Origin of the sequence: Veillonella parvula (assembly GCF_048309325.1) — a bacterium.
Taxonomy (GTDB): Bacteria; Bacillota; Negativicutes; order Veillonellales; family Veillonellaceae; genus Veillonella; species Veillonella parvula_T.
In genome coordinates this window covers 1-115,343 of the sequence record NZ_DBFBTX010000002.1, presented here as the reverse complement: position 1 = coordinate 115,343, position 115,343 = coordinate 1, and the positions used below count along the sequence as shown (strand labels likewise).

General features: G+C 38.9%; 65 protein-coding genes and 1 rRNA gene (1 of these 66 running past the window's edge). 43 read left to right on the top strand and 23 right to left on the bottom strand.

The features are described from left to right. The 10 genes from ACMKPP_RS00945 to ACMKPP_RS00900 form a co-directional block, all read right to left on the bottom strand. Nucleotides 1-98: the start of a nitroreductase family protein gene (locus ACMKPP_RS00945; protein WP_418369161.1), read on the bottom strand. Its footprint begins 424 nt before the window's first position; the window shows 98 of its 522 coding nt (coding positions 1-98); it begins with the start codon at nt 96-98; its stop codon lies off the left edge, out of view. Between the two features lie 284 nt (nt 99-382). Next, nucleotides 383-841 carry an OmpH family outer membrane protein gene (locus ACMKPP_RS00940; protein WP_004698051.1) on the bottom strand — a complete coding sequence of 153 codons (459 nt, stop codon included), beginning with the start codon at nt 839-841 and terminating at the stop codon, nt 383-385. Nucleotides 842-1,121: 280 nt separating this feature from the next. Further along, nucleotides 1,122-1,499, bottom strand: a complete 378-nt coding sequence (locus ACMKPP_RS00935) for a GerW family sporulation protein (RefSeq protein WP_418369160.1) — start codon at nt 1,497-1,499, stop codon at nt 1,122-1,124. A gap of 77 nt (nt 1,500-1,576) precedes the next feature. Then, the gene (locus ACMKPP_RS00930) at nt 1,577-2,716 is read right to left on the bottom strand and encodes a hypothetical protein (protein WP_077708642.1); all 1,140 of its coding nucleotides are present in this window, start codon (nt 2,714-2,716) and stop codon (nt 1,577-1,579) included. Between the two features lie 29 nt (nt 2,717-2,745). After that, on the bottom strand, nt 2,746-3,324 hold the full coding sequence (locus tag ACMKPP_RS00925; RefSeq protein WP_004694402.1) for a cob(I)yrinic acid a,c-diamide adenosyltransferase: 579 nt from the start codon (nt 3,322-3,324) through the stop codon (nt 2,746-2,748). A gap of 129 nt (nt 3,325-3,453) precedes the next feature. Next, nucleotides 3,454-4,410: a M23 family metallopeptidase gene (locus ACMKPP_RS00920; protein ID WP_008601903.1), complete on the bottom strand. Its 957-nt coding sequence runs from the start codon at nt 4,408-4,410 to the stop codon at nt 3,454-3,456. Nucleotides 4,411-4,419: 9 nt separating this feature from the next. Then, the gene (locus tag ACMKPP_RS00915; RefSeq protein ID WP_004694397.1) at nt 4,420-4,941 is read right to left on the bottom strand and encodes a DUF4446 family protein; all 522 of its coding nucleotides are present in this window, start codon (nt 4,939-4,941) and stop codon (nt 4,420-4,422) included. A gap of 207 nt (nt 4,942-5,148) precedes the next feature. Continuing rightward, nucleotides 5,149-6,414 carry a [FeFe] hydrogenase H-cluster maturation GTPase HydF gene (hydF, locus tag ACMKPP_RS00910; RefSeq protein WP_008601902.1) on the bottom strand — a complete coding sequence of 422 codons (1,266 nt, stop codon included), beginning with the start codon at nt 6,412-6,414 and terminating at the stop codon, nt 5,149-5,151. 287 nt (nt 6,415-6,701) lie between these two features. Next, nucleotides 6,702-7,631, bottom strand: a complete 930-nt coding sequence (locus tag ACMKPP_RS00905; protein ID WP_008601901.1) for a ParB/RepB/Spo0J family partition protein — start codon at nt 7,629-7,631, stop codon at nt 6,702-6,704. A gap of 179 nt (nt 7,632-7,810) precedes the next feature. Continuing rightward, the gene (locus ACMKPP_RS00900; RefSeq protein WP_004698040.1) at nt 7,811-8,581 is read right to left on the bottom strand and encodes a ParA family protein; all 771 of its coding nucleotides are present in this window, start codon (nt 8,579-8,581) and stop codon (nt 7,811-7,813) included. Nucleotides 8,582-9,502: 921 nt separating this feature from the next. Here ACMKPP_RS00900 and ACMKPP_RS00895 point away from each other — a divergent pair. The 3 genes from ACMKPP_RS00895 to ACMKPP_RS00885 are packed head-to-tail and all read left to right on the top strand — an operon-like array spanning nt 9,503 to nt 13,632. Continuing rightward, entirely contained in the window at nt 9,503-10,270 is a 768-nt protein-coding gene (locus tag ACMKPP_RS00895; RefSeq protein ID WP_039965172.1) for a methionine synthase, read from the top strand. A gap of 47 nt (nt 10,271-10,317) precedes the next feature. Beyond that, nucleotides 10,318-12,753 carry a homocysteine S-methyltransferase family protein gene (locus tag ACMKPP_RS00890; RefSeq protein WP_008601894.1) on the top strand — a complete coding sequence of 812 codons (2,436 nt, stop codon included), beginning with the start codon at nt 10,318-10,320 and terminating at the stop codon, nt 12,751-12,753. A gap of 21 nt (nt 12,754-12,774) precedes the next feature. Further along, nucleotides 12,775-13,632: a methylenetetrahydrofolate reductase gene (locus tag ACMKPP_RS00885; protein ID WP_128114424.1), complete on the top strand. Its 858-nt coding sequence runs from the start codon at nt 12,775-12,777 to the stop codon at nt 13,630-13,632. Between the two features lie 417 nt (nt 13,633-14,049). Here ACMKPP_RS00885 and rsmG read toward each other — a convergent pair whose 3' ends face one another. The 8 genes from rsmG to rpmH all read right to left on the bottom strand — a co-directional run bounded on the left by rsmG (nt 14,050) and on the right by rpmH (nt 20,899). After that, nucleotides 14,050-14,802, bottom strand: a complete 753-nt coding sequence (gene rsmG, locus ACMKPP_RS00880; protein ID WP_128114423.1) for a 16S rRNA (guanine(527)-N(7))-methyltransferase RsmG — start codon at nt 14,800-14,802, stop codon at nt 14,050-14,052. A 123-nt stretch (nt 14,803-14,925) separates the two neighbouring features. Continuing rightward, the gene (mnmG, locus tag ACMKPP_RS00875) at nt 14,926-16,797 is read right to left on the bottom strand and encodes a tRNA uridine-5-carboxymethylaminomethyl(34) synthesis enzyme MnmG (protein WP_187002411.1); all 1,872 of its coding nucleotides are present in this window, start codon (nt 16,795-16,797) and stop codon (nt 14,926-14,928) included. Between the two features lie 50 nt (nt 16,798-16,847). After that, on the bottom strand, nt 16,848-18,233 hold the full coding sequence (gene mnmE, locus ACMKPP_RS00870; protein ID WP_128114422.1) for a tRNA uridine-5-carboxymethylaminomethyl(34) synthesis GTPase MnmE: 1,386 nt from the start codon (nt 18,231-18,233) through the stop codon (nt 16,848-16,850). A gap of 181 nt (nt 18,234-18,414) precedes the next feature. Then, nucleotides 18,415-19,212 carry an RNA-binding cell elongation regulator Jag/EloR gene (gene jag, locus ACMKPP_RS00865; RefSeq protein WP_128114421.1) on the bottom strand — a complete coding sequence of 266 codons (798 nt, stop codon included), beginning with the start codon at nt 19,210-19,212 and terminating at the stop codon, nt 18,415-18,417. 9 nt (nt 19,213-19,221) lie between these two features. Then, nucleotides 19,222-19,887, bottom strand: coding sequence for a YidC/Oxa1 family membrane protein insertase (locus ACMKPP_RS00860; protein ID WP_004692948.1), 666 nt, complete (start codon nt 19,885-19,887; stop codon nt 19,222-19,224). Nucleotides 19,888-20,055: 168 nt separating this feature from the next. Beyond that, entirely contained in the window at nt 20,056-20,277 is a 222-nt protein-coding gene (yidD, locus tag ACMKPP_RS00855; protein WP_012865047.1) for a membrane protein insertion efficiency factor YidD, read from the bottom strand. 48 nt (nt 20,278-20,325) lie between these two features. Beyond that, on the bottom strand, nt 20,326-20,685 hold the full coding sequence (gene rnpA, locus ACMKPP_RS00850) for a ribonuclease P protein component (RefSeq protein ID WP_004692947.1): 360 nt from the start codon (nt 20,683-20,685) through the stop codon (nt 20,326-20,328). 79 nt (nt 20,686-20,764) lie between these two features. Continuing rightward, nucleotides 20,765-20,899 (bottom strand): 50S ribosomal protein L34, encoded by a 135-nt coding sequence (gene rpmH, locus ACMKPP_RS00845; protein WP_004692946.1) that lies wholly within the window; start codon nt 20,897-20,899, stop codon nt 20,765-20,767. A 1,058-nt stretch (nt 20,900-21,957) separates the two neighbouring features. On the opposite strand from rpmH, the gene dnaA reads away from it, so the two are divergent. From dnaA to ACMKPP_RS00800, 9 genes are all read left to right on the top strand, one after another. Beyond that, on the top strand, nt 21,958-23,532 hold the full coding sequence (gene dnaA, locus ACMKPP_RS00840) for a chromosomal replication initiator protein DnaA (RefSeq protein ID WP_128114397.1): 1,575 nt from the start codon (nt 21,958-21,960) through the stop codon (nt 23,530-23,532). Between the two features lie 326 nt (nt 23,533-23,858). Then, nucleotides 23,859-24,971 (top strand): DNA polymerase III subunit beta, encoded by a 1,113-nt coding sequence (gene dnaN / locus ACMKPP_RS00835; RefSeq protein ID WP_128114398.1) that lies wholly within the window; start codon nt 23,859-23,861, stop codon nt 24,969-24,971. 157 nt (nt 24,972-25,128) lie between these two features. Beyond that, a complete protein-coding gene (locus tag ACMKPP_RS00830) occupies nt 25,129-25,362 on the top strand; it encodes an RNA-binding S4 domain-containing protein (RefSeq protein ID WP_004692943.1) in 234 nt (77 codons plus the stop codon). Between the two features lie 3 nt (nt 25,363-25,365). Beyond that, nucleotides 25,366-26,466, top strand: coding sequence for a DNA replication/repair protein RecF (recF, locus tag ACMKPP_RS00825; protein ID WP_119563109.1), 1,101 nt, complete (start codon nt 25,366-25,368; stop codon nt 26,464-26,466). After that, nucleotides 26,453-27,355 (top strand): DciA family protein, encoded by a 903-nt coding sequence (locus ACMKPP_RS00820; protein ID WP_316591527.1) that lies wholly within the window; start codon nt 26,453-26,455, stop codon nt 27,353-27,355. The genes recF and ACMKPP_RS00820 overlap by 14 nt, the downstream gene beginning before the upstream one ends. Nucleotides 27,356-27,368: 13 nt before the next feature. Beyond that, nucleotides 27,369-27,617 carry a hypothetical protein gene (locus ACMKPP_RS00815; protein ID WP_058948347.1) on the top strand — a complete coding sequence of 83 codons (249 nt, stop codon included), beginning with the start codon at nt 27,369-27,371 and terminating at the stop codon, nt 27,615-27,617. 77 nt (nt 27,618-27,694) lie between these two features. Continuing rightward, entirely contained in the window at nt 27,695-29,596 is a 1,902-nt protein-coding gene (gyrB, locus tag ACMKPP_RS00810) for a DNA topoisomerase (ATP-hydrolyzing) subunit B (protein WP_316591528.1), read from the top strand. A gap of 10 nt (nt 29,597-29,606) precedes the next feature. Further along, a complete protein-coding gene (locus ACMKPP_RS00805; protein ID WP_008601859.1) occupies nt 29,607-31,088 on the top strand; it encodes an amino acid permease in 1,482 nt (493 codons plus the stop codon). Nucleotides 31,089-31,297: 209 nt separating this feature from the next. Beyond that, complete coding sequence (locus ACMKPP_RS00800; protein WP_004692937.1) at nt 31,298-31,615, top strand: YbjQ family protein; 318 nt, start codon at nt 31,298-31,300, stop codon at nt 31,613-31,615. A 194-nt stretch (nt 31,616-31,809) separates the two neighbouring features. Here ACMKPP_RS00800 and ACMKPP_RS00795 read toward each other — a convergent pair whose 3' ends face one another. The 3 genes from ACMKPP_RS00795 to ACMKPP_RS00785 all read right to left on the bottom strand — a co-directional run bounded on the left by ACMKPP_RS00795 (nt 31,810) and on the right by ACMKPP_RS00785 (nt 37,718). Then, nucleotides 31,810-34,872 carry an efflux RND transporter permease subunit gene (locus ACMKPP_RS00795; RefSeq protein WP_418369159.1) on the bottom strand — a complete coding sequence of 1,021 codons (3,063 nt, stop codon included), beginning with the start codon at nt 34,870-34,872 and terminating at the stop codon, nt 31,810-31,812. Continuing rightward, complete coding sequence (locus tag ACMKPP_RS00790) at nt 34,869-35,933, bottom strand: efflux RND transporter periplasmic adaptor subunit (RefSeq protein ID WP_418369158.1); 1,065 nt, start codon at nt 35,931-35,933, stop codon at nt 34,869-34,871. The genes ACMKPP_RS00795 and ACMKPP_RS00790 overlap by 4 nt, the downstream gene beginning before the upstream one ends. 429 nt (nt 35,934-36,362) lie before the next feature. Next, nucleotides 36,363-37,718: a hemolysin family protein gene (locus ACMKPP_RS00785; protein WP_418369157.1), complete on the bottom strand. Its 1,356-nt coding sequence runs from the start codon at nt 37,716-37,718 to the stop codon at nt 36,363-36,365. A 306-nt stretch (nt 37,719-38,024) separates the two neighbouring features. Between ACMKPP_RS00785 and ACMKPP_RS00780 the strand changes: the two genes are divergently transcribed. The 20 genes from ACMKPP_RS00780 (at nt 38,025) to ACMKPP_RS00685 (ending at nt 62,646) form a co-directional block, all read left to right on the top strand. Continuing rightward, the gene (locus ACMKPP_RS00780; protein WP_418369156.1) at nt 38,025-38,624 is read left to right on the top strand and encodes a class I SAM-dependent methyltransferase; all 600 of its coding nucleotides are present in this window, start codon (nt 38,025-38,027) and stop codon (nt 38,622-38,624) included. A 437-nt stretch (nt 38,625-39,061) separates the two neighbouring features. Next, nucleotides 39,062-40,240 carry a hypothetical protein gene (locus ACMKPP_RS00775; protein WP_038125602.1) on the top strand — a complete coding sequence of 393 codons (1,179 nt, stop codon included), beginning with the start codon at nt 39,062-39,064 and terminating at the stop codon, nt 40,238-40,240. Nucleotides 40,241-40,574: 334 nt separating this feature from the next. Then, a complete protein-coding gene (locus ACMKPP_RS00770) occupies nt 40,575-42,608 on the top strand; it encodes an LTA synthase family protein (RefSeq protein ID WP_302943647.1) in 2,034 nt (677 codons plus the stop codon). Nucleotides 42,609-42,665: 57 nt separating this feature from the next. Then, nucleotides 42,666-43,421, top strand: a complete 756-nt coding sequence (locus tag ACMKPP_RS00765; protein WP_008714518.1) for a glycosyltransferase family 2 protein — start codon at nt 42,666-42,668, stop codon at nt 43,419-43,421. A 67-nt stretch (nt 43,422-43,488) separates the two neighbouring features. Then, on the top strand, nt 43,489-45,510 hold the full coding sequence (locus ACMKPP_RS00760; protein WP_008714517.1) for an LTA synthase family protein: 2,022 nt from the start codon (nt 43,489-43,491) through the stop codon (nt 45,508-45,510). 105 nt (nt 45,511-45,615) lie between these two features. Next, nucleotides 45,616-46,701: a glycosyltransferase family 4 protein gene (locus ACMKPP_RS00755; protein ID WP_418369155.1), complete on the top strand. Its 1,086-nt coding sequence runs from the start codon at nt 45,616-45,618 to the stop codon at nt 46,699-46,701. 41 nt (nt 46,702-46,742) lie between these two features. Continuing rightward, nucleotides 46,743-47,681, top strand: coding sequence for a DUF535 family protein (locus ACMKPP_RS00750; protein WP_418369154.1), 939 nt, complete (start codon nt 46,743-46,745; stop codon nt 47,679-47,681). Nucleotides 47,682-47,761: 80 nt separating this feature from the next. Then, a complete protein-coding gene (locus tag ACMKPP_RS00745; RefSeq protein ID WP_077707881.1) occupies nt 47,762-48,955 on the top strand; it encodes an O-antigen ligase family protein in 1,194 nt (397 codons plus the stop codon). Between the two features lie 249 nt (nt 48,956-49,204). Beyond that, on the top strand, nt 49,205-50,644 hold the full coding sequence (gene wbaP, locus ACMKPP_RS00740; RefSeq protein WP_119563097.1) for an undecaprenyl-phosphate galactose phosphotransferase WbaP: 1,440 nt from the start codon (nt 49,205-49,207) through the stop codon (nt 50,642-50,644). Next, nucleotides 50,644-51,741: a UDP-galactopyranose mutase gene (gene glf / locus ACMKPP_RS00735; protein ID WP_418369153.1), complete on the top strand. Its 1,098-nt coding sequence runs from the start codon at nt 50,644-50,646 to the stop codon at nt 51,739-51,741. The genes wbaP and glf overlap by 1 nt, the downstream gene beginning before the upstream one ends. A 58-nt stretch (nt 51,742-51,799) precedes the next feature. Next, nucleotides 51,800-52,558, top strand: a complete 759-nt coding sequence (locus ACMKPP_RS00730; RefSeq protein WP_278460792.1) for a DUF4422 domain-containing protein — start codon at nt 51,800-51,802, stop codon at nt 52,556-52,558. A 33-nt stretch (nt 52,559-52,591) separates the two neighbouring features. Then, entirely contained in the window at nt 52,592-53,446 is an 855-nt protein-coding gene (locus ACMKPP_RS00725; RefSeq protein WP_119563094.1) for a LicD family protein, read from the top strand. 14 nt (nt 53,447-53,460) lie between these two features. Continuing rightward, nucleotides 53,461-54,537, top strand: a complete 1,077-nt coding sequence (locus ACMKPP_RS00720; protein WP_270279121.1) for a pyridoxal-phosphate-dependent aminotransferase family protein — start codon at nt 53,461-53,463, stop codon at nt 54,535-54,537. A gap of 1 nt (nt 54,538) precedes the next feature. Beyond that, nucleotides 54,539-55,873 (top strand): adenylyltransferase/cytidyltransferase family protein, encoded by a 1,335-nt coding sequence (locus ACMKPP_RS00715; RefSeq protein ID WP_418369152.1) that lies wholly within the window; start codon nt 54,539-54,541, stop codon nt 55,871-55,873. Between the two features lie 17 nt (nt 55,874-55,890). Continuing rightward, nucleotides 55,891-56,706 (top strand): LicD family protein, encoded by an 816-nt coding sequence (locus tag ACMKPP_RS00710; RefSeq protein WP_418369151.1) that lies wholly within the window; start codon nt 55,891-55,893, stop codon nt 56,704-56,706. A 3-nt stretch (nt 56,707-56,709) separates the two neighbouring features. Next, complete coding sequence (locus ACMKPP_RS00705) at nt 56,710-57,663, top strand: glycosyltransferase (protein WP_316057872.1); 954 nt, start codon at nt 56,710-56,712, stop codon at nt 57,661-57,663. A 160-nt stretch (nt 57,664-57,823) separates the two neighbouring features. Continuing rightward, entirely contained in the window at nt 57,824-59,065 is a 1,242-nt protein-coding gene (locus ACMKPP_RS00700; protein ID WP_418369150.1) for a flippase, read from the top strand. A 418-nt stretch (nt 59,066-59,483) separates the two neighbouring features. Next, entirely contained in the window at nt 59,484-60,659 is a 1,176-nt protein-coding gene (locus ACMKPP_RS00695; RefSeq protein ID WP_316057871.1) for an O-antigen ligase family protein, read from the top strand. 517 nt (nt 60,660-61,176) lie between these two features. Continuing rightward, complete coding sequence (locus tag ACMKPP_RS00690; protein WP_418369149.1) at nt 61,177-62,253, top strand: acyltransferase; 1,077 nt, start codon at nt 61,177-61,179, stop codon at nt 62,251-62,253. A gap of 66 nt (nt 62,254-62,319) precedes the next feature. Next, nucleotides 62,320-62,646, top strand: a complete 327-nt coding sequence (locus ACMKPP_RS00685) for a Tat pathway signal protein (protein WP_418369148.1) — start codon at nt 62,320-62,322, stop codon at nt 62,644-62,646. Nucleotides 62,647-63,302: 656 nt separating this feature from the next. On the opposite strand, the gene ACMKPP_RS00680 is transcribed toward ACMKPP_RS00685, so the two are convergent. Beyond that, nucleotides 63,303-64,712, bottom strand: coding sequence for a YadA-like family protein (locus ACMKPP_RS00680; protein ID WP_418369147.1), 1,410 nt, complete (start codon nt 64,710-64,712; stop codon nt 63,303-63,305). Between the two features lie 409 nt (nt 64,713-65,121). On the opposite strand from ACMKPP_RS00680, the gene ACMKPP_RS00675 reads away from it, so the two are divergent. The 6 genes from ACMKPP_RS00675 to ACMKPP_RS00650 all read left to right on the top strand — a co-directional run bounded on the left by ACMKPP_RS00675 (nt 65,122) and on the right by ACMKPP_RS00650 (nt 85,158). Further along, complete coding sequence (locus ACMKPP_RS00675) at nt 65,122-66,165, top strand: inverse autotransporter beta domain-containing protein (RefSeq protein ID WP_038125593.1); 1,044 nt, start codon at nt 65,122-65,124, stop codon at nt 66,163-66,165. 262 nt (nt 66,166-66,427) lie between these two features. Beyond that, complete coding sequence (locus ACMKPP_RS00670) at nt 66,428-68,836, top strand: S-layer homology domain-containing protein (RefSeq protein WP_418369146.1); 2,409 nt, start codon at nt 66,428-66,430, stop codon at nt 68,834-68,836. Between the two features lie 516 nt (nt 68,837-69,352). Continuing rightward, the gene (locus ACMKPP_RS00665; protein ID WP_418369145.1) at nt 69,353-77,761 is read left to right on the top strand and encodes a YadA-like family protein; all 8,409 of its coding nucleotides are present in this window, start codon (nt 69,353-69,355) and stop codon (nt 77,759-77,761) included. A gap of 73 nt (nt 77,762-77,834) precedes the next feature. Continuing rightward, the gene (locus tag ACMKPP_RS00660; RefSeq protein WP_227065056.1) at nt 77,835-78,479 is read left to right on the top strand and encodes a hypothetical protein; all 645 of its coding nucleotides are present in this window, start codon (nt 77,835-77,837) and stop codon (nt 78,477-78,479) included. Nucleotides 78,480-78,897: 418 nt separating this feature from the next. Then, nucleotides 78,898-84,396 (top strand): ESPR-type extended signal peptide-containing protein, encoded by a 5,499-nt coding sequence (locus ACMKPP_RS00655; protein WP_418369144.1) that lies wholly within the window; start codon nt 78,898-78,900, stop codon nt 84,394-84,396. Nucleotides 84,397-84,513: 117 nt separating this feature from the next. Beyond that, nucleotides 84,514-85,158 carry a hypothetical protein gene (locus ACMKPP_RS00650; RefSeq protein WP_008714476.1) on the top strand — a complete coding sequence of 215 codons (645 nt, stop codon included), beginning with the start codon at nt 84,514-84,516 and terminating at the stop codon, nt 85,156-85,158. A gap of 117 nt (nt 85,159-85,275) precedes the next feature. Here ACMKPP_RS00650 and ACMKPP_RS09810 read toward each other — a convergent pair whose 3' ends face one another. Further along, nucleotides 85,276-85,542, bottom strand: coding sequence for a hypothetical protein (locus tag ACMKPP_RS09810; protein ID WP_472725472.1), 267 nt, complete (start codon nt 85,540-85,542; stop codon nt 85,276-85,278). Nucleotides 85,543-86,246: 704 nt separating this feature from the next. On the opposite strand from ACMKPP_RS09810, the gene ACMKPP_RS00640 reads away from it, so the two are divergent. The 5 genes from ACMKPP_RS00640 to ACMKPP_RS00620 all read left to right on the top strand — a co-directional run. Next, the gene (locus ACMKPP_RS00640) at nt 86,247-92,315 is read left to right on the top strand and encodes an ESPR-type extended signal peptide-containing protein (protein WP_418369143.1); all 6,069 of its coding nucleotides are present in this window, start codon (nt 86,247-86,249) and stop codon (nt 92,313-92,315) included. 464 nt (nt 92,316-92,779) lie between these two features. Further along, on the top strand, nt 92,780-103,045 hold the full coding sequence (locus ACMKPP_RS00635; protein ID WP_418369142.1) for an ESPR-type extended signal peptide-containing protein: 10,266 nt from the start codon (nt 92,780-92,782) through the stop codon (nt 103,043-103,045). Nucleotides 103,046-103,563: 518 nt separating this feature from the next. Then, entirely contained in the window at nt 103,564-113,895 is a 10,332-nt protein-coding gene (locus tag ACMKPP_RS00630) for an ESPR-type extended signal peptide-containing protein (protein WP_418369141.1), read from the top strand. A gap of 90 nt (nt 113,896-113,985) precedes the next feature. Next, on the top strand, nt 113,986-114,735 hold the full coding sequence (locus ACMKPP_RS00625; protein WP_058948381.1) for a hypothetical protein: 750 nt from the start codon (nt 113,986-113,988) through the stop codon (nt 114,733-114,735). A 544-nt stretch (nt 114,736-115,279) separates the two neighbouring features. Beyond that, nucleotides 115,280-115,343: ribosomal RNA gene (locus ACMKPP_RS00620) — 16S ribosomal RNA — on the top strand; the annotation flags it as partial.

Genomic DNA, 115,343 nt, shown 5'->3' with positions numbered 1-115,343 from the left:
ACTTCTAACAAAATATCTACCTTTTCTTGCTCCACTGGTCGAGTATCGAATTTTCGAACCGAATACCGCTCTGTGGCTAATGCTTTAAAATCTTTCATTAAATCTCACTCCTTTATCGGATTTATTAAAATGTATTTTAATGAAAATTCCTATATAATCCTTTATATAATCCTCATAGTATAATAGTTCGCTATATACCAGAAAAAGTCCTGTACCACTTCTACCAAGTATACATATTTTTACCAAGAATGCATAAACTAGACTGTATAAACTGTAACGTTTAAACAATATATAGGCAAGACAGAATATATGTTAAACAGTAAGTATCCTATACAAAAAATAACCCCCTAGCTGATACCTCAGTTAGGGGGTTTTGTGCTTATTATTTTTTAAGACGGCTAATTACTTCGTTAGTAATGTTTTCGATTTTGCTGTTAGCGTCAGCAGCACGAATTGTGTATGGATCATCCAATACTACGTCCATTTGTTTTTCAACGCGAATAGCTTCAACAGTGTTGTGAATTGCTTGCATCATAGGTTGAGCAATTTTATTGATTTCTTCGTTTTCTTTTTGAAGCAATGGAGCTACAGTTTTGTTGAATTCTGCTTCTGCTTGTGCAGAATCTTTAATTTTTTCAATTTCTTGTACTTTTTTTTCAATTTGTGGACGGTATTGAGCGTCTACTTGTTGCATCTTCATATCTAATGCACCGTAGCCAGGGTAGCTATTTACTACTTGGCTCATATTTACTAAGCCAATGTTGGCAGCACTTGCTACTGCAGCAGTAGCAGACATAGCACCAACGATAGCTAAGGTAGTCAATTTTTTAGATAATTTCATCTGAAATCCTCCTCGATTAAAAGTGTCACTATACAATCCAATAGTGTACTATTTTTACTATAACAAATCTTGCTAACTTTCACAAGACTATGATAAATAGCATAATAAAGCCCTATGAACTACTTATGAAAGTTATGAGAACTTAAAATAATACCCACAAGCATACTCTGAGACCCTTAAAGCAATCGATACAGACATATTCAGAACACACATGTGGGCATTTCGACTTTCACCAATTATTTATAATTTGTCATCAAATTATGGTTTATTATTCACCGAATTATTGTTCATCATTTAAATAGATGTATTTATCGGATTTCAATTTGGATATGAGATCAGGCACCAAACCGATAAGGCGATCAAAGCTGCTACTGTAAGGGTTGCCCTTAATGTTGAACAATTCGATGCGGTCACCTTTAATAACAAGAATCGCACTTGGTTCCATCTTGGCACCACCGCCACCGCCGCCAGATTCTTGGCTTTTATTGGCTGTGCAGTGGTTTGTACCAGTACCGAAGCCAAAGGTTACATCAACAAATGGAACGAGTGTAGTATCGCCGATTTGCACAGCTTCACCAACTACAGTTTCCACTTTAATCATATTTTTAAACTTCTCGAATAGGACTTCCAAATTCTCTTTTACATTACTGTTCTCCATCACAGTACCTCCGCTTTTTGTGAAAGTATTATAGCTATAATAATACAGCTCATATACTCAATTGACTTTATATATCCTTACGCTGTTTGACCCTGTTCGGCTTTTAGCTTTTCTAGTTGCTTGGCTTCCTTCCGTTTAACCCAGAAGACACGAGCACTTTCACCCAATAGGGAACGCATAGGTTTAGATACCAAGAATCTAGTACCATACCATGCCAATACGGCAAGAATCATACGACCTTTAATATGACCGCTACCTTCAGCTACCCAGTTCACATAATCTATCTCAATAGACTCTGCTTGCTCAGGCCAAATGCTATACAACATAGAGGCAATAAGCCCCATCCGATACGGATCACCAATACCAAATCGGCCCTCTATAGCCATATCACGTGGTTTAGAGTGATTATAGCATCGTTTCGACACAAGGAATATCTGACGCCACAACTCTGTATTTCTCAAGTGTTTCATGAACCAGAATGTAGGAATTTCAGACTTGAATGATGCTACCGGATCATTGGAATCAGGCTTTCCAAAACGTTGTTTCACAGTCGTTTTAATATCATTTACCTTTGTAAAGACCTTTTCCTTGATAGAGCCGTCACTATTGAAAGTAACATGACTTATTACTTCATCATCATCTTGAATATGAGCCGTTGGATCTTGTTGTATCGAATCATACCGCTCAGCACGAGCTTGTGCATCCATATCCTTAGAAGCCGCATCAGGTCGCTCAATGCGCTCCTTTGCCCTAGATGCGCTCCCCGCCCCTGGTGATTCGTCATCATCAAAGATTGTATCGGAGCCTTGGGCGCTCTTCAAGTCATCAAAGCTTGTGCCGCTAGAGCTTGCAGTTGGACCTTGTCCGCCTCCTTGCATAGCCTTTGCAAAAGCTTCTGCTTGTGATATGTCGCCGTCATCATCCATTACCTTTTGATATTCTTCATCTACACGATTTTCAAGCCATTGTTCATAGTCTTTTACAGGACCGATCTTAAGTACACCTAAAACGTATAATTCCTTAAAAAATGGTTTATTTTGAATGTACGCTAAGTGGAGTGAAAATACGCGCCACAGCCATTTGATACGCAGCTCGCCACGATATGGTGTCCGCCCATCAATTTCGATGCTATATGTGATTGGTGCCAGTAGGATAGTCAAGATGAGTGCTACAATGATGGCCACAATAACGAGGGCCACAATAGCCACTGTACTCAACCACATCACCTCCTTAGGTGTTCCTATGATTAGTTTTCAATGCCCTTTCGAGCCATTACGCCTTGTAAGTAGTAATGTTTAATCTCTTTCATCTCCGTTACGAGATCGGCCTCATCAATTAATTCTTGAGGAGCCCCACGGCCCGTAAATACGAGTTCCGTTTCTGGATGACGAGCATCGAGTAAAGCTTTAGTTTTATCCCATGTAATGAGTTCAAAGAAGAGAGCCATATTGTACTCATCAAGTACAACAAGGTCGTACTCACCACTGCTGATCGCAGCGAGTGCACGTTCATAGCCTTTTTCGATAAGAGCCACATAATCCTTCGGAGGATTACCAGACTCAAAGACAACGACTTCATCGCCCCATTTAGCAAGTTCATCCTTACTCTTCATGCCTTCTTTGATGATAAAGAATGGCTTGCCCACAGTTTCTAACGTTAAATTTGTTAAGGTAGGTAAAATAGTATGTTCACTATATACTTTAGATTTCATAAATTGTAAGAAGAGGACTTTCTTGCCAGCGCCGATGGCACGAATGGCTAGGCCAATTGCGGCAGTTGTTTTGCCTTTGCCTTCGCCGGTATAAACTTGTACATAGGCCTTCATAGATATACCTCCGTTCATATACTTTTATTTTACAATATATATATACAAAAGGAAAGAAAAAGAACTTGCTATGAGCGCATATGCACGCATAACAAGTTCTTTTTAGGTCTTATATAAGCTTTTATATTTTTAATTGCTAATTGGTAAGAAGATCATAGGGTCTACAGGCGTATTGTTAAGGCGTACCTCATAGTGAACGTGGGCGCCCGTACTTTTACCAGTACTACCCATCAAAGCTATGGTTTGACCTTGTTTCACACTCATCCCTACCGTTACCAATACGGCACTATTATGGCCATAACGGGTAACAAAGCCATTGCCATGATCGATTTCAACGAGATTACCATAACCACCGCTTGTATACCCTGCAAAAGTTACCACCCCTGCCGCAGTAGCCACGATTTGGGAACCATAGTCATCGGCAATATCGATACCTTCATGGAATGCACCAATAGCACCCGTAACAGGGTCAACACGGCTACCAAATGGAGATGTAATAACGCCCTTACTTGGCCAAATACTAGGTGTCGTACTATTCACAGCACCACCAGAACCAGCGGAGAAATTGATGGATTGTAATGCCATCAAATCTTTTGCGCCACCATCGCGAAGGATATTGCGCATTGTATAGAAACTAACAAGCAATTTTTGTGCTTCCTTGTCCATTTTGGATAGTCGAGCCGATAATTGTGCCGCTGTTAACGTCTGTGCTTCACTATTATCAGCGGCTTCCTGCTTTGGGTCGCTACCATCCCCGCCACCTTGAGCTGGTGTGCCAGATTCAGCGCCCTTCAGCATTTGCTTATTCTCTTCACTAATTTGATTTAAGTTTTGAATTTTCTTATCCAGAACCTCTGTTTTTTGTTGTAACAATTTCAACTGTTCCGATTGTAATTGTGTTTGTTGACGTAATTGCACAACCTCAGCTTGACGCACGATGCCCCAAATACCGAGTACCAATGCCAAGATCAATACTACAGAACCAATAATAGCAACGAGTTTCGCTTGCTTGGTAGTTAATGTCAATATGCAGTTGTCACCATTTCTTTCAACTTTGTTTGAAATGAATGCCGGTATTTTCAACATAAAACTTCCTTATTTCGAGACGATAGCGCTCGTCAACGCTTCCTCATTGGTACGCTCACCCAACGCTTCGTTCAAACTTTCTAATTCTTCTTGTGAAAGACTTACTAAACTTTTACCTTTCACAATAGGTTTACTAAAAATACGAGATTCGCTACGACCGTAAATACTAGAGATACAGATACCATTATTGTTGCCATCTAGCAAGGTAAGCGCAAAGGACAAATCATTTCCGATATTTTCAAAGGCATTATACTTAATAAAGCCAATTTTTTGTATCGTATTACTCTGAATATTGCGGATTGCCACTTGCTCGGATAACAAGGACTCAAGGCCCTTCGCAGCATCGCGAATTTCACTGACCTCTACAGATAATTTACGCTCTAGGCTCGCACCATGCTCCCCTTGCATAAAGAAATCGTATTTCTTTTTCAAGCTACCTAAACGGATGTGTAAGATTACACAATATACGAATAACACTATAACAAGAACGATGGTAACCATGCCTATCCACGGTTGAATCGATTCGAACATGTATTTTCCTTCCTATACAATCATCAAAACTCCAACAGTTAATTATACCACTCCTATTGTGAAAGTTAAATGACTGCATGCAATTTAATTTAATATATCTAATATAGATAAACGATACCTATATAACAATGTATATAACAAGTATGTAATGTATATCTAAATGTATGTGTTACATACATATTACAATGCTATTTATTAGGCTATTTATTAGCCCTCTAGTTCGTCAACAAATGGGCTTATTGCTCGTTCTAGTATACCATGTAGAGCTGCTATGAGTACACCGTAATTTACAATGGGTGTACCTTGTACAACAGCGCATTCTATACGACGTAACACCTCACGGCGTGTTAGCATACAAGCACCACAGTGGATGATCAAATCATACTGTGATACATCCTTAGGGAATGCTCCCCCACTAGTGAATTCTAACTGTAAATCTGTATAACCTTGCTTCTTTAAAAGATTAGGTATTTTTACAGTCCCAATATCATCGCATTGACGACGATGTGTACAACCTTCACTGATAAGTACCTTGGAACCAGCTTTCAAATTCTTAATAGCCTTAACACCAGTGACTAAATCCTGTAATTTTCCCTTGAACCGTGCCATCAAAATAGAAAAGGACGTCAACGGAATCGAATCAGGCGTCAACTCATCAACCCGATCAAACGCTTGGGAGTCACAGATTACCATTTTAGGGGGATTCTTAAGCGAGTGAATCATAGCCGGTAATTCTTCTGTTTGGCAGACTAAAGCTAAACCTTTATGATCGAGAATTTCTCGGATAGTCTGTACCTGTGGCAAGATGAGTCGCCCCTTTGGTGCGGCACTGTCGATAGGACATACAAGAATGATTGTATCCCCCTCTTCAACTAAACCTTGTAAAAGAGTTTGCTCCCCTTCTACATCAAGTGGTGTTAGCCCACCGAGTAGATCAAGCAACTCTAATCGTTTCGCATCAGATGTGAAGTCAGCAGAGCCAATGACAGTAACCAATTCAGATAAACCTGTATGATCTGCTATATAACGCTCTCCCAGTTTATCTCTGCCTACACTAGCTTTAGACTCCGTTAAATTGTTTAGCGCCGCATTAATCTCATTAATAAAAAGTGCAACAGGTACATTATTTTGTTTCAAAAGACCTAACCAGTGCATATCGTCTGAGTTTGGCTCTTCATCGGTGCGAAGCACATAAACAGCCAAGTTAATCTTTTTCACGACCTCTTCTGTTTTCTCCATGCGCAATGCACCTAATTCAGTTGTATCATCTATACCAGCAGTATCAGTAATCACCACAGGGCCAAGTGGTAAAATTTCCATAGCTTTGCTTACAGGATCTGTTGTAGTCCCTGCCACATCGGATACTAACGATACAGGCTGATCAGTTAACATATTGATCAATGTAGATTTACCGGCATTACAACGGCCAAAAAAGCCAATATGTATGCGGTTTGCCTTAGGTGTTTGTTCCATAACCTATCCTTGTTACTTAACCTTCATATATATTACAAATATATTATAAAGCTTCTGATAAATTATCTAATAACTTATCCTATTATTTATTATAATCTCTTAAAATACAGTAAAAGCGCAGCCCGTAGACTACACTTTTACTGCAGATTGTTATTATTACTATTACGACTATTGCAATTGCTATAGCTGTTATTATTGTTATTGTTGTTATTATTATCGTTACTATTATTGTTGGTGTTACGGCTATTGCTATTGCTTTTGCTTTTGCTTTTGCTTTTGCTAGCCAATTATACTCTAAACTCTATTGTTTCCGCATCTTCTGTTTGATCTTGCCCATCCATATATGCAATAAGTCTTTCTAATTCAGCTTCAGAGGAGAAAGCAATTTCAATTTTTCCTTGTACTTTTTTGCCTGCACGGAATTTAATATTCACAGGGGACCCTAAGCTTAGTTTTAAACGGTCCATTAGGGCACGAACCTCTGCCGTATTTTGAGGTTTACCAGTCTTTGCTTTAGACGATTTATTTTGCATAGACTTAACAAGGGCCTCTGCTTGTCTAGCACTTAGCTCACCCTCTTTAATACGTTCAGCTGCTTCTATTTGTTGAGCTGCACTTCTTAACGCTAATAATGGACGAGCTTGACCAACCGTTAAATCACCTTCGATAAGATCCTTTTGTACAGAATCACATAATTTTAAAAGACGAACCATATTAGCAATATATGAACGGCTACGGCCAAGACGAGCAGAAATCATTTCTTGCGTTTGCTTATAAGTATCCATCAATCCTTGATAAGCCAATGCTTCTTCAATGGGATCTAATCCTTCACGTTGTAGGTTCTCTACAAGAGCAACCTCTGTCATTTCTTCGGTATTATATTTTTTAACAATAACTGGTACTGTTTTCAATCCAGCAATCATAGCAGCACGATAACGGCGCTCACCAGCTACAATTTGATATTTATTCTTTTGTTTACGAACTACAATCGGTTGGAAAATACCAAGATTCTTGATTGATTCAGCCAATGTAGCTAGACTATCTTCATCAAAACTTTTACGCGGTTGATCTACATTTGGAACTAACTCAGAAATTGGCAGTTCATGTATCTCCTTTTCAGGCAATACAGACTCTACAGAGTTAACCTTCATTAAATTCTCAAGGCCCTTCCCCAATCCAGACGCTTTGCTTTTTTTGCTTTTAATTTCTCTTGGCATACAACTAACCTCTCTCGGCCTTACAAATATTTACAAATTTAAAATATGTAAATCACGCAAACCACCAAAAACTAATATTCTTAGCATTAGATACATACATATAACAGATACTTATTACCTTTAGGTACTTACTTCGCTTTTGTGTTTATTGAGCTTTAATACTTATTTATCTCTAGTGCTTATTTAGTTTTAGATGCTTTAATTACCTCTTTAGCTAATTTCGTATATACATCAGCACCTTTGGATTTTGGATCATATACAATGATTGGCTCCCCATAACTAGGTGCCTCACTTAAACGTACATTACGAGGAATAATTGTTTTATATACTTTATTGCCAAAGAATTTTTTTACTTCATCGGCTACTTGAATCGATAAATTTGTGCGGCCATCAAACATAGTCAATAGCACGCCTTCAATTTCAAGATCCTTATTTGATGTTTGTTGTACAATTGTTATCGTTTTAACTAATTGACTAACCCCTTCCAATGCGTAAAATTCACTTTGAATCGGAATCAATACACTATCAGCAGCAGTGAAGGCATTTAATGTTAATAACCCGAGAGATGGTGGACAGTCAATAACGATAAAATCATATGTATCTCTTACTGACGCTAATGCTTTTTTCAACATTGTTTCACGTGAAACAACGGAAACTAGTTCTACTTCAGCACCAGCTAGTTGAATTGTTGCAGGCGCCACAAATAGGTTTTCAAGCATTGTAGGTTGTACAATATCAGCAATTGGTTCTCCATCAATTAGAACATCATGCACACAGAGCTCTAAATCATCCTTTTCAATACCTAACCCAGAACTAGCATTACCTTGTGGATCCAAATCAACCAGTAATACTTTTTTACCTGCATCAGCTAAACAAGCACTCAAATTTACTGATGTTGTAGTTTTACCAACACCGCCTTTTTGATTAGTAATAGCTATAACTTTGCCCACTTAATTCACCTCACATCTTCGTTCAAAATATTTCTTTTCCATTATAACATAAAACAATGCTAATTACGGTATTTATAAATCAAATTCTCATTAATTTTTATCTACTATATTATTTTATTTATCTACTACATTTTTCCCACTTACATTTATATTACGCACATAAACTTATAGGTAAATAACTTCATTAATATAATTACAACACTTATTTTTTATTGTTTCACGTGAAACATAGCAATTTATTCCTTTACTATATAGTACAACACAAAATAAGAAAAATTACATCAAATGTTTTATAAGTTTTACGATTAAATGTTTCACGTGAAACATTTAAGGATTTAAATCTAACGCAAAAATTAAGTTGTAAAATTAATAAAAAATTTTACAGTAAAAAATTATCATATTAATATAAATCTATACCTATAGACAAATATACACAAAATTATTTTATATCATCTTTTTTATTTATAGAACAACACCATTAGCAAAAGGTATAAAGTAATCAACTTTTGATCGGTAACATTATATATAACAATAATATACGAAATGTAATGAACTAATATTAATATACTTATATACTCATAACAAATTATTAGATTATATTTAATAAATTGTTTCACGTGAAACATTATGGTTAACATTAAACATATAAAACCTTCATCACCAATAACTTTTATGAACAAAAATCATTTTGATATAACTTTAAACTATATCTATATACTACTAAATTATATGAGAATACAGGCCCCATATACTTTGACAGGTATTATTCATATCTATATACTATTAGTTAGATAGTAATTAGATTGATAATCTTAAGAGTCTAGAAAAATCACTTTATAAGATTTATATATACAATTAATAACAGTAAGCACACGCTCTACGGACACGCAGAGCTTTTTATTTTGAAGAGGAGGCGTTTCTATGCCCATCTATAACGGAATGCTTCCTGCCATCGATAAAGCAGAAGTAAAACGATACGCAGGACTTCGTCACGCTGAAGATTTCCCACAAAACTATGTTGACGAAGCATGTAAGGAAATCCAATTATTGGCTACACCTAGGGGTGTATATCAAGAATATGATTACGATGCAGAAACAAAAACAATTTTAAGCAATCCACCGCTTAAAATTGAAGGGTCTATCATTGAAAAACATCTAGAAAAATCTACTAAAGTATACGTATTAGGTGTAACAGTTGGAGAAGATGTAGAAATTCGTAGTGAGCAATTATTTAAACAAGGTAACTATACGGTAGGCTTATTACTTGATGCAGCAGCCACAACTGCTGTAGAACAGGTAGCTGATCAGGTAAACGAAGTAATCAATACAATTGCTAAAAAACAAGGCTATAAGCCAACTTGGCGTTTTAGCCCTGGTTATGGCAACTGGCCACTAGAAATCCAACCACAATTAGCTAAAATCATCAAAACAGAGATGATTGGCTTACAAGTAACAGAGAACTATTTATTATTCCCACGTAAGTCTGTAACGGCTATCATCGGTTTAATGCCAGCAAACGAAGATATTAAAACTAAACGAGGCTGTACATCTTGTTCACAACAAAACTGTGCATCTCGAAAATTACCAGAGAAAGCAACAGTCAACACCCAAGATGGGGGAGAAGAGGCAGGTAGTAAAACTACTGCCGACATTTCTGGTATTGCCATGAAGGGGCAACCAATACAATAGTGTTTCACGTGAAACATTGTAATTTAGGATGTTAAAGGAAGATGTTTATGTATATATTTGACGGTGCTATGGGCACAATGCTTCAAGCGGCAGGCTTAGAAGAGGGCTATTGTCCAGAGCTATTTAATATTGAAAGACCAGAAGTAGTAAAGGATATTCATGCACAATATTTACTTCATGGCAGTGATGTAATCACTACCAATACATTCGGTGCTTGTGGTCTTAAATTAGAAGATTATGATTTACAGGATCGCGTAAGAGAAATCAATATTGCAGCTGTGAAGGTAGCAAAAGAAGCCATTGCAGAGAATAAACCAACTGCTCGTGTAGCAGGTTCTATGGGTCCTACAGGCCGTTTTTTACAACCATTAGGCAATATGAGCTTTGACTCTATCTATGATACATATCGTGAACAAGCCGAAGCATTAATCGAAGGTGGCGTTGATTTTATTATCATTGAAACTATCATCGACGTACAAGAAATGCGTGCCGCTTTATTAGCCTCTTTAGATGCTCGTGAAGCAGCAGGGAAGACAAAAGATGATGTACAAATCATCTGTCAATTTTCTTTTAGTGAAGACGGTCGTACTATTACAGGTACACCACCAGCAGTAGCAACTACTATCGTAGAAGCTATGGGTGCAGATATCATTGGTATCAACTGTTCCCTTGGACCTGAGCAAATCACACCACTTATCGAAGAGATTGCAAGCGTTACAAATTTACCAATAAGCTGTCAGCCAAATGCTGGTATGCCTCAACTAATTAATAAACAAACTGTATTCCCACTCACAGCAGAAGAAATGGGTCCATTAATGCTTGCTATCGTTGATGCAGGGGCTAGTTATGTTGGTGGCTGCTGTGGTACAACACCAGCTCATATTCAATCTATTTCCAATGCTGTGAAAGCGCACACCCCAAAAGAACGTGCCCACATTGCACCTAAAACAATTATTACAAGCCGTACTAAACTTTTAGAGTTGGGCCATCATACAAAACCACTTATCATTGGCGAACGTATTAACCCAACTGGCCGTAAAGTCCTTGCTCAAGAATTACGCGATGGCTCTTTCATCCGTGTTAAACGTGATGCGTTGGATCAAGTAGAAGCTGGCGCAGATATCCTCGATGTAAACATGGGCGTAGCTGGCATGGATCAATCGCCCTTAATGGAACGTGCCATTTTCGAGTTATCCATGCTCGTGGAAACACCTTTATCCATTGATACATTAGACCCAGCAGCTATGGAAATAGCTCTTAAAAACTATCCAGGCCGTGCCCTCATTAACTCTGTAAATGGGGAGGAGGAGTCTATTACTCACGTAATGCCTTTGGCTAAACGGTATGGTGCAGCATTGCTTTGCTTGCCAATCTGTAGTGGTGACTTACCTGAAAAAGCAGAGGACCGCGTTGCTTTAGCTGAAAGCATCGTAAATCGCGCTTACGGTTATGGTCTTCACCCACATGATTTATTACTCGATCCATTAGTATTAACACTTGCCAGTGGTGAAGATAGTGCACGCCAAACATTGCGTACGCTACAGTTATATAAAGAAAAATTTGGCTTCCCAACAGTAATGGGCTTGTCCAATATCTCCTTCGGTATGCCTCAGCGTCCATATTTGAACGGCCAATTCTTAACAATGGCCCTCGCATGTGGCTTAACAACACCGATTATGAATCCACTCAATTATCCAGCCAAAAAAGCATTTGTATCTAGTACTACCTTACTAGGCTGGGACCCAGGTTCTGCTGAATTTATTAAAGAATACGGCTATGAAGACGAAACTACCGCTCCTGGTAACACTGCTCCTAAAGGGCCAGATAAAAAATCCTTCGATAGTAATGATCCTTTAGCCAATATTCGCGCATGTGTAGAACAAGGCGAAAAAGAAGCTATCATTGATCTTGTAAAAAAAGCCTTAGCAGATGGTATCGATCCATTAGATCTTACGAAAAAAGGCTTATCTGAAGCGATGAACGTAGTGGGGGATAAGTTTGGTTCTGGTAAGTTATTCTTACCACAAGTAATGCTTGCTGCTGAAACAATGCAGGCTGCTTTCAACACCATTAAAGAAATTATTCCTGCTAGTGAAAGCTTAGATAAAGGCACCGTTGTCGTAGCTACAGTTAAAGGCGACATTCACGATTTAGGTAAAAATATCGTAGCAGCATTGCTCGAAAACAATGGTTACAAAATCGTCGACCTTGGTAAGGACGTTGACCCAGAAGTTATCGTACAAGCCATTAAAGATAACAAAGCTGCCCTCGTTGGCATCTGTTCCTTGATGACGACTACCATGCCACAAATCGACAATACTATCGCTGCTATCCGTGCAGCAGGCCTTAAAACTAAGGTCATGGTTGGTGGCGCCGTAGTATCTCAAGACTACGCAGACCAAGCAGGTGCAGATATCTACGCTAAGGACGGTATCGCTGCTGTTAACCATGCTAACGATTTCTTTGAAACACTAGAAAAATAATGTATAGTAACGAGGTACATGATGACATTAAGAGAAAAACATCAACAAGGGCAGTTCACCATTACTGTTGAATTGGATCCTCCTAAAAGCAGTTCTGCAGAAAAGACCTTCGAACAAGCAGCCCGTTTGAAAGGGAAGGTGGATGCTATCAACATCGCTGATAGCCCTATGTCCAAAATGCGCATGAGCCCAATTTCTCTTTCTTATTTGTTACAACATAACAAAGAAATTGAAACTATTTTCCACCTTACATGCCGCGACCGTAATATTATCGGATTGCAATCTGAATTACTCGGTGCAGCAGCGTTGGGCGTGCATAATATTTTAACTCTCACTGGTGATAAACCAGATAATGGGGACCATCCATTTGCACAATCCGTATTTGAAGTCGACTGTATGGGACTACTCAACATCGCTAAGACATTAAATGCAGGCAAAGACCTTGCAGGTAATGACCTAGACGCACCTACAAACTTCTACATCGGTGCCACTGGTAATCCTGGTGCTCCAGATTTAGAGATTGAACGCCAAAAATTAGCTGCTAAAATTCAAAATGGCGCTCACTTTGTACAAACACAACCAATTTACGATTTAGAACAGGCAAAACACTACATTGACAAGATGTCTGAATTCGATGTACCTATCATGCTAGGTTTGATTCCACTTAAAAGCTTTAAAATGGCTACATACCTCCATGAAAAAGTGCCTGGAATCAATCTTACTCAAGAAATCTTGGACCGCATGGAAAAAGGTGGTAAAGAAGCGGGTACAGAAATCGCAATCGAAACACTTGAACAAATCAAGAAAATGGCAGCAGGCGTACATATTATGCCTTTAAATGATATCGATACAACATTATATATTATTGACCACGTATAATACGTATGCAAACAGGAATACTTTCTTTTCGCCTCCAAAGCAAGCTAAGTCGGCTCGAAAAAAGTATTCCTGTTTTATTTAATATAATTATGTACAAAAATATATAATCGTTTAACTTTTGTTGTAAACGATATCATTTAATAGGTAGTAAGGGAAAAAGAAAATAGCGAGCTAAGTCGTCCTTAGGGAAAGGTGTTATATGTATCTTTATCTCCGCCTCATATAGTGAACAAAATATATAATTTTGTTGTAAACGATATCATTTAATAGATATAGGGTAGGGGAGGGAATGCGAACTAATTCGTTACTAAGAAAAAAAAGAGGATGCAGATCTAAGATTTGCATCCTCTTTTTCTTTATGTAGCAATATAGCATAGAGTTTATTTATATTAGTTTCTACGCCTAAATCATTAGCTGCTATACTAACGGTTTGTCTTTGATTTCTTTTGGTTTACGTGGGTATTGTTTCGGTGTTTTTCCCGTTTTCTTTATATATAAGATTGCACGTTTATCGTCTAAGGTTGGCAAAGTAACGGTTCTTACTTCTTCGATAGTAGCTTTTAGTGTGCTAAGGGCTTTATTAGATTCTTTCACTTCTTCTTCGTAGATAGCTCCTTTTAAAGCAACAACGTAGCCACCTTCTTTTACGTATGGTACAGTCCATTCTAAAAGAATCGGCAAGCGTGCCACGGCACGGCTCGTAGCAATATCAAAGCTTTCACGGTAATCTTGATGACTCAAATCCTCCGCACGTCCGTGTAAGGTAGTACAGTTCGTCAGTTTTAGTTTATCTATAATCGATTCCAAAAAGGTAAGCCGCTTTTTCAAAGAATCAAACAGGGTAACCTTGAGGCTACGGTCATAGATAGCCAATGGAATACCAGGAAAACCTGCACCGGTACCAACATCGATAATCGTCATGCCAGATTTGATAATTTCAGAATCATAACAGGAGAGGGAGTCAATCATGTGCTTAACCACGACCTCTTTCATATCCGTAATACCCGTTAAATTGAGATATTTATTTGTTTCAATCATATGCGCATAATACATGTAAAAGTCTTTTGCTTGCTCTTCCGTACAAGGCAAGCCAAAATGGCTCATTTGCTCCATCATGTACGAAACAAATTCAGACTGAGGTGCTATAGGCACATCGTATTTTTCTTTCATAAGTACACCTAATGAATTGTCTAATATGTATAGGATAATAAGATCTGTAGGAAATATCTTTTAAAATCTGTAAGAAATATCTTCTAAAAAGTTCATATAAAATGCATGTTATTACATGCTATTTTATTTACTTCTGTTGTATTGTTCGAGTTGGATCAACAGAACAGATACGTCCGCAGGGGAGACGCCAGAGATACGGCTTGCTTGGCCGATGGAGTGAGGACGAATCTTGTTGAGCTTTTGTTGAGCTTCAAGAGAAATGCCCTTGATTTGTGTGTAGTCCCATTCTTTTGGAAGAATTTTTTCTTCTAGTTTGCGAACTTTATCGACTTGGTCCATTTGCTTTTTAATGTACCCTTCGTAGGTAATGGAAATATCGACAGCCTCTTCTACATCAGGTGTATAGCGTTTCAAACCAAATGCATCAGCTACAATGGCGTAAGAGAGTTCATTACGTTTTACTAAATCATAAGCGTGAATACCTGTTCTAATAGGTGCTGTACCTAAACTTTCAAGCAAAGCTTGTGTTTCTTTAGACGGATTGACAGGTGTATTTCGTAACATATCCATTGCTTCTTCGATAGCAGCTTTCTTGGCTGTAAATTTGGCCCAACGATCGTCTTTTACAAGACCGATTTCACGGCCTTTTTCTGTAAGACGCAGGTCTGCATTATCTTGACGAAGCAATAGACGGTATTCACTGCGGCTTGTCATCATGCGGTACGGTTCATTTGTACCTTTTGTTACAAGATCATCGATAAGAACACCGATGTACGCTTCGGAGCGAGCAAGGATGAACGGTTCCTTTCCTTGAATCCACAATGCTGCGTTGATACCAGCCATAAGGCCTTGAGCAGCCGCTTCTTCATAGCCAGATGTACCGTTGGCTTGACCTGCAGAGTAGAGACCTTCAATATGTTTCACTTGAAGTGCTGGTGTCAATTGCATTGGATTCAAGCAATCGTATTCGATAGCATAGGCAGGACGCATAATTTCAACATTCTCAAGACCTGGGATGGTACGCAAGAAAGCATATTGTACATCCATTGGAAGAGACGTACTCATACCTTGTACATACATTTCATTTGTACCCGTGCCTTCTGGTTCTACGAATAATTGATGGCGTTCTTTATCGGCAAAGCGCACTACTTTATCTTCGATGGAAGGACAGTAACGAGGGCCTACGCCTTCGATTTTGCCACTATACATAGGAGCCCGGTGAATATTGCTATGAATGATTTCGTGCGTTTCTTTATTAGTATAGGTCAACCAACATACATCTTCATTACGATTAATCCATTCATCCATGAAGGAAAATGCGTGATGATGTGCATCGCCTTCTTGAACTACCATATTTTCGAGGTTTAAAGTACGTTTATCTACACGTGCTGGTGTACCCGTTTTAAAGCGCATCAATTCAATACCATTATCGAGTAAGGATTGAGAGAAATGTTCTGCTACGCGTTGACCATTTGGACCGCCCACATAATCGATATCACCGATGAGGATTTTACCTTTCAAATAGGTACCTGTACAAAGAATAATAGCCTTAGCGCCATAGAATTCACCAAGCTCTGTAACGATACCTGTTACCTTGTCATCCTCAACCTTAAGTTCTGTCACCATGATTTGCTTAACATTGAGATTATCTGTATTCTCCAATGTTCGTTTCATCAAATGTTGGTATTTAATCTTGTCGGATTGACAGCGCAAAGAATGAACGGCAGGTCCTTTGCCCATATTGAGCATACGCATTTGGATAGCTGTAGCATCCGCATTGATACCCATTTGACCGCCTAATGCGTCAACTTCGTAAACAAGATGGCTTTTACCAGGGCCACCCACGGCAGGGTTGCACGGCATAAGCGCAATATTATCTAAACTGATGGTCGCCATCAACGTGCGATGACCCATGCGGGCAGCGGCGAGGGCCGCCTCACAACCAGCATGACCACCACCGATGACGATGACATCATAATTATCTACTGTGTACATATCAATTAAATTCCTTATATTTGTTACTTATCTTATTGTAAAAGTTTAAATCACTTACCAAGGCAAAAACGACTAAACAATTCATCTATCATGCTTTCTCGGATGGTATCGCCTGTGATGTCGCCTAGTAGTTCCCAAGCGCTACGCAGGTCGGTGGCTACAAAGTCTACAGGCATGCCCATGTCGATAGAGGAGAGGGCTTGTTCTACTTGAGCCTTCGCTTGTTCCATGAGGCTGATGTGGCGCACATTACTGATCATGGCGCTATTGTCTTGTTTTACGCGACCGCCGTAGACGAGTTCTTGCACCCATTTGGCAAGAACCGCAGAGCCTTCGCCTTCTTTAGCACTGATTCGTTCGATAGCCGTGAAGGTTCCGTGTTCTTTAATATTTTCATCTGTAACGACTTGTGCCACATCGGACTTATTAAGGAGTACGATAGTATTCAAACCGCTCACAGAGGTCAAAATTCCGATTTCTTCAGGGGTTAAAGGAGTAGATCCGTCAATAACGCAGAGCACGATGTCTGCTTTGTTGATATAATCGCGAGCACGCTCAACACCGAGGGCTTCCACCGTATCTTGTGTGTCGCGAATACCTGCTGTATCAATAAGGCGTAAAGAAATACCTTCTACGGTCATATATTCTTCAATACTGTCACGTGTCGTCCCCGGAATATCCGTTACGATAGCGCGGTTTTCGCGCAAGAGAGCATTCATAAGGCTCGATTTACCTGCATTTGGACGACCTACGATAACCGTCGTAATACCGTCGCGAATTAGACGGCCTATATTAGCTGTGGACAAGAGTTCATCCATAGCTTTCAAAATAGGCTGCAACTGTTCGCGAACCTCTTGGCTCGTTACGTCTTCTATATCCTCCTCAGGATAGTCGATGGTTACCTCTAAATGAGCAATCATAGCAATGAGCTGTTCACGCACATCTTTTACAAATGAAGAAACAGTCCCATCTAGCTGAGCCACAGCGAGGGAGAGGGAGTCCTCCGTTTTTGCTTCAATAATATCAATAATCGCCTCCGCTTGCGTGAGGTCGATACGTCCGTTCATAAAGGCACGCTTCGTAAATTCACCGGCATCAGCCATGCGCACATCGTGATTTACAAGCAATTTTAGAATTTGTCGAACCGGCACAATACCGCCGTGACACTGAATTTCTACCACATCTTCCGCCGTATAAGAATGAGGGCCTTTCATTAATAACACAAGAACCTCGTCGATGGTCTTGTTCGTCGCTGGATCCACAATGGTCCCGTATTGAATCGTTCTATTTTGGCGATCCATCAAAGGAACGGTGCCAATGCTCTTGAACAGGCTATTTACAATAGGAAAACTATCCTTGCCGCTAACACGAATAATACCAACCCCACCGATGCCGGGCGGTGTCGCAATGGCTGCTATTGTATCATCTATATACATACATATCTCCGTATTTCGATTATTATCTTTTATATGTTCTTCGCCTGTGAAAGTTAAACTAAACCAATCTTACCCGCGCGAAGATTAACTTAGGTTAGCTTTCACCATAACCTAAATAATAAAGGGAACAGCCCTCAAGTAACGGAGAATACCAGTTACCTGAAAGCTGCACCATTATATTTTATTTTTTGTACGAAATCACAACGTGACGGAATGGTTCATCCCCTTCACTGTTGGTAACAACGTTTTTATCCCCTTGAAGGGCGGTATGAATGATTTTACGTTCAAAAGCATTCATCGGTTCTAAAGAAACCTTTTGACGATTGCGTTTCACCTTAGAAGCCAAGCGTTTCGCGAGATTCACCAATGTTTCTTCTCGGCGAGAACGATAATTTTCCACATCTACCATGATATGGCAATGGCCAGATACATCCTTGTGAGCCACGAGATTTGTTAAGTATTGAATAGCATCTAATGTTTGACCATGTTTACCAATCAAAATACCTAGCTCTTCGCCGTGTACTTGGAATGTAATTTTATCTTTTGTCATCATTTTTTCGATAACGACAGTGAGACCCATTTGTGTAAACATATCATCGAGGAATTGTTTACCTTTTTCAGCAATTTCTTGTTGATCCTCTTTTGAAAGTTCCTTTTTAGAAGGTTTTTCTTCTACAGTACTTTCAGAAGTTTCAGCTGTCGTATCTTGTACTTCTGTTTCGCTTATTGCCACTGGTTCGGAAGCAATAGCTACAGATTGTTCTTTAACATTAGCTGCTTCTTCTGCAGTAGCAGATTTAGCCAAAGCGGTGAAGAATAAGCGAACAACTGCTGGTTTACGACCAATGCCTAAAAATCCACTAGAAGGTTGTTCTAAGACTTTAGTTTCTACCAATTCTTGGCCTTCAGCAGCTAATTGAGCTACACCTTTAGCAATGGCATCTTCAATGGTTTTAGCAGATACATCGATAAATTCCATAATTGCCTCCTACTTAGCGTTCAAATTTTTGTAAATGAAATGCTGTTGAATCAATTGGAATACGTTAGAAACTACCCAGTAGATAACGAGACCAGATGGGAAGCTCAAAGAAATGTAACCAATGAATAAAGGCATAAAGATTGTCATAATCTTTTGTTGTTGTGCAGCAGCACCAGTTGCACCATTACTAGTTTGACGAGACATAACCCATGTGGATAATGCACTCAAAATAGGTAAGATATACATTGGATCTGGATCGCCAAGGCTAGGCAACCACAAGAATTGTACAAAGTTTGGATCGTATGGGTAATCTTTCAAAGCCCAGTAAATCGCGATCAAGAATGGCATTTGTACCAACAATGGCAAGCAACCAGCCAATGGGTTAACGCCCATTTCTTTGTACAATGCACCCATTTCCGCTTGCAGTTTTGCAGGATCGTTTTTGTATTTATCTTGCAATTGTTTCATGCGAGGCTGCAATTCTTGCATAGCCTTCATGGATTTGATTTGCTTAACAGTAAGTGGTGCCAAAATCGCTTTAATAACGATTGTTAAAAGGATAATAGCCACACCGTAGCTTGGATAACCTATCATTTGAGTCAATTGGAACGCATAGGTTACCAATGTGCTCATTAAATCAACGATAGGTTGGAAAATACCACTTAAAAAGTCCATTGTTTCTCCTTTTTCATACAGTCCGAAATCGTCCTTTGCGCATCTATATATCGTTATGGTATGGTCTAAATTTCATCCATACAGATGCTCAGGTATTTCCAAAACTGTGCTTGATGGTGATGGTGAAAGTTACTTTCACAGAACACATCCAGCCTAATCCCACGTGGGTTAGGGAACTGGATCGTAGCCACCCTTGTGGAAAGGATGACAACGAAGAATGCGTTTTAAACCCATCCAGCTACCTTTCAAAGGACCATATTTTTCGATGGCCTGCAGAGTATATGTGGAACATGTCGGATAATAACGGCAACATCCAGGTTTTAAGGGAGATATGGCGAGCTGATAAAACCTAATTAAAAGTCGTAAAAGCATGGTTATACAGCGTTTCATGGAAACCTCCATATACACAAAAAGGACCAAAGCCTCTAACTTGTGGTCCTATTTATCATTTTGTATCAATAATTTGCTTTTTCGCAAGAGATACAAAATCTCCTTTTCCGCTTTTTCGTAGGTAGCGTTTTTCAGAGGGCCACGTCCAACAATTACGATATGATACCCTTCGCGAATGGCGTGCTGATTGAGGCGATATACCTCTTTCATCAGGCGTCTAGCTCGGTTGCGCTCCACTGCACAACCAACCTTTTTACCTGTTACAAAACCAATGCGCGTAGGTTGCTTTGCCACGGGCATACGATACAGTACACACATACGGCCTACTTCGTATTTTCCGTGCTTATACACAAGGCGATATTCATTATTGTGCGTCAGTCGTCTTGCTTTATCAAGGCAATAATCCATATGCATTGTCCTTAAGTCCTAAGAATAGAAAAACTTGGCAGCAGCGCCAAGTTTTTTCTCCTGCCTAACAGCTATTATATTATGCAGATAAGCGTTTTCTGCCTTTTGCACGTCTTCTTTTCAAAACGAGACGGCCACCAATAGTTTTCATGCGTTCACGGAAACCATGGGTACGTTTTCTCCAAAGAGTATTTGGTTGGTAAGTACGTTTCATTAGTAAAACACCTCCTCGTCATTCTGTATTGTTTTACTTATACCATAACAGGGTAATTATAGAGGTAAAACGTAAATTTGTCAATATAATAAAGGGGTTCTGCTGTGAGTTCTTGTATTTCTGAAAATAATTCTACTACACATTTTATCCTGTAATTGATGTTACGTTTCCAGGGGGAGGAATATAGGGCTCCTTCATCGCTCCATACTCATCGTAAAGTCGCTCAAAAGGACCCTATATTCCCTCCCTAAGTAAACCCTAATGTCACCTTCAATACCACTACACGATGTAAACGTAACATCAATTTATCAACATACAAGAACTCACAATTCAAATCTTTTTATACTTTGGCAAATTTATGTTTTGATCTCCAGTTGAAGAGAGGGGAGGAATAGATGTGGTTTTCTCCCTCCATACTCATCGTAAGTCGGTCAAAAATCCACATCTATTCCTGCTCCTAAGACTCCCTTTTAGAAAAATCACTAGTTTGTCATTTTTATCTATCATTTATTTTTGATTATCTGAAGGTTGATGTTGTTATGTTCATCAATTACTTTTCCATCTATGTGTATAATAATCATAAAAATTATCTTATTGGAGGAGGGGAATGAAAACTACTTTTTGAGCGACTTGCGTTAGAATGGAGCGATAAAAGTAGTTTTCATTCCTCCCCCAAAAGTAATTGATGAACAAATAATGAAATAATTATTAATTTATTAACACATTTCCTTCAGATAACCAAAAGTTATCCACAGAATAAATGACAAACTAGTGATTTTTTGGTACAATCATACTTGAAATTAGCAAAAATAATATATTTTTACATGTTTTTGATGGATAACTTTCGAAGTTATCCACATTTTTTCTCTTTTAGTTTATAAAAACTGAAAAGTCAGTAATTATCTATATAAAATAGACTTTTATTTTTACTTATTCACAGGTTATACACAAGTTATTCACAGGAATAATAGTTTTTTCCACAGCTTTTACAATGGTTATGCACATTATTCCTAAAGTTATACACATTTATTGCAATAGTTATTCACAAGAGGCACGTCATGCAATCATTTGATTTAAATAATATATGGGAGCATATATTGCAAGAGGCGAAAAAGAATATGCAACATTTACCTGATGCATTGTATTTGCGCGTCACATCATCGTTGATTCCCATGTCTCTCGAAAGTCATTCAATCCATATTGGGGTCATGCAAACATTTGTAAAAAACTTAATCGACCAGCAGCCGCAAATTAGCAAGGCTTTGCAGGATGCGATTACTACGGTTATCGGTTCCCATCGAGATATGGTGTTATTCGATTTCAATCAAGAAAGTGTAGATACTACCTTTGTTGATGAAAATCTCATCGATACGCCTGTTGTAGCACCGCCGATGCCTTTACCACCTATAGTAGAGGAAAAGGCTCATCAAGAGGAGTTTTACACACCAGTCTATCAAGATCCTGTCTATATCGACCGCGCGCCAGCGCCTGTGGATATTCCAGACGAACCAATGATAGCGACACCAAAGAAACCGACAGAAACAATGCCAACATTGCAGTCTGATAATGTTCCTGTAGACTTGTCATTATCTAATCTCAATCCGGCGTACCGTTTTGATAATTATGTAACGGGCAATGCGAACCGAATACCATTTGGAGCCGCTCAAAATGTAGCTGAATTTCCAGGTGGAGACTATAATCCGCTCTTTATCTATGGTCCATCGGGCCTCGGCAAAACACACTTGATGCACGCCATCGGTAATGCTATCAAGGAAAATCATCCACATATGAAGGTCATGTCTATTACGAGCGAAAACTTTATGAATATTTTCGTTGAAACATTACAGCGCAACCAAGGTAAATTGTTCCGCAACACATTCCGCAATATCGATGTGCTCATGATTGACGATATTCAGTTCCTTGAAAGCCGTGAAAGTACGAAAACTGAACTATTTAATACGTTCAATGAATTATTAAATAACAACAAGCAAATCGTTCTTACCTCTGATACGATGCCAAACGATATGGAGCAGTTCGAAGATCGTCTTCGCTCTCGTTTCCAAGCTGGTTACATTGCCACAATGGAAAATCCAGATTTAGAAACACGCATTGCCATCTTCAGATCACTGCTCGAACGAGAATATAAAAAGAATCGCATTATTCGTATCGATAATGATTCAATTAACTACGTAGCATTGCAATTTAGCGAAAACGTCCGCGTATTGCAAGGTGCTTTTACCAAGCTCATCGGTACAGCATCCATCGATCAACGTCTCGAATCTATCGACCTAGAATACACAAAACACGCCTTGGCGGGCCTCGTTCATACCGAAGAGGTGAATATGGTTAATATTGAAAGCATCCAGAATTTTGTTAGTTCTTATTTCAATATTAAAAAGCAAGACCTACTCGGCAAGAAACGAAAAGCCCAATTCGCATTTCCACGGCAAATCGCCATGTATCTATGCCGCGATATGATCAATGAAAGCTATCCTCAAATCGCAGCAGCTTTTTCTCGTGATCATACGACAATTCTCCATGCATACGATAAAATAACGAAGGAAATTGAAAAAAACGAAGAAACTAAACGAATGGTTGCAGAAATTAAACAGAAATTAACAACCTGTGGATAACTCTGTGGATATACGGTGAATAACTTTGTGGATATCCTAAAACTCATACTTTGATGTTAATATGTGGATAAGTAGGTACAAACTATCAACATAGTTATACACAACTCATAATTCACACAGTTAGTAGCGCCAAATCACTTTTACACATATAAACAGGCCCCTACTATTACTACTACTAAAACTAACAAACAATCAAAAAACCAGTAGAAATAGATCTACCGTAGAATATCTATAGAGCATCTAAGATAGTAAACATAGAATATTACAAACAAAGCAATTAATTATTAGTGCTTTTACAATATATAAAAATTATAAAGGAGTAACATATGCATATTACATTCCCTAAAGCAAATCTCCAAAAAGCAATCAACGTATTGCAAAAGGTATCTCAAAATAAAACAAGTTCCAACTTACCAGGTGCTATTTACATAACTACAAAAAATGGTCAAGTAGAATTGCAAGGTAACGACTTTGAACTTGGTATCCGTTTAACAATTGACGGCGACATCAAAGAACCTGGTACTTTAGTGGTAGGTTCCCGTTATTTCCAAGAATTAATTCGTAAATTACCTGGCGATACTATCGAACTTTACAAACCAGAAGACGGAAATTCTTTGACAATCACATCTGGATCTTCCGAATTTAATCTTGTTACATTACACCCAGATGATTTCTCCTTGGTTGAACAAATTCACGACCAAGATCATGTAAACATCGATAGCTTTGCTATGAAAGAACTTATCGATTTAACAAACTACGCAGCAGCTACTGATGAAGATCGTCCTGTTTTTACCGGTGCTCTTCTTGAAATCAATGAAAACGAAGTCACTATGGTTGCTACCGATACACACCGTATGGCTGTTAAAAAAATTACCATCGATGAACCAGCAACGACTCCAATGCGTGCTATCATCCCTACAAAAACGTTGGCTGAAGTATCTCGTTTATTACCAACAGATAATCCAGCTATGATCAATATCATTTGGAATCGTACACAAATCGTATTCAATTTTGAATCTATTTATATTATTTCTCGCTTGATTGAAGGTACATACCCTGAATATGAAAAGGTAATTCCTTCCCAATTCGATTCTAGCGCTGTTATTGACCGCCGCGAATTCGCTGGTGCCGTTGACCGCGTATCCTTATTGGCTAAAGATATCAGCTATAATGTAATTCGTTATGATTGGGCTGAAAGTAATGTAACATTGTCTACTCAAAATACTGAAATTGGTATGGCAAAAGAAGACGTAGCTGTTGAATTTAAAGGCACACCTTTCACAATCTCCTTCAATGGTCGCTACATTTCTGACATCTTGCGTCACAGCACAGGCGATAATATCCACTTGTTCTTAAAACAAAATGGTCCTGTTGTCATTCGACAAGACAATAATCCAAACTATACATACGTAGTAACACCAGTTCGCACAAATGCTTAAAGTAGGGTGTGAGCTAACAGAGGAGCGGTAGCGACGATGGGAGACACACATCACTTTGGTCGGAGCGTGCAATTTTTCGAAGAAAAATGCCCAGCGAGCGACCTGGACTCAGTATGATATATATGCTTATGTTAATTGTCTACTTTAGGAGAACGTTATGAAAGAGCAACAGCAGGTACCCATTCATACGGAGTACATTCAAATTGATCAGTTGTTGAAGTTAGAAGGCATCATTGAAACAGGTGGTCAAATTAAATCTTTCATCGATGAAGGCATCCTTACCTTGAATGGTCAGGTCGTAACGGAAAAACGCAAGAAATGCCGCGTTGGTGATGTGATTTCTTGTGAAGGTCTTGATGTAGACCTCGTGATTACACAAGAGGAGGCATAATCGGTGAGAATTGACTCACTGCAGTTATTTCAGTTTCGTAATTATAAGGATGTACAGATACAGTTTAATCCTGAGATTATTGTTCTATATGGCACTAATGGGGCTGGTAAGACGAATATCCTCGAATCTATCTATGTTGGTACCATTGGTAAAAGCCATCGTACGAATGATACGTCAGATATGCTCATGTTTAATGCTGAAGAAGCAGGCATAGTTGTAAAATTTGAGAAAAAAGATACGCCTCAAAAGGTAAATATTAAATTATTCCGTCAAGGCCCTAAGGATATTCGATTAAACGACACAAAAATATCTCAAAAAGAACTGATTGGTACATTAAATACAGTTATCTTCTGTCCTGAAGATTTACAGCTCATCAAGGGGACTCCATCGGGACGTAGGCGATTCCTCGATATGGAAATATCTCAGACCAGCGCTACTTACTATCATCAATTAATGCAATATAATCGGCTGTTACAGCAACGAAATGCAGTCCTAAAAGAATATAGGGGAAAGAATACTATTCCTCTTGAAGAATGGGATTTGCAGCTAGCAGATATGGCGAGCTTTATCGTAAAGAAACGATTAGAAAGCTTAAAAAAAATCAATCTGCTCATCGATTTGATGAATCGTAAATTGACAGGTGGCCTTGAAAATTTAACCATTGGTTATGAACAGCCGTATATGGACAATGGTTTATTGGAATATACAAAGGAAGGCTTTTACGAACGTATCAAAGCAGCGTTGCCGCAGGATCGTCATCGTTTAAGCACTAGCGTTGGTCCTCATCGTGATGATTTACGATTCTTTTCCGATGCTATGGATTTAAAGAAATTTGGATCGCAAGGGCAGCAACGAACCGCTGTATTGTCCTTAAAGTTGAGTGAGCTTGAATTTATCAAGTCAGAGGTAGGAGAATATCCAGTTCTTCTCTTGGATGATGTATTGAGCGAACTTGATGAGTCGAGACGAACGAATTTATTGCAGTTTATTCATAAACGAATTCAAACATTTATTACCACTACAGATATTCACGATTTTAAAGATTTGAAATCCGTTCAATTTATTTCTTGTGAAGGGGGACAAGTTCAGTATGGACAGCCTTGATCTTTGTTTACCAAAGGCCTTAGCAGAACTGAATTTACTGGAACAATATAAATTAAATACCCTTGTTCACAAGTGGCGTGATGTAGTAGGTGATGTCATCGCGGATCATACAAAAATTGTGTCCATCAAGCCTCCAAATATGGTTATCAGTGCAGATAATTCCATGTGGATGCAGGAATTACAGATGCAAAAACGTCGTATCATCGAGGCTATCAACAAGTATTACCGCCAAGAGGTAATCACCGATATTCGCTTCATCATGAAACGTCAGAGCTATGTGAAAGTAGAAACTAATACGTCTCTTACGATTCCTGATGAACAAATTATTACAAAACGTATTAACTTTGCAGATATCGTGCTTTCAAAAGAAGACGTAGACGCCATCGATACATCGTTGAAACAAACGGATAACGAAGCATTAAAAGCTGCTTTCCGGAAAATACAAATTACGGCTCGAAAGCGAGAAATCTATTTAGAGCAGCATGGATACCATCGTTGTAAACGATGTGGCATGCACATGGAATCTAAAAAGGAAATCTGTCCAACCTGTGAATATGAATTGCATCGGACTCATATAAAGGAGATTAAATCTGTTATTCGAAAATATCCGTACTTTAAATATAGTGACTGTCAGCAATTTATACAGTGTAGTTTTCCAGACTTTGCAGAAGCGATGCGAGAATCCATATACTTTTACCTTGATAAGATTTATAAAGGATCTATTAATCGCCGTCATATGTTTATGGTGGCCATGCTTATCACCCACAAAAAGCCTGATGAGTTGACGGATCAGCACGTTATTAATTTGTGTAATAAATATCGCTCTAAGTTCCTTGCTGAAGAGGAACAGCGCAAAATCGATGCCCTTAATGGGACATTAGAAAAGTAGAGGGGGCATTCTTATGTATGTTCATATTGGAGATACCATTTCCGTGCCCATAGAATCCATTATTACGATGGTGCATGCCAAGGGCGGAAAGTCCCATAAAAGTCCTATTCATCACTATGAAACGCTAGAATATATCGCCATGGTGCCAGAGGAGCAAATCAAGACATATGTGGTCACTGATGCTTGTGTGTATGGATCTGGTATCAGTATTAAGACTTTAATGAGACGGATTGATGAGTTTTATAGTATAATAAAGAGATAAAGTTTAATCCTGTACATGTTTTGTCACTTTATTTCAATCAAGTGCAGTATGATAGATTGTTAGGAGGAGTTTGTTTCATGCCTGAACAAAATTATGGCGCTCAGAATATTCAGGTTCTTGAGGGTCTAGACGCGGTGCGTAAACGCCCAGGGATGTATATTGGTAGTACGTCTGCTCGTGGTTTGCATCACCTCGTATACGAAGTTGTAGATAACTCTGTGGACGAAGCGCTTGCTGGTTATGCTACACATATCGAAGTATCCATCAATCCAGATAATAGTGTTACTGTTGTCGATGATGGTCGTGGTATTCCAACAGGGATGCATGAATCTGGTATGTCTGCGGTAGAGCTAGTATTAACGAAATTGCATGCCGGTGGTAAATTCGGTGGTGGTGGCTACAAGGTATCTGGTGGTCTTCACGGTGTAGGTATTTCCGTAGTTAATGCATTGAGTGAATGGACTAAGGTTCAAGTATCTCAAAATGGTATTGTTCAAGAAATTTCCTTTGCTCGTGGTCATAAAACTTCCGAGTTGCACGAAATTGGCAAGGCCGAAGGCACTGGTACTACAGTTATTTTCAAGCCAGATGCAGAAATCTTTGAAACTACCGTATTTAGCTTTGATACATTGAAAATGCGTTTACAAGAATTGGCATTTCTTAACAAAGGCCTTCGCATTACATTGAGCGATTTGCGCCTAGAGGAACCTCGTGTTGAAAGTTTCCACTATGAAGGTGGTTTGATTTCTTTCATTACTTTCTTGAACGAAAATAAAGAAGCAATTAATCCAACTGTTATCAACATTGAAAATACAAAAGATGACGTTGTGGTAGATGTGGCATTGCAATATAACGATAGCTATAGCGAAAACTTGTTGTCCTTTGTAAATAACATCAATACTATTGATGGTGGTACACATCTATCTGGTTTCCGTGCTGCTTTAACTCGTACCCTCAATGATTATGGCCGTAAATCTGGTTTGATCAAGGAAAATGAGTCCAATCTTTCAGGTGAGGACGTGCGTGAAGGTTTGACGGCTGTCGTATCTGTGAAAGTGTTGGAACCTCAATTTGAGGGTCAAACAAAAACTAAACTTGGTAATAGCGAAGTTAAGGGTATTACAGATGTTATCGTTACAGAAGGTCTTAAAACATTCTTTGAAGAACATCCTCAAGATGCGAAGAAAATCATCGAAAAAGCAACGATGGCAAGCCGTGCTCGAGAGGCCGCTCGTAAAGCCCGCGACCTAACACGTCGTAAAAATGCTTTGGAAGTATCTAGCCTTCCTGGTAAATTGGCGGACTGTTCCGAAAAAGATACATCTATGACTGAAATTTATTTAGTCGAAGGTGATTCTGCGGGCGGTTCTGCAAAACAAGGTCGCGATCGTCGTTACCAAGCAATTTTGCCATTGCGTGGTAAAATCCTTAACGTAGAAAAAGCACGCTTAGATAAGATTTTGGCTAATAACGAAATTCGCTCCATGATTACCGCTTTCGGAACTGGTATTGGGGAAGAATTCGATATTACAAAATCCCGTTATAATAAGATTATCATCATGACAGATGCGGACGTTGACGGCGCTCATATCCGTACATTGTTATTAACATTCTTCTACCGCTATATGAAACCATTGGTAGAGGAAGGCCATATCTATATTGCTCAACCACCTTTGTATCAAATCAAGAAAGGTAAATCTCACTGGTATGTATACTCTGATGCAGAGTTGACTGCTAAACTTGATGAAGTAGGCCGTGATGGTACTACAATCCAACGTTACAAAGGTTTAGGTGAAATGAACCCTGAACAATTATGGGAAACTACAATGAACCCTGATAATCGTACGATTTTACAAGTTAGCTTAGAAGATTCTATCGAAGCTGACAAAATCTTTACAGTTCTCATGGGTGATAAGGTAGAGCCTCGTCGTAAATTTATTGAAGATAACGCAAAATACGTGCGTAATCTAGATTTGTAAGAGGTGACCCATGTCTGAAAATCATAATAGTAACGTAGAGTTTACGTCTAATAAAGATCAACATCTAAAACGGTCCCTAAAGGCTCGTCATATGAATATGATTGCTTTAGGTGGCGCCATCGGTACAGGTTTATTCGTTGCTGGTGGTGAAGTGGTAAGTACAGCTGGCCCTGGTGGTGCTCTTGTAGCTTATGGCCTCATTGGTATCATGGTTTATTTTCTCATGACATCTCTTGGGGAAATGGCTACATACCTGCCAATTCCAGGTTCCTTCGGGACTTACGCAAAACGTTATGTAGATCCTGCCTTTGGTTTTGCCTTAGGATGGAATTACTGGTTTAACTGGGCTATTACCTTGGCTGCTGAAGTATTAGCAGGGGCGCTCATCATGAAATATTGGTTCCCTGATGTACCTGCCATCGTATGGTCTGCTCTGTTCTTGTTCATTTTATTCGGCTTGAACTATTTATCTACTCGTTCCTTTGGTGAAAGTGAATATGTGTTCTCTAGCATCAAGGTGATTACCGTATTCGTATTCCTATTCTGTGGCTTTATGCTTATCTTTGGCATAGGTGGCACATCTCCAGGATTTGCGAACTGGACCGTAGGAGAAGCTCCATTTGTAGGTGGTTGGGAATCTATTCTCGCTATCTTTATGGTGGCAGGATTCTCCTTCCAAGGTACTGAACTTATCGGCGTAGCCGCTGGTGAAGCGGAAGACCCTGAAAAGAACGTGCCAAAAGCGATTAATACAATCTTCTGGCGTATTCTATTATTCTATATCGGTGCTTTCACGGTTATCGGTTTCTTGATTCCGTACACAGATCCAAATTTGTTGAACTCTAGTGTAGAGAACGTATCTATTTCTCCATTTACACTCGTATTTGATCGTTTTGGTTTTGCCTTTGCTGCTAGCTTTATCAATGCTATCATCTTAACAGCTGTATTGAGTGCTGGTAACTCTGGTTTGTACTCTTCTACGCGTATGCTGTACGCACTCGCTAAGGAAGGTCAAGCACCTCAAATTTTTGCTAAGTTAAATAAACGCGGCGTTCCAGTGCCTGCGTTAATCTTAACGACAGCAATCGGTTTATTTGCGTTCCTAACAAGCTTTATCGGCGAAGGTACAGCCTATACATGGATTGTTAATATTTCTGGTCTATGCGGTTTCATCGCTTGGGTTGGTATCGCAGTATCTCACTATCGTTTCCGTCGTGCTTTCATTGCACAAGGCAGAGATCTTAGTGAATTGCCATACAAAGCGTGGTTATTCCCAGTTGGCCCAATCTTGGCGTTCATTCTTTGCGTCATCATCATTTGTGGTCAAAACTACTCCGCTTTCACAGGCGATACTATCGACTGGTACGGCGTATCCGTTGCCTACATTGGCTTACCAATCTTCTTCGCAGTGTACCTTGGTTACAAATACATCAACAAAACTAAAGTTGTGCCGTTGAAAGAAGTTAACTTAGACCGCGATTTTGATAGATAAAAATATAAAATTAGACCTGTTCATTATGAAAGTAGTGAACAGGTCTTTTTTTGATGTATAATATGTAAATTTTTGATATATAGTATGTAATTTTTGGAGATACAATATGTAATTGTTTTATGTGAAAGCTATATTTATATTTGTTTTTCTCTAAAAGTCTTGTTATAATAAATCAAAATATATTGTAGTCAATTAGAAAGGATACAATTATGATTATTACTACAACTATGCATATTGAAAACAAACCTGTACAAGAGTACAAAGGTATTGTATTTGGTGAAGTCGTAGAAGGCCGTAACTTTGTAAAAGATTTCATGTCCGGTATTCGTGACATTGTTGGTGGTCGTAGCGGTAGCTATGAAGATTCTTTGATGAATGCGCGTAAAGCAGCTCTCGACGAAATGTCTCAACGAGCTTCTAAATTGGGTGCTAATGCTATTATTGGCGTATCCTTCCAATACAGCACAGTAGGTGCACAAAATGGCATGCTTATGATTACATGCAATGGTACAGCTGTAGTAGTTTAATAATAAATAATATAAATCCCCTAATCGATGTTTAAGTGTAAACTTTCACAACGATTAGGGGATTTTTACTAAGGAAATAAAGTTACTAGCTAATGCTATATTTTATGATGTTATGTAAATATTAGATATTTCGTTAGAAAAATATTAGACATTTCATTAGATTAATATTATATATTTTATTAGCTAAATATTAGTTATTTTATCTTATACCAGCTCGCATACATGACAGGTAATACGATAAGTGTTAGAACCGTTGCCACTAGTAAGCCGCCGCTAAAGGCGATGGCCAATGGACTCCAGAATACAGATCCCATAAGAGGAATCATGCCTAAAATCGCTGCGATAGCGGTAAGCATGATAGGGCGGAAACGAAGTGTAGCGGAGTTGATAATCGCTTCACGCGGTTCTTGTCCTTCTGACTTGTGGATTTCAATTTGGTCTAATAAGATAATGGAGTTACGGATGATCATACCCGAGAGGGCGATGATCCCTAGAATAGCCATAAAGCCTAATGGCGTTCTCGTAATATTGAGTGCTAATACAACACCGATTAGCCCCAATGGAGCAGTGAGTAGAGCCATTATCATGAGGGCGATACGCTTTAATTGGAACATGAGGATTGTCATGATTACGAAGAGCATAATTGGGATTGGTGTTAATAGCTTTTGAACGGCTGTTTCGCTTTTTTCAGCGGCGCCGTCTAGGTCAATAGAATAGCCTGTAGGCAAGGAATCTCGAATGTCTTGTAATGATTTATAGACCTCTTTTGTTTTCGCATTGCCTAAGACACCGGCTTTTACATTCGCATGAACACTAATAGTTGGCATCATGTTGCGATGCCATATAATACCATCCTCTTGAGCCATGGTAATAGTTGCAATTTGGCTAAGAGGTACGTAGGAACCATTGCCTGTTTGAATTGGCAAGGATGAAAGAGCACTTAAGTTATGTTGCTCGTTGTCACCTAAACGGAAGGTAACAGGAATGGTTTGGTTCCCTTCGTAGTATTCACCAGACTTAGTACCAGACAATAGACTTTGTAAGTGCAAGGATACAGCGTAGCTATCGATGCCGAGTAAACGTGCCTTGTTTGGATCGATGTGAATATTGGCTACAGGTTCTGTATCTGGCCAGTCAAAGGCGATATTTTGTAAGTCTTTATCGTCTTGCATTTTTGCTTTTACTTGGTTGGCAATTTCTTTTACCACTTTTTGATCAGGGCCAGCAATGCGAAGCATAACTGGATATTTAGATGGTGGGCCAATTTGTATAAATTGAGCATTTACGAGAGCTGAAGGAAATTCTTCATTTAAATAAGATGTTAATTCACCATATAGTTTATCCCGATCCTCTAAGGATTTTGTGACGATCACATATTGTAAGAAATTATTTCGTTGCAATTCTGGCTCTAAGGTGAGAACGAAACGCGGAGAACCTTGTCCAATGTACGAGGTAAAGGTTGAAATACGTTCGTCACCTTGCAAATGTTCATCAATAATTTTTGCTTGGTTAGCAGTATACTCGATGGACGAACTTTGAGGGAATTGCATGGATACAATAATTTCATTACGCGTTGATGATGGGAAAAATTCCTGTTTGATCAATGGTAGTGAAAGCAAGGATAAAACGAAAGCTCCTAATGTGGCCAGTAGGACTATCTTGTGATGTCCTAGAGCCCAATGTAATAGTTTTTCAAACTTATCATAGAAGGTCACATTGAGCTTGTGCATGATACGGTCTCGTTTAGTCCATTCCGATTCCGGCTTAGGAGCCTTGTTTTCAATGATTTTATAACCCAATACAGGGCTGACGAGAACAGAGGCGAACCAAGATAGGATGAGTGCCATAAATACAACAATGGATAAAGATTTTGTAAACTCTGCTACCATACCTTGTGCCAATGCTAATGGCAAGAAGCCTGCACAGGTAATGAGCGTACCAGATAGCATAGGAAATGCTGTAGATTGATAAGCAAAGGTAGCCGATTTAAAGTGGCCCCACCCTTCTTCGAGCTTAACACTCATCATTTCTACAACGATGATAGCATCGTCTACGAGGAGGCCTAAAGCTAGAATTAAGGCACCTAAGCTAACCTTATGTAGATAAATGCCACTTTCATACATCAAGATGAACGTCGTAGACACAACGACTGGAATGGTAAGGGCTACCACAACACCTGTTCGTAAACCAAGGGATGCAAAGCTTACGAGCAATACGATGGCGATGGCTTCAAATAAGGATTGAGAGAAATCGCCAATAGATTCCTTAACGATATGAGGCTGATTCGATACTTGCTTGAGTTCGAGGCCGGCAGGAATCGTTTTATTCAATTCTGCTAGCTTTTTATCGATGGCTTCACCAAATTCTATATTATTTCCACCTGCATCCATGGAGATAGCAATACCTATAGCCGGCTTGCCTTCGTAGTAGAACTGAGGACTACTAGGGTCTTGGTAGGTCATGGTTACATCGGCCATGTCACCGAGGCGCAACGTTTGGTTATTGATGCGGATTGGCATATCTCGCACCGCTTGAGGGCTATCGAATAGACCGTTGACGCGAAGATATACATTGTTTGTATCCGTTGTAATCACACCAGCTGGAACCATCATACTTTGCTGTTTAAGCGCTGTTAACAGCTGTTGTGTACTGACTTTATAGGATGCGAGTTTATCCTTGTTTATGGTTACATTGAGGGTTTGTTGTTGAACCCCAATGAGGCTGATTTTTTTAACATTAGGAACAGATAAAAGCTGACGCTTTAAGTCTTCTGCTTGTTGACGCTTTTCTTCATAAGAAAATTCATCACCACTAATGGCATAGATAATGCCATATACATCGTCGAACCTGTCGTTGATGGTCGGTCCTTGAACGCCTGCAGGCAATGATTTCCATTCGTCGTTGATCATATTCCGCGCTTCTTCCCAAGCGGGACGAATCTTATCGGATGGCAAATCCTCTCTTAGATTGATATAAATAACGGATTTGCTGCCATCTGTGAAAGATTTTGTATAATCTACACCAGGAAGGTCGCGTAGTTTTTCTTCGAGTTTATCCGTTACCTGATTCGACATTTCTTGTGGAGAAGCCCCCGGCCAAGCAACACCGACCACCATGGTGCGCATCGTAAAATCAGGATCTTCCATGCGTCCCATATGGGTAAATGAGAAAATACCGAAGGTGAGGAGCACAGCCATGAAGTAGTAGATAATGGACTTGTGTTTAAGAGCCCATTCGGCTAAGTTAAATTGTTTCATTGACTAACCGCCGTCCCTTCTTGTAATTGTTGGGTGCCTGCGGTGATGACAATGTCGCCTTTAGCTAAACCAGATGTGACGATGACGGAGTTCTTACCGAATTCACCAGTCTTGATAGGCACGAGATGAGCCTTCTTATCGCGGATGATATAGACCGCATTATTGCCGTTAGAGTCTTTTACAAGAGCCGTTAACGGAATAGAAATATTGGTACTATCTGTGGTAGATAGATTAGCATTGACCGTCATACCTAGTTGTACCTCTTTAGGCGCATTTTGCAAGGTGATTTTTACGGTATACGTTCTCGCTACAGGGTCAGGAACTGGTGAAATTTCACGTACAACGCCTTGTACTGTTACATCTGGTAAGGCCCAGAAGGTAATAGTAGCAGGGCTTCCTACATGAATTTTACTCAACTCTTGTTCAGGAAGGGCAATGACTGCTTCTGGATTGTGACCAGCCGCTAAGGTACCAACGCTTTGACCGGCTGCTACGACTTGTCCTGCTTCAATATTGAAAGCTGTAATAATACCTGTATCAGGAGCCGTTAAATTAGTATAGCTATTTTGATTACTACTCAAATTAAGGTTTGCTTGTGCTTGTTGTAATTGAGCAGATGTGGCATTCAATTGGTTTTCAGCTTGGTCTAATTGCAATTTACTAATCGCTTGTTGTGCATAAAGCTCGCGGTATCGTTTAGCATTGGTTTCTGCCAATTCGTAGGCCGATTGAGCAGCTTTTACAGCACCTTCAGCATTTTGCACCTGAGCTGATGTATCTGAACCATTGACTTGAGCAATCACTTGGCCTGCTTGCACTACATCACCAACATTTATAAATTTGTTGATGACACGCCCTCCAATTTGAAAGGCTAAGTTTGTTTCTGTTTTATTATGAATGGTGCCTGCATAGCCAGCATCAGTAGTTCCAGACTCTTCACCTATAGTGATGGTACGCACCTTGAGACTTGTATCTTCAGGGGGCTTTTCTGATCCACAACCACTTATGATGGCGGTCCCTATTAATAGGGCTCCTATGGTTGCTATGATTCGTTGATTCATAGAATCTCTCCTTTGACTATCGCATATAAGCCCTATGACACAGAACTACACATAGGTAGTAATCATAGGACTCTATATGTATATTAGAAAACTCTAATTTCTAATTATATATTTTATAGAAAAAACTAATTATATATTTTATACAATTTAATAATACTATATTTATATTGAAAGTTCTAGCCTTTATGCAGAAAATAAAAGAATTATATAATTAATTTATATAATTGATGATATATTTTAACGATAATTTTTAAAAGTAATCTATATTTTGCCAGTATATGTATTACTTATTTTATGAATACAAAAATGTAGCAAAAAAAGTGAGTCCTCTATTGATTGAGCTGTACCCAAAAATATGTCCAATTTTTGGGGTACAGTTCATAGTAAGAGAACTCACTTCTTTAGATTTTGTCTATTTATTTTTGAACTTTATTTTTCTTCTTCTTGTTCTACAATAGGTTCTTCATAGGTTACAAGGATTTTATCGATACGAGTATGATCCATATCGATGACTTCAAAGGTATAGCCGTTCCATTTTGCCTTGTCGAGTTCCTTTGGAATACGACCGAAGAGGACGTTTAAAAGACCGCCCATAGTTTTGTACAAGTCGTCTTCTTCGCCTGGCAATTCTTGATCGATGTGGAAGAATTCTTTAAATTCATCTACGTTGAGAAGGCCATCTACGAGCCATGCACCATCGCGTTCGATGATCTTGTTTTCTTCTTCCTTGATTTCTTCCTCACCAGAAGGCATAAGGCCTACGATTTCTTCCATGATGTCATGCAAGGTGACAAGGCCAGTAAAACCACCATATTCGTCGAGGATAATTGCTTCGTGAACGCCTTCTGTACGTAGAACGTTCAATAATTTCATGAGTGAAATGGATTCAGGAACGAGAACAGGTTCTTTCAAACAAGCTTTGATGATATCGTGAATGGAACTTTCACTAGGACGTTGCATAATTTGAACTAATACGTCGGATACGGTAATGAGACCCTTTAATTCATCCAAGGAATCGGTACCTACAGGAATGCGGTAATGGTTGGCATTCTTGAGAACCTCCATGATTTCGTCTTCCGTACCGTTAAGATCAATCCATTTGAGCTGTGTACGAGGCGTCATTATATCACCTGCGTTCATATCTGCGAGATGGAAGATATTTTCTACGAGGATAGGTTCTTCCTCTTCGTAAGCACCCATGGCAACGCCTTCGGTAAGCATTTTATTAATTTCGGATTCTGTAACAGGTGCTTCTTCTTTTACAGTAACGCCTAGAATTTTTAAGAGGAATTCTGTGGAAACGCCGAGAAAGCTAACGATTGGTTTTAGGGCTACAGAGAGCCAATAAATCGGTTTTGCTACCACCACAGCGATGCCCTCAGGGCTATTTAAGGCCAATCGTTTTGGCACGAGCTCCCCTATAACGAGGGATAAATAAGTGATGATCGCAACGATGAGGAAGGAGCTCACTGAGGCTGCGTACGGTTCAATGCTTGGAATATTAGCAGTTAATATTTCTTCTAAAGGACCAGAAAAGGTGGCACCAGAATATAAACCAGTTAAAATACCAACGAGGGTAATGCCAATTTGAATCGTGGAGAACATATCATTTGGGTGCTCTGCCAATTCAAAGGCCTTTTTCGCGCGTTCATTGCCTGCTTCAGCTAATTCTTCAAGCTTACGTTTTTTAGCGTTTACGATGGCTAACTCCGTCATAGAGAATAAACCATTCGCGATGATTAATACGATGATAATGATAAAATCTAAGGTCAGATCACTGTCCATGTAAGTAGATACTCCTTTTTAATTACATATAATTCTGCACATGAGAATAATAGAAATATTACTCTTAGTATACCATATCGGCATTAATAAGTGTTTTTAGCACAGAAAAAGGAGGATTGCTGCTTTCATTTTTCCTTTTGTACGCATTAAATGCTACAAAAATATGTATTTCCTTTGTTATCTACTATAATATGATTGATTTTAATTTGTAACTAGTACCCTAATAAGGGTATAGTATGTATAGAAATTAAGATTAGTATTAAATTTTAGGTTATATAATTTGTATCTCATGATAGGATTATATAGATGGCAACAGAGCAAGAGTGGGAAAATGTATTACAAATTAAAACTTCTGGCCGCGACGATAGTCGATCTGATACGGAGCACCATCCGTATGAGCCGACGGATTATTGCGTGCTGGAGCGATTGGCAAATAGCGGTCATATTCGCAAGAAAAATACGCTCATCGATTATGGCAGTGGCAAGGGCCGAGTGAGTATTTTCATGGCTTACCAAACGGGCTGCTATTCTATAGGCATCGAATACGATGAACGGCTTTATGAAAGGGCTTTGATCAATGGTGAAAGCCCGGCAACTCGCAATCGTGTAAGCTTTGTACTAGGTGATGCGGCGCTGTATGAATTGCCAGATCAGGCTGATCGATGCTTTTTCTTTAATCCCTTTGCACTCCATACGATTAAGCGGGTATTAGGAAATATCTTTGATTCGCTATATCATAATCCTCGGGAGATTAAGTTATTTTTCTACTACGTTAATGACGAGGTGGAGAACTTTTTAAATAACCATGTGCGCTTGGAACAAGAGGAACCTATTGATTGTAGTGACCTCTTTGAGGCCAGCGATGCAAAGGAACGAATTCTCGTTTATTCAGTTAACTTGTTTTAGTGCAGTAATGTAAGACTTTTATAATGAAATAATTTAAGACCTTTAAAGACATTTATGTAACAATTAGATATATTTTGATGTAACAGTTAAAAATCCGATGGATGCAATACATATTATATTGATGTAACAAATAAATATCAGACTTTAATATAGTAAGTTTATATATGAATATGATGTATATAAATTTGATTAAATAACCTCGGTTTGAATAGTGTTTTAGTAGTATGAAATGCATACTATTAGGAACGTATTTAAATTGAGGTTTTATTCTATTTTTAAGGAACTTTTACACATATTATTAAGGAAAAAGCAGATAAATTCTGCTATAATAATATATTAGAGATTATAAAATCAATTCATTTTTATGATTCTATACATTGATTCGTATACGCTAATGTAGCGGGTAGGACTGAGTGTATTGAATACAGGAGGTGCATATGGAACTCATCGATACAATGTTGATTGAACGCATTCGTAAAGCGTTAATTAAACGATATGACCGAGATCAACAGATTCAACAAATGATTGAAGAAATTGGTGCAGAGGAAGGCCTTAATGAGACCGAATTATCTATCGTTTACCAAGCTTATTTAGAGGTAAAGGAACGGGTGTACTATACATCTTCTCTTGTTGATTTGTGGAATCAAATTGAAGATGTTCAAAAACGTATGTCCTTATTGCATTCTTACGAATCTTTAGAAGAAGATTTATTTGGTGATGTGTTAGGCGACGATAAGGAAGATATCGTCATTTCTAATACATCTGAACTTGGCAAGGGCGCTAGTTATAATGATGATGCATATGCTATGGAACAGGTACAATTATCTGATGTTCCTGTGCATCATGATTCTACGGTGGGCATGAACCATATTAAATTAAACGAATTAAAATCTATAGGCGGCCTCTTTACTGGTTTTGGTGAAAGCTCCGGTAAGGAAATGGCAGATTTTGAAGATACTGCGATTGAGCACCTTGATGTAAAACCTTTAGAAGGCGTTGAAAGCTTAGCAATTCATCATTTAGATGAAGATGAAGCGTTAGATGTAGATGGTCTTGATGAATTATCGAAACATAAGAAATCAGAGGAAGCTAAAGTGGATGATGAGGATATGTCCTCTATCGATCCATACACGGCGGTGAATGCTTTATTATTTGGTAAAGCTGGTTTAGAGTCCGATAAAACAAATAAGAAGATGGAGAAGCTTCTTAAAAAGAAATTGAAACGCGTTGACGATGAATGGGCGCGTATCAACGGTTCTGAAGATAAGAAAACTAAGGGCGATAAAAAATCCAAGGAAGACAAAACATCTAAAGAGGATAAGAAATCCAAAGAAGACAAAAAGTCCAAAGGCGAGAAAAAATCTAAGAAAGATAAAAAGTCTAAAGAAGATAAAAAAGAGAAAAAACATAAGAAGTCTAAGGAAGAAAAACGTTCTAAAGATGAAGAAAAGTTAAAGAAAAAGAAAGACAAGGCTGAAAAGAAGCTTAAAGTTTTAAATGATAAGTTAAAAACAGTCTTTTTAGCTGATACTTTCAAGAAAAAAGATAAGAAGAAAGACAAGAAAAAGGATAAAAAATCCAAAAAGGATGAATCCGCAAAAAAGCAGAATCGATAGCTTCCGTATGGAATAGTAAGGCCTCTGAAAAGATGGTCAAGGAGAGTGCTAGTGCAAAGAAATCAGCAGGTGCTGAGACTATCGACCGTGGATGCGGTAAATGCAAACGATGTAAAGGTCCTAAATGTAAGAAATATCCAAAATAATTGATAGTTATGTAATTAGTAGAATATTACGTAACATATTACGTAGGATATATATGTAGTATATCTAGTTTATGATGTTTTATTACTCATTTAGGCAGTATAGTTATGTAGTTTTGTTACGTTTGTAACAATATAGTTGGATTATGTGATATACCAATTAGGTTATAAGATTCAACAGTTAGGGGTTAATGATGAACCGATGGCAGCGATTATTTGAAGGCATACGAACAGAGATTAAGGTATTTATCTTTTTCTCTGCTTTGTTGACTGCATTTAGAATCGTGTTTCTTGCAGTATTTCAATCACAACTGGCTTCCGTGACGATGGAGAATATCCTCACGTCCTTATGGCTAGGATTTAGATTGAGTCTCAAGACCGTCGGTTCTTTGTGTTTATTGGGATTTTTAGGGGGGACGTTGGTACATACCTTTGTGCCAAAATGGCCGTCCTTGCGCATTAAACAGGTCCTCTACTCCATTGCGACTGTACTGTTGACCTTCTTGTTTTTGGGGCGCATTCCGTTCTATAAAATTTTCAATTCCTCCTACAATGCGATGCTCATCAACGGTAAAAACGATGATATCGGCGCCATTGTAAATACCGCTATCAATGAATATAATGCCCTCATGTACATTATTGGGGCCGTTGTATTGAGTGGAGCTCTTTGCTGGTTCCTAGTTCGTTTTTTAGCGTGGAACACGAAGAAATATAGTGACTACGCTGTTGACCTAAGGAATGGTGATGATGCGGATAATGTAAGAAATAGTGATTCTGCAGATAATCGACGACTTTGTACTACTTGGTATCCTAAGACGAAGAAAACACAATGGATGACGGGCATTGCATTGACTGTCGTTATCGGTGTACTAGGTCTATTCTTTAGATTTGGCGGTGCTTTCAGCTATACAAATTCTATCAACTGGGAAAGTGCAGCCCGTCTTAGTTCAAATCTGTTAAACGAAAATATCCTCGACGATGTACAAGCGCTCTATCGTGTTAAAAGCATTGCAAAACGGACGGCTGAGCTTGAGGTTATTAACTTAACGCCTCAAGAGTTAAATGAAAAAATAACTGCCGTTGGTGGTAAGTTTAACGGTACAAATTTTGACGGTTCTTTCACGAGAACCATTACGACACAACGATTAGCGGATCAACCGCAGTCTATAAACCTTGTTCTTGGAGAATCCTATGGCTTGTGGCCGTTCCTTGCTGAATATAACGATCCTGGTGCGTACCTAGTTGAGCAAGGTCGTAAATACGCTGCCAGCCCTCATGCGATGAGCACGCAGCTAGCCCTTGCCCAAGGCACAGGCACGATGCCAGCCATCAATGGTTTGTTGACGGGTATGCCTGATACAGGGCTATATCCTAACTATGAAGGTGAAAGTTTCAAAGAACCTTACGGTTTAGGCATTGGTCCTGTTATGAAAAAACTAGGCTACAAGACTGTATTCTGGTATGGTGGCTTTAGCACATGGCAAAATGTTAAAAACTTTGTTTTATCTCAAGGTTTCGATGAATTCCACGATGCCTCTGAAATGCCAAGCGAAGACGGCAATGCTTGGGGCGTAGGCGATAAAGACTTGTTTAAAGCTATTTCTGCCTACATGGATCAGCATAGAGGGGAAAAAATCCTCAATGTGATTATGACCACCTCTAATCATCCACCGTATAGCATCAATGTGGCTAAGGAAGGCTACGATGTGAATAAGGTAAAAGGGCATTTGCCAGATTCTATCGAAGAAAACGATAAGCAATTGAACGAAATGGGCCATATTTGGTACGCAGACCACGTAATGGGTGATTTTATCGCTCGCGAAGAAACAGCAGATCCGTCTGCACTGTTCGTCATTACAGGTGACCATAGCGAACGCTTTAACTTTGCTCGTGAAGTAGGTCCTAATGTGGCATCTACTATTCCTATTATTTTTTATGGTCGTGGTATTCATAAAGATTGGCTTGCACCTAATGCGTTCGGCATGAGCATTCAAATCATTCCAACCTTGGCGGAATTGGTAGGCCGACCTGGTCAAACCTATGAAGCGATGGTACCAAGCTTGTTTACACAAGAGGAATTTGTATTTAATCATAGACTATATCTTGATAAAAGTGGCAAAGTGTTAGAACAAAGTGCGAGCATGCCTCAATCCTATGGGGATATGATTAAAAACATGCGTGAACTTGCGGCATGGCGCATTAAACATGGGGATGTCATCAAATAAAGAAATATACATTTTTATCCATTAAATTAAATTGATTTGTAAGTTAAAGGATTATCTATGAGTACTGTGACGGCTATTATCTTAGCGCGCAATGAAGAACAACATATTGTAGATTGTATTAAGAGTATTCAATTTGCTGATGAAATTTTAGTCATCGATGATGGCAGTACAGATCAGACAGTATCACTTGCTACGGGATTGGGTGCAAAGGTTATACCACATCCCTTAAATGGAGATTGGTCACAACAACGACGGTTTGGTATTTTACAAGCCCAGAGTGAATGGATTCTATTTGTCGATTCTGATGAACGTGTATCACTAGAGTTAGCAAAGTCTATTCAACGAGCTATTCAAGGTGAACCGAAGGCGTATTGGTTACGCAGATATAATCTATTCCATTATAATCAGGCAACCCATGGTGTGGTGAGGCCTGATAAGGTATTACGATTGATGCCTCGAGAGGGAGCAACTGTGGAAGGGGCTGTTCACGAAGCTTTTATCAGTCCGTATCCACAAGATACATTAGAGGGAAAATTGTATCATTATACGTATGATAACTGGCATCAATTTTTTGAGAAGTTCAATAAGTATACGACGGTAGCAGCTAATAAATACAAGGCACAAGGGAAGTCTTGTAATTTTTTAGGGGATATTATATTGCGCCCTACATGGGCATTTTTCAAGATATATATTTTGCAAGGTGGCATATTAGACGGAAAAATAGGTTTTTTATTATCGATCTATCATATGATGTACACCATGACAAAGTATGTAAAATTGTATTATTTGAATAAATCTAATGGACAATTATAATCAGTAATGTAGTATAAGTAGGTTGCTATGGGGAAGTATTGTTCTTTAAGTAGATATGGAAGTATAAATGAGTGAACAATTTTTTCTATCCCTACAACAAAATATAAAATTAATGATTTGGGCACCCATATTGAGTAGTATCTTTCGAATCATTTTTATGATTATTTATAATCCGTATCCAACATGGAAAGGTCGTTGGAAATCAGCTCTAGGTTCATTGCGTTACGGCTTTTGGTGGGGCATGGATTTTGATGCCTATGTATTCTTACTACCTTTAGTCTTGGTGACACTCCCTGCACTATGGTTTGAAGGGTACCATCAAATAGAAGATTCCATACGATTAGTAGGTCTAACGATGTATTCCTGTGTACTGTACGCAGCCTTTGCAGGAAAAATGATCTTCTACAAGCATTTCCATGATACGTACAACTATATGGTTCATTATGGAAATCATGCAGAGAAACGGAATTTGATTGATGTATTCTTTAATCAAGACCGAGGAATTCTTGTCATTCTAGGATTGATTCCTATTGCAGTTATATCCTGGTTCATGGGAGGTTTCTTCTTATCCTTGCCATCTATACCATATCCAAATATTGAAGGAACCTGGCCTACTGTAGCTTGGAATATAGGACTTGTGGCGGCATCTGTTCTAGGATTCTATTGGTTCCGCTACGGTGGTACCTTATCTCATGATGATAAACCAGAATGGGATACGATTCCTACAGTGGTAAAAGAAGATATATTCTTTGCTCGTGCTACAGTGCCAGATTTATGTGCCTTAGAAACGGTGTTTAAACATCCGCTACGTGATGAATATACCGCATCACCTGAGGATATTGATGACGCTATACATCGTATTGTTCCTAACAAATACAAAGATTCCTGGCAGGATTTGAGTACACCGCTTCATGCATTTAAACGTGTTGCATCAAGTCCTCGTATTGATAAACCGCAGCATATTTTCTTTATTGTTGGTGAAAGTATCCCTCAATGGTCTCTTGATGAACCTTATAAGGATCTCAATATATGTCCTGGTTTATGGGATTTTAAAGATAATCCTCATACGGTGCAAGTACCTAATTTCTTGCCTGCTGGTAATGTGTCTCGTCCATCCATTGTAAGTCTATTATCCGGCGTCTATGATGCGGGTATGGAAATCAATGAACGGGAAGCTTTTTGGCATGAACCGTTGCCGACCTCTTTGGCAGCTCAAATGAAGCGATTAGGCTATGATACGATTTATTGGTATGGTGGTAATGCGTCGTACGGCAACTTTAATCACTTCGGTAAGGCTCAAGGCTTTGACCGTGTGGAAAGCGCTTCTGTTTTCTGTGGTCCTGATGCACCTAAAACTTGGGTGGGCGTATACGATCACGTATTTTTAGAGAATATAACGGAACAAATTAAAGGATTAGATCATCCGACATTCCATTTTATTTACACTACATCCAATCATGGTCCTTATAAAATGGAGGATTCCTTATTAGATTATGATCCTGAAAAGGTCATGCCGAATCTTGGGGATGATCTAAAATCTAATAAGAAACGCAATAAAGAATTGGCTACCTATCGCTATAGTGATAAGGCAATATTTAACTTTGTAAATGCTATGAAAGAGGCCTTTCCAGATAGTTTATTTGTTGTTACAGGTGATCACTCTAATCTATTTGGCTCATTGAATAATACATCTTTAATTCAACGGGACTATACCTTGCGCGATACATTCTGTACCGTAGGGTTGTTACAACATCCTGCTTTCACTAAGGATGTGATTACGGTGCCCATTGGCACGCATATGAGCCTCATGCCTACCATTATTGAAACCATTGCACCAAAGGGTTTTGAATATTATTCCATTGTGCCGTCCTTGTTTGATGAGCAGCCAGAAACTTTAGTTACGCCGTACCAGTGGATTACGCCGCATATGATGGGCGATGTTCGCATGGATTATGGTGAAAGCAACATACCGTCCTATAAACCGGTTGAGCCAATTCGGCCTATTGATAATCATGGGGATGATGCTCGTGATTGGACATTGTTGACCATGTGGCTCATTAATCATGAGGACAGTATGAATAAGTCGTAGTATAATTAGACGATGATATCTATTGATGTATATGTAAACATTATTTCGAATACATCAATGGATGCCACTATATGTGTATTGATCTGTATATGATAGGAGGAACCTATGTCTATAATCAATATTGTAGGCGCCAAAATTTGGGGCGGTGGTGAACAATATGTATATGATATTTGTAAACAATTACAACAACGACATAGGGCTGCTTATACCTTAGTAGACCAATCAAATGAAGAGATGCAATCTCGCTATGCTCAAGTCGGCCATGTGATGACTGCCAATCTCTATACTTTGAAGGGTTTTCTATCTGTTAATGCAGTAGCCAAACAGATGAAAGCACAAGGAATTAATACAATTGTATGCCACTCTGGTAAATATATCTTATTCTGTATTGCTCTTAAGCAGTTAACGGGTGCTAAATTGATGTTTATTAAACATAATCTTGTACCTGGTAAAATAGATATGTATCATAAATGGATCAATTCACAAGTAGATGCCTTTGTATGTGTATCTAAACTCGTTTATGATGACTTTATGACACCTATTATTAAGAATACTAGTAAATATTATATTGTTTATAATGGTATTGATCCAAATAGATTTCTTTCATTTGCAGATAATGTGCCAATGAAATCTAAAGTTACTACATTTGGATATAGTGCGCGTATTACAGAACGTAAGGGTTTATATCTGATTTTAAGTGCTCTTGAACAGATTCATCAAAACAATCCAGATATTCGGTTGATTATATCGGGGGCTGGTACAGAGGATCAAATCAAAAAACTTAAAGACTATATAGATGCGCATTACATGCATTCTTATGCTGAATTTATAGGTTTTACACCTGATATTGAAGGTTTATATAGATCAATTGATTGTTTGTTATTGCCAACTGTAACGCGTGAAGCCTTTGGTCTTGTTATTTGTGAGGCTATGTATTGCGGTGTACCAGTCATTACGAGTGGATCTGGGGCTCAGAGAGAAATTATAGACGATGGTATATCTGGATTTATTGTTGATCCTTTGAATGAACATACATTACAACAAGCGATGGAGCATGTGATGAGTGATGCGGTAGATTTATCAAGTATTATCACAAATGCACGACGTGTTGTTGAGGAACGATTCATCATTAATCGTGTAGCTGATGAATTAGTTGCGATTATAGATAATTTACACTCCACTAATCATTAATGATAAAGTTTGTTAGTTGTATTAGTGGATAGGAGTAAGAGATGGGATATTTACAAACACAATGGCAACGAGGTCGTAAGATTTACGGAAAGCGTAGTTGGAGGGAAACACGTCGTACTTTTTTACATACAATGCGCTCCATACGAAATAAACGAGAAATAGAGGAGCTAGAGAACTACTTTGCAAATTACACGCCTGATTTAACACTATTAGATCGTCAAGTTGGTTTATTTGAGTTGATGACAAGATTTTTCTTGTTTAAAAGTTCTACACCTCAGGAACGATTAGAGGCCATTGTTAATCATTTTGATTATTTGAAAGATATATTTACAGATGAGGCGATTCGTGAAATGTACTCTGTAGATCCAGAGAATATTTATGATGATGTAAGTCGTATGAATCGTGGCTTTATCGTATGGGAATCAGAAGACCTTGATATGGTGGCCCGTTTATATTATGGACCTGGTCAGCGTAAAGAAGGTTTTTTGACCTTGTTACTCACCTTGGGTAAGCAGGGCGTATACCATGCTAATTTTCGCTTTGGCAAAGGCTTTAATGGGGAATCTGCTATGTGGATTGGTACAATTCAAGGTTATAAAGATGGTCTTGATAATGCTAAAACAGTTACGAAAAAGATGTTTGGCTATCGTCCAAAAAACTTTATTATGTTCCTATTACGTCATATTGCAGTCATTTGTAAAGTAGAATCTATTTACGCTGTATCTGATGAAGGCTTTTACGCGAATACTCATTTAGTTCGCGGTCATCGTGCAAAGGTAGCTGAGCTAGATTCATTGTGGGAGGAATCTGGCGGTGTACTATGTAGTGATGAACGTTTTTTCAAAATTCCTTTAGAGGAATATCGTAAGCCTATTGAGGAGATTAAATCACAAAAACGTAGCCAATATCGTAAACGCTATGAATTACTCGATCAATATGAACAAGAAATTCAAGAACATATGAAAAATTTAATAAAATAAGTATACATTTATACGTTATATGTAAGTCGTAACTATACTTAATTATTAGATAATAACAATAAGGGGATAAGGGTGTTAGTATGAAATCTTGGATACTTAAGAATTATGAAATGATACTTACTGTACTCATTTCAATTATGATATGTACGACGCGGTCATCTATGGCTTTTGGTAATTTTATTTATGGACTTATAGTACTCGTTACACTTTTAACATGGTGGTATAAAAGAGATGAAGTTTCTATACCAAATTCGATACGCCAATATGGATGGGCGTACTTAGGTATGCTGTTATGTATATTACCGTCTGCATTTATTAGTGATAATATACGAGTGACGACTAAGTACTTCTTTAATATTTGGATTTGGAAGATTTTAATTATCGTACCAATCTTGCTATTTATCAAGAGTTCTCGCAAATTATATACTATTTTATCAATATTTTTTGTGTATATAGGCATCGATGCTCTATCTGCCTTTGTACAATATTTACTGGGGTATAATGTAGGAACAGAGGGTCGTGCAGGTGGTGTCATTAATGGCTCTATGATGGGGCTAGCTATGTTGTTAACGCTCGCTTTTCCATTAGCTTTAATTACTGTTTATGATAAAACATTTCCTTCTTATGTAAAAAAATCAGCTGTATTCTCTTTATTTAGTATAGTGTTGGGAATGTTAGGCAATCAAAGCCGTGGTTCTTGGCTATTTAATGGTATTAATGGTGTACTTATTACATTGCGCTATTCCTTTGTTAACATTCGTTATTTATTGGTACTTCTTGTGGCTGTTATAGGAATCAGTTTTATATTTACTAGTAATCAAGCTTATATGGCTCGTTTTGAAAGCACCTTTAATGTAACTACTGATGGCTCAAATTTAGGCCGTATCTATGTATGGGAGTCGGATAGAAAAATGATTATGGATCATCCTGTAATTGGTGTTGGTCCAGGTTTGTGGCAGAAAACATATCGAGAGCAGTATAAATCAGAAAAAGAAACCCAAGACTTAGGTCATTCTCATAATAATATGTTACAAATAGCCTCTGAATCTGGCATACTAGGTCTAATTGGGTTTTTAGGATTCTCAATTTTCACAATCTATAAATCAGTAAAAAGCTATATTATATCTACAAATCCTTATGATTTATCAATCATTGTAGGTTTTATTAGTTATTTATTTTTATTTGGATCTATTGATTATACTTGGGGTAATTCATCGGGTATTCGCATTTTTTGGGTTGTTATGGGGATTATGCTTCAATTGCGGGATAATTGAGAATTATATAGCTGTATTGGAAGGCATCTAACTACTATTTAATAGACAATTAAGTAGGATTTAAATAGACTTAAAGAATAAATAACTACATAAAAGATAGGTGAAATCTATGTTTTTTATAGTTTTATATATTTAAATATGATACAATATATGTAAATATTGGTACATTGTATTCGTATGATAGAGAGGTTGTTTTCTTAATATTTTGAGATTGAGAAAACAACCTTTTCTTATAATTGGGGTATTAGTATGAATCGTTCTATCTGTAATAACAATAATAAAAAGTTATTTATAAGTAAGCTCATAGTACTTATAGCAGATTATATTGCTATTGTTTTGGGGATATTAGCAGCCTATTATTTGCGTTTAAACTTATCAATTTTACCAGTAAGTTCAAATTTTAAGGTAGAAGAAATTTACGTATATGGTATTGTGCCTATCGTATTTTTAACTATCTTGTTGCTTAATAATGTCTATTCTGTGGTAACACCTTATTGGGATACGATGAAAAATTTGTTTCGCAGCATTACCATAGGGGTTGTCGTATCGATTGTTCTCATGTACACAGGACATGTTATTAATGATGTGTCTCGTTTATTTGTTGCCTTTGCTTATATATGTATGCTCGTATTTATCTTTAGCGAGCGTTTTATTGTAGGAAAATTACTTTCAAAAGCAGGATATTTAACAATTCCGATTCTTCTCGTTGGGGCGGGAAAGACAGCAGAACTTGTACAGAGATCATTAGAGCGTATGCCGATTACTACCTATAAGATTATTGGTTATGTAGATGATAATCCTAAATCATCATCCATCGCTAAAGAATATCCATGCCTTGGAGCCTTTAAAGATGTAGAAAGCGTTATTAAAGATACAGGCGTTCAAACTGTACTGATTTGTGCTCCGGGACTTGAGTCTAAAAAATTAGTATCCTTGATTAATCGATTACAAGTATTAGTAAAACGAGTAGCATTTGTTCCTGAATTATTCGGTTTACCAGCCAGTAATATTACAGCACGTGGCATGATGGAAGAACAAGCCGTCGTATTGCGTGTGCAAAATAACCTAGCACGCAAATCTAACCGTGTTTTCAAACGTATTTTTGATATTGTAGCTACGGTATGTGGTGGCATTTTGATTTTACCAATTCTCGGTATCATTGCTATATTGATTTACTTAGATTCTCCAGGATCTATCGTATTTGGACATAAACGCGTTGGTCAAGGTGGGAAATCATTTTCTTGTTATAAATTCCGATCCATGGTGCCAAATGCACAAGAGGCTTTGGAGCAATATCTAAAAGATAATCCAGCTGCTCGTGAAGAATGGGAGCGAGATTTTAAATTGAAAGATGATCCTCGCGTTACAAGAATCGGAAAATTCCTTCGAAAGACAAGTCTTGATGAATTGCCACAGTTGTGGAATGTTCTCGTTGGGGACATGAGCCTCGTAGGGCCAAGACCTATTGTTCGAGATGAAATTGTAAAATACGGCGACTATATTAATGACTTTTACCTTGTACCACCAGGGATTACTGGTGTTTGGCAGGTAAGTGGTCGCAGTGATACCACCTATGAAGAACGAGTTCTCATGGATTCTTGGTATGTGCATAATTGGTCTGTATGGATTGATATTGTATATCTGTTGAAAACTGTATTGGCTGTTGCTAAATCGAAAGGGGCCTATTAATGAAATACGATTATTTAGTAGTTGGGGCAGGCCCATTTGGTGCTGTATTTGCTCATGAGGCGCACAAGCGTGGTAAATCTGTACTTGTCATCGACCGTCGCAATCACATAGCAGGTAATCTATATTGTGAAAGCAAAGATGATATCAATATTCACGTCTATGGTGCTCATATTTTCCATACATCCTTGAAACATGTGTGGGATTATGTCAATCAATTTGCTGAGTTTAATCACTATGTAAATAGTCCTGTAGCAAACTATAAAGGCGAGATGTACAATTTGCCGTTCAATATGAATACATTCTCTAAAATGTGGAATATTCGAACTCCAAAAGAGGCACAAGATATCATTACTAAACAACGAGCTGCTATATCAGGGGAGCCAAAGAACTTAGAAGAGCAAGCTATTAGTCTTGTAGGTACGGATATTTATGAAAAGCTCATCAAAGGGTATACGGAAAAACAATGGGGCCGTAAATGTACAGAGCTACCAGCTTTTATCATTAAACGCTTGCCAGTGCGTTACACATACGATAATAACTATTTTAATGATCGCTTCCAAGGTATTCCTATGGGTGGTTATACTAAGATGATTGAACGCATGTTAGAAGGCATTGAAGTCCGCTTAGGTGTAGATTTCCTTAAACATAGGAATGAATACGAATCTTTGGCAGATAAGATTATCTACACAGGCCCTATAGATGAATACTTTGGTTATTCTGAAGGGATATTAGAATATCGTGGTCTTCGCTTTGAAACAGAGCGTCTCGAAGAGGAAAATCATCAAGGTGTTGCGGTGGTGAACTATACGGAAGGAGAAATTCCGTATACTCGTATTATTGAACATAAGCATTTTGAATTTGGCACACAGCCTGTTACGTATGTAACAAAAGAATATCCAAAGGACTGGGAAATCGGTGAAGAAGCGTATTATCCAGTAAATGACGTGAAGAATTTAGATCTTTACGCTAAATACGTTAAAAAGGCCGAAATGATTTCCAATGTTATCTTTGGTGGTCGTTTAGGAGAATATAAATATTACGATATGGATAAGGTCATTGCTAGTGCTTTAGCATTAGTAGAAAGGGAATTAGTATAAGTTTTGTTACGGTCGTAGGTATAGATTTGATAATCAATACTCATGTAGGAGAGTACTAGTGAATATTAAGATTTTAGTAGCAACACATAAACAATATTGGATGCCTGAAGATTCTGTCTATATGCCAATTCATGTAGGGCGAGAAGGTAAGTCTGATATTGGTTATACAGGGGATCATACAGGAGATAATATATCTTTAAAGAATGCTAATTACTGTGAATTGACAGGCCTCTATTGGGCGTGGAAAAATCTTGATGCGGATTATATTGGTCTCGTTCATTATAGACGTTACTTTACGCGCAAAGAAGTTCGTTCTGTAGAGGCGAAAAAAGAGCAAATCTTGACTGGTTTTGAATGGGAACAATTACTTTCTGAATATCCTGTAGTAGTAGCGGATAAGCGTAAATATTATATCGAATCCAATCGCTCTCATTATAATCATGCTCATCATTCAGAAGGCCTTGATGTGGCAGAGCAAATTATCGCTGAGAAATATCCAGAATATAGTGCTGCTTTTACAAAAGTTTGTAATCGTACCTGGGCTCATATGTTCAACATGTTCGTTATGCGTCGAGATTTATTTAATCAATATTGTGAATGGATGTTCTCCATCTTAGAAGAAATCGAAAAACGTGTTGATATTTCTGGTTATGATATGTATGAAGCACGTATTTATGGGTTTGTTAGTGAAATTTTGCTTGATGTATGGCTTGAAGCGAATAACATTAACTATAAAGAACAAAATGTATCCTTTATGGAGCCTCAAAATTGGTTGAAAAAGGGTGGATTATTCTTAAAAAGAAAATTCTTTAAATAATAGACCTATTTGTATTATGGAGGAATTTTTTTGATGAGAGAAATTGGATTTTCGGAGATTAAGGGTGTCTCTTTAGATATTTTAAAAGATGTGGCACATTTTTGTGATACACATGATATTCGATATGTATTAGCGTATGGAACGATGTTGGGAGCCGTTAGACATAGAGGCTTTATTCCATGGGATGATGATATTGATATCATGATGCCACGCGATGATTATAATCGCTTTATTAAGTCATATAATGACCATAATCCAAGATATCAAGTATATTCTATTGAAACCGATGATAGTTATACCTATACAATGGCAAAGGTATTCGATCAAGAAACAGTTATGGTTGATAATACATTGTGGCGTAATTTTGATAAAGCCGGTGTATTTATAGATATCTTTCCTATTGATGGGTTACCAGATGATACACAGGCTCAACAAAAACTTTTTAGACACCAACAACTTTTAAACTTGTTATTCCATGGGTCTTCTATGAAGTTTACATTCAGTAATCGCTATGTAGACTCTAAAGGTAGCTTTGCTAAGTTAAAAGGTTATGTTCGGACATTTTTAAAATTTGGTGCTATCGGCTTAATGCATTTTTTGCCAACTACAAGTTTAATTAAAAAGATTAACCAAGATGCACAACAGTATTCATTTTCCAATGCGAAATACATAAGTGTTCTCGTTGATTGTGCAAGTGGTAATAAACGAGAGGTATATGAAAAGACCTTGTTTGATAATAGAAGCTTATATCCTTTTGAGAATACTGAGTTTTGGGGACTTACAGATAGCGATTTCTATTTAAGTCATTTGTACAATAATTATATGGAAGCACCACCTGAAGATCGCCAGGTACCACATCATAACTATAGAGTGTATTGGAAACAATAAGAGGGGATTAGATTATGAAACTATTTACAGTAGGACCAACACAAATGAGAAAGGAAATTCTTGATGTAAGACATCAACAAGTTCCTTATTTTAGAACAACAGAATTTTCTGACGTCATGTTAGATTCAGATAGACTGCTCAAAAAGTTTATGAATGCACCAGAAAGCTATAAATCCATCTATCTAACAGCCTCTGGTACAGGTGCATTAGAAGCGACCATTATGAATTGTATGAATGAAACAGACCATGTACTAGTTATTAATGGTGGTACATTTGGTCAACGTTTTGTCGATTTATGTGAACTTCATGAAATTCCTCATACTATGATTAAATTAGAAGATGGTGAGGCGTTGACTGCTAACCACTTTGCGGCAGTAGAAGAACAAGCTTTTACCTTTGTTATTGCTAATATTGATGAAACTTCTACAGCGCAGTTATACGATATTAATTTATTAAGTTGTTTTGCGAAAAAGAAACAAGCGTACCTGGTAATTGATGCGATTAGTTCGTTTTTAATTGATCATTATGATATGGCTGGTAATAATATTGATGTTACTATTTTGAGTTCTCAAAAGGGACTTTGTATCGCACCAGGTATATCTCCTATTGTAATTAGTGATAGATTATATGAAGAACGTGTAAAAAATAATCATATTAAGAATCTTTACTTCGATTTCAACCAATATGTAAAAAACTTTACGAGAGGTCAAACACCATTCACACCTGCTGTTGGGGTATGTTTAGAAATGAATAAAGCATTACATCTTATTGAAGAGGAAGGTTTTGAAAATTATTTAGCTCGTATTGATAGTGTGGCTAAGGATTTTAGAAATAGAATTAAAGAATTACCTGTATCTATTCCTACTTTCACTATTAGTAATGCAGTTACGCCCATTCGTTTTGAACAACCAATTGCTAAAGATGTATTTACAATCTTGAAGGATAAATATGATATTTTTGTAAATCCTACGGGTGGCGTTAACGAGGACTATGTTCTAAGGGTGGCACATATTGGGGATACGACCATTGAAGATAATGAATTTCTCGTTGAAACATTGAAATCAGTAATTAAAGAGATTACAGGTAAATAGCATGGTAAAGGTAATAACATATGGAACATATGATTTGTTTCATGAAGGGCATTATAATCTATTAAAAAATGCGAAAGCATTAGGTGACTACCTTATTGTTGGTGTTACATCTGACTACTTTGATAAGTCGAGAGGTAAATTTAATGTTCGTGATTCGTTGATGACACGCATTGATAATGTACGCGCTACAGGATTTGCTGATGAGATTGTAGTGGAAGAGTATTTTGGTCAAAAAATAGATGATATCAAACGCTTTAATGTGGATATCTTTACAGTTGGTTCCGATTGGGAAGGCTATTTTGATTATTTAAATGAATACTGTAAAGTCGTCTATTTACCGAGAACACAAGGTATTTCTAGTACGCAAATTAGGAATTCTGAAAATGTTAGATTGGGTATTATCGGTAATGAAGTTATTTTAGATAGATTTTTAGATGAAGCTAAATTTGTAAGTGGTATTGATATTATAGGTGGTTACACAGAAACAGATGCGGTTGATACTATCTATAAATCACATCAGTTTAATGATTTAGAGCAATTTAGTTCATCTAAAATATTGTTAGATGAGGTGGATGCGGTATACATTAATATGCCTTTATCTAAACGTGTAACTTATATCGAAAAAGCTCTACAAGCAAAAAAACATGTATTAACAGAATTCCCATTTAGCAGTGACCTTGATGAAACATTACGTTTAACGAATCTGGCGAAATCTTCCAACTTAGTATTAATGGAAGGACTGAAGACAGCGTATAGTCCAGCTTTTAGTAAATTAATAGCCATGGCACGTAGTGGGCAAATCGGTAAGATATTTAATGTGGAAGCCAATTTCACACAGGTATTAGGCGATGATTTAGAGAATCAAGTTAGGATAGCCGGGGGTAGTATTTTATCTCTCGCTGCATATCCTTTATTAGCAATCTTTAAATTATTGGGTTTTGATTATAATCACGTTGATTTTATAAGCCATAAAGTCGATGATGTCGATATTTTATCAAAGATTAATTTCCTCTATGATGATGCTATGGCTTCTGCTACAGTAGCTATTAATGCTAAAGCAGAAGGTGATTTAGTTATATCTGGTTCAAAAGGGTATATTTACGTACCGGCGCCTTGGTGGAAAACAGAATTTTTTGAATTGCGTTTTGAAGATGTGAACTTGAATCGAAAATATTTCTATAAATTTGAAGGAGAAGGTTTGCGCTACGAGATTGTTGAATTCTTAACAAGTATTAGAAAGAATTCTGAAAGTTTCTTAATGAGCCATCAAGATATGATTGAAGAGGTGCGTGTTCTCGATAAATTTGTATCTAATACAGATGTTACTGTTATTTAGTATAGGGTTGGATGAGTATGCAACAATTATCTTTACGTGAAGTCCAATTAGAAGAGTTGAATCTGCTCAAAGATTTTGACCAATTTTGTAAAAAATATAATTTGAAATATAGTCTGTGTTATGGCACATTAATAGGTGCAGCTCGACATAAAGGGTTTATACCTTGGGATGATGATATTGATGTTTGCATGCCTAGACCTGATTATGAACGGTTATTAACGTTAAAAGAGCACTATAATCATGATGGATTAGAGTTAATTGCCAATCCTATCAATCATAGTTTGGATGCAACTTATGCGGCTATAATCAATAAAAATATCCCTTGTGAGAATACATATTCTAATACATTGCGTAGTAAGTATTTGTGGATAGATATTTTTCCTGTTGATGGATTTAGTGAAGATATGTCCATCATGAAAGAGATTTATGATAAATCGATTTTTTATCAGAAAATACTTACATTAGCTAGTGCTAAGCTATTTAAGGGGAAATCTCTCATCCATGCTTTAGGCAAATTAGTTGTTGTACCATTATGCCGTTTATTTGGTAAACAACGTTGTATCGATATCATGGATCGATTGGCTAAATCCTATGATTATAACATCTCAGAGCATGTTGGTGTAATAGCATGGGGTGAAGGTGTAAAAGAACGATTACCTAAACAAGATTTTGAGAAAATGACTACCATTGAGTTTGAAGACCAATCATTCTCTGTTATGTCTTGTTGGAGAGAATATCTAGACAATATGTATGATGATTATATGCAGATGCCTCCTGAAGACCAACGCTGTGGACATAATATTGTTGCCTATAAGATAGACCGAAAGGATTAAATTATGCAACCTTTACTTTCTATTATTGTTCCCATTTATAATGTTGAACAATATTTGGATAGATGCATTCAATCAATACTAAATCAAACCTATCAGAATTTAGAAATTATTCTAGTTGATGATGGTGCAACGGATTGCAGCGGTGCTATTGCGGATTCTTATGCGGCGAAGGATAAACGAATTAAGGTCTTTCACAAAGAGAATGGTGGACTTTCCGATGCTCGTAACTATGGTTTAGATCATGTTACAGGGGACTATATTTTATTCATTGATAGTGATGACTTTATTGTGAATACAATGTGTGAAAGACTGATTACTGTAGCGAATAGTAACAATGCTGATATAGTATCTTGTAATTATTATATCTATAGAGGTGATGATGATATCAGTATACATACTATGTCCGTTCAATATGATAAACGAACTTTTACAGGCATGGATATGTTACGGTATTATCTACTAAAAACGGAACCATTTGATTTAAATGTAGTATGGAATAAAATTTTTAAATTGGATTTATTCAATGGAGTGGTGCCAGTTCGTTTTCCAAAGGGACGAGTTCAAGAAGATAATTTTACTATTTTCATGCTATTTTTGAATGCTAATAGTATAGTAACAGTAAATGAACCACTTTATTATTATGTACAACGCGCAGGTAGTATAATGGCTACTTTCACTAGACGTTTTATGATAGATACAATAGAGTCCCACATATATATGAGTGATTATCTTATGAATCACTGCAGTAGTGTAAAGAATGAGCTGCAATTATATCTTTTAAATTCCTATGTGGAATTATCTCGTAGAGTCTGTGCCAATAAATGTAAGAAAGAGTACAATGATTTACTAATTCAATATAAACACTATGTATTAGATCATACGGCTGATACTAGCCATAATCCAATGTGGAAGTGTAAACAATATATAAAAAGGTTATTGGTTAAATTGTATTATTAAATATGAATCATAGTCATATTTGTACGATTATATATTACATATAATTAAAGCCCATAGAGATTATCTTTATATTTTTATTGATAATACTATGGGGTTTTCTCTAATTATGAAAGTATAGTTAGTAATATTTAATAGATATTAATGTTAGAGGATGGGTAATGTGAGAAAGAGTTACTCCGTATTAATAGAGAATATATTTTCTTTACTGACCTTGCGCGCTTTAGAATATATATTAGCGTTTATTTTAGTACCATATTTGATTCGCGTATTAGGACCATTGCATTTTGGGATGATTGCCTTTATGCAGGGGATTATGGAATATTTCCGTATTTTTGTAGATTTTGGTTATTCCTTAACAGCACCAAAGGCAATAGTACAGGCTGAAGAACAGAACATAAGCTCTCTATTTGCCAAATATTTTTATGGAAAAGTATGTATATTAATATTTATTACCGCTGTATTTTTTGCTATTTATAATCTACAACGCATATTATTAGGGAATACAATTGATATATTATTATTTCAGGTCATGTACTGTGGAATTATAGGCAATGTTTTATTTCCTGTATGGTTTTTCCAGGGCATACAGAAGATGCGGTATATTACCATCTTAAATATGAGTGGTCGTATCTGTACAATGCTAGGTATATTTTTACTTGTAAAATCTCCAGATGATTATATACTTGCTGCATTCTTACAATCTTGTACTCCATTAATTGCAGGTATTTTTTCAATAGTTTGGTTAAGAAAACACTATACAGGATTATTCAAATTGCCACCTATGGGTGAGATTATTAATTCTTATAAAGAAGGCTGGTCTATATTCGTATCTTCGTTGGCAGTTAACTTGTATACTGCAACTAATGTAGTAGTATTAGGTATGCTTACGAATAATGTTATCGTTGGTTACTATAGTGCTGCTGATAAATTAATTACCTGTGTTCGAAGAGGTATATATGCTGTAAGTGATGCAATATATCCATTTATAAGTAAGATGATGAGAGATGATATTCCCAAGGGATTACAGTTTATTAAAAAGCAATTATTCCTGTATTTGATTGTAGGCCTTGTTGGTTGTACATCTTTATTTTTCTTTTCAGATACTATAGTTAGGCTATTGTTCGGAGCTGATTATGATTTAACTGTTGATGTATTACGAATCTTGTCTTTTGTTCCATTAGCTGTTGCTATTAGTACTGTATTTGGTGAAGAAACGATGTTACCCCTTAATATGAATAGTGCTTATAGTCGGACTCTAGTATTGGGAGCTTTCTTTAGTTTGATATCTATATTTCCATTGTGTTATTTGTGGGGGGCTAAAGGAGTAGCAATAACAATGCTATTAACTGAATTTTTAATTATGAGTATTATGGGAGGTTTATTAAGGAAGCAACTCTTTTAAGAGGTATTAAGTAGTTTGAGAGATTTGAGAGGTTTGTTTCAATATGATTAGTTTAGCATATTATAAAATTCAAGAGATTTTGCTTTGTGCAATGATAATTTCATTACCCTTAATGCGGATACCAGATCGGTATACCTTATTTTCGATGGGAAATAATCTGTCGATGGTATTTTTGTTTTTTTCCATTTTTTTATTTATTGTGTATAGCATATGGAAAAAGAAGACAGAGGTTCCATTTAAACTATATTTTATAATATCTGTCGTTTGGATTGTTTTTTGTACTATATTGGGGGTATTTTCTTTTCCTTTTTACGATACTGTAATTTATACGTACTTAATCAATACATCCGTTGTCCAAAAATTATATACTCTATTCCCTTCATTTGTAGGTAATGAATTTGTTCTACAAGTAAAGTTGATGGTGTCCTTAGTTTGGTATTTATTCAGAAACTTTATATTCCCATTAATTGGTTTATTCTTAATTATTTTTAATCTTTATAAAGATGATTATAAAAAAGGCCTTGATACCATTGTTAATGCTTCACGAATATTAACAATTCTATGTATAGCTTACTCTATTATAGAGGTTTCTTGGCTATGGAGTGGTTCGGATTATTTAGCTAGTATACTAGTAACTATTAATAATAGCTTATATGATCCTGTTGTACAAAGTGGGTGGTGGCCTCCAGAATTATGGCCAGGCCAACTTAGAAGCCTTGCATTGGAACCATCCTATTTTAGTATGATTGGCGTATTCTTGGCTCCATTGTTAGGTATTCATTATGTGAGTGACAAAAATAAACTTGATATTGTATTAGCATTTCTATTGATTTCTATGATTTTCTTAACCAAAGCAAGAACTGGTGTAGTTATCTATCTATTTGAATTGGTTACATTTGTACTGCTCAGTCTTGTATTTAGGTATACGTCTTGGTGGAAAATCTGTTTATTCACCGTAGGTCTTAGTGTATTAAGTTATTCGTTTGTCATTATGGGAGACTCCGTGGCGAGCCCTCTTATTAGAGCAAGTATTTCAGAAATAAACACTGTTGATGAAACCTCTAAAGCTGTATCGGTAGAAAAAGCGCTAGATAACTATATTGATAGTAATGTTAAATCTGTTAGTAATGCGAGCTCACGGTCTAACTCAGCAAGATTTGGTAATACGGTAGCTATGTTTAAAGTAGGTCTAGATTACCCTTTGTTTGGTGTTGGTAGAGGTTTGCATTCTAACTATATGGTGGATCGATTCCCGGATTTTGCTAAAGATAGTGGAGAGGTTAAGCAATGGACAGAGGATGTGTTACGAAAAGGGTTTTTAGCGTTTGAATACCCTGTACTCAACGAATTTGCAGCTATATTGGCTTGGTTTGGTGTTATAGGGGAACTATTATTTATTACACCAATTTTATATATTTTATATAAAACATATAGAATTAGACGACATATACAAAATCCGACGTTAGTTTATTTATTAGTAGCATTCTTTGGTCAGATTGTATGCTTTATGAGTAATGAATTTATATTAGCGTATCCAACCCTTGTAGGAATTTTGATTTGTTATATTAAATTTTATGAGAATAGTAACATATAAATTGTATATGTACAGGTATTATGTTTGCTACAATTTTTGATACGATAAAGAAATGTGCTGTTATCAAGAAATTAATAATAGAGGAGCTTATAAGTGGTAGGAAAATGAAAATACGATTGCCAAAAAGTATTAGTTGATTAGATGACTTTTCTAATATGTACGTGGTATGACTATAATCTAAATAGGGATTCACTTGTTCAAAGAGGATGTTTATCGTATTGATAAATAACAAGCCTTAGTAAATTAATGTTCAAAAGTAAGGATTTTTGAACATCACTTTTCTAAATAGTAGATTGATGTACAAAATGCTGATTTTTTGTACATTAATTATTATCGTAATAAGTATAGCTTAATAAAAAGGCAGCTGGTGTATAATCAGCTGCCTTTTTTATGTGTAAAATTTGTCACAACATTCTCATATATTTCATGTATTTTATGATGTATACAAGTCATCATGGTAGTTACCAGTTGGCGTAGTATTCATATAGTTTGAGAGGAAGAATATGAGGTATAGAGAATGAGAGCGAGCAATATTGAATTGTTGCGTATCATTTTGATGATACTAATTATTATGCATCATTTTAGCGTGCACGGTTGTTTCCCCTTTACACCAGATTTAACGTTTAATAAGGTGTTTCTCCAAGTATTTGGACTTGGAGGCAAGGCTGGTGTAGTTGCCTTTGTTATGATAACAGGCTATTTTATGGTTTCTAGTAGTTTTAAGCTGCACAAGTTTGTGAAGTTAGTAGGGCAAATATGGTTTTATAGCATTGCTATGTTCGGCGTGGCTATGGGTTTAGGACTCGATACGGTGACGTCAAGGAATATGATGCTCGCTTTATTGCCCATTGGTGCCATGAGTTGGTTCGCCCAGAACTTTTTAGTACTCTATTTATTAACGCCTGTTATTAATCGAGTACTTCGTTGGCTACAGCGTAAATACTACGTTATGCTTCTAGTGGTTTCCACGGTAATTTGGTTCTTAATACCGACGGCATTGAATTTGTGGCCTAATGTACCGCATACCACCTTTGGATTCAAACATATCTTTTCCTTTGTCGTATTCTATTCGATGGGGGCGTACATCAAGCTGTACGGCTCACATATAACAAAGAAAATAGGTATTATATTTAGCGCCATAGGCTTTGTAGGGGCCTTTCTAGGGGACATCTTTGTCGATGTACTAGCCATGACGAATCCAGCGTATATGAAACAGATTTTCTACTTTACGCAAAATGATTATGGCTTCTTTCAATTGCTATTAGGTATTGGGTTATTTACTATTTTTTTGAAAGCAAAGATCACTTATCACCCTTGGATCAATGCGGTAGCATCTACTACCTTTGGCATATACCTATTGCATGATAATAAGCTATTCCTTCATTACATGTGGGATAATGTATTGGCAACGTATCAGTACTATGATTCAATACTATTACCTCTGTATGCAATTCTTGTAGTGGCGCTTATTTTTGTTATCGGTATGATTGTAGACTATGTGCGGTTAGCTTTCATAGAAAAACCTGTGATGAAAGCAATCACGCCGAGCCTCGAGCGAATTCAGTCAAGGGTTGAGAAAGTACTGCCATTATAATGCGATTATCGGTGTTTTTTGGTATAATATATAAGTATTCTTACCATAAAACGGGAGGTAATTATAATGCGTAAATTCTTATATCTGTTAGCGGCGTTGCTTGTATTAATTGGCATTAGCACAAACGATGTAGAAGCTCGTCAAGATGTGTATGCTACGACATATCTCGGTAATAGCTGGTATGTAGATCAAGACTCTGTAAAGCGAGTGGGGGATATACTCAACTTTACGGTGTACACAACGGCAGGTCTTAGCTATAAAGTAACATCTAGTGATGACAATTATTACAATGCAGACGTATTTTACGATAATAATAAACTCGTATCAGATAATGGCCAATCCGTATGGAAGTCGCCAGGCATGATGGCAGCCATGCGCGTGGCCCGTAGATAAACAAAAAAGGCAGGAATTATTGATATGTCCTCCATTACTGAACATCTAGTAATGGAGGACATGTTATATAATCTCTGCCTTTTCTTTTGCTTTTTATTATATATTTTTGTATATTTCTATTTATAGATTCTTATGGACTCGCTTATATGTTCGATATATAATTGGATTAGGATAGTCAGCGAGGTTGGGCCTCTCTTCGTTAATGAAGGGAGGGGTGTCTATGAGTGATTATGAACTAATCATGCTCCTGCTTCAAGTAATGGCTGTTGTCATCGCTTTCGGAGCACTAGTAGCACTTATTTGTTTTGGAAAAAGCAAATAGCCCTTCGTTACCGCTTGGTAGCTAGATAAAACGAAAAGGCCATTTCCTAATTTCTATTAAGTTTCGAGATGAGCCCGACGTGACTACTCGCTTGGCTATCTACCTATATTATAGGGATAAAAATATATATCGTCAAATTGAGATGAAATACATTATTATAATAACTACATATAAATAATCATAAAAGCTGTACATACATAGATTAGACTAAACGGCTTTGATGTCAAAACGAATGTAACATCAAAGGTGGTTCAAAAATCGACTGTGTGTACAGCTTTTTGGTTTTAGTGTGTTTTTGTGAAAGTAGTCATAGGACTACCATAAAGGGATCTTATTATTTTTCAAGTTTCTCTACTAAGCGTTTTACTGTTTCTTGTAGATCTTTATTTTGAGCTTCTAATGCTTGTACGCGTTGTTCTAGTGCGTTATAAGAGGCAGGGGACATAGCAGTAGACAAAGATTTTCCTGGTCTATAGGTGATACCTACATTGGCCATAACGTGATTGTTCATTGTAAACCCTGTGGTGAGTAAAAGATTATCTTTGTGATAATAGCCTACACCTAGAGCTACTGCATTTGCATTTTTATAATGACCGTAGCCCGCCATGTATTGAACGCGATTATCCGGATCATATGGTAATGGATGTAATGCAGCTAATGCAGCGGCACGAGCATCACCTTTATTGGATTCCGATTCAACACGTTGTACCTCTTGAGATACATGTTGTACAGATTTTTCAATAGTGCTAATAGAATTATTAAGCTGTTGACTTGTACTTTTACCAAGGGTATCAATCATTTGATGAACGCCGTAGAGTTGGGATCCGTTGACCGCATCTGTAGAGGTAGCACTCACGCGACCTGCTGCGAGATTGGTAATCGTCCGTTCCTTGCCCTTAGCCCCTACGGATACTGTTGATACAGGGGCGGTGCCGGCATAGTTGACGGTAGTACCATTTTCAAAGGTATGGCTTGCTGTACCGACTACATCGCCGTCAGCGGAATCATTGCCAAGGACAACGCCATTTTTTAGAGAGGTAGTCACATTATTGCCGAGAACAAAGGTGTTTTCTCCAGAAATGTGGTTGTAATTACCTATACTGTAAGAATTGGCTGCATCAATAGCTGTTTTACCGTATTCGCCCTGGCCGAATACACCGGATGCGGTCGCTTTCTCTGATAGTGTATTATAAGAGCCTACAGCCAAACCTTTTGCGGCATTTACATTCACATAATGCCCTACGGCAAGGTCGAACTGACCGTTTACTGTTGAATTCGAGCCGATGGCTACAGAATTGCTGGCCTTACTGTTAGCACCTTGAAAATTACCAATCCACACGTTTTTATCACCTGCGGAGTTTTCCCCTGATTGAGTCCCCATGACAATGGAGTTCGTCAACTGGCTTGCATTACCTGCGGCGAAACCGACGGTTACGTTAAAATCGCCAGTACTGCCTCGGAAGGACTTCGCCCCAAGGTTGATATTGCCGCCGCCTGATGAGCCGGCCCCAGCAGCTGCACCTAAGGCTATGTTATTACCTTGCGCATTAACATTCTTACCCTTGCCGTTCGCCGCACCGGCATTCTCACCGAGGGTGATGTTACCGCCTGTTCCTGCGGTGAAAGTTTGACCTTCCTTGCCGATGTTACCGTTGTTATCAACGATATTGACCGGCGCCGCATAAACTGTGGTGGATAAAGCTACCATTACAACACTTGCTAATACAAAACGTTTCTTACTCATCGTATACACTCCTTTGTGTACAAACAAACTTTCACAAAACTTTCATAAAAAGACTTACATGGCTACTATAATACCAAAAAGGTATATTGTAAATAGAATATTCATATAAATTCAATAAATATACAATATATTCTATAGGTATTTATAGTTAATAAGAAACCTTTGACACATATTTATAAAATTTAAATATTTATTTATTCTATAAATTGTATTCTAGCATTTTATATGTATAAATTGCATTCTATATGCATTGACAAGCCTCTATATATTTATATAAAATAGAAATAATTTCATGTTTTGTTCATGATAAAATCATGAGTCATCGGCGTGTGTAATGACGTATTAAGTACATAATTAAATAAATAATTATGTGCGTAATGAAAAGTGTGTTTGTACGTAAGAGTGTGTAATGAAATATATAATCGTGTTGATGAGTGCCCTTTATATGTTTGTCATGCCTGTATCGGGGGAGCAGGTAAGTAAAGCAGAGCAGCCTATACAGGGGACTAGGGTAAAACAAGTTCATAGTGAAAGTACGGTCGCCTTATCTGACGACTCAGATACATTCCATGTTAATTCGTCTCATACTCCAGATCATGTCATCGGTCAGGGCGGATTGGAGATGCCGGACTCCACAGATAAAAAGACGACTCGTTATTCCGATACGGATGCAGTCAACTCTGCGTTGCAGGCGGTGGTTATGACTGGTGTTCATTCCGCAATGCACGGATCGAAGGCAAAACCGTGGATGCAGAGAACCGTCGTGTCATTGCGCTTTCAGAAAAACTGGAAGCCCTTGTACGGTGTGGAAACATTGCAACCACTAGGTTACTATGATGAGACATCTCGTCATGTGTGGTTTACACAGGAGAGGTTGGCGAATGCAGCGGATACAGGAACGACGGCGAATGTGGGTATCGGCTATCGCCGAATCGCAGCGAACGATGACCATTATTACGGTGGTAATCTGTTTTATGACCATCGGTTCAGAGGTAATCACAGTCGCATGAGTGTCGGGCTGGAGTATGTATCGGGTATCGGTGCATTTCGCATGAACTGGTATCGCGGTGTGTCCAGCGAGCGTTCCCTTGACGGTGCGACACGCTTGGAGAGCGTGTCTAACGGATATACTGCGGAATATGGGACTAGCTTTAAGAATGCCCGTTGGGCGCGCGTGTACATGGAAGCCTATCGTTGGCAGTTGCGGCGTAGTGAGGATAAGCATGGCTTGCGTATCGGTACGGAGTTGCAGCTCACGCCGAGGATTTCCGTGGACATGGGCTATAATAAGCCCGAGCATGAGCATGGCAGTCCGTACGGAAAAATCATGTTCCGTCTAGCCGGGGTTGATACGGCATGGTTTGGTGGTAACCATCGATCGGATGCAAAAGCATCGGTTCGTGCGAATATGCTAGAAAATGTGCGCCGCCAACATACGGTGCACGTTGATTGATAGATTGATATATATATATTTATTATTTTGATAAAAGTAGCATAAGAATCCATATTTATTTTTTAGATAAAAGCAACATAGGGAGCTGTTTTATCATATCAGATGATTGTCATCTGATATGAAAAGACAGTTCCTTTTTTTATACATTAATTCATAAAAATTTATTTTGTTTACAAAATAGAAAAAGAGTGGCACAATATTCATGAAAATATAATGAAGAATAAGTTACACGTGGAATTCATTAGGGATTGGAGAGGATAAAATGAGCAAGCGTAAACTTATATTATCGGTGTTGATTAATGGTGTGTTGTTATCGAGCCTATATGTGGCCGGAGCGGTGGATGTGGCACCGGGTAGCGGTAACGGTGTAGCCATCGGTACGGGTAGCAATGCACCAAAGGCGGAAAACGTAGCCATTGGTAAAGGGGCTACTATAGAGTATTCGGGTGGTGTCGGACAGCCGTCCACAGGTGATATTGTAATTGGTGGAAAGGCACATATTAATAATTATATTGATCAAGGTGGCGGCATTGCCATAGGTGCGAATTCATTCGTCGAAAATATGGTAGGCGGAATGGAAAGAGCGTTTGATTTTAATCAGGCTGGATACAAAAATCTTTTTGGTATACCTTTCGGGCTCCCAAAAAATCCTGAAAAGATGGTAACCGGAATGGCTATTGGTCAAAACACCTATGCTCGTTCTGGAAGTATTATGTTGGGGACCCATAATTATAAAGGAAAATTAGGTGATGTGGATGTAGATAGTTCTAATACCAAAAATAATAATGGACATTTATTTTCCACAACTATAGGAGCGAATAGTTATTCTAATGGTTTGTTTTCTTCTATTGTAGGGGCTTATTCGATTGCCTCTTCAGGTTATCCTACCACTACCGCTGATGCCACTAAGAATTTTGGTGCTACTATTACAGGGTCTTTAAATAGTATTGAATCGGCAAGTGCTAGCTCTCAATACTCTGGGGTTGCAAATAGTATCGTAGGCACTGCCAATCGAACCTTTAACTCCAATGGATCTCTCGTTTTTGGTGCTGGGAATGAAATAACGAATTCTGTAGCCGATATTTCAGCGCCAAGTTCGGGAGGTAATTCCGCTAAAGAACTAGCTGAGAAATTACGTTCTGCTGTCAAAAATTCTAATGGTGGCGGTTCTACTATGGCATTTGGTAGCGGTAATAAGGCGGATTATACATTTCGCTCCGCACTTATGGGTGTCAATAATACATTGACCGGCTCTCAAGGCAAAGAAAGTGAGAATACCATGTTGACGGGCTTTCACAATACGGCGGATAAGGTGTCCAATACGACCGTAATAGGGTCTGAAAATACGGTGACTAATTCTAAGAACAGTCTTGTGATGGGGGATAATCGTGAGGTAAAAGATGTCAATCATGCGGTTCTTATCGGTTCTACAGACAGCAAGACTACGACATCTGTTAATAATGCGGTCGCTGTCGGACATAATACGAATGTAACCGTAGAGGGCGGCGTTGCATTGGGCAGTGAATCGAAGGCTACTGTGGCAGCTGGATCCGTTGGGTATGATCCGAGTACAAAGGCACAGTCCACGAATACGGATTCTACGTGGAAGGCGACTAAATCGGCCGTATCTGTCGGTGATGCAAATAACAATATTACGCGTCAGATTACATCCGTAGCAGCCGGCACAAAGGATACGGATGCGGTGAATGTGGCACAGCTCAAAAAGTTGCAAAATCAAGTGAATGCGAACGGTTCCACTACCGTCAGTGCAGGTAAGCATATTAATGTGACAACTACGACGAACGGAACTACTAAGGATTATAAGGTAAGCCTATCTGACGATATAACGAATCAGATTACAAATAACACGACAAATATTAACAATATACAAGGTGATGTGACCAATATTAAAAAGAATGTAACCAATATTCAAGGTGACATTACTAATATCAAGCAGGATGTAACCAATATGGGGCGGAATGTAGCTCGTCTCGATAAAAAGGTTAACAAATCCGTGGCCGGAGCGGCCGCACTTGCTGCCTTGCATCCATTGGATTTCGACCCTGATGCAAAATGGGACTTTGCTGCTGGGTATGGCCACTACCATGATGGCAATGCCGCAGCATTGGGGGCTTTCTACAGACCAAATGAGGACTTGCAATTTAGTGTAGGATCTACTGTTGGTAATGGCGAAACGGTTGTGAATGCTGGTATGTCCGTGAAAGTAGGTGCTCACAGTAATGTATCCCGTTCTCGTGTAGCTATTGGTAAGGAAGTTTTGGAGCTTAAGAAAACTGTAGCGGTACAAAATGTGCAGATTCAAAAGTTGACTGCTCTTTTGAATGGATTGGCCGGAACGAATATGAAAGCAGACCGCAGCACATTATTCCCTGATGTGCCGAATAATCACTGGGCATATGCGGCGGTTAGCGATCTATCTCGACGTGGTCTTGTAGAAGGATATCCTGATGGTACATTCGGAGGAGACCGTATGTTGACCCGTTATGAATTTGCTCAAATTGTGTACCGAGCTATTCAAAACGGTGTTGCTGTCGATGATCGACTCGTATCTGAATTTGGTCCTGAAATGGCGTTATTCCGTGTGGATACTATTGCCAAGAATCATGAAGGACAACCGACTATTGAACGTGTAAGGGTCAATAAAAAATAGAATACTTATATATATGATTTATATTGTGAAAGCCGAGGCTCTAGGGCCTCGGCTTTTTCGTGTACCTGTAGGTGATAATTTTTCTGTATATAAAATTATCTTATCTATGAAAGTACTAAACTGAAAAGTCTAAAAATATGAAATTGATTACGTAATTACAATAATCGTTATATTCCGATATGTGGATTTATCGTAAATTTTGATAGGAAAGATGAAGATTTTATTTCTTAGAATTAAAAAGTATTAAATTAGAAATAAATAAACGACAAAAATGAAGAAAAGATGAAAAAAGTTGTTTACAAGATAGAAATTTTTTGATATTGTATTGCCGTGGATGAGTATATGATGAAGAATCATGAATAATTATAGTATTCAGATCGTAATTTGGAATACTAATATTTGTTGTAAGAAGTGTAGATGATGATTAATCTTTATACTTCTTCTTTTTATTATCTTTGCAATATTATGCAACACAAGTGGTGTGTTTTACTGAGTTTTCGGTAAGAAAGGATAATCATGAATCGAATTTATAATGTTATTTGGAGTAAGACAAAAAAATGCTACGTTGTAGTATCTGAAATTGTAAAAACAGGTGGCGGTAAGGTGAAATCCGTACAAAACGGTACAACCTGGGCACGCATGAGTGCAATCATGGCGGTGGCTGCATTATTAATGGGTGGTAATATTACTACAGTTAATGCTGCTACATATACTGCTATGACGATTAATGATGTAAATGGCGCTGGTTATGCTACTGGTAATGTAGTTTATAGTGAAGGTAGTTATTTATACAATTATCAAAACCCTGGGAACCTGACACCATTTGATAACAGTCATTTGTACAATGGTACAGATAGAGGTAACTATACAGAAAATAGTTTTGCTGGCATTGCTATCGGTAAAAATACAAATATTCAGGAAGCTGGTAATCCAACTTATTATTCCGGTTTAGCTATCGGTAACTATGCTCAGGCCACAGGTGGTATTTCTTTTGCTTTAGGTCATTATGCTCAGGCTTTATCACCATCTGCTATGGCTCTTGGTACAGCTACAAAGGCGAGCGGATTTAACTCCTTGGCTATGATGCGTCAATCTGCCGCAGAAGGTGAGTTCTCCACAGCATTGGGTACTGCATCCTGGGCAAAGGGTAATGGTAGTTTTGCCATGGGTTACTCCGCTACAGCAAAAGCGGATCAATCTATCGCAATTGGTGCGGCAGAAACTATAAAATTACCTGGTCAACAACATGGTACTCCAAGTGCTAAATATAATGGCGATGGTAATACCGTAACAGAAGGGGCTCGTTCTCTTGCTTTCGGTACAAAAGCTCGTACTGCAGTTGGTGCAGATGATTCTATGGCATTCGGTTCTTCATCCAGTACTGGTGGCGCTAATGCGGTAGCTATGGGTTATAGTGCTAATGCTAGTGCAGAGAATGCCTTTGCTATCGGTAATACGGCGCAATCATCCGCACAAAATGCGGTAGCGATGGGTAAAAGTGCCAATGCAAGTGGTGTAAGCAGCTTTGCCATGGGTAGTAGCTCTAATGCTGCTGGTGCTGATGCTATCGCTATGGGTAGTTCTTCCCAAGCTAAATTATCGAACTCTATCGCATTAGGTGGTAATGCAAAATCCTTGGGTGCTGATGCGCTTGCACTTGGCGGTGCGGCTAATGCCTCTAAAGATGGTGCCATTGCAATCGGTAAAGAAGCGAAAGCAAACAATACTAATACGACAGCTATCGGTCTTGGTGCTACTGTTACAGGTACTAACTCCATGGCTATCGGTACAAATGCCGTTGCAGAATCCAATAATTCCTTGGCATTGGGTACTGGTACGGAAGTAAGAGGTGCCTTGGTTAATGGTTACTCTGCTTTCACTAACCAACAAAATAACAATATTGCAAACGGTGTAGTTGCAGTAGGTAACGTAGGTTCTGAACGCCGTATCATCAACGTGGCAGGTGGTGAAAACGATACTGACGCAACAAATGTTAAACAATTAAAATTTGTAAACAGTAACTTGGCAAAATCCATCGCAGGTCCTACTTATACGGGCTATGAAGCGAATGGTTCTACATATAAAGCGCCTGATTTCAATATCAAGAACAGCACATACCATACGGTAAAAGAGGCTGTTGAAGCGGCGCAAACGAATTTCTTCAGTGCTAAAGGCACATCTGCTGATGCGAACTACGATAACACAGGTGCTACAGGCAATAATGCGACAGCAGCCGGTGTACGTACTTCTGCAGCAAGTAACTTCGCTACAGCTGTCGGTGCTGATGCGACTGCAGCTAATGCGAACAGTACTGCTATCGGTTATAAAGCAAAATCCAGCGTAGATGACGGCGTTGCATTGGGTGCGAATTCCGTTGCTTCCGTTGCGGCCGGTAAAGCAGGTTATAATGTTAAAACTGCAGACAGCCGTACAAACGGATATAGCGGATTGACAGGCGCTGCGTTGACATCCACTATGGGTGCGGTGTCCGTAGGTGACGGCGGTACGAAAACTCGTCAAATCACAAACGTGGCTGCAGGTACTGCGGATACTGATGCTGTTAATGTGGCACAATTGCGCAATGTTAACTTGAAAGTAGCCGGCAACAGCGGTAACAATGACGTTTTATTGGACAACCAAACATTGACTGTAAAAGGCGATGGTTCTTATGTTACGACATCTGTTAACAACCAAACAATCGATGTGGCGTTGACTGATGCTACTAAGAATAAAATCGACAATGCGGCAAATAAAGACTTGTCCAATATTACTGACAATGGTAAATCCGTTATTCGTGATGAAGCGCAAAAAGCAGTAAAAGTTGTTGCTGGTAAAAATACAACGATTACAGAAGGTACTGACGGTACATATAAAACATATAAAGTTGACGTAGACGCTCCAGATTACCAATTGACTGAAAACAGCAGTGCTGCTGATAAAGCATACACTGTATCTGGCAATAAAGTTGACTTAACTGTACAAGATGCTAAAAACCCTGCGAATAAGAAAACTGTAACTATCAAGGATATCGCATCTAAAACAGAACTTGATGATACAAAAACAGAGCTTATTAATAAAGGTTTGAAATTCGATGCGGATAATGGCGGCGAAAAAACAAATAAATTAGGCTCCAAGGTAACAGTAGCTGGTGATGGTACTAACATCAACACTACAATTACACAAACTGGCGACGATACAACGATTAAGGTTGCATTGGGTCAAGATATCAATGTTAATACGGTAACTGCTACAAGAACTGTAAAAGCTGGTACTGCTACTATGGGTAACCAAGCTGTAACAGACAACAAGTCAGCGACTCAAAATGGTAATTTTGTATCTGGTTTGGATAATAAATCTTGGACTTTAACTGATCCTACTTTTGTATCCGGTCGTGCGGCAACAGAAGATCAACTTAAAATTGTCAGCGATGCTGTAAAAGCGGCTAATGCGGCTAATGCAAGTGCTACGGACTACCGTTTGATCGCTAATCCGAACAATGCGGCAGACGGCTCTTATAAAGTTGATAACAATAAAGTTGATTTGCAAGTGAAAGACGAAAAATCCGGTACGGTTAACACTGTAACAATCAAGGATCTTGCGTCTAAAACAGAGCTTGATAAAGTAAAAGATCGTTCTGTGAAATACGATGGTAATACAGGTCATGACACAGTAACATTAGAAGGTGCTAACGGTACAAAAATTACTAACTTGAAAGATGGTAACGTAGCGGCTGGTTCTAAAGATGCTGTAAACGGCGGTCAATTACATCAAGTTAAGCAGGATCTTGGTGACCAAATCACAAATACTAAAAATGATTTAAACAATAAGATTGATACAACTAAACAAGATCTTATTGATAAAGGTCTTAAATTCGACGCTAATACAGGCGGCGAAAAAACAAATAAATTGGGCTCCAAAGTAGCAGTTAAAGGGGATAACTCTAATATCATTACGGATATCTCTCAAGATGCTAACGGCGATAGCACAATTGATGTGAAACTTGGTAAAAACCTTAATGTGGAAACGATTACTGCAACTGGTGCAAACGGTAAGGACGGTAAAATCGGTATCAACGGTAAAGATGGTGTAACAACTAACATTTCCGTTACTCGTGACGGTCAACCTGGTGTAGACGGCGCTCCTGGCACAACTACAACACGTATTATATACCAAAAACCTGATGGCTCCAACGAAGAAGTGGCAACTTTGAACGACGGTCTTAAATTCAAAGGCGACATGGGTGCTACATCTAATGTTAAGCTTAACAAACAAGTGGACATCAACGGTGGTGTAACAAGTGCTTCCGATCTTGCTACAGGCAATAATATTGGTGTTACTTCTGCGGCTGTTGGCGCTGATGGCAATGCAAAATTACAATTGCAATTGGCGAAAAACTTGACCGGCTTGCAATCCGTAACGGCATCCGACACTGTGAAAGCAGGCACTGCCACTGTAGGTAATCATACGGTAGCAGATAACAAAGGTGCTAACCAAACTGGTAACTTTGTAACAGGTTTAGATAATACATCTTGGAATATTGCAGATCCTGTATATGTACCAAACCGTGCGGCTACTGAAGAACAGTTAAAAACGGTTAGTGATGCTTTGAAAGCGGCTAATGCAAGTTCTACGGATTATCGCTTAATTGCTAATCCGAACAACGCCGTAGACGGTTCCTATAAGGTTGAAAACAATCAAGTAGACTTGAAGGTAAAAGACGAAAAATCCAGTGATGTTAAAACTGTAACAATTAAGGATATTGCGTCTAAAACTGAACTAGATAATGTAAAAGATCGTTCCGTAAAATATGACGGTAACACAGGCCATGACACAGTAACTTTGGAAGGTCCTAACGGTACAAAAATTACTAACTTGAAAGACGGTAACGTAGCGGCTGGTTCTAAAGATGCTGTAAACGGCGGTCAATTACATGATGCTAAAAATGAACTTATTAATACAGGTCTTAAATTTGATGCTAATGTAGGCGGCGTACAAACTAACAAGTTAGGATCCACTGTTACAATTCAAGGTGAAGGTACTGCTGCTGACGCTGATTATAGCGGTGAAAATCTTAAAACTTTCATCAATCAAGATGCGGCAACAGGCAATACGACTATTGACGTGAAAATGAACAAAAACCTTAAAGCTGAATCTGTGAAGGTTGGCAAAAATGGTAAGGACGGCGTATCTATTACAGGTCCTGACACAGCGAACGGTACAGATGGCAAGGTAGCTGTTACTGATAAAAACGGTAAAGAAGCAGTTTCTATTTCCGGTAAAGACGGCGTAGGCCACATCGGCTTGACAGGTCCTGCTGGAACGAACGGCGTGAATGGTACTAATGGTATCGACTTGTCCGTGAAACCTGGTTACGACGATTCTGCGACAGGCGTTAAAGGTGAAAAAGGTGTTGATGGTACAAACGGTCTTACACGTATCGTTTACAAAGACGGCAACGGCGAACACCAAGTTGCGACTATGGAGGACGGTTTACAATTCACTGGTAACAATTCTGGTACTGTGAATAAACAAAAATTGAACTCCTTGGTGAAAGTACAAGGTGAAGGCGTAACTGAAGCTGAATCTGCAGCGTTCAAGAGCGCATCTGGCAACATCAACGTAAAAGCTGATGGCACTGACAAATTGGAACTTCAATTGGCAAAAGACCTTAAAAATCTTGATTCCGTAACAGCCGCTAAGACTGTGAAAGCAGGCGGTGCTACTATGGGTGGTCAAACTGTTAACAACACAGCTGGCGACAGCGAAACAGGCAATTATGTAACAGGCCTTGATAATAAAGATTGGGATGCAAATAAGATTGTATCTGGTCGTGCGGCAACAGAAGATCAATTGAAAAAAGCGTTGGATGCTCAAAGTGCTAACTCTACTGATTATCGTTTGATCAAAAATCAAGCGGCAGGCTCTAATGGTGACTATACCGTGGATGCGAATGGCGATGTAGCCTTGACTGTACAGGATAAGAATCATCCAGATAAAACAGAAACCGTTACAATCAAAGACATTGCTTCTAAATCCAAACTTGATAAATTGGATGACCGCGCTGTTAAGTATGATTTGGATCCTACAGGTAACCTTGATAAATCCAAGGTAACTTACGAAGGTCCTGCATATAACAACAAACAAGGTGGCACTCACGTAACGAATGTGGCATATGCTACAGGCAACGATGGCAGCGAAGCGGTTAATGTGGACTACTTGAATGACAAAATCAAAGATAGTGCGGATGCATTGACTAATAAAGGTTTGAAATTCGATGCTAACCAAGGCGGCGAAAAAACTAACAAGCTTGGCTCCAAAGTGACTATTAAAGGTGAAGGCACTGCAGCTGACGATGATTACAGCGGTGAAAACCTTAAAACTTTCATCACACAAGATCCAGCATCTGGTGATACAACTATCAATGTGAAGATGAATAAAAACCTTAAAGCTGAATCCGTGAAGGTTGGCAAAGATGGTAAGGATGGCGTGTCCATTACAGGTCCTGACAACGGTACAGACGGCAAGGTAGCTGTTACTGGTAAGGATGGCAAAGAAGCTGTATCTATTTCTGGTAAAGACGGCGTAGGTCACATCGGACTCAACGGTAAAGACGGCCGTAGCGCTGATATTTCTGTTGAAAAAGGTGATCCGGACCTCAACGGTAACGAAATCACTCGTATTAAATACACTGATGAAAATGGTAAGACACATCAAGTGGCAACCAAGGATGATGGTATGGCATACGGTGGTGACTCCGGTAATGTGATTAAGAAAAAACTTAATGAACAATTGGACATTAAGGGCGGCGTAACAAACGAAGCTGATTTGACTGAAAACAATATTGGCGTTATCAGCAAAAATAATATCCTCAATGTTCGTTTGGCAAAAGACCTTAAAGACTTGAACTCCATTACTTTCAACAACGGAGCTAACGGTGCAAACGGTAAAACCGTTGTAAACGGCGCAGGCATGACTATCAATGATGCAGCTGGTAATCCGTTGACAGCTGTTACAAAAGACGGCGTGAAGATTACTGATGGTCCATCTATGACGAAGGACGGCATCGATGCAGCAGGCAAGAAGGTTACAAACGTTCAAGACGGTACGGTTGCCAAAGATAGCAAAGACGCTGTTAACGGCGGTCAATTGCATGATGCTGTTGAAAGCCTTAAAACTAAAGGCTTTGGCCTTGAAGCAGAAGACGGTCAATCCGTGAAGAAAGCTCTTGGTGAAACTGTTAAGGTTAAAGGTGATGACAAAAATATCAAAACATCCGTAGACGACGGTGCTGTTAAGGTAGAATTGAAAAAAGACATCACTGTAGATACTGTAACTGCTAAGACTGTAACTACAGGCAACACTAAGATGGATACAAACGGTGTTACTATCAAGGATGGCGCTAATGAAGCGACCAAGTTGACTAAAGATGGATTGCAAATCAATGATGGTGGTAACAAAGCAGTTACTGTTAATAAAGACGGTTTGACTATCGAAAATGGTCCTAAGGTAACAAAAGACGGTATCGATGCGGCTGATAAGAAGATCACTAATGTGGCTGATGGTACTATTGGCGCTGGTAGCAAGGACGCTGTAAACGGCGGTCAATTGCATACAGCTATTGAAGACATCAAATCCACAGGCTTTGGACTTAAAGCGGAAGACGGTCAATCCGTGAAGAAACCTCTTGGCGAGACAATCGACTTGAAAGGTGACGGCAACATCAAAACTTCCGTGGACAATGGCGCTATCAAAATGGCCTTGAACGATAAGATCACTCTTGGTCAAGATCCAGCAAAACAAGTTAACATCGACGGTTCTGCAGGTACGATTACAGCTGGCAATGGCGGTAATCAAGTTAAGATTGACGGCAATGACGGTTCCGTAACGGCAAATACTGTGAAAGCTGGCGACGTTGTTGTAGGTAAACAAACTTCCGACGGTAAAGAAGGCAACTTCGTAACAGGTTTGGATAACAAAACTTGGGATCCTGAAAATCCTGTAGCAGTTCCTGGTCGTGCCGCAACAGAAGACCAATTGAAAGCTGTTAATGACGACTTCAATAACAAAGCAAGAACAGGCCGTGTATTCCAAGGTGACCAACCTGGTGATAGCGGTAAAGTGGTTCGTGGATTGGGAGATACTATGAACCTTACTGGTGGTGCGGATGTGAACCGTTTAGCGGATAACAATATTGGTGTTGTGAAAAACGCTGCTGGTGATGGCTATAACATCAAGTTGGCGAAAGACTTGAAAGGTCTTGAGTCCGTAACTACTACAGATGCTGCTGGTAATACGACTGTTATGAACGGTGGCGGCGTGACAATTACACCTGCTCAAGGTAATGCTGTAAGCCTTACTAAAGACGGTCTCAATAACGGTGGTAATAGAATTACTAATGTAGGCCCTGGTGTAGATGGCACTGATGCGGTTAACGTAAATCAATTGAGCAATGCTATGCGTAGTGTGGATGGTAAGATCGCTGATGTAGGTGCTACTAGTGCAGCTATTTCCGGCCTCAAACCTTTACAATATGATCCATTGGAACCAACGCAAGTATTGGCTGCTGTAGGCCACTACAAAGGCAGTACAGCTGCTGCTGTAGGCGTAGCACACTATACTAATGAATCTACAATGTTCCATATGGGCGTATCTCTTGGCGGTCATGACAACATGATTAATGCGGGTGTATCCTACAAATTTGGTACATCCGATGCTAAGAAAGCTATTCCAGCACGCTATAAAGCAGGCCCTATCAGCTCTGCGTATGTATTGCAAGATGAAGTGACTGCGTTAAAAGCTGAAAATGAACGCATGAAACAACATGACTTAGAGTTAACTGCTAAATACGATCAAGTACAACGCGATAATGAAGAAATGAAAGCTCAAATCGCATTGTTGATGCAACAAGTAGGACTTTCCAAATAAAAAAATTCTTAGTCTTGTTATGTAAGGAATATGAAAGCCGCCCTTCTAGGGCGGCTCATCATAAGGAGGAAGTATGAAATTCAAAACATTTATGCCTGTATTGGCTCTTGCTTGTGTGTGCGCGGTAGGCCAAGCGGATGCGGCTCAAGATCGATTGATGATGCCAGAACAACCAGCTGAACCATTGAATGTGCTTGAAACAGAAGTGGCACTTTCCGTGCCTAGCGAAGAAGTTCGTGACGTTGTTAACGCTTTCACACAATTCCAATTGGACCAAAAGGGCAAACGTATCATGGATGATTCCCGCGTTATGACCGGTCAAGAGCGTTACCGTAACAATGTATTGTACTATATGAACGTTCGTCGTAGTTGGTACATCGTGAGTCATCGTTATAAAAACGATAGCTATGGGCGTTTGGCATTAGATCGTTTGTACAACGATTACAAACAGTTCTTCACAGAGAATGCGACTGTATCTGAAGACGCTAAATTGGACTATGCGCAACAAATCATCGATATCTTGGATCGCAATACGGCCAATGTACATGATGATGAATTGCGTTTCTATATGAATGAAATGGTAATCTTCAGCTTGAACGAAGCCATGAAGGACGGTAATAATCGCGTAAAACCTGTAGATGAAAAAATGGGTCCTACGGTGGATGAACTTCCAACAGTAGACCTTCGCAAAGCGATTAATGCACCTACAATTCAATAAAATTTAGACTATATCATATGACGAAAGCCGAGGCACAAACCGCCTCGGCTTTTGTCATACATAGATTAAATCTTTTGTATGTGAATATGTAAATTTAATTCCACAAATATATAGAAAAGATGAAGAATTTCTATCTTATTTTTTAAATCTATTAAATAAACCATAAAAATGAATGAAACATGAAAAAGTTGTTTACAATATTGAAATTATTTGATATAGTAGTCGCTAGAGTGAGTATCTTATAGGAAAAGATATACGTAATAGTACTTAAACTATAGTATTGAGTACTATTGTTTTATGTTAGAAGTGTAGATGATTTTTTATGTCTATTACTTCTTCTTTTATTTTGTATTTTATATGAGGCTATAAATAGAAGGCTTAACCGGTAGAGCCGGTAGTTCGGTGAGAAAGGAATAACATGAATCGAATTTATAATGTAATTTGGAGTAAAGCTAAAAATTGCTACGTTGTAGTATCTGAGTTAGTTAAGAGCGGTGGAGGTAAAGCTAGTGTGAGTTCTGCAAGAACGAGCATTACTTTCCGTGCAGCTTTATGCGTGTTTGCTATTACGGGTTGTTTAGTATCGGGGATTGCAGAAGCAAATGTAGTACAAGGCCCTGGCGCTGCTGCTACTGGTAGCAATAGCGTGGCAGTCGGCGATAATGCAAAATCCGCAGGTGCTAAGTCTGTGGCGATAGGTAATGACGCGGCTACATTAGCAACAAGTGAAAATGGTATTGCCATCGGTAATGGTGCGAAGGCTGAAGGGCAACAACGAGTGAAGGTTCCATATCCTGCGGGTACTATTGCTATCGGTCAAGGGTCAGTGGCAAAGGAAAATGGCGATATTGTAATAGGTCGTCAAGCAAAGAGCACGATTTCCATGTATCATCAACAACCTGGCTCCGGCGCAGTTGTAATGGGTGCAGAAGCTGCTTCTTACGGTTCTCGTGGTGACGTAGTCATCGGTGCTGCAGCGGAAGCTAATATAATTAGAAAGAATGCTACTGTTGATGGTGACGGACAGCTGTTTTCACAATCTGTAGCTATCGGTAGTGTAGCGAAGGTATATGGCACACAATCTGTCGCTATCGGTGGTGATGTAAGATCTATTGGACACTCTTCTATCGCTATCGGCGGTGATGATATCGATAAAGCAAAACCTGATTTATATAAGGTTATTCCTGATTTAGCGGTGCCAGGTACGCAGAAAAACTTTAACCGTGAAGTGGCTGCATTACATCCAAGTGGATTGGGTACAGCAGGTCTTAATGATAGTAAGAACTATGTAAATACTGCTTCTATCGGAAATGCCAGCCTTGCTATTGGTATGATGACACAGTCTTTAGGCACAGGCTCTAATGCTATCGGTGCTAACTCCTTGTCAAAAGGTGTGGCTAGTTCCGCTATTGGTGCTATGGCTCGTAGCTGGGGGAATAACTCTCTGGCTATCGGTAGCCAAGCCGGTGCGTATGGTGAGAAATCCACATCCCTCGGCGATGCGAATATAGTAGGCTTTGATATGACAAATGCTACTCTATCTGGTTCTGCTGCAGGCGCTCTTGGTAGAGGCAATAAGGTATATGGTAATAATGCATATGCTATCGGTAGTGAAAATACCGTAGGGTCGGCTACTGTTACTGAAACTACAGAGTCTAATGGCGATAAAATTAAAAAGGTTACTGCTGGTACGGTTAAAGGTAATACAGCCGGTGCGTTCGGTTATAAGAATACCATTACAACGGATAATTCCTATGTAGTAGGTAGTAACTCCACTATTTCCGCAGATAACGGCATGGTTTTAGGTAACAGTGCTACTGTGACAGGGGCTAATGGTTTAGCTCTTGGTAATAATACGAAAGTAGCTAATGACAATGCCGTAGCCATCGGTAATGGCTCTGAAACAGCAGCGGCTGCGGCTACTCCTTCTGCTACAATCAATGGGGTCACTCATAACTTTGCAGGCACAAACCCTGCTTCCACAGTAAGCGTAGGTAAGGCAGGTATGGAACGGACTGTTACTAATGTAGCGGCTGGTCGTATTTCTGCTACATCCACTGATGCTATCAATGGTAGCCAATTGTTTGCAGTTAAAACAGAAGTGGAAAAAGGCGTATCCTATGCAGGTGATGTAAAAGCTGCAGCAGCTGTAGATAATAAATTCACGCGTAAATTAGGCGAACAAACTAATGTTGTAGGCGGCGTGACTGATGCAACTAAATTGACAGATAACAATATCGGTGTTGTTTCCAATGGCACTGATACGCTAAATATTAAATTGGCTAAAACATTGACCGGTTTGGACAGCGTTACAGCTGGCGGCACTACTATCAATAACGGCGGTTTGACCGTAGATGGTAAAAACTATGTATCTCCAAACGGTATCAATGCGAACAACCAAAAGATTACCAATGTAGCTGATGGTACTAACTCTAATGATGCGGTTAACTATGGTCAATTACAAAATGCGATTAACTCTATCGATAAAGCGCCTACTGTGAAAGCAAAAGATGCAAATGTAACTGTAACAGAAGGTACAAATGCAGCAGGTGGTAAGGAATATATTGTTGGATTAGGCAATACAATCAATGTTGGTACTGCACATCCTGTAACTGTAGATGGTAATGCAGGACATGTAACAGGCCTTCAAAATACAGATTGGAATGTAGACAATCCTGTGGCTGTTCCTGGTCGCGCTGCTACAGAAGATCAGTTGAAAAAGGTTAACGATACGGTTAATACCAATAAGGATCAAATTGACAAAAATAAACAAGCTATCGCTGATAACAAACAAAATATCACAACAAATGCCGGTAATATTGCTAATAATACGCAAAATATCGCAAAGAATGCTGGTGATATCGTTACTATCAATAAAACTATTGAAAAAGGTTTGAACTTTGATGGGGACTCTGGTGCAACAATCAATAAGAAATTAGGTGATACGGTTGCTGTTAAAGGCGGTGCTACAGGTACATTGTCTGACAACAATATCGGTGTTGTATCCGACGGTACAGGTACATTGAATGTAAAATTGGCTAAAACATTGACTGGTTTGGACAGTGTTACAGCTGGTGATACTACCATCAATAACGGCGGTTTGACCGTAGGTGGTAAGAATTATGTATCTCCAAATGGTATCAATGCAAACGACCAAAAGGTAACGAATGTTGCTAACGGCGACGTGGCTCCGAACTCCAAAGATGCAGTTAACGGTGGTCAATTACATCAAGTTAAGCAAGATCTTGGTGACCAAATTACGAATGCCAAGAATGATTTAAATAATAAAATTGATAATACTAAAACTGACCTTATCAATAAAGGCCTTCGTTTTAACGCGGATAATGACGATGAAAAAACGAATAAATTAGGCTCTAAAGTAACTGTAAACGGCGATGATAACATCACTACAGAAATTACTCAAACTGGTGATGATACTAAGATTGCTCTTAAATTAAAGAAAGACCTTAATGTTAGATCTGTTACGGCTACGGACACTGTGAAAGCAGGGGACGTAACAATGGGTAAACAAGCTGATGGTGCGAATCCTGGTAATACAGGCAACTATATTACGGGTCTTGATAATAAGACTTGGGATCCAGGTAATGTTGTATCTGGTCGTGCCGCAACAGAAGACCAATTGAAACAAGCTTTGGCAAATCAAACTGCAACAGGTCTTAAATTTGATGCCAATGTAGGCGGTGTACAAACTAGTAAATTAGGTTCTACAGTAATCGTACAAGGCGAAGGTAAAGCTGCTGATAGCGATTATAGCGGTGAAAATATTAAGACTTTCATCAAACAAGATGCAGCAACAGGCAACACGACCATTGACGTGAAGATGAGCAAAAATCTTAAAGCTGAATCTGTAAAAGTTGGCAAAGGTGATAATAAGGATGGTGTATCTATCACAGGTCCAGATGGTGCGAACGGCACAGATGGCAAGGTAGGCATTACTGGTAAAGACGGTAAAGAAGCTGTATCCATGTCCGGCAAAGACGGTGTAGGTCACATCGGTCTTAATGGTAAGGACGGCCGTAGTGCGGATATTACTGCTGAAAAAGGCGACCCTGATATCGAAGGTAACGAAATCACGCGTATTAAATACCAAGACGAAAATGGCAAAACTCACCAAGTGGCAACCAAAGACGATGGTATGAAATACGGTGGCGATAGCGGTGCCGTGATCAACAAAAAGCTTAATGAGCAAGTAAACGTAATCGGTGGCATTACTGATGCTAGCAAGTTGACTACTGAAGACAATTTAGGTGTCGTATCCGATGGTAGCAATAACCTCAAGGTTCGTATGGCAAAAGACTTAAAAGGTCTTGAGACAGTAACAACTAAAGATGCTGCAGGCAACACTACAGTTGTAAATGGCGGCGGCATGAAAATTACACCTGCTAGCGGTAACCCTGTGAGTCTAACTAAAGATGGTTTGGATAATGGTGGTAACAAGATTACGAATGTAGCTGCTGGTACAGCTCCAACTGATGCAGTCAATAAATCTCAATTGGATCAAGCTGCAGCTGCTGCGACTACGACGGTAACAGCGGGCGATAATATTAAGGTTACGCCAAGTGACAATCCGAATGGTTCCAAAAACTATGAAGTAAGTCTTAAAGACCAAGTAACATTGGGCTCCGATCCGAAGAAACAAATCGCTATCGATGGCAATGCAGGCACAATCAAAGCTGGCGACAAGGTTGAAATCGACGGCGATAAAGGGACTATTAAAGTTGGTAAAGATGGTCAAGATGGCGTATCCATCACAGGCCCAGATACGGCGAACGGCATAGACGGCAAGGTAGGTATCGCTGGTAAAGACGGTAAAGATGCTGTATCCATGTCCGGTAAAGACGGTGTAGGTCACATCGGTCTTAATGGTAAGGACGGTCGCAGTGCTGATATCTCTGTTGAAAAAGGTGACCCTGATATCGAAGGCAACGAAATCACGCGTATTAAATACCAAGACGAAAATGGTAAAACCCACCAAGTGGCAACTAAAGACGATGGTATGAAATACAGTGGCGATAGCGGCGCTGTAATCAACAAAAAGCTTAATGAACAAGTAAACGTTATCGGCGGTATTACTGATGCTAGCAAGTTGACTACAGAAGATAATTTAGGTGTCGTATCCGACGGTACTGGTAACCTCAAGGTTCGTATGGCTAAAGAGTTGAAAGGTCTTGAAACAGTAACAACTAAGGATGCTGCAGGTAATACTACAGTTATGAACGGTGGCGGTGTAACAATTACACCTGCTAGCGGTAATGCTGTAAGCCTTACTAAAGATGGTCTCAACAACGGTGGTAATACAATTACCAATGTTGCGGCTGGTGTAAACGGTACTGATGCGGTTAACGTAAATCAATTAAAAGGTGCAACAGATAAGATGGCGAATGAAATCAATGCTGTAGCGGGTGAAACACAACGTGTAGGCGCTCATGCGGCGGCTATGGCTGCGTTGAAACCAATTCAATACGATCCATTGGAGCCAACTCAAGTAATGGCTGGTATCGGTAATTACAGAGGTGAAACTGCGGCGGCGTTAGGTGTTGCACATTACTCTGCAGAAGATACTATGTTCCATTTGGGCGTATCTGTTGGTGGTCATCATAATATGGTGAATGCTGGTGTAACTCACAAATTCGGTAACTCCGATGCGAAGAAAGCGATTCCAGAACGTTATAAAGGTGGCCCTATTAGTTCTGTTTATGTGTTGCAAGATGAGGTAACAGCGTTGAAAGCTGAAAATGCACGCATGCAAGAAAGCCTTAACGAATTGTCTTCAGTGAAGGCTGATAATGCACGTATGCAACAACGTATTGATGAATTATCCTCTGTGAAGGAAGATAATGAACAAATGAAGGCTCAAATTGCATTGTTGATGCAACAAGCAGGGCTTACAAAGTAAATTTGACTTGATTAAATGGGTTATTTAGTATACTCTAGTCATGTAAGAATCATGTAAGAATCATGTAAGGAATATGAAAGCCGCCCTTCGTGGGGCGGCTCGTCATTAGGAGGATTTATGAAATTCAAAACATTTATGCCTGTATTGGCACTTGCTTGTGTATGCGCGGTAGGTCAAGCGGATGCGGCTCAAGATCGATTGATGATGCCAGAACAACCGGCAGAACCATTAAACGTGATTGAAGCGGAAGTTGCAGTTCCTGTACCTAGCGAAGAAGTTCGTGACGTTGTTAATGCTTTCACACAATTCCAATTGGACCAAAAGGGAAAACGTATCATGGATGATTCCCGTGTTATGACCGGTCAAGAGCGTTACCGTAACAATGTATTGTACTACATGAACGTTCGTCGCAGCTGGTACATCGTGAGCCATCGTTATAAAAATGATAGCTATGGTCGTTTAGCGTTGGATCGTTTGTACAATGATTACAAACAGTTCTTTACAGAACATGCGACTGTATCTGAAGACGCTAAATTGGACTATGCGCAACAAATCATCGATATCTTGGATCGCAATACAGCCAATGTACATGATGATGAATTGCGTTTCTACATGAACGAAATGGTGATCTTCAGCTTGAACGAAGCTATGAAAGACGGCAATAATCGCGTGAAACCTGTGGATGAAAAAGCAGTTCCTGCGATGGACGAACTTCACACAGTGGATCTTCGTAAAGCGATTAATGCACCAACAATTCAATAATTTTAGATTATCCAATTATAAGAATTAAGTGTTGTTGTGTTGTATTGTATTTCTTATAATTGTATGACCGATAAAAAATATCGGGGTGTTGTTTGTATTAACAATACCCCGATATTTTTATGCATATAATTTTGCAATCAATGTGATTCGCTGACCTTGAATCACCTTATATGTAATTTTTTTTACGATGGCCGTAAAGTTGTGATGCAGAAATTGTAACTGATCGTTAGGTTGAACGTCCGCATCATATGTGAATACGCCTTCTTCCCCATTAAAGCGACCTTTGATTGTGAAAGTTTGATTATCTCGTGTAACTACGATATCTTCTTCGGTAACCGTATTTGGTTTATCTATTTTTTGTTGTAAGATATTGAGTTCTGACATAGATTTCTTCCTCCTTTCTGCTTTCAGTATAACAATAAAAATTAAAAAACACATGGAGTAATCGTATAAATTGTTTTTATACACATATGCTCTATTTCTATAAAGCCTATAAAGCCCGCCGATACGCCTTTAGAGGGACTTGGAATAAAAAAAGGAATGAAGGCGATTTGAATTTCACCTGTCATTCCTTTTACTATATAATAAAATGCTACCTTTATTGATTGTGCAATAGTTAATTGGCTTAAGTAGGTATGTAGTAATTGTGTACGTACATTGAGTCAAAATGGCAGAAACACTGTACGATATCCGTTTATGAAAAGATATCATTCTATTATATGGTCTATCATAAATCAGAATGATGAAGAGAAAATAAATTGGTTATATATGATGTGATATTGGCACATAATTATGGAGAGTTTGGTATTATTTATGAAAGTAGGTGAATAATAGTTAAAAAAATACAGTGTTTATGCAGAATATTCAGTATATTTAATTATATCGAAATTATTAATAACTTAAACACAAAAGTTTTATGAAAATAAAATGAAAAAAAGTTTACTTTTCCTGTAATATGTGGTATTTTAGATATACACATTCAAGAATATCGATGAATTCTCAATACATCATCGATCCATCATTGTTATTTCATTAAATATGTAAATAGTTAGTTAGTAAGTTTTATAAGTTTTATAGGAGAAAGATTAATGAATCGAGTATTTAAAGTGATTTGGAATCGCACAAAGGGCTGCTATGTCGTTGTGGCAGAAACAGCAAAAAACATGACGAAACGTTCCTCTTTGTCGGTTGTATTCTCTAAAATGGTAGGTGCTACAGCAGTTGCCGTTATGTTGACAGGCGTTATGATGCCTACGGATGCCTTGGGGGCACCGATTAAAAATGGTGTCGGAGCGACAGCTGAAAACGACGGTGGTATCGCGATTGGTGACAGAACAAATGCTCGCGGTGACTATAGTGTGGCTATGGGTACAGACGCTACTGTTGGTAAAAATGATCCATCTGAATCTGAAAGCCAAAATGGTATCGCTATCGGTCATGGTGCTACAGTAAGTGTTAACCCTGCTACGGCAACACCAGGTATTACAGATAAGAGCGGTGGTATTGCCATCGGTCATGATGCGACAACTAAGGATATCAATACAATTGCTATTGGTACAAGCACTATCGGTCAAGGTGCGCAAGCTGTAGCTATTGGTCGTAATGCGCGCACAATTGCTAATAACGGCGTAGCTATTGGTAACGAAGCACGTGTACAATCCACGAACGGCTTTGCGTTGGGGAACAATGCACGTGCCGGTTTTGATGAAAACAATCAATTGATAGGTCTTGATAATGATCAGGCTTTCGGTTCCAATGCACGTGCTTACGGTGGGTCCTCCATGGCGTTCGGTAATAATGCGAAGGCATCCAAAGGGGGTGCTATTGCTATGGGTAATGGTTCTCAATCTCGAGGTGATTGGGGTGTAGCCATCGGTAATGGTGCAAAAGCATTGGCACAAGGTGCTCGCGCAATCGGTGCTAACTCTACAGCTGATGCTACTAATGCTGCTGCTATGGGTTGGGATAGTGTGGCTAGCGGTGAGGCTTCTATTGCTATCGGTGAGACGGCAAAAGCGACTGCAAATAATTCTATTGCTATGAGTAAAGCTGCAATCGCAGCTGCAGATGATTCCATTGCCATCGGTAAAAATGCATCAGTTGATGCGAATCAACAACGATCGATTGCATTAGGTGCTAACTCCAAGACTGATAATGTAGTAAGCACACCAAATCAATTGGTAAATGGCTTATGGTATAAAAACTATGCCGGCGGCTCTGCTGACTCTACACTTAGCGTGGGTAGTGATACGCTAAAACGTACTATCACAAATGTGGCTGCAGGTCGTGTGAATGCACAATCTACAGATGCAATTAACGGTAGCCAATTATATGGTGTTGCCAATACCTTGGGTAATTTAGCAAGCACTACAAAAGGTATTTTAGGTGGCAATGCAGCGCTTGACCCTGATACTGGCAACTTGTCGATGAGCAATATCGGTAACACTGGTAAAAGCACGATTCATGATGCTATTAAATTCAATAAAGACACTATAGATAAAGGTCTTAACTTTGATGCTAATACAGGTGGTGCTAAAAACAACTTATTAGGTTCTAAAGTTACCATCAAGGGTGACGGCAGCAATATCAATGCCGCAATTACACAAGCCAATGGTGATACAACTATCAACATGACTTTGGGTAATACTATTAAAGTAGGTACAGCAAACCCTGTAACGATTGACGGCACTACAGGTCATGTAACAGGCCTTCAAAATAAGGATTGGAATGTAGATAGTCCTGTGGCTGTATCTGGTCGCGCCGCTACAGAAGATCAGTTGAAAAAGGTTAATGATAAAGTTAACACTAATAAGGCTCAAATTGACAAGAATAAACAAGATATCGCTGATAATAAGCAAAATATCACAAACAATGCCAATAATATCGCTCAAAATAAGCAAGACATCTCCAATATTAATACAAAAATTAATAAAGGTTTGAACTTTGCTGGTGATACAGGTACTGTAAGCAACAGACAATTAGGCGATACAGTTACTGTTAAAGGCGGTGCTACAGGCACATTATCCGACGGTAATATCGGTGTTGAATCCGACGGCAATGGCACATTGAATGTGAAACTAGCTAAAACATTGACTGGTTTGGATAGCGTTACAGCAGGTGGTACTACTATCAACAACGGTGGTTTGACTGTAGGCGGTAAAACGTATGTGTCTCCAACAGGTCTCAATGCGAATAATCAAAAGATTACTAATGTTGCTAATGGTAGCGACCCTAATGATGCAGTAAACTATAGTCAATTACAAGCTGCTATCGGTGGTACAGCCAAAGCATCTACTGTAAAAGCAAAGGATGCGAATCTAACTGTAACAGAAAGTACAAACGCAGCAGGTGGTAAGGAATATACTGTTGGTTTAGGTAATAAAATTACCGTAGGTACAGCACATCCTGTAACTGTAGACGGTGATGCTGGTCATGTGACAGGCCTCACAAATATAGATTGGAATGTAGACAATCCTGTGGCTGAATCTGGTCGCGGTGCTACTGAAGATCAGTTGAAAAAGGTTAATGATAAAGTTAACACTAATAAAACTGCTATTGATAAAGGTTTGAACTTTGATGGTGACTCCGGTGCAGTTATCAATAAAAAATTAGGTGAAAAACTATCCGTTAAAGGCGGTGCAACAGGCACATTATCCGACGGTAATATCGGTGTTGAATCTGATGGCAATGGCACATTGAATGTGAAATTAGCTAAAACATTGACTGGCTTGGAAAGCGTTACAGCTGGTGGTACTACTATCAACAACGGCGGTTTGACCGTAGGTGGTAAGAATTATGTATCTCCAACAGGTCTCAATGCGAATAATCAAAAGATTACTAATGTTGCTGATGGTACTGTAGGCGCAGGCAGTAAGGACGCTGTAAACGGCGGTCAATTGCACGATGCTAAAAACGAATTAAATACTAATATCAGTAATGCCAAAACAGAACTTATCAACAAGGGCCTTCGTTTCAACGCTGATAACAACGATGAAAAAACGAACAAACTTGGTTCTAAAGTAACAGTAAATGGTGATGGTAATATCACTACTGAAATTACGCAAACCGGCGATGATACTACAATCGGCGTTAAATTGAACAAAAATCTTAATGTTCAAACATTGACAGCTACAGATACTGTGAAAGCCGGCGGTGTAACAATGGGTAAACACGCTGATTCTAACAACTATGTAACTGGTCTTGATAATAAAGATTGGGATGTGAATACAACTAATCCTGTAAGCGGTCGCGCTGCTACAGAAGATCAATTGAGAAAAATCAGTGATGTTGTTAAGAACCAAGGTGCTGCTGCTACAGATTACCGTTTGGTGAAAAATGCTGCTGCTGCAGATGGTGCTTATACAGTTGATTCTAACGGTGATGTTGACTTGACTGTAGAAGATAAAAACCATGCAGGTACAAAAGAAACCGTTAAGATTAAGGACGTTGCGTCTAAATCTAGCCTTGATAAATTAAATGATCGTGCTGTTAAGTATGACTTGGATCCTGCTGGCAGTCCAGATTACACAAAAGTAACTTATGAAGGTCCTACCTATACTAATAAAACTGGTGGCACTCATGTAACAAACGTGGCGTATGCTACAGGTAACGATGGTAGCGAAGCGGTTAATGTGGATTACTTGAAAGATAAAATCAAAGATAGTGAAGACGCATTAACTAATAAAGGTTTGAAATTCGACGCTAACAGTGGCGGCGTAAAAACTAATAAACTTGGCTCTACAGTAACTGTTAAGGGTGAAGGTAATGATGCTGATGCTAACTACAGCGGTGAAAACCTTAAAACTTTCATCACACAAGATCAAGATGGTAACACAACTATCGATGTAAAGATGAACAAAAACCTCAAAGCTAATAGTGTGGCTATTGCTGGTAAAAACGGTCAAGACGGCGTTACACTTAAAGGTGGCGACGCTAAAAACGGTGTAGATGGTACAAGCATTAATCGTTTAGTGACTGAAGATAAAGATGGCAATACACATACGCTTGCAACCCTTGATGATGGTATGATGTACGGCGGCGATACAGGCAATGTAATTAAAAAGAAACTTAACAATCAAGTGAATGTTAAGGGCGGTATCTCCGATGAAAGCAAATTAGCTACTGAAGACAACATCGGTGTTGTTTCCGACGGTTCTGATACATTGAAATTGCGCTTGGCGAAAGAATTGAAAGGCTTGACGTCTGCTACTTTCACAAACGGCGGCAATAATACTGTTATCAATGGTGATGGCATGACCATCAATCGTGCTGGCGGCGATGCAGTAAGTCTTACAAAAGACGGCTTAAATAACGGCGGTAACAAGATTACGAATGTTGCTGATGGCACGGACCCTAACGATGCAGTTAATAAATCTCAATTGGATAAAGCTACAGCAGCTGCATCTACAACGGTATCGGCAGGTAATAATATTACTGTGACACCTAGCACCAATGCGAATGGTTCCAAGAACTATGAAGTAAGTCTTAAAGATCAAGTGACATTGGGCTCTGATGCTACGAAACAAATCGTGATGGACGGTACTACAGGTACCATCAAGGCTGGTGATAAAGTTACAATCGATGGTAATAAAGGTACGATTAAAGCTGGCAATGTAACAATTGATGGTGAAAACGGTACCATTAAAGCTGGTGACAAGGTAACTATCGATGGTAAAGATGGTAAGATTGCGGCAGGTAAAGTGTCTGTTGATGGTAAAGACGGTTATGTGACAGGTCTAGAAAACAAAGATTGGGATCCTGACAACATCACAAGCGGTCGTGCTGCTACAGAAGATCAATTGCAAAAATCTCACAAATCCTTGGATAACAAGATTAATAACCTAGGTGATGAAATCACGAAAAAAGGTATGAATTTCGCCGGTAATACAGGTGAATTCCACCGTGATTTAGGCCAAAAGGTTACTATCAAAGGTGAAGGTACAGAGTCTGACGATAAATACTCCGGCGAAAATATTAAAACAGTAGCCGACCAAGATGGTAATGTTAATATCAAGATGGCGAAAGACCTTAAGACTGATAGCTTAACTACCGATAAGGTAAAAGTTGGTAAAAACGGTCAAGATGGCGTATCTATTACTGGTCCTAATGGTGCTGACGGTACAGACGGCAAAGTAGGTATTACAGGCAAAGACGGTAAAGATGCTGTATCCATGTCCGGCAAAGACGGCGTTGGTCATATTGGTTTAACTGGTAAAGACGGCCGTAATGCGGATATTACCGTTGATAAAGGTGATCCAGACTTAGACGGTAATGTAATCACTCGTATTAAGTACCAAGATGAAAATGGTAAGACACATCAAGTGGCAACTAAAGACGATGGTATGAAATACGGTGGCGATAGCGGCTCCGTAATCAAGAAAAAGCTTAACGAACAAGTTAATGTAGTGGGTGGCATTACTGATGCTAGCAAGTTGACTACAGAGGACAATTTAGGTGTTGTATCCGATGGTACTGGCAACCTTAAGGTTCGTATGGCGAAAGACTTGAAAGGTCTTGAAACAGTAACCACTAAGGATGCTGCAGGTAATACTACTGTTATGAACGGTGGCGGTGTAACAATTACACCTGCTAGCGGTAATGCAGTAAGCCTTACTAAAGATGGCCTCAACAACGGCGGTAATACAATTACCAATGTAGGCCCTGGTGTAAACGGCACTGATGCAGTTAACGTAAATCAATTGAAAGGTGCTACAGACGGTTTAGCTAATGCTATTAACTCCGTAGCAGGCGAAACACAACGTGTAGGCGCACATGCAGCGGCTATGTCTGCATTGAAACCTATTCAATATGATCCATTGGAACCAACTCAAGTAATGGCTGGTATCGGTAATTACAGAGGTGAAACTGCGGCAGCTCTTGGCGTTGCACATTACACAGCAGAAGATACAATGTTCCATGTAGGCGTATCTGTTGGTAGCCACCATAACATGGTGAATGCTGGTGTAACTCGTAAATTCGGTACTTCCGATGCGAAGAAAGCGGTTCCTGAACGTTACAAAGGTGGCCCTATTAGCTCCATGTACGTAATGCAAGATGAAATGACTGCTTTGAAAGCTAAGTACGAAAAAGTACAACGCGACAATGAAGAAATGAGAGCACAAATTGCATTATTGATGCAACAAGCGGGCTTGAAATAATATGAAATAACATATTGATACGGCAGTGCTTATAAAAGGCGCCAAAAGCGAAATGCTTTTGGCGCCTTTTTGCATGCAAAAATAGATTCAATGGCTATTTGAGCATATATATATGTCATAGTATTTTGTGATGTAATTAAAATAGGTAAGTAATAATTAGATCATGATAGTTTACTAAGGTGAAATACATTTTTTTATGAAGTTAATTTTATGCGAAAAAATTAGTACATTTAGCATATTCATAAGGCATATGGCGGAGTTTTTGTATATTCATAAATATTTATGATTTAGAAGTGAGTGTAGCGTGAAAAATTTTTTACTTTTACCATAGAATATGATATGTTTAATATGATATGCATCGGTAAATAGCCATATATTAACTGTATTTTTACTTTTTAAAATAGTTATAAAATATTTTATTATATTCATATAATCTGATAGTTTTATGCAAGGAGTAAGACGAGATGAACCGAATTTTTAAAGTAATCTGGAGTCGTACAAAGGGATGTTATGTCGTTGTGGCTGAAACAGCGAAGAATATGTCGAAACGATCGACAATGACATCTGTGTTTGCCAAGATGCTCGGAATTTCTATCTGTACTGTTATGTTAGCAGGAGGGATTATACCAACTGAAGCGCAGGCATCTACATTAAAATGGGGTGATAATGCTCAGGCTAAAAATGGTACTGTAGCGATAGGTGACAATAGTACAGCAATGGCAGATAATAGTGTGGCCTTGGGTACAGGTGCTACTGTTACAAAAACTAATAGGGCTAATGTTGGTAATGTGCAAGGTGTTGCAATCGGAAGAAATGCAACGGTTGAAGTAAATAATGGTGTTGCTATCGGTAATTTGACAAAAGTAGCTTCTTTAAATGGCTTTGCCCTTGGTAATACATCCTGGGCTGGATATGATGAGGCCGGTAACTATGTGGGTGCCGATAATGATCAGGCATTTGGTACCAATGCCAGAGCTTGGGGTGGATCATCCATGGCATTTGGTAATAATGCGAAGGCATCTAAAGGCGGTGCCGTTGCTATGGGTAACGGCTCTCAATCCAGAGGCGAGTGGGGCGTAGCCATCGGTAACGGTGCAAGAGCATTGGCAGCGGGTGCTCGCGCAATCGGTGCGAACTCTACAGCTGACGCTACTAATGCTGCTGCTATGGGTTGGGATAGCGTGGCTAGCGGTGAGGCTTCTATTGCTATCGGTGAGACGGCAAAAGCGACGAAAAATAATTCTATTGCTATGAGTAAAGCTGCAATCGCAGCTTCAGATGATTCCATTGCCATCGGTAAAAATGCATTAGTTGATGTGAATCAACAACGATCAATTGCATTAGGTGCCAACTCCAAGACGGCTAATGTGGTAAGTACGCCAAATCAGCATGTAAATGGTTTATGGTATAAGAATTTAGCTGGCGGCAGTGCTGACTCCACGCTTAGTGTGGGTAGTGATACGGTAAAACGTACGATTACCAATGTGGCGGCGGGACGCATGAATGCTTCGTCTACAGATGCTATTAACGGTAGTCAGTTATATGCCGTAGCAAATAGCCTGGGCAATTTAGCCACTACTACTAAAAATATCCTTGGCGGTAATGCGGCGCTCGATCCTGATACCGGTAAATTAACGATGAGCGATATCGGTTTTACAGGTAAAAGCACGATCCACGATGCTATTAGATATAATAAAGACAATATTGATAAGGGATTGTTCTTTTATGGTGATAACTTTGTTCAGAACCAAGTAAAATTAGGTGACACAGTAAGAATAAAAGGTGGCGCTAGCGGTGCTCTGGCTGACAACAATATTGGGGTTCAAGCAGACGGAAATGGCACACTAAATGTGAAATTGGCTAAAAAATTAACTGGTTTGGATAGCGTAACAGCAGGAACTGCTACGATTGATAATAAAGGGGTGTCTGTAGGCGGTAAACTCTATGTGTCAACCGGTGGTCTTAATGCCAATAATCAACAAATTAGAGGTGTTGCAGACGGTACAGGTAGTCAGGACGCAGTTAACTACGGTCAGTTGCAACGCGCAATTAATGGTACGGCTAAAGAAGCCATAGTAAAAGCAAATGATGATGGTAATATTACGGTAAGGGAAAACTCAACGGCGAAAGGTGGTAAGGAGTATACTGTTGGCTTAAACTATAAGATTACTGTAGGGAAAGGGGCGGCCTCGCATCCTGTAACCATAGATAGTGGTACAGGAACGGTCACAGGTCTTACCAATACATCATGGGATGTAAATAATCCAGCACCCGTTACAGGGCGTGCTGCTACGGAAAATCAGTTAAAGCGGGTTAATGAGAAAGTTAATTCCAATCAGTATTTTATTAATCGAAATACGCAGAGTATCTCAGATAACTCAAGCCGTATTGGTAACAATGCACGAAATATCACAAAAATACAAGATGATATTACTACTAATAAGAATGATATTAACACTATCAATAATACTCTTGAAAAAGGGCTCTATTTTAGCAGCGATACAGGTGCTCCGATTAAGAGAAAATTAGGTGATACTCTAGTCATTAAAGGCGGTGCTACAGGGGCATTATCCGATAATAATATTGGTGTTGTATCCGATGGTACCGGTAGATTGACTGTAAAGTTGGCAAAATATTTAACAGGATTAGAGAGCGTTAATGCAGGAAACACTACTATTAGTAAAAATGGTTTGAGTGTAGGTGCTAGAACCTATGTAACACCTGATGGCATCAATGCTAATAATCAAAAGATTACTGGTGTTGCTAATGGTACAGCACCTAACGATGCGGTTAATTTCAGTCAATTACAAAGTGCTATCGGTGGTACTGCTAAGGCCACTACGGTAAAAGGGAAAGACGCGAATATAACCGTAACAGAAGGTGCCAATGCAAATGGTGGTAAGGAATACACTGTTGGATTGGGCAATAAACTTGCTGTAGGTACGGCACATCCTGTGACCGTGGATGGAACCACAGGAACTATAACAGGTCTTACTAATACAACTTGGAATGTAAATAATCCACAAGCCGTAACTGGTCGTGCCGCAACGGAAGATCAGTTAAAAGCTGTTAATACGCAAGTTAACACAAATAAGGATAAAATAGCTCAAAATACAACTGACATTGCTCAGAATACGACTGATATCGGTAAGAATAAACAAGATATAGCTAAGAACAAGACTGATATAGCTCAAAATACGACTGACATCGGTAAGAATAAGCAAGATATAGCTAAAAATACGGCAGATATCACCAAGAACACAACCGATATTGGTAAGAATACGACTGATATTACACAAAATAAACAAAATATCGCACAGAACACACAAGATATTACGACCAATAAAAATTCTATCTCTACCATCAATACGACTATCGCTAAAGGTCTAAATTTTGATGGAGACAGCGGCGCTGTAATTAACAAACAGTTGGGCGATAAGCTTAGCATCAAGGGTGGTGCAGCGGCTGCGAATTTGACGGACAATAATATCGGTGTCGTATCTGATGGCAACACATTAAATGTGAAACTAGCTAAGACATTAACCGGTTTGGATAGCGTAACGGCTGGGGGTACAACTATCAATAGTAGTGGTTTGACCGTAGGCGGTAAGACCTATGTAACTCCGAACGGCATCAATGCAAACGACAAGAAAATAACTAATGTTGCTGATGGTGAAGTGGCGGCTAATTCCAAAGAGGCAGTTAACGGCGGTCAACTTCATGCGGCTAAAACCGAATTAAATAACAATATTAATAATGCTAAAACTGAATTAAACAAAAATATCGGTGATGCCAAAACTGAGCTCAATAAAAATATTAATGACGCTAAAACTGAACTGAACGGCAATATAGATAATGCTAAAACCGAGCTAAACAATAATATATCGACTGCGAAGAATGATGTGATTAATACAGGTCTCAAGTTTGATGCGGATACAGGCGGAACTAAGACCAATAAATTGGGTTCCAAGGTAACGGTAAATGGCGATGATAATATCACGACAGAAATCAGTCAAACTGGTGACGATACTAAGATCGGCCTTAAATTAAAAAAAGATCTCAACGTTACTACTGTTACTGCTGCTGATACTGTGAAAGCTGGCACTGTGACTATGGGCAAACAAGCTGGTGGTGCTGGCGGTGCAAACGGTAACTTTGTGACAGGACTCGATAATAAGTCTTGGAACGCGGATAATCCTCAAGCTGTAAGTGGTCGAGCTGCAACGGAAGATCAGTTGAAATCCGTTAATGATAAGGTCAATACAAATGTAACCAATATCAATAAAGGATTAAACTTTAACGGTGATAGCGGTACTGCGATTAATAAAAAATTGGGCGACACTGTTACCATTAAAGGTGGTGCTACAGCGGATCTTACGGACAATAATATCGGTGTCGTGTCTGATGGCAGCACATTAAATGTGAAACTAGCTAAAACATTAACTGGTTTGGATAGCGTAACAGCTGGTGGAACAACTATTAATAGTAGTGGTTTGACTGTAGGCGGCAAGACCTACGTAACGCCGAACGGTATCAATGCAAATAATCAAAAGATTACCGGTCTAGCAAAAGGCACAGATCCTACTGATGCGGTTAACTTCAGTCAGTTGCAGGATGCTATCGGTGGAACTGCTAAGGCAAGTACTGTGAAAGCTAAAAACAGCAATATCACTGTAGATGAAGGTACAAATGCAGCCGGCGGTAAGGAATATACTGTCGGATTAGGGGATAAAATCACCTTAGGAACTGCTAATCCTGTATCTGTGGATGGTACTGCAGGCACGGTAACTGGTCTTACTAATACTGCTTGGGATGTAGATAATCCACAAGCCGTAACCGGCCGTGCTGCAACGGAAGATCAGTTGAAGTCTGTTAATACGCAAGTTAATACGAACAAGGATAAAATAGCTCAAAACACAACTGACATTGCTCAAAATGCGACTGATATTGGCAAGAATAAACAAGATATAACTAAAAACAAGGCTGATATTGCTCAAAATACAACTGACATCGGTAAGAATAAGACTGATGTTGCACAAAATAAGCAAAATATCGCTCAAAATACGCAAGATATTACGACTAATAAAAATGCTATATCCACAATCAATACGACTATTGCTAAAGGCCTTAACTTTGATGGAGATAGCGGCGCTGTAATTAATAAACAGTTGGGCGATAAGCTTAGCATCAAAGGTGGTGCAGCGGCTGCGAACTTGACGGACAATAATATTGGTGTCGTATCTGATGGCAGTACGTTAAACGTGAAGTTAGCTAAAACATTAACTGGTTTGGAAAGCGTAACAGCTGGTGGCACTATCATCAATAGTGTTGGTTTGACCGTAGGTGGTAAGAATTATGTATCTCCAAATGGTATCAATGCGAACGACCAAAAGATTACCAATGTTGCTAATGGCGATGTGGCGGCTAACTCCAAAGATGCGGTGAACGGCAGTCAATTGCATGACATTAAAACTGAGTTAAATAAAAACATTAGTGATGCTAAGACTGAGTTGAATAAAAATATTGGTGACGCAAAAACTGAACTTACCAACAAAGGCCTTCGTTTTGATGCGGATAATAACGCTGAAAAAACGAATAAACTAGGATCCAAGGTAACGGTAAACGGCGACGACAATATTACGACGGAAATCACGCAAACCGGTGACGACACTAAGATCGGTCTAAAATTGAAGAAAGATCTTAATGTTACATCTGTTACGGCTACAGAAACTGTGAAAGCTGGCACTGTAACCATGGGTAAACAAGCCGATGGTGCAACACCTGCTAATATGGGGAATTACGTAACAGGTCTTGATAATACGGCATGGAGTGTCACTAATCCTACTGCTGTTAGCGGACGTGCTGCAACAGAAGATCAATTGAAGACAGTTACTGAAGCCATCACAACTCAAGGCGCTAATGCAACGGACTTTAGTCTCGTTGCAAATCCTGCAGCAGGTTCCAATGGTGACTATACTGTAGATGCCAATGGTGACGTGGCATTGACAGTTCAAGATAAGAACCATCCGGATAAAACAAAAACCGTAACGATTAAAGATGTAGCATCTAAATCCGAATTGGATAAAGGCTTGAACTTTAATGGCGACTCTGGCACGACTATTAATAAGAAATTAGGTGGTACTGTTGCCATTAAAGGCGGAGCTACGGCCGCAGATTTAACGGATAATAATATTGGCGTTGTATCTGACGGTACAGGCACATTGAACGTGAAGTTGGCAAAAACATTAACCGGTTTAGATAGCGTAACAGCTGGCGGTACAACCATCAATAGTGGTGGTTTGACCGTAGGTGGTAAGACCTATGTATCTCCAAATGGCATCAATGCGAACGACCAAAAGATTACCAATGTTGCTGATGGTAATATTGCGGCTAATTCCAAAGACGCGGTTAACGGCGGTCAATTACATGAAGCTAAAACTGAGTTAAACAAGAATATCGCTGATACAAAGACTGAATTAAATAAAAACATTGGTGATACTAAAACCGAATTAAACAAAAATATCGCTGACACTAAAACTGAACTCAACAATAATATTAATGACGCTAAGACTGAACTTACCAACAAAGGCCTTCGTTTTGATGCGGATAATAACGCTGAAAAAACTAATAAACTAGGCTCTAAGGTAACGGTAAACGGCGACGATAACATCACCACAGAAATTACACAAACTGGTGACGACACGAAGATCGGCCTCAAATTGAAGAAAGATCTTAATGTTACTTCTGTTACTGCAGCGGAAACTGTGAAAGCCGGCACTGTAACCATGGGTAAACAGTCCGATGGTGCAACCCCTGGTAATACGGGCAACTATGTAACTGGTCTTGATAATAAGGCTTGGAGTATTGATAACCCTACAATTGCATCCGGCCGTGCAGCAACGGAAGACCAATTGAAAACAGTTAGTGACGAAGTTAAGAAACAAGGTGCTAGTGCAACGGACTTCAGTCTCGTTGCAAATCCTACGGCAGGTTCCAATGGTGACTACACTGTAGATGCTAATGGTGACGTAGCATTGACAGTCCAAGATAAGAACCATCCGGCTGCTCAAACAAAAACCGTAACGATTAAAGATGTGGCATCTAAATCCGAAGTGGATAAAGGCTTGAACTTTGACGGTGACTCTGGTACGACTATTAACAAGAAGTTAGGTGGTACTGTTGCCATCAAAGGCGGAGCTACGGCTACAGATTTAACGGATAATAATATTGGCGTTGTATCTGATGGCACAGGCACACTAAATGTGAAGTTAGCTAAAACATTGACTGGTTTGGACAGCGTAACAGCTGGTGGTACAACCATTAATAGTGGTGGTTTAACAGTAGGCAATAAGACTTATGTATCTCCAAATGGCATCAATGCAAACGACCAAAAGATTACCAATGTTGCTGATGGTAATATTGCGGCTAATTCCAAAGATGCGGTTAACGGCGGTCAATTGCATGACACTAAAACTGAGTTAAATAAAAACATTAGTGATACTAAAACCGAATTAAACAAAAATATCGCTGACACTAAAACTGAACTCAACAATAATATTAATGACGCTAAGACTGAACTTACCAACAAAGGCCTTCGTTTTGATGCGGATAATAACGATGAAAAAACGAACAAGCTAGGCTCTAAGGTAACAGTAAACGGCGACGACAATATTACGACAGAAATCACGCAAACCGGTGAAGATACGAAAATCGGTCTTAAGTTGAAGAAAGATCTTAATGTTACATCTGTTACGGCTACGGAAACTGTGAAAGCCGGCAATGTGACAATGGGTAAACAATCCGATGGTGCAACCCCTGGTAATATGGGTAACTACATAACAGGTCTTGATAATAAGACTTGGAATGCAGGTAATGTCGTATCCGGTCGTGCTGCAACAGAGGACCAATTGAAACAAGCCTTGGCAGGTCAAACTGATACAGGTCTTAAATTCAATGCCAATGTAGGCGGTGTACAAACTAATAAATTAGGCTCTACTATCACTGTTCAAGGTGAAGGCAAAGCTGCTGATACCGACTATAGCGGTGACAATATTAAAACTTTCATCAAACAAGATGCAGCAACAGGTAATACAACAATTGATGTAAAAATGAACAAAAACCTTAAGGCTGAATCTGTGAAAGTCGGCAAAGACGGTAAGGATGGCGTATCTCTTACAGGCCCAGATGCGGCGAATGGCACCGACGGTAAAGTAGCTGTTACAGATAAAAACGGCAAGGATGTTGTGTCCATGTCGGGTAAAGACGGCGTAGGTCACATCGGTTTAACTGGTAAAGATGGTCATAGTGCGGATATTATCGCTGATAAAGGCGCTGCTGATATTAATGGAAATGAAATCACGCGCATTAAATACAAAGATGAAAATGGTACAACCCATGAAGTAGCAACCAAAGATGATGGCATGGCATACGGTGGCGACTCCGGTACTACCATCAAGAAGAAACTTAATGAACAATTGGACATTAAGGGCGGTGTCACCAATGAATCTGAGTTGACCGAAAACAATATCGGTGTTATTAGCAAAAATAATATCCTTAATGTTCGTTTGGCAAAAAATCTGAAAGGCCTAGATTCCATAACTTTCAACAATGGCACTAATGGTGCAAACGGTAAAACCGTTGTTAATGGTGAAGGCATGACCGTTCAAGATAAGGATGGCAACCCGTTGACTGCTATTACAAAGGACGGCGTGAAGATTACCAATGGTCCATCTATGACGAAAGATGGTATTGATGCAGCCGGCAATAAGATTACAAACGTAGCTGACGGTACAAATCCTAAGGATGCGGTTAATAAATCTCAATTGGATACAGCGGCTAACGCTGCTAAGGCAATCGTAACAGAAGGTAATAATATCAAAGTTGATAAGACCATTAATGGTGATGGCTCTACAAATTACAAAGTAGGCCTCAAAGACCAAATAACAATGGGAACTGATGCTACGAAACAAATTGCGATGGATGGTACAACAGGTACAATCAAAGCCGGTGACAAGGTTACAATCGACGGCAACAAAGGCACCATTAAAGCAGGTGATAAAGTTGAAATCGATGGTAATAAAGGTACCATTAAAGCCGGTAATGTTGCGATTGACGGTGAAAATGGTACAATCAAGGCCGGTGACAACGTAACAATCAACGGAAAAGACGGTAAGATTGATGCCGGTAAAGTGTCTGTTGATGGCAAGGACGGTCATGTGACAGGTTTGGAAAACAAAGATTGGGATCCTAACAATATCACAAGTGGTCGTGCTGCTACAGAAGATCAATTGCAGAAGTCCCATAAAGCCTTGGATAATAAGATTAATAACTTAGGTGATGACATTACGAAGAAAGGCATGGATTTTGCCGGTAATACAGGTGATTTTCACCGTGATTTAGGTCAAAAGGTTACCATCAAAGGTGAAGGACAAGGGGCCGATAGCGATTATTCCGGCGAAAATATCAAAACAGTAGCCGAAAATGGTAATGTTACTATTAAAATGGCTAAGAACCTTAAGACCGATAGCATTACTACCAAAACAGTTACTGCTGATACGGTCAATACTGATAAGGTGAAAGTCGGCAAAAATGGTCAAGATGGCGTTTCCATTACAGGTCCAGACGCTGCGAATGGTACAGACGGCAAAGTAGCTGTTACAGGTAAAGACGGTAAAGATGCTGTATCTATGTCGGGCAAAGACGGCGTTGGTCACATCGGTTTAACTGGCAAAGATGGTCGCAATGCGGATATAACTGCTGATAAGGGTGATTCTGATCTTGGAGGCAATTCTATTACTCGTATTAAGTACCAAGATGAACAGGGCAAGACACATCAAGTGGCAACCAAAGACGATGGTATGAAATACGGTGGCGATTCCGGTAATGTGATTAACAAAAAGCTTAACGAACAGGTAAACGTAGTCGGTGGCATTACTGATGCTAGCAAGTTGACGTCCGAAGATAATTTAGGCGTCGTATCTGACGGCACTAATCTTAAAGTTCGTATGGCGAAAGATTTGAAAGGTCTTACATCTGTAACTACTAAGGATGCTGTAGGTAATTCTACGGTTGTAAACGGCAGTGGCATAACCATTACTCCTGCTAGCGGTAACACCGTAAGCCTCACTAAAGATGGATTGAATAACGGTGGTAAAACAATTAGCAATGTAGGCCCTGGTGTAAACGGCACGGATGCGGTTAACGTAAATCAATTGAAGGGTGTTACGGAAGGAATGGCTAATGCTATTAATTCCGTGGCGGGCGAAACGCAACGTGTAGGTGCTCATGCGGCAGCTATGTCTGCGTTGAAACCTATTCAATATGATCCGTTAGAACCAACTCAAGTGATGGCTAGTATCGGCAATTACAGAGGTGAAACCGCAGCGGCGTTAGGTGTTGCACATTATACATCGGAAGATACTATGTTCCATGCAGGCGTATCTGTTGGTAGTCGTCATAATATGGTGAATGCCGGTGTAACTCGTAAATTCGGTTCTTCTGATGAGAAGAAGGCTATTCCTGAGCGCTACAAGGGCGGTCCTATCAGCTCTATGTACGTAATGCAGGATGAAATGACTGCTTTGAAAGCTGAAAATGCACGCATGAAAGCGCAGGATGAAAAATTAACTGCAGACTATGCGGCATTGAAAGAAGACAACCTTCGTCTACAGAAAGATAACGAAGAAACTAAACGACAATTAGCTCTTATTATGAGTCGTTTAGGCATGTAAATCATATAAATTTCATTTTATATTCATGTGGTAAAATCTGTTAATGTACCAGAAAATACCCATGAAGATTAGATGATTTTAACCCTATATGGTATATAAAATGAAAGAACGAAAGTCTACTGTGAAAAGACTTTCGTTCTTTTTTTGTATTTGACTTCACAAACCTTTCATAATAGTGTATAATACAGAACATATAATTTTAATCGAAAATTATGAATATGATTAATTTACTATAAAATCATTAGTTTTAGATTATAAGTGTTGTTTGGCCCATTGTAGCAAGGGTTTTTATGATTGAAAATATATTTAAATGAGTAAGAAAATCAATTTTTAAAAGAAGTTTAAAGTTCTAAAAATAAATGAGCGAAATATGAAAAAAATATATTTACATTCATAAACTAATCTGATATTTTATATGTATAGTAATTAAATTTTTGATGAAAATTTTATTATTTTTAGTGTTTTAGTGTTGGTTTTAGAATCCCTTATAAAACTGTGTGAAAGGTAGGTACTACTAAATGAATCGTATTTATAGGGTAATTTGGAGTCAGGTACGGGGCGCATATGTCGTTGTATCTGAAATCGCAAAAAGCCATACTCGTGGCTCCAAAAGCTTTGTCAGTAATTCCGCTAAAGCTTCGGTAAAAGTTGGCTTGGCGGCTATGGTTTTAACCTGCGGTAGTGGGTTGATTTCGGGTGTTGATGCAGCGCCTAACAGAGGCCTTTCTTTGGCTCCTGGTGAAGGTCCTAATGATGGTGGGTTTACATATTTATATCCTAGCCAAAATTCTCCTTATATTCAAATGTATGATTACAAAACACCGGGGAATCCAGGACAAGGATATTTATATACAAATAATAAGGTGTTTGGCATCCAAATCGGTAACAATGCGAATGCCCGTGCTAATGATGGTTCTGTGTCTGGTATTTCTATCGGTGACTATTCTCAATCTCGTGCGTTGGGTATCGGTTTAGGCCACTATGCTCAATCTGAACAAATCGGTGCTATTGCTGTTGGCTCTGCTGCGAAGGCAAAAGGCTTTAACTCTTTGGCGATGATGCGTCAAGCTTATGCAGGTGAACAATATGCGGCAGCTATTGGTACGGCAGCATCTGCACAAGGTAAAGCGAGCTTGGCTATGGGTCACTCCGCATTAGCAACAGGTGATCAATCTATTGCTATTGGCTCTGCAAATCCAACACCAATGAAGGATGATAAAGGTACACCGTATACAGCATATGACGGAACTACTAATACTCAAGCTAATGCAGCTCGTTCTATTGCTATCGGTCAAGGTGCTAAATCAGATACTGAAGATAGTGTAGCTATGGGTACTAGTGCGTATGTAGCATCAGGTTCAAATTATAAAGGTGAAGGTTATGTAAGAGGCGTAGCCATCGGTAACCGTGCTACATCTAAAGGCATTCAAGGCGTAGCTATCGGTAATACGGCTGCTCATTACCGCGATAATGCAGTGGCAATCGGTAATGCTGCTACAACTTACGCAAAAGACGGCGTTGCCATCGGTAACAATGCTGAATCCGGTATTCAAAATGACCCGACTGTTAAAGTAAATAACTCCGTTGCTGTAGGTAACTCTGCACGTGCTCATGGCGGTTCCGGTGTGGCTCTTGGTAATGATACATATGCATTGGGCGGATCTTCTGTGGCTGCAGGTAATGCGGCATGGGCATTAGGAGAACGTTCCACAGCTATCGGTAACAATGCTCATTCTGAAGGTTACGGCTCTATTGCTATGGGTCGTGAAGCGAGTGCTTTGAGTACTCAAGATGGAGACAAGAAAAATGTTGTGGCTATCGGTGATGATGCACAAGCAACTGGCTCCCGTTCCATCGCATTGGGCGTAAGCGCTCAAGCTGGTACATTAGAACGTGTACGTGATCGTAGCGTTTACAAAGATAATCCTGAATTAATCACTAAACTTAAAGCTCAAAAAGAAGTAACTGATGCGGTAGCAATCGGTAGCGAAGCAAGTGTACAAGAAAACGAAGGCTTAGCTCTCGGTAGCAAAGCAACAGTAAATAATGTTCGTGGCGTTGCATTAGGTGCTAATTCTGCAACAGCTGCTCCTGTAAGTACTGCTAGTGAAACAATTAACGGTTTGAAATACAACTATGCAGGTGGTAGTGCTGATTCCACAGTTAGCGTAGGTAATACTTCTACAAAACGTACAATTACTAATGTTGCTGCTGGTCGTGTAAGCGCACAATCTACAGATGCTATTAACGGTAGCCAATTATATGGCGTTGCTAATGCAGTAGGTAATGTAGCTAACAGCACTAAGAATATCTTGGGCGGTAATGCTCAGGTTGACCAAAACGGTACTATCACCATGACTAATATTGGTGATACAGGTAAAAACACTGTTCATGAAGCTATTAAATCCGCAAACTCCGGTTGGGAACTTCAAGTTAATGGCCAAAAGGTTAAAGATGTAAAAGCTCCAAACCGTACAGTGAACTTTAACGCTGGTAAAAATATTAAATTAGAAGGCGCCGGAGACAATGTTACAGTTGCAACAGTTGATAATGCAAACTTCAACTCCGTTACAACTGGTAGCGTATCTATGAGCAAAACCGGTATCAATGCTGGTGGTTATCAAATTACCAATGTACAATCTGGCGGTGATACATTAACAAATGCGGCTAATATCGGTGATATTTCTCGTATTGCTGCAAAATACGATAAATACTTGCAACGTGGTTCTGCAACGTATGAAGCAAACGGTAATGGTAAGATTAACATGACCGGTACAAATGGTTTGACTGCTGAAGTAACAGGTTTGAAAAACACGTATGTTACATCTGGTACAGTATCCAATGACGGTAAGAGATTGACATTGACACGTAATGACAATCAAACATTCGATGTTGATATCTCTAAAATCTCTAATGGTCTTTCCAAAACTGACTACCGTTTGATTGCAAACCCTGCAGCAGGTAGCAATGGCGAATATAAAGTAGCTGCTGATGGTAGCATGACATTGACTGTTGCTGATGCTGATGGTTCCAACCCTAGACAAGTTAAGTTGACGAACCTTGCTTCTAAAGAGCAACAAGATATCAATACTACTAATATCACAAATAACACTAACAAGATTGCTAAAGGCTTAAGCTTCCAAGGCGATAACAATGTTAAAATCAACAAACAACTTGGCGATACTTTAGGTATTACAGGTGGCGCTACAGGTGCTTTGTCTGACAACAACATCGGTGTTGTAGCTAAAGACGGCAATCTAAATGTTAAGTTGGCAAAAGACCTAACAGGTTTGAACAGCGTAACTGCAGGTTCTGTTCGCGTAGGTACACATAGCGATAATAAAAACTATGTAACTGGTTTGGACAATAAAGAATGGAATGTTCAAAACCCTACCATCACATCTGGTCGTGCAGCAACTGAAGATCAGTTGAAAAAAGTGTCTGATGAAATCAAGACTACTAATGCAGCTAAAACAGATTACCGTTTGATCAACAATACAAACTCTGCAGACGGTTCTTACTCTGTAGAAAACAACAAGGTTGATTTAAAAGTTAAAGATGAAGCTCATCCTAACAGCCCTGCTAATACAGTAACAATCAACAATATTGCATCCAAAACTGAATTGGATAAATTGACAGAACGCGCTGTTAAATATGATCTTAACGGTACTACTGTTAATAAAAACAAAGTTACTTTGGAAGGTCAAGGCGGTACAACAATTACTAACTTGAAAGCTGGTGAAGTATCTTCTACTTCTACAGATGCTGTAAATGGTAGCCAATTACATGATGTGAAAATCGAAGCAGGTAAACATTCTAAAGTTACTGTTTCCGATGATAACCTCAAATTGACAACTACTCCTGCTACAAGCACTGAAGGTGCTAAATATGATCTTCGTTTGAACAACAAAGTGACATTGGGTAGCGGTAACAATCAAGTAGTTCTTGATGGTACAGCAGGTAGAGTAACTGCTAGTGGCGTTGTAATGGGCTCTCAAACTGTTCAAAATACGAAACATGCGAGCGAAACTGGTAATTATGTAACTAACTTGAGCAATAAGAGCTGGGATTCCACATCTATCGTATCCGGTCGTGCAGCGACTGAAGATCAGTTGAAAAAAGTTAGCGAACAAATTACCCAACAAGGTAGCAGTGCAACTGACTATCGTCTTGTAAGAAACTCCAGCGCTGACGGTTCCTATAAGGTAAACGACAATGGTGAAGTATCCTTGACTGTAGAGGATAAAAACCATGCAGGCGTTAAAGAGCAAGTTACAATCAATAACATTGCATCCAAGACTTCTGTAGATAAATTGACAGATCGTGCTGTTAAATATGACATTAATAACGGTGTTGTTGATAAAACTAAGGTAACATTGGAAGGCGCTAATGGCACTACTATTACAAATGTAAAAGACGGTGCTGTAACAGCTACATCCACAGATGCTATCAATGGCAGCCAATTGTTCAAGACTAAAGAAGAATTGATCAATAAAGCCATGAAATTCGGTGCTGACTCCGGTAATGTAATCAATAAAAAACTTGGTGAACAAGTAAACGTTAAAGGTGGCATTACAGAAGCATCCAAATTGACTGCTGAAGACAATATCGGTGTTGTATCCGATGGCTCTAACGACTTGAAAGTTCGTTTGGCAAAAGACCTTAAAGGTTTGAACAGCGTAACTGTAGGTGATACAAAAGTTACTTCCAACGGTGTAACTATCAGCAACGGTGCTACAAACAATGCAGCTGTATCCCTTACTAAAACTGGTTTGGATAACGGTGGTAACAAGATTACTAACGTTGCTCGTGGTACAATCGACAGCGATGCAGTAAACTTGGCACAATTGAAAGAAGTATCCAACAGTGCATCTGCAGCAAATACAAAGGTAGCTGAAGGTAAAAACATTAAAGTTGATGAAAGCATCGACAATGTAACTAAAGCTAAAACATATACTGTAGGCTTGAAAGATGAAGTAACATTAGGCTCTGGTAATACAGCTATCAATATTAACGGTACAACAGGTATCGTGAAAGCTGGTACTGGCGATAATGCTGTGACTATCAACGGCACAAATGGTATTATCAACTCCGGTAAAGTAACAATCAATGGTACTACAGGTACTGTTAACGAATTGACTAACAGAACTTGGAACCCTAAAGCTATTACTAATGGTCAAGCTGCTACAGAAGATCAATTGAAAGTAGTAGATAATAAAATTGATACTACAAAAACTGAAATCGTAGAAAAAGGCTTGAACTTCCAAGGTGATGCAGGTACTGCAATTCATAAAGACCTTGGTCAAACTTTGAAAATCTCTGGCGGTCAAGCTGACGTATCTAAACTTTCAGAAAATAACATCGGCGTAGTTAATAACAACGGCGTATTGAATGTTAAACTTGCTAAAGATTTGACAGGCTTGAACAGCGTAACAACTGGTGCTACAACTATTAACAACAATGGTTTGACAATCGGTGGCAACACATTTGTTACAAGTAATGGCTTCAATGCTAACGATACTCAAATCACAAATGTGAAAGCTGGTACAGAGGATAACCATGCAGTTAACCTTAAACAGTTGAAAGAAGTATCCAACAACGCAGCGGCAGCTAAAACAGTTGTAAAAGCAGGTAAAAACATCAATGTAACTGATTCTGAAGATCCACTTACTAAAGCTAAGACTTATACAGTTGGTTTACAAGACACAGTAACATTGGGTTCCGGCAATACAGCTGTTAACATCGATGGTACAAAAGGTATTGTAAAAGCCGGCGAAGGCAACAATGCTGTGACTATGAACGGTACAAACAGCACAATTACTGCTGGTAACGTAGCGATTGACGGTGTAACAGGCAATATCAATTCCGGTAAAGTTCTTGTTAACGGTGCTAAAGGTACTGTAAACAACTTAACAAATATCACTTGGGATGCTAATAACATCACAAGCGGCCAAGCTGCAACAGAAGACCAATTGAAAGTTGTTGATAAGAAAATCACTGACAACGGTAGCAACTTGACTAAGAAGGGCTTGAACTTCAAAGGCGATGATGCTACAAGCATTCATAAAGACCTTGGCGAAACATTAGACGTTGTAGGTGGTACTTCCGATAAAGCTAAATTGTCCGACAATAACATCGGTGTGGTATCTGAAAACGGTAAGTTGAATGTTAAACTCGCTAAAGAGTTGACTGGCTTAACAAGCGTAACAACTGGTGCTACAACAATTAATAACGAAGGTTTAACAATTGGTGGTAAGAAATTCGTTACAGCTAACGGTTTTGATGCTAACAACACACAAATCAAAAACGTAAAAGCTGGTACTGATGGCAATGATGCAGTTAACTTGAATCAATTGAATGAAGTTAAAAATGCATCTAACACTACAGTTGAAGGTAGCGAAAACATCAATGTTAACTCCACAGTAGATCCTAATACACAAGCTAAAACTTACAAAGTAGCATTGAAAGACAATGTAACTTTAGGTTCCGGCAATAATGCAATCAACATCAACGGTACTACAGGTATCATAAAAGCTGGTGACGGTGCTAATGCTGTAACTATCAATGGTACAAACGGCACTATCAACTCCGGTAAAGTGACTGTCAACGGTACTGCTGGTACTGTAAATAACTTGACAAACATCACTTGGGATGGCAAAAACTTCACAAGTGGTCAAGCTGCAACAGAAGACCAATTGAAAATTGTTGATAAGAAAATCACTGACAATAGCACTGACTTGACTAAGAAAGGCTTGAACTTCCAAGCTGATTCTGGCGAATTAATCCATAAAGATCTTGGTCAAACATTGGATGTTGTAGGTGGCATTACTGAGAAATCTAAATTGTCTGACAACAACATCGGTGTGGTATCCGAAAACGGTAAGTTGAATGTTAAACTTGCAAAAGACTTAACAGGCTTGAACAGCGTAACAACTGGTCAAACAACTATCAACAACGATGGCTTGACAATTAACAACAAACAATTCGTTACAGCTAATGGCTTTAATGCTAACAATACGCAAATCAAAAACGTAACTGCTGGTGTAGAAGACAACGATGCTGTTAACGTTAAGCAATTGAACGATGTAAAAGCTGCATCTAATACAAAAGTAGAAGGTAGCAAAAACATCAATGTTGATGAAACTGTAGATAATGTAACAAAAGCTAAAACCTATACAGTGGCATTGAAAGACACTGTAACATTAGGTTCCGGTAATAATGCAGTCAACATCGACGGTACAAAAGGTATCGTAAAAGCTGGTGAAGGCGCTAACGCAGTGACTATCAATGGCGTAAACAGCACAATCAATGCTGGTAAAGTAGCGATCGATGGTGTAACAGGTAACATCAATGCTGGCAAAGTTCTAGTTAACGGTGCAAATGGTACTGTAAACAACTTGACTAACAGAACTTGGGATCCTAATAACATCACTAACGGTCAAGCTGCAACAGAAGATCAATTGCAATCTGTAGATCAAAAAGTTACAGACAACAGTAAGAAAGGCTTGAACTTCCAAGCTGACTCTGGTGAATTAATTCATAAAGACCTTGGTCAAACATTGGATGTTGTAGGTGGTATTTCTGATAAAGCTAAATTGTCTGACGGCAATATCGGTGTTGTATCCGAAAACGGTAAGTTGAATGTTAAACTTGCAAAAGATTTAACAGGCTTGAACAGCGTAACAACTGGTCAAACAACTATCAACAACGATGGTTTGACAATCAACAACAAACAATTCGTTACAGCTAATGGCTTCAACGCTAACAATACGCAAATCAAAAACGTAACAGCTGGCGTAGAAGATAACGATGCTGTAAATGTTAAACAATTGAACGATGTAAAAGCTGCATCTAATACAAAAGTAAAAGGTAGCAAAAACATCGACGTTGATGAAGCTGTAGATCCAACTACAAAAGCTAAAACTTACACAGTTGCATTGAAAGACACTGTAACATTGGGTTCCGGTAACACAGCTGTTAACATCGACGGTACAACTGGTATCGTGAAAGCTGGTAACGGTGCGAACGCAGTAACTATCAATGGTGTAAACAGCACAATCAACGCTGGTAAAGTAGCAATCGATGGTGTAACAGGTAACATCAATGCTGGTAAAGTTCTTGTTAACGGTGCAAACGGTACTGTAAACAACTTGACTAACATTTCTTGGGATCCTACACACATCACAAGTGGTCAAGCTGCAACAGAAGATCAATTGAAAGTTGTAGATAACAAAATTGATAAGAACACTGAAAACTTGACTAAGAAAGGCTTGAACTTCCAAGCTGACTCTGGTGATTTAATTCATAAAGACCTTGGTCAAACATTGGATGTTGTAGGTGGCGTTTCTGATAAAGCTAAATTGTCTGACAACAATATCGGTGTTGTATCCGAAAACGGTAAGTTGAATGTTAAACTTGCAAAAGATTTAACAGGCTTGAACAGCGTAACAACGGGTCAAACAACTATTAACAATAATGGTTTGACAATTGGCGGTAATACATTTGTTACAAACAACGGCTTCAATGCAAACAATACACAAATCAAAAATGTTAAAGCTGGTACAGAAGATAGCGATGCTGTTAACCTTAAACAATTGAACGAAGTAAAAGCTGCGTCCGATACTAAGGTAAAAGGTAGCAAGAACATTCATGTTGAAGAAGAAATCAACGATCTTACAAAAGCTAAAACATACACTGTAAACTTGAAAGACACAGTGACATTGGGCTCCGGCAATACATCAGTTCATTTCGATGGTACAACAGGTATCATTAGAGCTGGCGAAGGTGCTAATGCTGTAAATATCAATGGTACAAACGGTACAATCAACTCCGGTAAGGTAACTATCAACGGTGGTTCTGGTACTGTTAACGATTTGACTAACAGAACTTGGGATCCTAATAAGATCACTAACGGTCAAGCTGCAACAGAAGATCAATTGAAAGTTGTAGATAATAAAATTGATAAGAACACTCAAGACTTGACTAAGAAAGGCTTGAACTTCAAAGGCGACTCCGGTGAAGCTATCCATAAAGACCTCGGTCAAACATTGGAACTTAAAGGTGGCGAAGCTGATGCTTCTAAACTTTCAAATGGTAACATTGGCGTAGTTAATGAAAACGGTAACTTGAACGTTAAACTTGCTAAGAACCTTAAAGGTCTTGACTCTGTAACAGTTGGTTCCGATCCAAACAAACAAGTTGTACTTGACAATAAAGGTGTATCTGTAGGTGGTAAAACATACATTTCTAACGAAGGCTTAAACGCAAATAATCAAAAGATTACTAACGTGGCAGCTGGTGTAAATGATACAGATGCAGTTAACGTTCAACAGTTGAAGAGCAGCATGGCGGCAGCAACTACGACAGTGAAAGCTGGCGATAGCGGCAATACAACTGTAGAAACTACAGTTAATGCAGATAAGTCTAAAACATACACTGTAGATATCAAAAAAGACTTGAACTTACGCAGTGTAACTACAACTACAGACGATCAACAACACTCCACTTTAACAAACGGTAGAGGTGTTACAAGCACTGATACATTTGGTAATAAGACTACTCTTACTGCAGATAATGTGAAAGTATCTGATAGTCAAAATAATACAACTCAAACAACAGCTAAAGGTGTACTTGTAGATAATCCAACTAAGGCCACTGAGTTGACTGTTGACGGTGTTGTAACTACTGACAAAAAGACTAAGAGAACAAGCACAACTGCAGATGGTGTGGTTGTTACATCTGGCATGGGTAGTACTAAAGTAACTACTACTGTTAGCAGCAACGGTGTTGCAATTACTACTCCTCCAGCAGGTCAAGGGTCCCCTAAAGATGGTACTGGTGCAGTAACATTGACTAAGGACGGCTTGAACAATGGTGGCAATAAAGTTGTTAACATGGCAAGTGGTTATGGCGAAGGCGAAGATATCAACAATATTGCTGATAATAGCAGCAGCTTAACAAATGGTGCTAACATCGGTGACTTGAAAAAAGGTATCGATGGCCTTAAGAAAGCTGGCTTAGACTTTGCAGGTGACAAAGGTGAATTCCATCGTAACTTAGGTGAAAAAGTAACCGTTAAAGGTGGCGTTACTGATGAAAGCAAACTTTCCTCTGCAAACAATATCGGTGTTATTTCCGATAACAACGGCAGCTTGAATGTTCGTTTGGCAAAAGATATTACTGGTATCAACTCCATTACAACTATGGATAACTCCGGTCATACAACTGTAACAAACGGTAATGGTATCACAATCAAAAATAATGGTGGTGGCAGCGTATCCTTAACAAGCTCTGGTTTGAATAACGGTGGTAATAAGATTACTAACGTAGCACCAGGTGAAATTAGCTCCACTTCTACTGATGCTGTTAATGGTTCCCAACTTAATCGTGTTGCAAACAGCATGAATAATGTTGTAAAAGAAGTTCGTCAAGTTGGTGCGATGTCCTCCGCGTTGTCCGCATTGAAACCTATGGCTTATGACCCTTACGAACCTACTCAAATCATGGCAGGTTACGGTAACTACCGTGGTGACTCCGCATTGGCATTAGGTGTGGCTCATTACAAAAATGAATCCATGATGTTACATGCTGGTGTTGCTTGGGCAGGCAGCAATAGCCATATGATGGCAAATGCTGGTGTAACTTGGAAAGTAGGTAACAGAGACGGCGAAGCAGAAACTGCAGATCGTTATCGTAAAGGACCTATCAGTTCTACATATGCAATGCAACGTGAACTTGCTGCAATGAAAGCTGAAAATCAAGGATTAAAAGGTGAAGTAGCTGATTTGAAAGCTGAAAATGAACAAATGAAAGCTAATATTGCTGCAATGATGGCAAGACTAGGTTTATAATACGTTCATGCTGAACATTACGGGTTGAGGATTCCCTTTTGGGGGTCCTCTCACCCGATTTAATTCGTTGATAGAAAAGAGGAATATATAATGAAAAAATCCACTTTGCTTGCTTTCACAGCGGCAGTATTATTCGGCAGTGGCGTATTCCATGTTAATGCGGCATCTGCTACATTTGATGATCCATTGCTTTTACCAAATCCGGCTAAAGCGCCTACAACAGGTTCTGTTGTATTGGTTCCTGTGGCTAGCCCTCAGGCGGTGCAAAGTATCCATGAATTTGTGAAAGCATGGGAAAATGCGGAAAAACATATTGCTTTAGCTGAAAGCAAAAAGAATAATCATCAAGCGTTAACTAAAGAAGAAGCTAAATGGTTACATTCTAAAGATAAGCATAATTATGCTGATTATTTCCGTAAACATTCTTTAGGTTATGTACATGGCCAAGAAACTGCATTGAACTGGAATGGTGAAAACCGTAATAAAAACGAGTATAGCTATTACACATTCCCTAAATATGATAAGGACCAAGGCTATACAAATAGCTATGGTTACAATGTATTGCGCAGCATGGTTGATCGCATGAATGAATTGCTTCAAAAACAAAAGGCCGTTGGCGGTCCTTTGACTGATGAAGAAGCACAAGCATTGGAAGATGCTATGCTTGATATCATGGCTCAAGATCAAGAACATGTATCTAATGAAGAATTGCGTTATTACATGAACGAAGCAGTTTGGTTTGCTACAAAACAAACTGTGAAGAATATGTCTGCAGAAGAACCTTCTGTTGGCGATATGCACGAAATTAACCTTCGTGAAGCGATTCAGACAGATAACTAATCATCTAAATACACATATAATTAAATCTTTATATGTATAACTTTTGCTGTATAGGAAATGCAGATGCAATACCTTATATATAAAAGTTTTTAATATACAGTGTTGAAATGCAAATAAGGGATTCTATAAACACACTGTTATATAGGCAAGAAGCCGCAACAGAATGCGATATGTATTCTTGTTGCGGCTTCTTTTTGCTTTAAATTCTTCTTATATGATATGTGTGGAAACGTGATATAACTCAGGTTTTAAATTTGTAAAATTAGGCTATGAAAGTGTGTAAAAATAATGACAAAAATTTTCTGAAATTTGTAGTAAAATTTGTCCAAATTTTGTTGACATCAGTATATGGAAATGTTATTATATTCAAGTACCCCATATGAAGGGGCACAGATCTTTGAAAACTGAACAATGATAGGTAATCAATCATAACGATTGAACATATGCCAGAGTGCGGGTTTTGACAAAGTCAAAACCAACCATAATTCAAAGTTACTTCAATGTAACGACAACAAATAATGAGCTATTCAAATAGCTTCAAGATATCTTGGAGAGTTTGATCCTGGCTCAGGACGAACGCTGGCGGCGTGCTTAACACATGCAAGTCG

Bases quoted from the DNA above. Each gene is read 5' to 3' on its own strand.
- ACMKPP_RS00640 (WP_418369143.1), top strand. From the start codon at position 86,247: ATGAATCGAGTATTTAAAGTGATTTGGAATCGCACAAAGGGCTGCTAT.
- dnaA (WP_128114397.1), top strand. From the start codon at position 21,958: ATGCAATCATTTGATTTAAATAATATATGGGAGCATATATTGCAAGAG.
- ACMKPP_RS00820 (WP_316591527.1), top strand. From the start codon at position 26,453: ATGGACAGCCTTGATCTTTGTTTACCAAAGGCCTTAGCAGAACTGAAT.
- ACMKPP_RS00765 (WP_008714518.1), top strand. From the start codon at position 42,666: ATGAGTACTGTGACGGCTATTATCTTAGCGCGCAATGAAGAACAACAT.
- ACMKPP_RS00655 (WP_418369144.1), top strand. From the start codon at position 78,898: ATGAATCGAATTTATAATGTAATTTGGAGTAAAGCTAAAAATTGCTAC.
- glf (WP_418369153.1), top strand. From the start codon at position 50,644: ATGAAATACGATTATTTAGTAGTTGGGGCAGGCCCATTTGGTGCTGTA.
- ACMKPP_RS00760 (WP_008714517.1), top strand. From the start codon at position 43,489: ATGAGTGAACAATTTTTTCTATCCCTACAACAAAATATAAAATTAATG.
- wbaP (WP_119563097.1), top strand. From the start codon at position 49,205: ATGAATCGTTCTATCTGTAATAACAATAATAAAAAGTTATTTATAAGT.
- mnmG (WP_187002411.1), bottom strand. From the start codon at position 16,797: ATGTACACAGTAGATAATTATGATGTCATCGTCATCGGTGGTGGTCAT.
- jag (WP_128114421.1), bottom strand. From the start codon at position 19,212: ATGGAATTTATCGATGTATCTGCTAAAACCATTGAAGATGCCATTGCT.
- ACMKPP_RS00890 (WP_008601894.1), top strand. From the start codon at position 10,318: ATGTATATATTTGACGGTGCTATGGGCACAATGCTTCAAGCGGCAGGC.
- ACMKPP_RS00785 (WP_418369157.1), bottom strand. From the start codon at position 37,718: ATGGACAGTGATCTGACCTTAGATTTTATCATTATCATCGTATTAATC.
- ACMKPP_RS00670 (WP_418369146.1), top strand. From the start codon at position 66,428: ATGAGCAAGCGTAAACTTATATTATCGGTGTTGATTAATGGTGTGTTG.
- ACMKPP_RS00940 (WP_004698051.1), bottom strand. From the start codon at position 841: ATGAAATTATCTAAAAAATTGACTACCTTAGCTATCGTTGGTGCTATG.
- ACMKPP_RS00665 (WP_418369145.1), top strand. From the start codon at position 69,353: ATGAATCGAATTTATAATGTTATTTGGAGTAAGACAAAAAAATGCTAC.
- rsmG (WP_128114423.1), bottom strand. From the start codon at position 14,802: ATGAAAGAAAAATACGATGTGCCTATAGCACCTCAGTCTGAATTTGTT.
- dnaN (WP_128114398.1), top strand. From the start codon at position 23,859: ATGCATATTACATTCCCTAAAGCAAATCTCCAAAAAGCAATCAACGTA.
- ACMKPP_RS00755 (WP_418369155.1), top strand. From the start codon at position 45,616: ATGTCTATAATCAATATTGTAGGCGCCAAAATTTGGGGCGGTGGTGAA.
- ACMKPP_RS00650 (WP_008714476.1), top strand. From the start codon at position 84,514: ATGAAATTCAAAACATTTATGCCTGTATTGGCACTTGCTTGTGTATGC.
- ACMKPP_RS00710 (WP_418369151.1), top strand. From the start codon at position 55,891: ATGCAACAATTATCTTTACGTGAAGTCCAATTAGAAGAGTTGAATCTG.
- ACMKPP_RS00660 (WP_227065056.1), top strand. From the start codon at position 77,835: ATGAAATTCAAAACATTTATGCCTGTATTGGCTCTTGCTTGTGTGTGC.
- ACMKPP_RS00680 (WP_418369147.1), bottom strand. From the start codon at position 64,712: ATGAGTAAGAAACGTTTTGTATTAGCAAGTGTTGTAATGGTAGCTTTA.
- ACMKPP_RS00795 (WP_418369159.1), bottom strand. From the start codon at position 34,872: ATGAAACAATTTAACTTAGCCGAATGGGCTCTTAAACACAAGTCCATT.
- ACMKPP_RS00715 (WP_418369152.1), top strand. From the start codon at position 54,539: ATGGTAAAGGTAATAACATATGGAACATATGATTTGTTTCATGAAGGG.
- ACMKPP_RS00775 (WP_038125602.1), top strand. From the start codon at position 39,062: ATGGAACTCATCGATACAATGTTGATTGAACGCATTCGTAAAGCGTTA.
- ACMKPP_RS00745 (WP_077707881.1), top strand. From the start codon at position 47,762: ATGAAATCTTGGATACTTAAGAATTATGAAATGATACTTACTGTACTC.
- ACMKPP_RS00800 (WP_004692937.1), top strand. From the start codon at position 31,298: ATGATTATTACTACAACTATGCATATTGAAAACAAACCTGTACAAGAG.
- ACMKPP_RS00895 (WP_039965172.1), top strand. From the start codon at position 9,503: ATGCCCATCTATAACGGAATGCTTCCTGCCATCGATAAAGCAGAAGTA.
- ACMKPP_RS00635 (WP_418369142.1), top strand. From the start codon at position 92,780: ATGAACCGAATTTTTAAAGTAATCTGGAGTCGTACAAAGGGATGTTAT.
- ACMKPP_RS00690 (WP_418369149.1), top strand. From the start codon at position 61,177: ATGAGAGCGAGCAATATTGAATTGTTGCGTATCATTTTGATGATACTA.
- ACMKPP_RS00750 (WP_418369154.1), top strand. From the start codon at position 46,743: ATGGGATATTTACAAACACAATGGCAACGAGGTCGTAAGATTTACGGA.
- ACMKPP_RS00885 (WP_128114424.1), top strand. From the start codon at position 12,775: ATGACATTAAGAGAAAAACATCAACAAGGGCAGTTCACCATTACTGTT.
- ACMKPP_RS00805 (WP_008601859.1), top strand. From the start codon at position 29,607: ATGTCTGAAAATCATAATAGTAACGTAGAGTTTACGTCTAATAAAGAT.
- hydF (WP_008601902.1), bottom strand. From the start codon at position 6,414: ATGGAACAAACACCTAAGGCAAACCGCATACATATTGGCTTTTTTGGC.
- gyrB (WP_316591528.1), top strand. From the start codon at position 27,695: ATGCCTGAACAAAATTATGGCGCTCAGAATATTCAGGTTCTTGAGGGT.
- ACMKPP_RS00830 (WP_004692943.1), top strand. From the start codon at position 25,129: ATGAAAGAGCAACAGCAGGTACCCATTCATACGGAGTACATTCAAATT.
- ACMKPP_RS00925 (WP_004694402.1), bottom strand. From the start codon at position 3,324: ATGAAGGCCTATGTACAAGTTTATACCGGCGAAGGCAAAGGCAAAACA.
- ACMKPP_RS00905 (WP_008601901.1), bottom strand. From the start codon at position 7,631: ATGCCAAGAGAAATTAAAAGCAAAAAAAGCAAAGCGTCTGGATTGGGG.
- ACMKPP_RS00920 (WP_008601903.1), bottom strand. From the start codon at position 4,410: ATGTTGAAAATACCGGCATTCATTTCAAACAAAGTTGAAAGAAATGGT.
- ACMKPP_RS00780 (WP_418369156.1), top strand. From the start codon at position 38,025: ATGGCAACAGAGCAAGAGTGGGAAAATGTATTACAAATTAAAACTTCT.
- ACMKPP_RS00705 (WP_316057872.1), top strand. From the start codon at position 56,710: ATGCAACCTTTACTTTCTATTATTGTTCCCATTTATAATGTTGAACAA.
- rpmH (WP_004692946.1), bottom strand. From the start codon at position 20,899: ATGAAACGTACTTACCAACCAAATACTCTTTGGAGAAAACGTACCCAT.
- ACMKPP_RS00915 (WP_004694397.1), bottom strand. From the start codon at position 4,941: ATGTTCGAATCGATTCAACCGTGGATAGGCATGGTTACCATCGTTCTT.
- ACMKPP_RS09810 (WP_472725472.1), bottom strand. From the start codon at position 85,542: ATGTCAGAACTCAATATCTTACAACAAAAAATAGATAAACCAAATACG.
- ACMKPP_RS00770 (WP_302943647.1), top strand. From the start codon at position 40,575: ATGATGAACCGATGGCAGCGATTATTTGAAGGCATACGAACAGAGATT.
- rnpA (WP_004692947.1), bottom strand. From the start codon at position 20,685: ATGGATTATTGCCTTGATAAAGCAAGACGACTGACGCACAATAATGAA.
- ACMKPP_RS00860 (WP_004692948.1), bottom strand. From the start codon at position 19,887: ATGGACTTTTTAAGTGGTATTTTCCAACCTATCGTTGATTTAATGAGC.
- ACMKPP_RS00630 (WP_418369141.1), top strand. From the start codon at position 103,564: ATGAATCGTATTTATAGGGTAATTTGGAGTCAGGTACGGGGCGCATAT.
- ACMKPP_RS00935 (WP_418369160.1), bottom strand. From the start codon at position 1,499: ATGGAGAACAGTAATGTAAAAGAGAATTTGGAAGTCCTATTCGAGAAG.
- ACMKPP_RS00685 (WP_418369148.1), top strand. From the start codon at position 62,320: ATGCGTAAATTCTTATATCTGTTAGCGGCGTTGCTTGTATTAATTGGC.
- ACMKPP_RS00625 (WP_058948381.1), top strand. From the start codon at position 113,986: ATGAAAAAATCCACTTTGCTTGCTTTCACAGCGGCAGTATTATTCGGC.
- ACMKPP_RS00720 (WP_270279121.1), top strand. From the start codon at position 53,461: ATGAAACTATTTACAGTAGGACCAACACAAATGAGAAAGGAAATTCTT.
- mnmE (WP_128114422.1), bottom strand. From the start codon at position 18,233: ATGTATATAGATGATACAATAGCAGCCATTGCGACACCGCCCGGCATC.
- ACMKPP_RS00675 (WP_038125593.1), top strand. From the start codon at position 65,122: ATGAAATATATAATCGTGTTGATGAGTGCCCTTTATATGTTTGTCATG.
- ACMKPP_RS00725 (WP_119563094.1), top strand. From the start codon at position 52,592: ATGAGAGAAATTGGATTTTCGGAGATTAAGGGTGTCTCTTTAGATATT.
- yidD (WP_012865047.1), bottom strand. From the start codon at position 20,277: ATGAAACGCTGTATAACCATGCTTTTACGACTTTTAATTAGGTTTTAT.
- ACMKPP_RS00815 (WP_058948347.1), top strand. From the start codon at position 27,369: ATGTATGTTCATATTGGAGATACCATTTCCGTGCCCATAGAATCCATT.
- ACMKPP_RS00790 (WP_418369158.1), bottom strand. From the start codon at position 35,933: ATGAATCAACGAATCATAGCAACCATAGGAGCCCTATTAATAGGGACC.
- ACMKPP_RS00695 (WP_316057871.1), top strand. From the start codon at position 59,484: ATGGTGTCCTTAGTTTGGTATTTATTCAGAAACTTTATATTCCCATTA.